The sequence below is a fragment of the Blautia sp. St.27G3 genome (genome assembly GCF_059728505.1).
Genome location: NZ_BAAGFO010000003.1, coordinates 1 through 115,343, shown reverse-complemented (window position 1 = coordinate 115,343; position 115,343 = coordinate 1). Strand labels below are relative to the sequence as shown.

Here is a 115,343-nt window from a genome sequence, read left to right as displayed (position 1 = left end):
CCGGCGCGCCGTGCGGTCAAGAAAATACCGGTCATGGGAGACTGTAATGACAATGCCTTCGAAATGATCGAGATATTCTTCGAGAATTTCAAGCGTCTGGATATCAAGATCGTTGGTTGGCTCATCAAGAATCAGTACGTTGGGCTCATTCATCAGTACGCGCAGGAGGTAAAGACGCCGTTTTTCTCCGCCGGAAAATTTTTCGATTTTGGACCACTGCATGGTCCCGTCAAAGAGAAAACGTTCCATCATCTGTGATGCAGTGATACGGCCGTCTGAGGTTTTTATGTATTCTCCGACTTCTTTGATGTATTCGATTGCGGTCAGCGAGGCATCCATTTCCTCACTTTCCTGAGAAAAATAGCCGATGCGGATTGTCTGGCCGACGGTTACGCTGCCTTCGTCCGGCGTAACGATGCCGTTTATGATTTTCAGGAGTGTACTTTTGCCGCATCCGTTTGGTCCCACAATACCAATGCGGTCATTTTTCAGGAAAATATAGGTGTAGTGATCTATCAGACGTTTTTCACCGTAGGATTTGCAGATATCCTCCAGTTCGATTGTGGTGCGCCCCATACGGCTCGTGACGGAACTGATCTGTACCTGAGCGTCTTCGATGGGGCCCTGGATTTCCTGCATGGCCCGGATTCGTTCAATATGCGCTTTCTGTTTGGTAGAACGTGCTCTGGCACCGCGGGAGAGCCATTGCAGCTCTGTGCGAAGAAGGCTTTGCCGTTTACGCTGCGATGCGATTTCCATATTCTGCCGCTGTGCCTTTTGCAGCAGATATTTTGCGTAATCTCCGGGGTAGCTGTATATTTTTCCATGATCAATTTCAATGATTCTGGTGGCGATGCTGTCCAGAAAATAGCGGTCGTGAGTAACCATGACAATCGCGCCCCCAAAATCGGTGAGATAATCTTCAAGCCACCCGGCCATTTCACTGTCCAGATGGTTGGTCGGCTCGTCAAGAACGAGAATGTCGACCGGAGCCAGAACAGCATTTGCAAGAGCGATACGTTTCCGCTGGCCGCCGGAGAGCAGGGCAACCTTTTCATCGGCTGCCGGGAGTGCGAGGCGGTTGATGGAAGCCATGGCTTCGCTCTCGATGCTCCATTCGTTCAGACTGGTTCTGTTATTTTTCAGAATCGCTTCAAGAACGGTGGCTCCTTCATCAAAGACGGGAGTCTGCGGAAGATAACGGACAGTAAGATTTCGTCCTTTTGTTACAGTTCCCCCATCGGGCTCCTCCAGACCGGCTATGATACGCAGAAGTGTTGATTTTCCGGTGCCATTGACACCAATGACACCGATTTTTTCTCCTTCGTTGATGGAGAAATCTGCGTCGTCCAGAAGCTTTCGCTGGGTAAATATTTTTGTCAGGTGTTCTGCTGTGAGTAGATTCATAGATAAAATCTCCTGTAAATAGTATGATGAAAATTAGAAAGAATATTTTAGCAAAGCGGGAGACGGACCGAAAATACATTGACATTCATCGAACTTTCGCACGAGATTTTTCCTTTATGCAAAAGGACAATATTTTCGGCAATGGATAATCCGAGTCCGTAGCTTTTTCCCTGGGTGCGGGCTTTATCTGCACGGTAAAACCGTTTGAAAATATTTTTCTGATCCTGAGGAGAAATCGTTTCTCCCGGATTGCTGACCGTAATTGTGCAATGTCTGTTCCCCGATTTGGTCAAGGAGACAGCTGTTTTTCCTTTGGGGAAAGAATACTTGGCAGCGTTGTCGAGCAGGATATCCAGCAGTTTTTCCAGATATGCGGCATTGCCGTTTACAAAAATATCCGGTTCAAGACTGCTTTCAAGCTCCAGATGTTTTTCAAAAAACACAGGCTCAAAAGGAAGCAGGGCATGCTGCATCGTATCACTGAGGTTGATTTTGGAGAAAGCGGCTGTATCTGTTCTTTGGTCTGTTCGTGCCAGCTCCAGCATTCCCTCTACGAGATTCTGCATCTGACAGGACATGGTAAGAATGTTATCCGATAACTGTATTTGATCGTCGGGATGAAATTCTCCGGACTGGAGCATTTCTGCATTGGCACGGATCACGGTCAGAGGAGTTTTGAGGTCGTGGGAGGCGTCAGCGACAAAACGGCGCTGTTCTTCCCAGGCATGGGCCACTGGTTTTACGGCCCATCTGGCCAGAAACATACTGATAAAGAAAAAGGCCATAAGGCTGAACAGTCCAACAAAAATGCAGGTACGAAACAGATGCCGCAGCGTGTTTTGCTCCCTGGAGATATCTGAAAACACAAGCCGTTCTCCTCCTGGACCGGGGGTCATGACGTGAAGATAGCGCAGTTGATATTTGTCAATTGTTCCGCTTTGCGACAGGGAAGAAAAAACAATGTCAGCAAGCTCCTTTAAAAAGGTTTTATCGGAAAGATCATAAATGCTGTTTCCGGATGCCATGATCTCCCCCATAGGACTGATCTGGACTGTAAAACAGGGAAGCTGTACTTGGGAAGCAGTATCCCCGGACCATTCAAGAGGGCTTGGAATGGCGCCGGCTTTCTGCATCATAAGCATGCTTTCCTTTTCAAGATTTATGCGGGTAAAGTGCAGCAGAAGCAGGAAAATCATACACAGCGTTACACTGATCAGAGCCATCATAAAGCAGATGAGCTTCAGACGTAATTTTTTCAGCATGTAGGATTCACCTCCAGATGATAGCCAAGTCCGCGGATTGCCTCAATGGAGATGTTTGATTCAATGCTCGCAAGCTTTTTGCGCAGAAAGCCGACATAAACTTCCACATGATTTTCCACTGCATTGGAATCATATCCCCACACTCTGGAAAGAATTGCTTCTTTGGAAAGATTGCGTTTGCCTGCCTGTAAAAGCAGGCGCATCACGTCAAACTCCTTGGCAGAAAGCCGGATGTTTTTTTCACCGTGAAAGAGTACCCCGCAGGAGAGATCAAGGGCAGTATTTCCAAACGTCAGTACATTGACTTCACTTCCCTGTCTGCGCAAAAGAGCATTGGCACAGGCCAGAAGCTCCCGCGTATCAAATGGCTTTGCCAGATAATAATCAGCTCCGGAATTGAGGCCCTGAATCCGGTCTGCAACCTCTGATTTTGCGGTCAGCATCAGAACCGGAACACCGCAGCGTTTACGCCGGATTTGTTGCACCATTTCAAAACCATTCATTTTTGGCATCATCACGTCAACAATCAAAAGATCGTAGATCCCAAGCAACGCCAGCTCAGCGCCGGATTCTCCGTCGTACACCACATCTGCTTCAAAGCCTTTTGCAGTAAAAAGTGTCTTTAAAGAGGCGGCAAGTAGTTTTTCATCTTCCACAATCAATAGTTTCATAAAGGTTCTCCGATGTTGTAATTTCCTATTATAAATGATTACGAAACAGGTTTCGCAATTGCTGTAAACAGGATAATACAAAATACAATAGAAGAAAAGAAAAAAATGCAGAACTGCCTGAATAAATTTATTCAGGCAGTCTCTGATTGCCTTACTTTCATTATAAATAGCCGAGGTAAATATTTTTATATTTTTTAGTTGACATTTTAAATGATTTGCGGTAAAATAAATCTGTTGTTAAAAAGAACAGATTTGCGGGTGTAGTTCAATGGTAGAACACCAGCCTTCCAAGCTGGATACGTGGGTTCGATTCCCATCACCCGCTTTTTTCATGTCCTAAAAGAGGTATTGCAAAACGTTTCGATCTATCTGCGCAATATGCAGACCGAAAGTTTTGCAATACCTCTTTTATATTATTATATTTTATTACATTCAGCCAATTGAGCGGTGTTTTCTTGAAATGCTCTATTTATTCTACATTTTTGTCAAGAATCTGTTTCAATTCATTAATCATTTCCTCATCCTTCAGGCTGAATTTGATTTCCACACGGCGTGAAGCGTCCATGTTGATCTGGCCGTCTTCTGTATATACAGGGTTGCTCATGGAGTGGCCGTTGGCTGTCAGCTTGGAACGAAGCGCTTCGTGTTCTTCCGTGGTCAGGAAGGAGTCTGCGCTTGTCATCAGATAGTTGGCGACTGCCAGGGCGCGTTCCTGAGAAAGCCGCAGGTTGTAGAGATAATCCCCGCTTGTATCAGTGTATCCGTCTATGCGGACTTCAGCCAGATAATCTTGATACTTTTCGTTCATCAGCACCTTGCAATAGATCGGAAGGATTTCGCTCAGCATCGCGTTTCCTTCGTCCGTCAGTTCGTTTTCGTTGTAGCCGAAAAGGACGTTGGAATCAAGTGCGATAGAGCCGTCGGCTTCGTCAATAATCACGTTCAGGCTTTGCTGGTCAAATTCCTGTTTGAGATCAGCGATCAGATCAGCTTTGATACCAATGATCTGTTCAATTTTCTGCTGCTGCTGGGCCATTAGCTGCTCCTGCTCATCCAGGGCGGCCTGCTGCTGAAGCATCAGGGAATTTTGCCTTTCGAGCTCCTGCTGCTGGGAAAGCACAAGTGCAGACTGTGCATCAAGATCTGCTTTTTGCTGCGCAGCGAGCGCTGTCTGCGAATCAAGATCTTTTTGCTGTCTGGCAAGAAGTGCAGACTGTTCGTCCAGTGCGCTTTGCTGGGACGCAACGAGACTTTCGCGTTCTTCGAGTTCGGAGAGAAGCTGGTCTTGTGTCAATTGGTGTGCGGCTTCTTCCGCAAGCTTTTCCTGATAATTTTTCTGAGCCTGCATAAAAGAAATACACATAACAAGTACAAAAAGAAGTAACAGACCCGCCATCATATCAGAATAGGAGCGCCAGATATTATGGCGTTCATAGGTTTTTTTGCGTTTCGAATACATGTGGTCACTCACTTTCTGGAATATTGGTACACGGCTGTATCAGAAATTATTTCTTTTTCCGGCTTCGGAACAGCTTCGGGGTATCGACAAGCTCCGTCAGCTCATCCAGTTTGCGGAGTGTCCGTGCAATCATTTCGGTTTGTGTCTCACTGTCGTTCATTTCGGCTGACAGGGAGGCGGCATGCTGGCTTCGCTGTACCTCGCGAATCTGGGCTGCGAGGTTGTTCAGGCTGTCAAGAATTTCCTGGTTGGAACGCACGGGTCCCATACGGCCGATTTCTTCTGTATACTGCTGCATTTTTTCGCCGTTCTTTTCCCATACTTCGGAAAACTTTTCAATGGACTGATACATAAAGCGGATATAATCTTGATAAGTCTCTTTTTGCTCCTGGTTGACACGCATGGCCTCACGCTGCGCGGCATTTAGTTTGTCGAAGGAGCTGGTGTTGTACTCATCCATCTGGGACATGTTTTCCTGCATAGACACGAAAGTCTGCTGCAGACGGACCATGGAACGGTCCATAAAATCAGTGTAGGAATGCTGCGCTTTTTCCAGATTTTGAATCGTGTCGCTGAGCTTAGCAAAGTCATCGTTTAATTCGCTGCGCATCTGCTGAACGACTGCCTCACAGACCTGAGTCATAACTTGTGCCTGACTCTGTGTGAAGGATGCAACCACCTGATTGATTCCGTTTGTCATGCGGTCGTAGGCTGGCGTGATGACTTCTTCAAAGCTTTTGGCCATCTGTTCAACAAAAACAGAAGTCAGATCCTTTGCCATTTCTTCTCTTGATTTCTGTCCTTCCAGAAGGCGGGACAGAGAATCTACTTCATAAGGAGGACGTACATTCAGATAATATACGTCAAGGAATTCTTCAATCAATGTCGAAAGGTTTGAAAATTCACTGCGCAGGTTAAAGGAGAACGAAAGCGACAGTGATATACCATAGATGGATGTGATGAACGCAACTTTGATACCATTGATCAGCGGTGTGATCGAACCGGCCATCTGCTCATATCCGGAAGGGTCAAAGCTGCGAAGTCCCATGACCAAGCCTACAAACGTACCAAGAATACCGAGGCTGGTGAGGATATCAGGAATCATCTCCAGAATGCCGCGATGTACATAAGTCTCAACGGATTCCTCACTGATAAAGCCGCGGATATCGCAGGAAGCATCCGGATTGCCGTCTGTCATATGGCAGTACTGCTGGTAACAGTCGTCCAGAAAATCATTCTCAAAGAGTGAAAGGGTGCCATTTGACGCATTTAAAGTCTGGGCTGTACCGTTTTTGACAGCAGCTATGCCATTTTTCAGACCTTTGCATATCTGCATAAGGCGGAACATACCCGCGGAACAGGCTGCAAAGACCATCAAAAGCATGACGGCGAGGAAAGAAAGATTGAAAATGATTGTGCCGAAATCCACGTCGCGGCTTATGTAAGTGATGAAAACACAGATGCCGACAGAGATTGCGGCAGCTAATACGGATATAAATCTGCGGATATACAAGGAAAATTCCTCCTTTTCGTAATATTTGTCGAATTAGCGCACATTTGCTCCATTATAAAATAATATTGATCGTTAGTAAAGTTCCCCAAGAAAAGTTTAAGAAAAAAAGTGCAGAAGACAGGTGGGCAGAAGACTTAAGAAACGGATCATTGAAAATGTTCCGAAAGAGATACAGAGATAGAAGGAAATGGTGGTTGACGAAGCGGAAAAAAGAAGTAAAATAGAAGAAGATAAAGTGAAAAAAGTGTAGTATCAGTATTGTAAACAGGAGGAGATCGGTGTGGATTACGCAAAAGAGTCATTGAAAAAGCATTATGAATGGAAAGGGAAAATAGAAGTAACGGCACGGGCTTCGGTTGACAGCAAAGAGGCGCTTTCGCTGGCCTATACGCCTGGCGTTGCACAGCCCTGTCTGGAGATTCAGAAGGATGTGAATAAGAGCTATGAGCTGACTCGCCGTTGGAATACGGTAGCTGTTGTGACAGACGGTACAGCAGTTCTTGGTCTGGGGGATATCGGTCCGGAGGCAGGTATGCCTGTTATGGAAGGGAAATGTGTGTTGTTTAAGGCATTCGGCGATGTGGATGCAGTGCCGCTTTGCGTGCGCAGCAAAAGTGTGGATGATATTGTAAATACCGTAGCGCTTCTGGCAGGCAGCTTTGGCGGAGTAAACCTGGAGGATATCAGTGCGCCGCGCTGTTTTGAGATTGAGAAAAGACTGAAAGAGTGCTGTGATATCCCGATTTTCCATGACGATCAGCATGGTACGGCTGTTATTACGCTGGCAGGACTGATCAATGCGCTGAAGCTGGTAAAGAAGGATATCAGTGAAGTGAAGATTGTGACGAGCGGTGCAGGAGCAGCCGGCATTGCGATTATCCGTCTTCTGATGAGTATGGGGCTGAAAAATGTCATCATGACAGACCGCCATGGGGCAATTTACAAAGGAAGAGAAGGACTGAACCCGATTAAAGAAGAGATGGCGGAGATTACGAACCAGAACTGTGAGAAAGGGCCCCTGAGCGAAGTGATCAAAGGCGCTGACGTATTTATCGGAGTTTCTGCGCCTGGTACCCTGACAAAGGAAATGGTCCAGACCATGGGTCGCGATCCGATCATCTTTGCATGTGCGAACCCGACCCCGGAGATTTTCCCGGAAGAGGCAAAGGCAGGCGGTGCTGCTGTTATTTCTACAGGACGCAGTGATTATCCGAACCAGGTGAACAATGTTCTTGCTTTCCCTGGCATTTTCCGCGGCGCCCTGGACGTGCGTGCAAGTGATATCAACGATGAGATGAAGGTAGCTGCTGCATATGCGCTTGCATCTCTTGTGAGTGATGAGGAGTTGAATGCCGAGTATATTCTTCCGGCAGCATTTGATCCGCGTGTGAAAGATGTTGTGGCAAAGGCAGTTGCCGAGGCGGCAAGAAAGAGCGGCGTGGCAAGGATTTAGACGCATGGCAAGGGAAGAGTTTGCTGTATCGAGAGTGAACCTTTATGAACAGGTAGCAGACCAGCTTGAAGAGTGGATGATTTCCGGCAGTTTTGCAGAAGAAACAAAGCTGCCGTCCGAGCAGGCGCTTGCGGACGAGTTTTCAGTCAGCCGGAATGTCATCCGGGAAGCTCTTAAGCTTTTGAAAGAACGAGGGCTTGTAGATCTGAGAAATGGGACAGGATCTTATATCACAAAGCCGAAAGCGGAGAAGTTATCAGATGTTATCGGCCGTATGATTGCAATGGATCAGATCGAGGATAAGGCAGTTTGTGAAGCATGGATGATTCTGGCGACAGCCGTATGCAGGGAAGCTGCGGGGCGTGTGACACAGGAGCAGCTTCTCGAAATGGAAAAGCTGCTTGAGAAGATGAACTGCGGGGACTATACAGAAAAAGAATACTGGGAGTTGGATTTTGCCTTTTTCGCAGAAATTGCAGAGGCTGTGGGGAATCCGCTGTTGGAGATTTTGGTTCGGGCAATGAAACATATATTTACCGGGAGAGCAGCCAAAGAAACGTTGATGTTAAATACTGCTGGAGAAGCGGTTCTGTACTATGAGAAAATTGTGTATGCGCTCAAAGCTCACGACCCGGTTATGGCTGAGGCGGCAGTGCGCGAGTATTCTGTTTTTTATGAAAAGTGTGAAAAATATATAGCACGGACAGACAGTAGATAGAAGAGTAAAAGAAAGAGTAAAAAAAGTAAAAAAGACAGCACCTGGTAAGTTGAGGCTGTCTTTTTTGCTGTTTTTGTATATTATGCATTGGTCTCTAAGGTAATTGGGAAAACAGGAAGCAGTATACCATTGTGGGCTGTGTAAAGTTCTTTGTTCACTATATGATATTACAAAAAGTAAAATATAATTGACAAAATGACATAGAAGGAATATGATAGTGCATAGAAATGGAAAAAGAGGAGGGGATAGGTTAAAAATAAATGAAGAATCTGAAATTGAAAGCAGCCAGGGCATTGCTTGACATGTCGCAAAAGGATCTGGCGGAAGCAGTACAGGTTTCGAGGCAGACGATTCATGCAATTGAGAAGGGGGATTATAATCCGACCATTAAATTGTGCCTGTCCATTTGTCATGTGCTGGGCAAGACGCTTGATGAACTGTTCTGGGAGGATGATGAGAATGAAGAGAAATAGAAAAATCTTGAAGAACAATCTGGATGAAATGCAGGAACAGAAACTGCTTCATATTGAAAAGACGGGTTTTTGGATGCTGTATATTCTGATTGCGTTCGATCTGATTATAAAGGTGATGACAGGAGTTTCAAAAAAGGACGTTCTGGTTGAGCTGCTATGTTTCATGGCTGTGGGCATCTATACGTTCGTCATGTGTGTGAAGAATGGAATTTGGGATCGTCACATTCAGGCCGGGGCCAGAACCAATATTGTAGTCAGTATCATAAGCGGACTTATCGTAGCAGTATTATATCTGATTGATTACGCGAAAAGATCAGGTGCTCATTACAACTGGAAAGCAGCTGCAGGAGCGGCGGGCTTTTCTGGGTTGCTGACTACGTTGATTACGTTGCTGCTTCTGTGCCTTGGCACGGCGTTTTATCAGAGGCGCGTACGTGTATTGGAGGAAGAAAGTGAGGATGAGGAATGATAGAAGTTACAGGGCTGTGTAAGAAGTTTGAACGAAGTGTGAAGCAGGGAAGAAAGACAAAAAAGGAGGAATTTTTGGCAGTTGACCGTGTATCATTGCATGCCGATGCAGGAGAGATTATAGGAATCCTTGGTCCGAACGGAGCCGGAAAGACAACGCTACTGCGTATGCTGGGGATGCTGATGACGCCGACGGAAGGGAATGTCCGAATTTTTAATCAATCTGAGAAAGAGCTTTTGGAGCTGACCGAAAAAAAGGCAGCAATCGGCTATCTCTCCGGAAATACAAAACTGTATCCACGTTTTTCGATTCGGGAATATCTGGGCTTTTTAGGCGAGCTTTATGGCTTTACAAAAGCAGAGATCGAAGGCAGAATTGCAGAAATATTTCAGGTACTGGATATGCAAGGCTTTGCAGATAACCGGATTGAAAAGCTTTCCACAGGGCAAATGCAGCGCGCATCGATTGCAAGATGTCTGATGGCAGACCCGGAAATATATATTTTAGATGAGCCAACTTTAGGGTTGGATATTTTGAGCGCAGATGCGATCATTCATTTCATGAAAAAGCAGAAAGAAAATGGAAAAACAGTGCTCTATTCCACGCACTATTTGGAAGAGGCACAATTTCTCTGTGATCGTATTTATATGATTCAAAACGGTCGTATCGTTGCAAAGGGAACTCCGCAGGCTTTGATGGAGCAGACAGGATGCAGCAGTCTGCGGGATGCGTTTCATGCAATTTATGAGAATTATGCAGATAATGTTCGGGTACAGGAGAAAGGGGGGAACCGGATATGAAAAAAATTGGGATTCTGATCAAAAAAGAGGTTCGGGATATCCTCAGGGACAAAAAAACATTGATTATGATGGTAGTAGTCCCAATGCTTCTGTATCCTTTGATCATCATCGGAATGTCGCTCGCGGTCAGTATGTTTATGCAGTCTCAGGTGATTGAAGCACATATTGTGGAATATAACGCGCAGTATGAGGAAGAAGTGAATGCACTTGAACGGCTTTACAAAGAACACGAGGATGAGATTGACTGGCAGCTGGAGTTCCAGCCAGGACAGAAGCGTATAGAGGAGGGCAGTCAGCCGACAGAGGAGCGTGTGGACACAGAAAATGCGTCTGCTAATCGTACGGGGGCAGTCCGGATGGAAATGTCACGGGAGGCGGATGGTACCCTTAACGTGTTGCTTGATTATGCGTCGACCGATGAAGGAGCGAACAGTACAAGACGCGCTGTGGAGCAGGTACTGGAGCTGTACCGTGAAGAGCTCCTGACAGAGAGCCTGAAGCAGGCAGGTCTGGACGAACGTGCGCTGTATCCGGTGGTATATGAATCGAGAGACAGTGCGACTATGTCAGAGAGTTTTGGCATGGATATTGGCGGAAGCATCGGACTGATGCTTATGGTTACGATTCTGCTTGGCGCTGTTTATCCGTCCATTGATGCGACGGCAGGGGAGAAAGAACGAGGAACGCTGGAGACACTACTGACGCTTCCTGTTACGAATTTCCAGATGATATTCAGCAAGTTTATCTCGGTCTCTCTTTTTGCATGTGTGACAGCAGTACTTTCAGTTTTGTCACTGGGCGGGTCTGTGTTGTTTTTGATGTTTGGCCTTTCCGATACGGTGGCGGAGCAGTTTCAGGGGATTTCCTTTACTGCCATACTTCCGTATATTCCGCTTTTGCTGATTACGCTGATTGCCACAGCACTTCTTGCCACGGCTCTGTGCATGTGCTTCTGCGTGTTTGCAAAGAGCTTTAAAGAGGCTAATAATTATATTACGCCGGTGCTCCTGGTGGTGATGTTTGCATCCATGACTGCTATGGTTCCAAGTATACAGCTGGACTACAAAACAGCGATGATTCCGATTGTTAATGTATCTCTGATGGTGAAACAGATGATTTCCGGACAACTTCAGATGTCGCTGGTTGGAATTACGATGGTGGTAAACTTTGGCTGTAGTATTCTGATTGCATGGATTCTGGCAAAGCTGTACGACAGTGAGGCAATTCTGTTTTCTGACGGGTTTCGAAGCTTTCGGATTTTCCAGAAACGGTCGGATATAAAAAAGGGAACCGTACCGGCACTCGGTGATGTGACGATTTCAATCGTTGTGGTTCTGTTGTTGACACTTTATGTGGGCACAATGGCAGCAGTACGACTCGGCAGCTTGAATGGAACGGCAGTGAATCAGCTTTTGATTGTAACGGTTCCGGTTCTTGTTGTTTGGTATATGAAGAGTGATGTAAGGACGTTGTTTTCACTGAAAAAGCCACAAAAGGGGACTCTGATTGGAAGTGTTATTCTCTACCTTGGCACATATTGTTTGCTTCTGGCACTTTCTGCGATTCTAATGAATTTGATGCCGCAAAGCACAGCAGATTTGGAAACGACATTCGCTCCAATTGTTGAGGCTCCGCTTCCTGCCTTGCTGGCAGTTACGGCTCTGATGCCGGCGATCTGTGAGGAAACACTGTTTCGTGGCCTGCTTTTTGGAAGCTTGCGGGAACGGTTAAAAAGTCCGTTCTGGGCAATTGTGATTTCCGGCTTTGTGTTTGGTGCTTTCCATATGAGTCTTGTTAAGTTGCTTCCGACTGCTCTGTTAGGAATGTTGTTTGCATTTCTGATATATCGGACCGGCAGTATTTATCCTGCAATGGCCCTTCATTGCCTAAATAATTTGGGTTCTATGATGAGCCTGAAATATCCGGAAGAAGCAGGGCGGATTCTACCGTTTCTTGTAAAACCTCAGTTAAGTGTGATGGAGATTACCGGACTGCTGGGAGTAGGGGCTGTATTGGCTGCACTTGGCTTCTTACTTCTGAGGAAGAAAAAAGAGTGACAGGAAAATAAAATATAATACTGAAAATGGGATTTAGTTGCAGAGCAAATTTGCTGAAAGGACCCAAAAAGCCACTTCACGATTTATGAATTGTGAAGTGGCTTTCTTACTTTTATAATCGTTATCCGAGTAATGCAGAGTCATTTGCAAACTGTTCTCCGCTGGCCTGTTCGAACTGATCCAGCAGATCGCGAACGGTCAGCTTCTTTTTTTCTTCTCCTTCAATGTCGAGAATAATCTTTCCGTCCATCATCATGATTAGGCGGTTTCCGTGGCGGATAGCATCCTTCATGTTGTGGGTGATCATCAGCGTTGTGAGATGGTCGCGGCTTATGATCGTTTCGGTGATTTCAAGAACCTTGGCAGCTGTCTTTGGGTCCAGAGCAGCTGTGTGTTCGTCAAGCAGGAGAAGCTTTGGTTTCTGGAGCGTTGCCATAAGCAGCGTCAGTGCCTGGCGCTGGCCGCCGGAGAGGAGACCTACTTTTGAAGTAAGACGGCTCTCAAGGCCGAGGCCGAGAATTTTAAGAAGTTCCTGGTATTCCTCTCGTTCTGCTTTTGTGATACCCTTGCGCAGAAGGCGCGGTTTGCCGCGACGTTTTGCGAGTGCAAGGTTTTCCTGGATTTCCATTGTTGCGGCAGTGCCGGTCATGGGATCCTGGAAGACACGTCCAAGATAAGCGGCGCGTCTGTATTCCGGCAGTTTCGTAACATCTGTTCCGTCAATCAGTATCTTTCCTTCATCGACGAACCAGGTGCCGGCCACTGCGTTGAGCATTGTGGATTTTCCTGCGCCATTACCGCCGATCACGGTGACGAAATCTCCGTCTTTCAATTTTAAAGAGAGCCCGTTTAAGGCTGTTTTCTGGTTGATTGTGCCGGGATTGAAGGTCTTATAGAGATTTTGTAATTCAAGCATTTGCATTTCCTCCCTTCTTTACCGGTTTTGAGAAATATTTACTTTTCCAGTACGGAACCGCAAGAAAGACTGCAACGACAACTGCGGTGAGCAGTTTCAGAAGGTCTGTATCGATACCGCGCCAGATGACCGTTTGTAGTACAAGGTAATACAGGATGGAGCCGAGCACAACACTTAACAAAGAAAGTGCAAAGTTGCGGAAAATCTTTCCGAAGATTGCTTCTCCGATGATAACGGCAGCAAGACCGATTACGATGGCGCCGCGGCCCATATTGACATCAGCAAATCCCTGATACTGTGCGAGCAGCGCGCTCGAGAGGGCTACCAGGCCATTTGAAAGCATGAGGCCGAGTACTTTGCCGAAGTTCGTATTGATGCCCTGTGCGCGGGACATGTTTGGGTTGCAGCCTGTTGCGCGCAGGGAGCAGCCAAGCTCTGTACCGAAAAACCAGTAGAGAAGAGCAATCAGCGCGATAATGGCGATTGCAACAATCAGAATTGTATTCTCCCATACCGGGACATTTTTTATGTAGCGAAGGGAAACGAGAAGGTCGTATTTGTCTACGTTAATCGCCTGATTGGCTTTTCCCATGATTTTCAGGTTTACGGAGTACAGGGAAAGCTGAGTGAGAATACCGGAGAGAATAGCCGGGATTCCCATAAAAGTGTGAAAAATGCCTGTGACCAGACCAGCCAGCATCCCAGCTCCAGTGGCAGCCAGCATAGCAACCCAGACATTACAGCCATTTAACATCATCATAATACATACGGCGCCGCCCGTGCACATCGTTCCGTCCACGGTAAGGTCCGCGACATCGAGTATGCGGTAAGTCAGATAGACGCCGATTGCCATGATGCCCCAGATCAGGCCCTGTGCGGCAGCACCAGGCAAAGCGTTAATCAGGTTCATAATTTCCATTCGTATAGTTCCTCCCAAATTTTCAGTGCAAATAATGTAAAATCAAAAGTACAAGCCTCGGAAAAAGAGGTGCCATCCTTTTGCACAAATGGACAGCGAGAGAAAAAGCTTCTTCCCGCTGTCCGAATTGTATGTCTGCAAAATGAATTGTCAAAACAGAGTGTCTGTTTTAAAAATAATTTCCAGGAAATAAAATAATTTATTCAGCAGCTTCGATGGCTACGTAATCTTCCGGAACTGTAACGCCAAGCGTTTCGCAGAGCTGTGCGTTGTATTTCTTTGTGAAGTTCGGAGCATATTCAACAGCCATGGTAGAAATATCCTCTCCATTCAGAACGCGTGCAGCCATTTTTCCGGTGCCTACGCCGAGATCATAATAGCTGATCGAAAGTGTGGCAACGCCACATCCGGCACAGATTCCTTCTTCACCGGCAATCACCGGTACGCCTGCCGGCTGGCAGATGTTGTTTACAATTTCCGTGTTGGACGCTACCGTATTGTCTGTCGGTACGTAAATTACGTCAGATTCAGAAGAAGCAGTGGTAGCTACGGCCGACAAATCGTTGGAATCTGAGAATGCATAATATTCACAGGTGTAGCCGAACTCTTCAAGCGCAGTCTTTACGGTATCTACCTGATACTGAGAATTTGCCTCAGCAGAGCAGTACAGAAGACCGATTTTTTCTGCATCCGGAAACAGTTCGTGCAGCATAGCTGCCTGTTCGTCAAGCGGAGCAAGGTCTGATGTACCGGAAATGTTTCCGCCTACGGTACCGTCAAAATCGTCAAGTGCAAGTGCCACACCGTACTCCGTCACAGAAGTACCGAGAACCGGAATCTCGCTTGTAGCGGCAGCAGCAGCCTGGAGTGCAGGCGTTGCGTTTGCAAGAATCAGATCAACACCGTTTGAGACAAAACTGTTGACGATGGTGGAACATGTATTGGAGTCACCCTGCGCGTTCTGCTCATCAAAGGTAACAGCATCGCCGAACTCTTCGGTCAGTGCATCTTTGAATCCCTGTGTAGCGGCATCCAGCGCGTCGTGCTGTACAAGCTGGCAAATACCAACAGTAAAGGATTTTTCTTCCGCAGATACAGACATTCCGAACATGCTGCCAGCCACAGAAGCAGAAAGAAGAACAGCTAAAACTTGTTTTTTCATAAATAGAATCCTCCTCAAATAGATTACAGAATACTTTTGTCTTTCGACATGTCAGATTATAGCGCTTTAAAGCAAAGAAGTCAAGCGCTATATCACTTTAATGTATAAACGTGTGTCATTTGTTCCTGTAAAGGAAAGGACAATCACGATTGTTATAGTAAATGGAGAGGATTCCTGGTTACACGGTTTGTGTAGCGGTTCCTGTAATGTGCCGCGCTACATAGACGCCGCTGGCTGAGGCATGAGACAGAGAATGTGTCACTCCGCTGCCGTCCCCGATGATATAAAGTCCTTTGTATCTGGTTTCAAGGTTTTCGTCAATATCGACTTCCATGTTGTAGAATTTTACTTCGACACCGTACAAAAGCGTATCGTCGTTTGCTGTTCCGGGCGCAATGTTGTCAAGCGCATAAATCATCTCAATAATTCCGTCCAGAATCCGCTTTGGCAGAACGAGGCTCAGATCTCCCGGTGTCGCGCCGAGTGTCGGTGTGACCAGTCCTTCCTCGATTCGTTTTGCGTTGCTGCGTCTTCCGCGGACCAGATCGCCAAATCTCTGTACGATTACACCGCCGCCTAGCATGTTGGATAAGCGTGCGATGCTTTCGCCGTAGCCGTTGCTGTCTTTGAACGGTTCAGAGAAATGCTTTGCGACGAGGAGTGCAAAGTTTGTGTTTTCTGTCTGCTTCTCAGAACCCTCATAGCTATGCCCGTTGACCGTCACAATGCCGTTTGTGTTTTCATTTACAACGATGCCGTTCGGGTTCATGCAGAAGGTACGTACATTGTCTTCGAATTTTTCGGTGCGGTATACGATTTTGCTTTCATAGAGCTCATCTGTCAGATGCGAGAAAATAACAGCCGGAATCTCTACGCGCACGCCGATATCCACGCGGTTGGATTTGGTCGGGATGTCCAGCTCATTACAGATTTTTTCCATCCATTTGCTGCCGCTGCGGCCTACTGAGACGATACATTTCGAGCAGTCTGCGGACTGGGCTGTCTGGAATTCTCCGCTTTTTTCCATATACCATACCCGATATCCATCCGGAAGGATTTCAATCTTATCGACCGGGCTCAGGAAATAAAAATCTACCTTTTCCTTCAGTTCCGCATACAGATTTTCCAATACAATGTAATTAATATCAGTGCCAAGATGGCGCACAGAGGCATCCAGAAGCTTCAGTTTGTTCTGAAGGCAGAGCTTTTTGAATTTAGTGCCAGCAGTAGAAAACATGCGGGTTTCTTCACCGCCATGAGTGATATTGATTTCGTCGACGTATTTCATCAGGTCTGTGGACATGGAACGGCCGATATGTTCGTACAGCGTGCCGCCGAAATCGTTGGTAATGTTGTACTTGCCATCAGAGAAAGCGCCTGCGCCACCGAAGCCGCTCATGATCGCGCAGGTTTTACATTTGATGCAGCTTTTTACTTTTTTGCCGTCGATCGGACAGTGTCTCTTTTCAAGCGGGTAGCCGGATTCAAAAACGGCAATTTTTATAGAAGGGTCTTTCTGGGTCAGCTCGTAGGCAGAAAAAATACCGCCCGGTCCGGCCCCGACAATGATAACGTCATAGTTCATATATTCGTGCTCCTTTTATGTATTTTACCATGGGACTGATTTGAAAAAGTCCTGCGATTTGCGTATCGTGCCAGGAATCAGTTTCATATTCAAAGGATACCATATCAGATCAAGTATATCGTTGCAGGCACAGGGCGTCAAGCACAAAATATAGTTGATATGCAGGCGCAGAGTCGGCGGAAAGCCAGGAAAAACAAAATGATTTCGACGGAGGGGAAGGGCGTGAGTTAGGTGGATTTGAGGCAGATTTCGTGTTATGATATATGCTGATAGAAGTAAGAAATTCAAACAGAAAGACCGGTGTGGAAGATGAAACGTACAATTCTGGAGTTAGGGGCGGTTGCCCTGGCACTTTTTGTTATGCTTTCAGCATTGAATTACAGGTCTGTTCCTTCGTATGACAGCGAAGAAACGACTTTGATCTGCGTGATCAATCCGGGATATTATTACTGGGATGATATGAAAGAATGGTCTGGAACAGACAGAGGAGATATACCGCAGGATTCAGCTGTTTGCAACTGACGGGAGTGTTTGAACCAGTAGAGCTTCAGCAGAAACGAATGGAGATCAATAAAGATATATCGATGTTAATCGATAAGCTTAATCAGATGAAAGTGCAGATTAAAAGTCAGATCCACCTTCTGAAAGAAAATATGCAGATTCAAAAGAAGAAGGAAACGCTGATAAATAAGGCAAGCCGACAGCATAATGCATTGCAGGAAGCCGGGAACTGTGTTATATTTTGCATATGGGAAACCAGAGAGCCAAGGCGGCTTGCCCTCCATATTCGGAGGGGCTACCCTCCGGACGGAAGAAAGGAGGGATTGCCAGTGATTACATACGAGGAATTTTTCTTGTTTTGTACATTCATTATGGCCCTTGTTGGTCTGTGTTATCAGATTTTCAAGGACAGAAAATAGCCGCCAACTACTGCAATAGTTGACGGCTAAGCTGTAAAGTTTAGTTGCAAACTTTTGAGGGGTAGGCCGCTTCTCTGGCTTTCCCTGTTTCTACGTTTAATATAACATTACAGAGAAAATTTTTCAAGAATAATTTAGGACTGGACAGATTTATCGCACGCGACACATAATTGATTTTTATATTTTTTATAAAAAATGTCTGCCAGGGCAGAGGAACAGGAGGAAGGATGTACCGGATTTTGATTGTGGAGGATGACATGGCAATTGCGCAGGCCATGCAAAAGCAGATCAGTCTGTGGGGGCTGGAGGCGAAGTGCGCAGAGAATTTTCAGGATATTGTTGCGGAATTTCAGGCATTTGATCCGCAGCTTGTGCTGCTGGACATCATGCTGCCGTTTTACGGCGGTTATCACTGGTGCAGTGAGATCAGAAAGATATCAAAGGTGCCGATCGTATTTATTTCATCCGCTTCAGACAGTATGAATATCGTAATGGCCATGAATATGGGCGGGGATGATTTTATTGCGAAACCGTTTGACTTGAATGTCCTGATGGCAAAGTTGCAGGCAATTCTGCGGCGGACCTATGATTTTGGAGTAGCCTCTGAGACCTTGCAGGCGCGCGGCGCAGTCCTGAATCTGTCGGATGCGAGCCTCAGTTATCAGGGTGAGCGCATTGAGCTGACGAAGAATGATTACCGGATTTTGCAGACACTGATGGAGCGAAAGGGAAAGGTGGTCAGCCGGGACACCCTCATGCAGCGTCTTTGGGAGACGGACAGTTTTGTGGATGAGAATACGCTCACCGTCAATATCACGCGGCTTCGGAAAAAGCTGGCAGACGCAGGCCTGACGGATTTTATTGTGACCAAAAAAGGAATGGGATATCTAGTGGAATAAAAAGCCGGGAAGAGCAAGTTTGCCAGAAAGTAGAAGGAAACGGAGGAAAAGATGTGTGAAGAAAAAGAGGAGTAGTCAGCTGTTTGGCAGCTATCTGCAAATGCATTGGAAAGGCTTTCTGCTTTTTGCAGGCTTTTGTTTGGTTGAGGCGGTTGTTTTTGGACTGTACCATCTGCCAGTGGCGGCAGTCGGATATGCGGCAGCGATTTGTGCCTTTTTTGGAGGCATACTTATTTTGATTGATTATGGAAAGTTCCGTTACAAGCACATAAGACTGCAGCAGGTTGCCAGGGAAGCTTTTGTTACACTGGACAATCTGCCGTGTGCGGCAAATCTGACTGAGGCGGATTATCAGGAAATTGCTCAGACACTGCTTGTATGGGGGCGGAAGCTGTCTGCGGAAAAAGAAGAGAATTACCGGGAGCTGGTAGAATATTATACGTTGTGGGTCCATCAGATTAAGACGCCGATTGCGGCCATGCGTCTGATTCTTCAGGGCAGCGAGGCGCCGGAGAGCCTAGAGCTTGCGGAAGAACTGCAGCGGGTGGAGCAGTATGTTGATATGGTACTGTGTTATCTGCGGCTGGACGGGGATTCTACTGATTACATGATCAAAGAGTACAGCCTGGATAAAATGCTCAAACAGGTCATCCGAAGACATGCGTCTGTTTTTATCCGCAAACGCATCCAGCTGAATTATGAAAATACAGGCGTATACGTTGTGACGGATGAAAAATGGCTGACGTTTGTTCTTGATCAGATTTTTTCCAATGCGCTCAAATATACGCCGTCCGGCAGTATTACGGTTACTGTGGAAAAACCGAAAACGCTGTGCATCCGGGATACCGGAATCGGAATTGCATCGGAGGATCTGCCGCGTATTTTTGAGCGGAGCTACACCGGAAATGGCGGAAGAACGGATCAAAGGGCCAGTGGGATTGGACTGTATCTGTGCCGCCGTATCTGTGACAATCTCGGCCACAGAATTTTGGTAACTTCCGTGCCGGGAGAAGGAACAGAGGTAAGGATTGATCTCAAAAATGCAGAGCTGGAGGTTGAGTAGGCGGCAAACGCGGAGGTAAATGCAGCCTTACAAAACTGTAAGGCAGATGTAAGCTATATCGATGGTAGCGGGAGACATTGACTGTTATACTGTGCCAGAACAAAGAAATAAACTGTTGAACGAGGAGGAATCGATATGGCAATTCTGGCCGTGAATAATTTAAAGAAAACTTATACGACGCGTTTTGGCGGGAATCAGGTAAAGGCTCTGACGAATGTCTCATTTCAGGTTGAGAGCGGAGAATACGTGGCGATCATGGGAGAGTCCGGCTCCGGAAAAACAACGCTGCTGAATATTCTGGCAGCGCTTGATAAGCCGACAGGCGGAACGGTGCTTCTGGAAGGGCAGGATCTCTCGCGAATCCGTGAGGCTGATAAAGCAGCTTTTCGCCGGGATAATCTTGGCTTCGTATTCCAGGATTTTAATCTGCTTGATACATTTACCCTGCGGGACAATATTTATTTGCCGCTTGTACTGGCAAATATGTCTTACCGGGAAATCGAAAAACGACTGGCGCCGATTGCAGAAAAGCTAGGAATTACAAGCCTGCTGGACAAATACCCATATGAGGTATCCGGAGGCCAGAAGCAGCGTGCAGCCGTAGCGCGGGCGCTGATTACACAGCCGAAGCTTGTGCTGGCAGACGAGCCGACGGGAGCGCTTGATTCCAAGGCAACAGATGAACTTCTGCGGATGTTCAGTACGATAAACCAGGACGGCCAGACAATTTTGATGGTAACGCATTCCGTAAAAGCGGCCAGCCATGCCGGAAGGGTGCTTTTTATCAAAGATGGAGAGGTGTTTCACCAGATTTACCGGGGAACCAGTACGAATGAACAGCTTTACCAGAAGGTTTCCGATACGCTCACGATGCTCGCGACAGGTGGTGACCGGTCATGAGAGAGAAAAAGGGTAAAATTTATTCAAGGCTGGCTGTTACCGGAATGATGAAAAATTACAGGATTTACGTACCGTATCTTCTCGCTTGTATTGGAATGATCATGATGTATTATATTCTGAATTTTCTGATGAAAAGCAAAGATATTGCGTCCATAAAAGGCGGGAATAGTCTGCAGCAGATGCTTTCCTTGGGAAGCGGCGTGTTTATTGTATTTTCAGTGATCTTTCTGTTTTATACCAATTCGTTTCTGATCAGAAGCAGGAAACGGGAATTTGGCCTTTATAACATTCTCGGAATGGGCAAGAAAAATCTTGCAAGGATTCTGGTCTGGGAAAACGGAACAGTGGCAGTGATTTCACTTGCAGGGGGGATTTTCTGCGGTATTCTGTTTTCAAAGCTGGCAGAACTTTGGCTTGGGTACGTTCTGGAAGGAACGGTTACGATGAGCTTTACTATAGATACCCGGGCTGTTTGGGAATCTGTGAAACTTTTTTTACTGATCTTCTTGCTGCTTCTGTGCAATGCACTGTTTCAGGTGGGAAAAGCAAAGCCAATTGATCTTCTGCACAGCGCTGAAGTGGGAGAAAAGCCACCGAAAGGGAACTGGTTTTTAGCGATTGTGGGATTTGGAATGCTGGGGGCAGCCTATTTCATAGCAGTCAGCATTGAAGACCCGATGTCTGCATTTATGATGTTTTTTATAGCGGTAGGAATGGTAATTGTTGCCACGTATCTTATTTTTGTCGCGGGTTCTGTCCTGTTGTGCAGGATACTTCAGAAGAATAAAACATATTATTACAAGGCAAATCATTTTATTTCGGTTTCGTCCATGGTATACCGGATGAAGCGAAATGGCGCGGGTCTTGCATCTATCTGTGTGCTGTCAACAATGGTCCTTGTAATGCTTTCTGCGACATCCTCTCTGTATTTTGGTAATGAGGCGCGCCTTATGGGCCGATATCCGCGCGAGATTGAGCTGTATGCGTATACTTCGGATGAGGCGCAGCAGCAGAAGATTTCAGATACAGTGGATGAGATTTTGAACCGCAATCAGATAGAGCAGGAAAATGTATTGCAATACCGTTATATGTCTGTTGGCGGGTATTTTGAAGGAAATCAGGTGTATCTGAATGAAGAGAAACTGAATCAAAACTTTGGAATGATAGATTTTTCAAAGATCCGGGATATTTATCTGATACCGCTGGAGGATTACAACCGTCTGATGGGACAGACGGAGAGCCTGAATGAAAATGAGGTCATTCTCTATACGGCAAATGCAGCTTACGATTACGCCACACTGACGCTAGAAGAGTGCGATACCTGGACCGTCAAAAAGACGGTGGATCGTTTTATTGATAATGGAGACGCCATGTCAACAATTCTGGATTCATTATTTGTTTTTGTGCCGGATAAATCGTATCTGGACCGGTTTGCGGAAATAGGGGAGGAGAAATTCAATGAGAGTGGTGTTGCCATGACCTGGTACTATGGCTTTGATCTGCCAGCCGATGAAGAAGTACAGCAGCAGATTGCGGCAGAGATTAGTGACGGAATAGATCAGGCATTTGGAGAAAATGATAAAATGCCGCGTATCAGAAGAGAGTGCCGTGCAGCGGAGAAGGCTGATTTTTACGCTCTGTTTTCCGGATTGTTTGTTCTGGGAATCCTGCTTGCGATTGTGTTTCTGGCAGCTACGGTTCTGATTATGTATTACAAACAGATTTCGGAAGGTTTGGAGGATCAGTCGAGATTTGATATCATGCAAAAGGTCGGCATGACAGACCGGGAGATCCGTAGCAGCATCCATTCCCAGATGCTCACCGTATTTTTGCTTCCGCTGCTTCTGGCAGGACTGCATACATGTTTTGCATTTCCAATTGTACAGAAACTGCTTCTGGTCTTCGGCATTATGGAATCAAGAGTGCTGCTGTACACAAATCTGATCTGTTTCGCGGTTTTTGGGCTGTTCTATGCAGTGGTTTACCTGATTACATCACGGAGCTATTATCGCATTGTGCGGGGCATTCGCAGATAGACATATCAGGCTTTCAGGAGTTTTACGGCAAAGAAATGTGAGGACGGAACTATAAAAGGAGCACAATCTTAATTCGCCGCATATAATAATACGAAGGAATATACGGCTGGAGGCTGTAAAGTGGCGAAAGTGATTTTGGATGCAGGGCACGGCGGCCCGGAACCGGGAGCTGTGTACGAGGGGAGGAACGAAAAGGACGATACGCTGCGCTTGGCGCTTGCGGTAGGAGAAATTCTGGAGAGAAACGGAGTGGATGTCGCATTTACGAGGACGGAGGATGTGTATGACACCCCGTTTGAGAAGGCTCAGATTGCAAACCGGGAGGGCGGAGATTTTCTGATTTCCATTCATCGAAATTCAAGTCCGGAGGCAAATCAGTATTCCGGTGTGGAGACGCTGGTATATGATAAATCCGGAAAAAAGGTGGAGCTGGCAGAAAATATCAATGAAGCGCTTTCACAGGTTGGATTTCGCAATCTTGGCGTGAAAGAGCGGCCGGGCCTTGTGGTTCTTCGCAGGTCACAGATGCCGGCAGTTTTGGTGGAAGCAGGATTTCTGAATACAGATGCGGATAATGAACTTTTTGATGAACAGTTTGATGCGGTCGCGCGCGCCATAGCAGACGGCGTGCTGAAGACCCTGGGAGCCGGAAGCATCGGGGCACAGGAACGGTATTACCGTGTGCAGACAGGTGCGTTCCGGCGCAGAGAGTACGCCGAGGATTTGCTGTACCAGCTTTTGGGACAGAATTTCCCGGCGTACATTTTGTATGAGGACAATTTTTACAAAGTGCAGGTAGGGGCATTCCGCCAGCTCGATAATGCGGTAAGAATGGAGGAAGCGCTTCGGAGGAAAGGGTATTCGACGTTTTTGACAACGTAAACTGTCATTTATCAACTTTCAAAAGAAAATATGAAAAATGATAAAGATGCTGACAAGAACACAATTTCAGTATATAATGGACGAATGGAAAATGAAAAAGAACGATTCGCAGACAGGTCAGAAATGACAGGAGTAAACAAGACGAAAAAAAGAACAGAATATACAGCAGAAGATGCAGCAGGGATAGGCGGGAGCAGGCTGGAGAATCTTCCGGAGCCTCTTCTTATATGGTTTGGGGAACATGCGCGGGTGCTTCCCTGGAGGGAGCGCCCGCTTCCGTATTATGTCTGGGTGTCAGAGATTATGCTGCAACAGACAAGAGTAGAGGCGGTAAAGCCTTTTTTTGCGCGCTTTACGCAGGCGCTTCCTGATGTGGCGTCTCTTGCTGTCTGCCAGGAGGAGCGGCTTTTGAAGCTGTGGGAAGGGCTTGGATATTACAACAGAGTCCGGAATATGCAAAAAGCAGCGCAGCTTGTGATGGAAAACTACGGAGGCGAGCTGCCGGCTTCCTACAGCGCGCTACTTGGTCTGCCCGGAATCGGAAGCTATACGGCGGGAGCAATCGCCTCCATTGCATACGGAAAAAAAGTTCCTGCTGTGGACGGCAACGTGCTGCGTGTGATCAGCCGCATAACGGGTGATGCGCAGGATGTTATGAAGCAGTCTGTAAAACGTCAGTATGAGGACAGGCTTCGGGAAATCATGCCGGAAGAAGCGCCGGGGGTATTTAACCAGGCGCTGATGGAGCTGGGGGCAACTGTCTGCCTGCCAAACGGAGCACCGGAGTGTGAGCGGTGTCCGGTAAAGGATCGCTGCTATGCAAAAGCGCATGACTGTCAGATGGAGTTGCCGGTCAAGGCGCCAAAGAAGGCGCGGAGAGTCGAAAAGCGAACGGTTCTGGTGATTCGCGACAGCGAGCGGGCGCTGATTCGAAAAAGACCGTCCAAGGGTCTTCTGGCGGGGCTGTATGAGCTTCCGAATCTGGAGGGATGGCTGAAACAGAGAGAGGCGCTGGATTATGCGAGAGACTGTGGGTTTCGTCCGATCCGTATTATGCCGCTGCCCGATGCAAAGCATATTTTCAGCCATGTAGAATGGCAGATGACAGGCTATATGGTTCAGGTGGAAGATGCAGAAGATTTTTCCGGCTCCATTTTTATTGAACCTGCAAGGACAGAACGGGAATACCCGATTCCTGCGGCATTTTCCGCATATGTAAAATATCTCAGCATCCGTCTTGGACAGGAGAAGTATGAAAAAGGCTCAGAAATGGAAATCATAGAGAGTGTATTATTTGAGAAGAAGATAGCAGAAGAGGAGTAAGAAATGAAAATATTATCCGTGGCAATTCCGTGCTACAATTCAGAGAGCTATATGGAAAAGTGTATTAAGTCCATGCTTCCGCTGGGGGAAGATGTGGAAATACTGATTGTAGACGATGGTTCTCAGAAAGACCGTACCCCGCAGATCGCAGACAGCTATGCAGCAAAATATCCTGGCATCATCAAGGCCGTACACCAGGAGAACGGCGGACATGGAGAGGCTGTAAATACAGGGCTTCGCAATGCAACCGGACTGTACTATAAAGTAGTCGACAGTGATGACTGGGTGAATACCAAGGCGCTGGAAAAGATCATAGAACGTCTGAAGGTCCTGGAGCTGGAAGGCGGTGTGGACATGTTGCTGGCGAACTTTGTGTATGATAAAGTCGGCGTTCACCATAAAAAGCTGATGCGTTTTGCAAATGTATTTCCGCGTGACGAGGTGTTTGAATGGGACGCCATGCGGCATATGCGTCAGACACAGTACATTCTGATGCACAATATTATTTACCGCACGCAGCTGCTTAAGGACTGTGGGCTCGTACTTCCGAAGCATACCTTTTATGTAGACAATATTTTTGCATTTCAGCCGCTTCCGTATGTGAAACGCCTGTATTATATGGATGTGAATCTGTATCACTATTTCATCGGGCGTGACGATCAGTCTGTGAATGAAAAGGTCATGATCGGCAGAATTGATCAGCAGATTCGAGTAAACAAAATGATGATTGATGTCATAACAGCAGAAGATTTTTCAGATAAAAGCAGTCAGCTGAAAAAGTATATGACGATTTACCTGACAAAGATCATGACAGTGACTTCGATTATGCTGATTCTTTCCGGGACGTCAGAGGCGCTTGAAAAAAAGAAAGAGGTCTGGGACTATTTGCGCAGCAAGGATGAAGCTCTGTATAAAGAGATACATGCAAGTCTGTTGGGTGTGGTGATGAACCTGCCGGGTTGGCTGGGCCGGAAATGTTCAATCGGGGCCTATAAGATTGCACAGAAATTTGTAGGATTCAATTAAAAAATAATACGGTCGTCTGACAGGGACATACACGGTCAAAAGAAAGCAACTTGTGATTCTGTGTATGTCCTTATTGGGTATCGGAAGAACAAGAACGGAAGGGGTACGGAAATGTTAAAGATAGAACGAGGGGATATGCTGGAGCTGACACGGAGAATGACAGTGTCCAGAAACTGCTTCAGCCGTATTGCAGGAGCGTACATGGATGAAGAGGGATTTGTGGATGGAACGTTTCATACGCATTTTCTGAAGCTGTCGGGAGCTGATAAGACAAAGAATCTGGCACTTGCAAAAGAGATTCTGATCGCTGAGACGAACAACAATCTCAGACATTACAGATTTGCGAAGGAGAGTCAGAAGCCCGGCAGCTTCTGGCAGCTGTTGATGGCGCTTCGCGAATGCGAGCTGAAAAATGATGCATTGCTTTATTCAGCTTATGAACACATAGGTGAGGTCTATCAGACAGAGCATCCGTATTCGATTTATTTTTATTTCGGAAATTATGACGTTCCAAGAAAGGGGGCAGATAAGGCAGAACAGTGGGAATCAGAAGAGGTTTTCCGCTTTCTGATCTGTACGATCTGTCCGGTGAGCGGAGATTATGAAGTGGGAAAGCCGGAATGTGGTTTTCTGTTTCCGGCTTTCAGTAATCGAAGTACAGACTGTGATGGAATCAATATCTATCAGGCAGATCTGCAAAAGCCTCACAGGGAACTGGAGCAGATCATCGGGATATCAAATCGATGATTATCGAAAGATTACCGATAGCTTTTCAGGCCTGAGACAGAAGCTGACTTCCTTATAGAATCCAGGCACTTCTCCGTCTGTATGTGTACAGATGGGTGTCTGCGCAGTCACAATGGCACTTTGGCATCGGACAATCTGTATTCCCTTGTGGCCGACATGCTTGCCCAAAAGAGCCAGGGGCAGCAGCATGAGTGCCCGAGGGCGGGAAATACCATTGGCAATGATGAGATCCAGACAGTCATCGTCCGGCTGTGCGTTGGGGCAGAATTGAAAACCGCCGCCCTCATAGGGCAGGTTCATGGCAGCCGCAAAATAGACTTTCCGGAAAGAGACTGCGGGACCGGCATCTGTACGGATCTGAAGACTCTGACGTTTCATGGTAAAGAGCTGCCACAGAGCAGTCAGGAGGTAGACCAGTTTTCCGCAATGAAAAAGATTTAAGGCTTTTTTCAGCTGGGAATCCTGAATTGCATAGCAGACAGCAGCATCAAAGCCGACTCCGCTGCTGACTGCAAAAGAGGTTCCTGCCACCTGCCCGATATTAATTCTTTTAATTTTCGTGGGGTGTAGAATGCGGTGCAGTGATTCAAGCGGTTTTACAGTAAGACCAAGCCCCCGCACAAAGTCATTTCCGGAACCGGTGGGGATGCAGGCAAAGGTGATATGCTCAAAAGATGTAAAACCGCTGATGATTTCATTGATGGTTCCATCACCGCCCACTGCGACAACAGTAATGCGTCGGTTCATTTCACTCAGGCTGCGCGCCAGTTTCCGGGCTTCTCCCTTTCCGGACAGAAGATAAAACCGGTAATCTGCGCCGAGTCTGTCAAGCTCTGCTTTTACGAGGTTCCACACAGTGCGTCCACGGCCTGAGCCGGACGCCGGATTTACAATAAAATAATACATAAAATTCCTCCGGATTTATCTATATTTTAGCCATGTTCATTCTATCAGCATTTCGGTTGGCAGGCAATATTTTTTGACAGTATTCGTCTGCCTTGCTTATTTTTCCAATCCACTTTATAATAAAACAGATAATGAAAAATTTAGGAAAGGAAATTGGCATCAAATATGAAATCAGTTACCCTTTTGCGTGTATTTATTGGAATCTGTTTTTTTATTCTGTGTCTTATTTTTCTTGGAAATTTGTTTGTGCCATCATCGACGCAGCCGTTTGAGCGCCGTTATACGTTTGTCTGTCCGCTGCAGTGGGCGTATACTGCGGCGGGAATCCAGGACGCAGACCGCGACTTTTCTGTTAATACAAAGCTTGTGGGCATGGAAGAGCTGAATGCCGGGAAGCAGGCACAGGCAATCCATGATGCAGTTCTGGCAAAGGTGGATGGCATCATTACTGCGGGGATGGAGGATTCCGAGGTATTGCAGGAAGCGATTGACCATGCACAGGAACAGGGGATTCCTGTAGTGCTTGTGGATAATGATATGCCGGATACGAAGCGAACGTGCTATATCGGCACAGACAATTACGAAGCAGGCGTGATGGCAGGTGAGGCGATGTACAAGGCGACAGAGGGAAACGCGAGAATCGGTATTCTGGTCTCATCTTTGAGTGCGCCGAATCAGCAGGAACGGCTGGCAGGCTTTGAGAAAGCAATCAGAGCATATCCGGATATGCAGGTTGCAGGGGTCCTGGAATGTCACTCAGAAAAGCTTGAGGTGAAAGAAAAGCTTCCGCAATTTCTGGAGGAAACAAAAATAGATGCATTGTATATTACGGAAGCAATTGCGACTTCTGTAGTCGGTGATGTTATGAAGGAGAGGCAGATAGAGCCGGACCGAATGCGTGTGATTGCATTTGACAACACAAATGAGGCAATTTCTTATATGGAAGAGGGGCTTTATCAGGCATTGATTGTACAGGCTCCATATTTGCAGGGCTATCTGGCGGTACAGACGCTAAATGATATTCTGGATGGAAACGGGATTGATGAGATTATCCACACAGAATGCAGGTATATGGACCGACAGAGCAGCAAGAATCAGGAATGGTCAGATGGAGGTGCAAAATGGCACATGTACTGACAAATACAAAGAAAAAGCGGAATACCATCCGCGAAGAGCTTCACGGCTATCTGCATCAGATTTTTTTCATTGTCATATTTATGATTGTTTTTACGGTTTGTTTTTTTGTGCTTTCTATGTTCCATATGCAGCAAGAGACGGACCGTATTTATTTGGTAAACGATTTTTATACAGAGCTTCAGGCGGAACAGGAGCTTTTGTATCAGTATACGCTGAAACAGGATGTACTGATGGAGGAGCGGTTAGATGATGGTATGGAGAAACTGCAGGAAGCGCTTAAGGGGTTGCTGGTTCTTGAGGTAAGCACGACATTTCGCCGGGATGTACTGGATTTGATCGGTGTGCAGGAAAATTATTGCGGCAAAGTAGAGGAGATTCGCGGACTCATTGCGTCGGGCAGTAAAATACAACAAATCAATGAGGCGTATTACACTGCGAGAAATATGCATGATATCATGTATGATACTTTCCAAAATCTGTATCAACAGGTATTGGAAAAAAGCAGGGAAACGGCAAAGCGCTCCTGGATGTATTTTTTCTGTTTTGTGGGAATGCTGGTGCTCACACTGTTTCTCTTGATTCGTTATCTGCTTTTTCAGATACAGAATACGGAAGAAAAAATTGCGAGCCCGATTCAGCATCTGGCAAAGGACGTACAGAAGATTGATCTTCTGCATCTGGATGCTGGGGATGATCTGGCGGAGCTTTCTGATGTGGGAGCAAACGAGGAAGTCACGCTTCTGATTGAAAAATATAATGCAATGCTTGATAAAATCAAGCGGCAGCTGGAGGAGCGGGAGGAATATCACCGCACGGAGCTGAAGCTGAGGGAACAGGAAGTATTGCAGCTTCAGACAAGCAATGAGCTGAAAAAAAGTCAGCTGATGAATCTGCAGATGCAGATCAATCCTCATTTTCTGTTTAATACCCTGACCATGATTTCCCATACGGCTTATCTTGCCAAGGACCGGGAGACGGTGGAGCTGCTTGACATTACTTCAGAACTGCTGAGATATGTGCTGGATTATTCCGACAAGGCGGTTACGCTCGGCAAAGAAATGGAAGAGCTGGGAAACTATATTTATCTGCTGGAAAAAAGGTTTGGCAGGCGGATCAGCTTTCTGTTTGATCTAGATGAGTCATTTCATGATGTCCTGATCCCGAATATGATCCTGCAGCCGCTTCTGGAAAATGCGATTGTTCACGGTGTGGGGATGTATACAGAAGGAGGACGTATCCTGATCCGGACGTTTTATGATGAAGAACAGGGGATCGGGAATATCTGCATTGTGGATAACGGTGAGGGTGTTTCCAAACAAGAGGCAAAGCGTATTGAGCAGGAGATGAAGTCAAATCAGATCGCAACAGGTAAAATAGGGCTGTGCAATGTTGCGTTCCGGCTAAATATTTTTTTCCAGGGCAACGCACGGATGTATTTTAGGAGCATGCCAGGTGAAGAGACAGAAGTACGGATTGAGATTCCATGCGAGAGGAGGACAGAGCGTGTATCGGATTGTGATTGCTGATGATGAAGCGATGGAACGGAAGGTTCTAGAAAAGATGATTCGCGAAAGCTGTCCCGAGGCGGAGCTTTTGCCGAGTGTGTCTAACGGGATTGAGCTGGTGAACAGCATTGAGACGTATGCACCGGATATAGCAGTGATTGACATCAATATGCCTGGCTTTAATGGACTGGATGCCATGGAAATTGTGCGGCTGAAAAATTTGCAGACACATTTTATTGTAGTGTCAGCGTATGGAAAATTTGAATATGCCCAAAAGGCGATTCACCTTGGCGCATGTGACTATCTTCTGAAACCGGTATCTGAAGCAAAACTGGCACAAAGTATTCAAAAAGTGGCCGGGCAGCTTCAGGAGGAACAGAGGCAGCAGGCCGATAAAAACGGTATAGCGAACATGGTTCAGACGTATCAGACAACGAGAGAGAATGAACTGATGTCCGCGTTGCTGCTCGGTGAGCTGTCAGGAGAACAGACGGAATCCTATTTGTCTGAGCGGAACCGGAAATTTTATGCAGGCTGTATTTTGTGTGTCCGTTCTCTGGAGGAATGCGGAAATACAGATACAGAAAGGGATATTTTTCTACATTTCCTGGAACAGATGAAAAGAATCAGCAGCTGTATGGGAAAGGTCTACAGACACGACCTGATTGTGTGTCTGTTTTTGGGAACGGAAATTTTAGACCACGAATGGAGAATCGGCGTGGAAGATACGCTGACATGCGTGCTTTCTGCACTGGGTGAAAAGAAACTGAAAATCGGAGTCAGCGGGTACAAATATGTACCGGAAGAGCTGTATGACGGGATTCGGGAAAGCCAGGCCGCTCTTATGGGCGGTTCTTCGGAGAGCGGGCAGTTTTTTTCAGAGGAGATTGTATTTTACTCTGCTTTGGCAGGCAGGGGCAGGAAAAACAGCATACCGTCGATGCTTGACCAGTGCATGGAGTTTCTCCGCCAGAAGAACCAGGCCGGATTTTCAGATGCGTTGAAACAGATTGAGGAACATGCCGGGGGCTCGAAGGCCCCAGGAAACATACTCAGTCTTTATATGGCAGTGTTCTTATACCGGGCAGTGCAGCAGATTGCCCCTCACAGGCGCATGGAGCTGTTTTGCAGCAAAGCATACAGCTCAATATTTGAACAGACCGATACAACCGCTTTGCTGACAGATGTATATGAGCTGGCAGCCCGCCTGATTTTTGGAGGAGAAGAGCCTGCGTATCACCGCTATGTCCAGAAAAGCCTGGCGTATATTGAGCAGCATTATATGGAAAATCTGACTCTGGACCAGGCGGCAGGGGAAATCGGAATCAGCAGTTTCTATCTGAGCCGCCTTTTTAAGCAGTGCCTGGACAACACATTTTTGAATATTCTGACGAATCTACGTCTGACAAAAGCTTTGGAGCTGCTTGCATCGGAAAAATACACAGTTCAGGAAATCAGTGAGATGGCGGGATATCTGAATGTGTCCTATTTTTACAAGCTGATTAAAAAGCAGACGGGACTGACGGTCAGTGAGATAAAACGATTGCTGTGAGTCGGGGATTTTATCTTTACGTAATTTTAAGCACGTGATAGAATTAATCAATAAAGCGTAAAAATAGTGATTACTTGTAGTGATAACATGTTTGTTGTCAGAAAGGGTGATATGTGAAGTAATAGTAAAATAAATAGTATTTAATTCCCATTAATCAGGAAAAGTATAAATTGGATTAATGGGAGTTTTTTTATTTGCCAAAATGTTTTTGTATTTGAATGATCTGAGGAAAAGAAGAAATAAGACTTCCTGTCTTTTTTTCTATTTTTGATTCAAATTTCCTTGTTATATTGTTAAAAATTAATAAATTTTTGATACTTTCATGCTGGAAACCAGCAAAAACGTTGAAAATTTTTGTTATTATGTTATACTCTTAAAAGATGTCTATATTTGCAGGAAAATGGCGATATCCAGAATCGTATGAATTGATTACAGGGCTGATTAGCTAAGCTGCTACCATAAGATTTACGCTTCAGGTAAACGATAAAAACGAATGGAGGAGTGGCATGAAAGTTAGTTCGGAGCAAAAGCGAGAAGCTATCGTGTTTTTTTGTTATTTACTGCTTATCGGAATTGATACGGTGGTTTTTGGTATACTGTGGAATTATTATTATAATGCCCGGCTGTTTTCGGTCAACAGTGCAATTATTACTGGTTTGTTTCTGATCACATATACAAGTCTTGCCAGGTTGTACAGTGGATTTGATATTAAAATGCAACGCATTCAGGAGCTTGTTTATTCCCATATCATTACATCATTTATGACAGGTACACTCATATATCTAGTAACCTGGATTATAGAAAAAGAAATGCCTAATATGCTGCCGATTTTCGGCTGCATATGTTTTTGGTCGGTTGTTTCAGTATTATGGGCATATTGGACAGTCCGTTTGATGAAATCGATTATTATTCCGGGAAGGGCACTTGCTGTTTATGATAATCTGATTGCGTATAAAAACGGCATAAAAATGTCATCGAAACTTAACTGGAGGTTTTCTCTGGAAAAGGAGATCAGTATAGGTGAAGGGCTTGATAGGATTTTTGATGAGCTTGCATCTGGATTGTACAATTTTGTTCTTTTGCTTGGTGTGGCTTCCAGCGAAAGAAATGATATTATCAAATACTGTATATCAAATGATATTGAGATATGTGTCCGGCCGAATATAGGTGACTTTCTGATACAGAGCGGTCATATGGCGCAAATTGATCACCTGCCGGTGATGTTCCTTGGCAGAGGAAAGTCAGGTGTATTTTATTTGGGGGTTAAACGGTTTTTGGATGTATTTTTTTCATTTCTGGCACTGCTTGTTTTAAGCCCGGTTCTGTTGCTTACTGCTCTGGCTATAAAACTGGAAGACGGCGGTTTGGTTTTTTACAAGCAGGACCGCTATACAATTAACGGTAAAGTGTTTTCTATTTATAAATTCAGAAGCATGAAAGAGAACGCTGACAATGGTGGCACAGAAGGGATTATCACAGTGCAGAATGATATCAGAATCACAAGAGTAGGCAAAGTAATCCGCAGGTGCCGGATTGATGAATTGCCTCAGCTTTTGAATATCCTGAAAGGCGATATGTCAATCGTTGGGCCGCGTCCAGAAAGGATTGAGGCGGCTGACATTTACCAGAAAGAAATCCCGGAGTTTAAACTACGGCTGCAGGTAAAGGCAGGATTGACAGGTTATGCGCAGGTTTACGGGAAAGCAAACAGTGCTCCGTATGATAAATTGCAAATGGACTTATACTATATTGGGCAGCAGAGTATTGTGACTGATATGAAGATTGTTCTTGCAACAATAAAAATTATTTTTATGCCCGAGAGTACAGAGGGTTTTTCAACCGGGATTGAGAAAGAAACAAAAGGAGACAGGAAATAAAGGAAGGGGCGTATGAGGATGACGGAGGCATATGAGAAAGGAATGACAATATGGCTGATACAGCAGCACAGTATGCCGCCTGAACTGGGACATTATAACCGGCAGAATAATTTCGGAAAATATCTGAAGCGGGACGGATACAGGCCGATTGCATTTGCAGGAAGCAAGCTCCACAATTCTGATGTCCAGATGATTACGGATGGAAGCAAATATAGGATGTATACGAAGTCTGATTGTCCATTTTGCTTTATCAGAACCTGTGATTACGGGGAGAGCAAAAAAAAGCGGATTATAGCGGATTTTCAATTTCATTGGCGTTTATATAGAATCAGAAAAAAATTTCCGAAACCGGATCTTGTGCTTGGTTCCTCCTCTTATATGCTGTCCGCCTGCCTGGCGATCATGTTTTCTAGAAAATTCAAGTGCAGGAGTATTGTTGAAGTCAGGGACTTATGGCCCCAGGCAATTGTTGAGTATCTTGGATTTTCTCCGAAAAATCCAATTATTAGGATGTTGTATCAGGTTGAGAAGTGGATGTATACAAACGCAGATGAGCTTGTATTTACGATGGAAGGAGCGAAGGACTATATTGTAGAACATCGGCTTGACAAGGCGCATGGAGGACCGGTTGATCTGAAAAAAGTGCATTATATTAATAATGGTGTGGATTTAGAAAAATTTATTGAAGTGAGAGAGCAGAATTACTTCTACGACGAGGATTTGGCTGATCCGGACAAGCTGTGTATTGTTTATACTGGCTCAGTGAGAAAAGTTAATCGTTTGGAGTATATGTTGGACATTGCGAAGTATTTTGCGGGGACGAACGTATATTTTCTGATCTGGGGACAGGGGAATGAGAGAGAGAGGCTTGAGAAAAAAGCAAGAGAAGAAGGGATTGTAAATATCAAATTTAAAGGACATGCGGAAAAAAATAAAATTCCTTCGATTCTTTCGCAGGCTGATTTTTTATTTCTTCATTTTGAGTACAAGCCGCTGGTAAAATACGGTTATAGCCCGAATAAGCTTTTCGATTATTTCGCTGCACAGAAGCCGATTATCTCTGATGTGGACTGCAAATATGAACTGGTCAGAAGCAATCAGGTAGGTATTGTTGTTCCAAATGATGATGCAGAGATGGCGAGCCGTTTCATTAAAGAAATGATTGAGAATAAGGAAAATCTGGAACTATACAAACGTAATATTGCGGAAGTTGTGAAACAGTACGATTTTGCGAATTTAACGAAAAAGTTAGAGAGTTTGATCGCAAGCGATTCATGAGATACAGAAATCCAAAAACAGAAAATGTGGGTACGGATGAAAAGAAAAAGAGCATGGTAAATGTGGTGGAGGAACATAGCGAATGAGATACGCATTGATTGGCTGCGGAAGAATTTCTCTGAATCATATTGCAGCAGCAAAAAATAACCTTCTGGAAATTGTCGCTATATGTGATATGGTACCTGAACGTATGAACGGGAAGTTTGGGCTTCCTGACAGTGTGAAAAAGTATACGGATTACAGGGAGCTTCTTGAAAAGGAAAAACCTGAGTTGGTGGCAATCGCAACAGAGAGTGGAAAACACGCTGCTGTTGCGATTGATTGTATTCATGCGGGCTGTCATGTGATTATCGAAAAGCCTATTGCTCTGTCCATGGAGGATGCTGACCGCGTGATTACATTGGCAAAGAAAAAAGGGGTGCTGGTTTGCGCGAATCATCAGAACCGTTTTAATAAATCAGTTCAATACATCCGAACAGCAATGGAGACAGGGCGGTTTGGCAGGCTTCTCCATGGAACAGCACATATCCGCTGGAACAGAGGAAAAGATTATTACATGCAGGCTCCGTGGCGAGGTACATGGGAGCAGGATGGCGGTGCATTGATGAATCAGTGTATCCACAATATTGATTTGCTTCGATGGATGATGGGCGATGAGATCGACGAGGTGTTTGCCTACACGGACAATTTGAAGCATCCGTTTATGGAAGCGGAGGATTTTGGAGCAGCGCTGGTAAAATTCAGGAACGGTGCGTATGGAGTGATAGAAGGAACCACGAATATCTATCCGAAAAATCTGGAAGAAACTCTTTATATATTCGGAGAATATGGGACAGTCAAAGCTGGAGGAAAATCTGTTAACAGGATTGAAGAGTGGAACTTTGCAGATGCGCTTGATGATCCGGCTTACGTGAAACATGCATACTGTGAAAATCCGCCGGATGTGTATGGGTATGGGCATACTCCTTTGTATGCAGATATGATAGAAGCAATACAGACAGGCAGAGAGCCGTACGTAACCGGAGAGGATGGAAAAAAAGCTCTGGAGCTTGTTCTTGCCATTTATAAATCAGCTTATGAGGGACGGCCGGTCAAACTGCCGCTTCAAAGCTGTGCTACTCTTGATTTTAAGGGGCGATTTGAGCCATGAATCAAAACTATTTCGTTCATGAAAGCAGCTATATTGATGAAAATACAATCATTGGTGAAGGGACAAAGATCTGGCATTTCTGCCATATTCAAAGTGGGGCGCACATTGGGAAAAACTGTTTGTTGGGACAGAATGTGAATATCTCGAATCATGTGAAAATTGGCGATGGCGTGAAGATACAGAACAATGTTTCTGTTTATGAGGGCGTTGAGCTTGAGGACTATGTTTTCTGTGGTCCTTCCTGCGTATTTACAAATGATCTGACACCGAGATCAAAATATCCGAAAGGCCCGCAAGGTTATAAAAGAACGCTTGTCAAAACAGGGGCAAGCATTGGTGCAAATGTTACGATTGTTTGCGGCCATACAATTGGAAGCTGGTCATTGATCGGCGCCGGGGCAGTTGTTGTATCAGATGTTCCGAACTATGCTCTGATGCTTGGTGTTCCTGCGAGGGTATCAGGTTGGGTATGTGCGTGCGGGAGAATACTTGATAAAGAGTTGCATTGTGCCTGCGGACGTAAATATCAAAAATGCAGGGACGGATTGGAGGAAATCGCGTGCAGTTTAGAGACCTGAAAGCACAGTATCAGGCATTGCGGCCTGAAATAGATTCGGCGATTCAGACAGTCCTGGATCATTCCGAATTCATTCTTGGCAAACCGGTAGCAGAGCTGGAAGAACGGCTTGCCGCATATGTGGGACGCAAGTATTGCGTTTCCTGTGCAAATGGCACAGATGCACTGCAGCTTTCTTTGATGGCCATGAATATCGGCAAAGGTGATGTGGTATTCACCTCTGATTTTACTTATTTTGCTTCAGCGGGGGCTGCTTCACTCCTTGGGGCAACTGTGATTCTGGTGGATATTGACAGGAGAACGTTCAACATTTGTCCTAAAGCACTGGAAAGGGCTGTGCAGCGTGTTCTTGCAGAAGGGCAGTTGATTCCAAAAGTGATTATTCCCGTCGACCTTTTTGGTTTGCCGGCAGATTATTCTAATATTATTCCAATAGCCGAAACGTATGGCTTGAAAGTTTTAGAAGATGGTGCGCAGGGCTTTGGCGGCAATGTGAACGGCAGGTCTGCCTGTTCCTTTGGGGATATTTCAACAACTTCCTTTTTTCCGGCAAAGCCTTTGGGATGCTACGGTGACGGAGGGGCAATCTTTGTGGATGATCATCAGCTTGCAGAGCGGTTGCGTTCTCTGAGAGCACAGGGAAAATCATCTGCGGATAAATATGATAACCGTGAAATCGGCATTAATTCCCGTCTGGATACGATACAGGCAGCAATCCTTTTACCGAAGTTGCGCGCGTTTATAGAATATGAGCTGAGCGCAGTCAACCAGGCAGCACAGTGGTATACAGAACGGCTGAAAAACACAGTTGCTACGCCGTATATCCCGGATGGATTTTATTCCAGCTGGGCGCAGTATACGATTATGCTGGAGGATGACCGGACAAGAGATCGCGTACGGGAGGCATTAAAGGAACATGGTATTCCTTCAATGATCTATTATCCGAGGGGGATTCATCAGCAGGAAGCATATCAAGCAATGTGCTTTTCGGATGAGTGGTATCCAAATACCATCCAGGCAACGAAAACGGTTCTCAGTCTTCCGATACACCCTTATCTGAAGGAGGAGGATGCAGACCGGATTTGCAAGGTGATTATTGACAATGTATAAGAGGAAAAAGATGGAGTTTCATACTATTTATCAGGGGCTCATTTCTGGAAAAGAAAAGCTTGCACTGGTCGGGCTTGGATATGTCGGACTGCCGGTTGCAGTAGAGTTTGCAAAGCATGTGCACGTGGTAGGTTTTGATATCAATGAGAAGCGTGTGACTGAGTACCGAAATGGAATTGATGCAACGAATGAGATCGGCGAGGCAATCAAAGATACGACGGTAGATTTTACCTCTGATCCGCGAAGGCTGAAAGAGGCAAGGTTTATTATTGTAGCTGTCCCGACGCCTGTGAAAGAAGATAACAGCCCGGATTTTTCATTTCTTGAAGAGGCTTCAAGAATTGTAGGACAGAATTTGCATGCAGGAACCATTGTTGTATTTGAGTCTACGGTATATCCAGGTGTGACGGAAGAACTATGTGTTCCGATTATGGAACGGGAATCCGGGTTAAAATGCGGTGTGGATTGGAAAATTGGCTATAGTCCGGAACGGATTAATCCGGGAGATCGTGTACACACGTTGTCTTCGATCCGGAAGATTGTTTCAGGAATGGATCAGGAAGCAGCGGACGAGATTCAAAAAGTATACAATATTATCATTACAGGAGGCAGTTTCCCGGTATCCAGTATCAGAACAGCAGAGGCCATAAAAGTGATTGAAAATAGCCAGAGGGATATTAACATTGCGTTTATGAATGAAGTTGCTATGCTATGCGACAAGCTGAACATAGATACAGCTGAGGTCCTTGCAGGTATGAACACAAAGTGGAATGCGCTTGGTTTTAAACCAGGACTGGTAGGCGGGCACTGCATTGGCGTCGACCCTTATTATCTGACAGAGGTTGCAGAGAAGCTAGGCTGTGACAGCCGTATGATTTACAGCAGCAGGGAGATCAATGACAGCATGGGTGCGTTTGTTGCAGATGTGGCTGTCAGGGAAATGACGGAAGTTCATAAAGATCCTGCCAAAGCCGTTGTTGTGATATTAGGATTTACCTTTAAAGAGAACTGTCCGGATATCAGGAACACCAAAGTTATGGATCTGGTAAAACGGCTCAGAGTGTATGGGGTGGAACCTGTTGTTGTGGATTTATGGGCGGATGCTGCGTCTGTAAAAAAAGGCTACGGAGTGACTTTGACACCATTTGATGAAATACCAAAAGCTGACTGTATCATTGTTGCTGTCGGACATAAAGAGTTCAGAGCAATGTCTGTGAGCCAACTTGGAAATATGTTCAAAAGCGAATTGCCTGACCATGAGAAAGTTCTGCTGGATGTAAAGAGCCTGTATCGTATAGATGAGCTTTCAGCATCTGGTATGAGGTTCTGGAGATTATAAGGATATGAAAATATGTTTTGTAGGCCCTGCGAGCAGTGTGCATCTTGTGAAGTGGTGTAACTGGTTCGCCGGACGCGGCCACACGGTTCATGTAATTTCATTTACAAAAGGAGAAATCCCGACAGCTGATGTCCATTTGATTGACACAGGCGTTGACCCACAGGGAAGAGCGCTTGCTAAATTAAAATATATGCTGACCGGAAAACAAATGAAACGGCTGATACAGGAAATCAGACCGGATATCATCAACGTTCATTTTGCGACAAGTTATGGAATTGCAATGGCTCTTTCCGGGATAGAGGGCTACATTCTGTCAGTATGGGGTTCGGATGTTTATGATTTTCCAAAGAAGAGCCCGTTGCACAAAGCATTGCTGAGATTCAGCCTGAGGAAAGCCGCATACTTATTTTCCACAAGCCGGGCAATGGCCGGTGAAGCCGGCAGATATACGGATAAAAAGTTTGAGATTACGCCGTTTGGGGTGGATATGGAATTATTTCACCCTGATAAAAGAACGGGGGGAGAAGCAGAACGGTTGTCTGTTTTGAAAAAAGAAGATTTTGTTGTCGGCACAGTAAAAGCGCTTTCGGATAAATATGGCATTTCGTATCTGTTAAAGGCTGTTGCAGAGGTCAGGAAGCATACGGTTATTCCGATAAAACTGCGTATTGCCGGAAAGGGCGTGCAGGAGGAGGAATACCGGCAGTTGGCGAAAACACTGGGAATTGACGATATTACAACGTGGCTTGGCTTTATTTCTCAGGATGAGGCGGCAGAGGAGTGGGCGAATATGGATGTCGCGATTATTCCGTCCACATTAGATTCGGAATCTTTTGGCGTGTCCGCCGTGGAAGCACAGGCCTGCGGAACAGCAGTGATTATTTCCGATGTTCCCGGACTTATGGAAGCAACAATTCCCGGAAAGACGGCTGTTGTTGTAAAGCGAAAGGATGTGCAGGGAATGGCCGGCGCGATCATTGCACTTTATAATAATGTTGAAAAACGAAGGGCCATGGGCAAAAGCGGCAGACAATTTGTGCGGGAGCGTTTTGAGCTAAATGATTGCTTTCTTTCAATAGAACAATTCTATAACAGATTTAAGGAAAAGGCGTAAATGAAACGTTGTATATTTTATCTGCCGTATAAATTGGAGGAACATGGAAAGGGCGCAAGAATGATGCGTCCGCGCAAAATGATACAGGCATTTCGGGAAATCGGCTATGATGTCTTTGTGATTGAAGGCTATTCCAGGGCAAGAAAACGGCAGATCAGACAATTGAAAAAATGTATCAGACATGGTTTTCAATATGAATTCATGTATGCGGAGAGCAGCACGATGCCGATATTGCTGACAGACCCACATCATTTGCCGCTGCATCCGTTTGTGGATTTCGGTTTTTTTCGCTGGATGAAAAAAAGGGGGATTCCAATCGGATTATTCTACTGCGACATCTACTGGAAATTTGACAGCTATGGTGAAACATTGCCTGGGTGGAAACGATTTTTCTCATTAAAATGTTATGTATATGATATACGGCAGTATGTAAAGCTGCTCGATCGTTTTTATATACCAAGCGGGAAGTTACTGGATTATCTTGCGTCAGAGGCACTTTCGGAACGCTCAGTTTTGCTGCCTCCGGGTGCAGAGGAGCTGCGTATAAGACGGGACGCAAGCAGAATCCGTGATTTTTCGGTAAATCCGCTGCATGTATTCTATGTCGGAGGAATCGGCGCACATTATCAGATAGAGGCATTGATCCGGGCAGTGAGCCGTACGGAGAACTGTGTTCTTACTTTATGTTGCCGTGAGCATGAATGGCAGAAGGAAAAAATACGGTTTGAAAAATTCCTGAATGAGCGTATACAGATTGTTCATAGAAACGGGGATGAATTAGAACCTTATTATGACAATGCAGATATAGGCGCTCTTATATTTGAAAATGGAGCGTATATGAATATGGCTATGCCATATAAAGCTTTTGAATATCTTGGCCATGAAATTCCCGTTATTGCAACAAAAGACACGGCAATTGGTCATTTTACAGAGCAAAATGGTACCGGATGGGTGATTCCTTATCATGAGGACGCGGTCTGTTCCTTACTGAACAAAATTCTGCACAGACCTGAAATGTTAGGTGAAAAACAGAAAACTTGTATAGAGACGAAAAAGCAGAATCTGTGGAAGTGCCGTGCGGGAATGGTTGAGAAAACGTTAAGTCAGATGAAAGCGTAGGAAGGACTGGGCGAGAGAATATGGTGGTCAGCCGAAAAAGAACTTATGAATTATTGCTTATTGTTTCCGTGGGTTTTGAACCAATTAAATTATTCATTGATAAATTATTTTTTTTCATGCCTGGAAATTTAATTGATGTATTTTTGTAACTATTCAGCACCCCGTTTAGTGCATATTGATTTTTGGTCAAAACAGAGAAAATAAAATTTCTGTTTTACCATTACTTTATCACGAAAAGTGGATAACTTTTCAATATAACTGCCAAGTGCTTTTGGCCTGTGGATTATGGCATCATCAATCCTTGATCACAGCCTAATAATGGACTATTTGTCAATTTTATCCGAGAGTTATCGGCAGTTAATCTCTGATTTTTTCTGGTTATCCACCGTCATTTTGACAGTACACCAAAACGATATGATTCGCTTTTTGGCTCATTTTCCGTTAAAATAGAAGTATCAAATTTTATCGGAAGAAGGTGGTCCGGTTGACAAACGATGAACTGATTAAACAGTTATTACAACAAAATGAAGCATTATCAACAACTATCGCTGCTCAGACTCAGTTGATTGCCCAACTCAATCAGACCATACAGGAACTGAAGGAACAGCTTAACAAGAATTCCAAAAACAGTTCCAAACCGCCATCCAGCGATGGCTTTAAAAAGCCTGCCCCAAAGAGTCTCCGGAAGCCATCCGGGAAAAAAGCTGGCGGGCAGAGCGGACACCAGGGAACACATCTGGCGGTGATAACAGCTCCGGACGAAATCGTCAGGCATATGCCATCCTCATGCGGAGGATGTCCGCACTATCAGATGTGTAAAGGCACCGCATGCATCGCAGAAAAACGCCATGTGATTGATGCGGTTGTTACAGTCAATGTAACAGAACATCAGGCACTGGAACTTCCAATCTGTATGCTGCATGGGGACACCCGCAGAGGAGAATTCCCTTCTGATGTAAAAGCAACCGTACAATATGGTGAAAACCTGCAGGCACTATCTGTCGCATTAAACACCGTGGGTGCAGTCAGCATCAAACGCACTCATGAGATTCTTTCCGGAGTATTTAACATTCCGATTGCAACAGGAACGATCAGCAGCATGGTAAAAAGATGCGCTGACAGCCTGAGTGAAACAGTCGGTAAGATAAAGGATAAGATGATCGGTTCCTCACTTGGACATTTCGATGAAACCGGAACCAGAGTGGATAAAAAGCTCTGGTGGGTTCATGATGCCTCAAACTGTGAATATACCTATCTTGATATCAGTCCCAAACGTGGGACCGAAGGCATGGAGCAATGCGGTGTTCTCCCAGAATTCAGAGGGATTGCCATGCATGACTGCTGGGCTTCCTACTGGAACTACTTGGATATACGGCATGCAGTCTGCTGTGCCCATCTACTCCGTGAGCTGACAGGGATAAATGAAAATCATCCTGACCAGAAATGGACATCTGCGTTTATAAACCTTTTACTGGAAATGAAAAAGGTCAAAGAGAAAGCGATAGAGAAAGGCAAGGACTCTCTGAGCTATTATCACTATCATAAGTTCGATAAGAAGTATGATGAACTCCTCGAACTGGCAAGGAAAGAAAATCCTCTTCTGGAAACCACAGAGAAAAAACGTGGACGGAAGAAAAAGGGAAAAATCCTTGCCTTGGTAGAACGCCTTGCGAATCACAAGGCCTCGGTCTGCCTTTTTATCCATAACTTCATGGTTCCGTTTGATAACAACCAGGCAGAGCGTGATCTTCGGATGATAAAGGTTAAGACCAAAGTATCCGGCTGCTTCCGAACTGAAGAAGGCGCCAGAGATTATCTGAAAATCATGTCCTACGTTGGTACGGCACATAAGCAGGGATACAATGCTTACGAAGCAATCAAAAATGCAATTTCAGGCCACCCTAATTTCATCTTTGAATAGTGTTGGCTCTGAATAGTTACGTATTTTTTTATACTATTTATCTTGGATTGCTTCTCTGTCATTTTAAAGATATATTTCCTTTGCTGAGTATAAGAAAATATATTCTGCTCGGTTTCTGGTTCGCATACTGCCTCTTTATGGTGCTTAGTTTTGGGGCGGACCGTATGGTGTACCTGGAAACATATATAAAGGCTATGCCAAGGTGTTTTTTCTTCTTTGTGACAGGATTTTCGTTCTGTTATCATTTTGATAAAGTGGAACAGATATTTGAGAAACTTCCAATTGTACTGCTTGCCTTTCAGGCGCTGAATTTTATTTTGTACGGTGTCAGGGGAGAGATGGTGGCGACATCCGGCTATGTGAAGGAAATCACGTATTCGATGGAGCTCGGTCATGCCTGTATTTTTCCTGTTTCTCTGGCTGTTGTTATGTTTTTCTTTCATGACAGGAGGAAAATCGTTTATCTGCTTACTTCTATTCTGGGAATGATTCTGATTATTGGGGCGGGGTCAAGAAGTCCGGTTGTGTGCGTAATGGCTGTTATATTGATCTGCATCACGATAAAGAAGGCGAAAAAGGTCCTGTATGTTCTGATATCAGTAGCGGTACTGGGATTCCTGGCGTTTGTTTTTCAAAAGGAAGCAGTTTTGTCATTGATGGAAGCTATTTTTGGACGGATCGGCCTGAGTACGAGGATTATTGACGCATTGTCTTCCATGGACATCTTTAGTTTTTCCAATCGGGATTCTATTTTAGGAATTGCATTAAGCGGGATAAAAGAGCATCCTTTTTTGGGGCTGGGCGTGTTTCGTGACAGGTTGTATTTATTTGAAAACTGGGAAACATATTTGAAAAATTATCACATTCATTCGATTAGCTATTATCCCCACAATATATTTGTCGAGTTATTCATGCAGTTCGGCGTGTTTATGGGCGGTATTTTGATCCTGTTTCTTGTAAAATGGATCAAAAACAGTTTTCAGTATGCACGTAAGTCAGGACAGCTGATTCTCTATTTGCCGTTACTGTCTACAGGATTTTTGATATTTTTGTTTTCAAAAAGTTATGTGATGACGCCTGCATTTTATTTGTTTTTGGGTTATGCAATCTCATTATCAGAAAAAGCGGGCAGTTTTCAGATGTGGAAAGGGCTGAAACTGCGATATGGGACAAAAGAGAAAACAAAATCAGTCTAAGATTTGGACCCAGCTCCAAAAGGGTATTTTGCAGGTGTTTAGCGCGAGCGTAATCAACAAGATTGTTGCAATGTTCAGCAACATGGTTCTTACCAGGATGCTGGCCCAGAACGAATATGGAATATGGAGCTATGTGCTCAATTTTTATTCTTATGCACATCTGATTATGGGGCTGGGCCTGGTTGCAGGAGCTTTGCAGTTTGGCGCGGAAAACAGAGATACACCTGAAGAAAACAGGTTTTACCGGTACTGTGCCATGACAGGACTGGTAGCTAATTTTGCCATTATCGTTCTTTTTATTAGTGCGTCGTTTACGGGAATACTGTCCATCAGACAAGCAGGAGTCTATATTCGAGTTTATTTGCCGATTATTCTGTTAGAATATCTGTTTGATTTGCTGATGACAATTCTCCGCTGTAAAAACAAATTCAGTATTTACTCGAAATTGCTGACTTTGAATACGGTTCTCGTTGCAATGTGTACCTGTTTTGGCGCAGTCTGGGGCGTAGGAGGCGTGGTTGCCGGAAAGTATCTGGCAGCGATGGTATCTCTGCTTATCACTATTTGTGCTACGTATCAAATAGTGTGTTGCGTCCTCCGCGCTGAAAAGTTAAATTTCGCACAGAAAAAGGAACTCTGGCATTATTCGATTTTTAATGGCATCAGCAGTGTTTTAAGTAGATTCCTGTATCTGATTGATGTTTCAATGATTGCAGTGCTGCTCGGTTCCACAACGGAGCTGGCGATTTATAAAGTAGCTACTCTGATTCCCAATGCGCTTACTTTTATTCCCGGCAGTGTTATCATATGTATTTTGCCTGATATAGTGGCAAATAACAGAAACTTACCGTGGCTGAAAAGAAATATCAGAAAAACGTTCCAGTGTTTATTGGCTGTGAACGTGATGCTCAGCTTGCTCATTATTTTATTTGCCCCTTTGATTATACGAATTGTTTCCGGTGAACAGTATCTTTCTTCCGTGGAACCATTTCGAATATTGGTAGCAGGCTATTGCATATCTGGTACGTTCCGTTCTTTAAGCGTTAATGTACTTGCAGCGCTCAGGGCAGTCAGATTTAACGTGATATGTGGTTTGCTTATGTGTGTCGCAGATATAGGATTAAACTTACTTTTTATTCCGCAGTTCGGAATGACAGGTGCAGCTTATGCTACCTTTGGAGGAGAATTCATCGGAAGTGTGCTGTCGTTTGGTTATTTAATCTGTGTTTTACGAAAAAGGTCTTTATGAGCAAGAATAAATGATGTGGAAACAGAAGAAGGGCAAAGCCGGAAAGTGGCTTTGCCCTTTAGTTGTGAAGTACTGTAACTTATTTCCAAAGAGTTGTCTCAATATAATTTTTCAGAATCTGCGGCCAGGTGAACCAATCGTGTCCGCCCTGAACGGTGTAAACTCCCTTGGTACCATTGTTGTAGGCAATACCGAGCTCGTCAAATTTTTCGGCAAGGCCAATGGAAGTTCTGTCTTTGTCTGTCTGGTAGCTGTCGTTTTTGAGCGCCATGTCAGCCCAGCCTGCTGCCAGATACAGATTCGGTATGTTGTAGCTGGAGTAGTCGTCCTGCTGCGGCAGATCGAATGCTGCAGAGCCGCTCATGATGCCGTAGTAGCCAAAGAGCTCCTGATCGCGGAACAACAGCTCGCTTGTTGTCATACCGCCCATGGAAAGGCCTGCGAAAGCGCGTCCGGAGGCATCCGTTACCACGTTGTAATTTTCTTCCATATACGGAATCAGATAATTCTTTGTATTGTCATAAATCGCGTCATAATCCCAGCCAAACTGAGAATTGTTCATCATAACGATGATAAACGGTTCGCATACGCCCTCAGCAGTCAGACGGTCTGCAATGTCGCCCGCGTGTCCCTGATAATCCCAGTCAGCTTCATCTCCGCCGCCGCCGTGTGACAGATAGAGAACTTTGTAAGCCTCAGCACGGTTAGCGTCATAACCAGCCGGAAGGTGGATTCTTACCGGGCGAACAACGCCGTCAGCGCTCAGATAACTCATATGATACAGGGTACCTCTGTCCGCTTCGTTTTCTGCCGGAGTTGTATACGTCCAGTCATCCTGCGGAGCCTGTTTTTCAGCATTGTACGGCACATAAAAACGGCTTCTCACCTGCTGCCCGCCAAGGCTGTTGCAGCCCGGAAGATTTCCAGGATCACTGATGCTTGTATAGAAAGCGCCGTCATTATAAGAAACATTGTACTGATACAGATACCAGCCGCCTGTCAGGTCAACCGTATAGGTCCATGCTCCGTTTTCATCCTTTTCCATATCAAGAATACATGCCTGGTCATTTACATGATAAAGATTTGCATCCTTTGACCATGTATCCGGCGTGAACAGATGCGCATCCGTAGAATCTCCCTCAGCCAGATCAACCCCGTAACCATACGCATAATCCGCATTCTCCTCATAAAAATGGAATCCTCCAGCTACCTGTACATTCGTTGCATTTTCATCATAATAACGGAAGGTAATCGTGTACCCGGTTGCAGAATCCTCACTCTCCTCAACAAAAACACCTGCCGGTAATTTCTCGGCCTGCTCTGCTGCAAGTGATACAGAACCCAGAGCTAAAATACTGATCCCAAGCATCGCCGCACTCAAAAACACTTTCTTTTTCATCCTGAAACTCTCCTTTACTGTTAATTGATTGATTCCGCTGTTACGAAAACGGATTCAAGATCAGCCCCCGGTAAGCATCCTCTTTCATCACACTTCCGCAACTACCATTCACTATAAACATTTTAAATGCGCGAAACAAGCAAACTTCTTGCCCCCTTTTGGTAAAATTCTGACATGCGTGTTTGGCACTTTTTTGACATGACAGGTATATTCTTGACCGGAAAGAGGCAGAGTATCTAAAAAAGCAGGTAGTTAATCTTACGGGTGTGATGAAGCACAGGTTTGCTTTCGTGAATATAGGTAACTGTTATGAATATAGAGTCAGATTTTGCGGTACATATTGTCATTTTGCGGCGGTTGTGCTATGATGAGGAAAGCTGATTTAGGAGGGAAATTATGGAACAGGAAAGAGAAGTTGTATCAAAAAATTTTATTGAGCAGATCATTGAGAAAGATCTTTCAGAAGGACACTGCACTGCGGTGCACACGCGTTTTCCACCGGAACCGAACGGCTATCTGCATATCGGACATGCCAAGTCCATCCTGTTGAACTACGGGCTGGCAAAAAAATACAACGGAAAATTTAATTTCCGTTTTGATGATACAAATCCGACAAAGGAAAAAACGGAGTTTGTTGAGTCGATTATCGCAGATGTGAAGTGGCTGGGCGCCGACTGGGAGGACAGGCTGTTTTTTGCCTCCGATTATTTTGATCAGATGTATGAGGCGGCGGTTAAACTGATAAAAAAAGGGAAAGCCTATGTATGTGACCTTTCCGCGGAAGAGATTCGCGAGTACCGCGGTACTCTTACGGAGCCGGGTAAGGAAAGCCCGTGCCGGGAGCGCAGCATAGAAGAGAATCTGACGCTTTTTGAAAATATGAAAAACGGCATGTATGAAGACGGTTCAAAGGTTCTGCGTGCAAAAATTGATATGACCTCCCCGAATATTAATATGCGCGACCCGGTTATCTACCGTGTAGCCAGGATGACGCATCATAATACGGGCGACAAATGGTGTATTTACCCGATGTACGATTTTGCACACCCGATTGAGGATGCGATCGAAGGGATTACACATTCGATCTGTACGCTGGAGTTTGAAGATCACCGCCCGCTCTACGACTGGGTGGTAAGAGAGCTGGAATATGAGATGCCGCCCAAGCAGATTGAGTTTGCAAAGCTGTATCTGACGAATGTTGTAACGGGAAAGCGTTACATCAAACGGCTTGTGGAGGAAGGCATTGTGGACGGCTGGGATGACCCGCGTCTTGTCTCCATTGCAGCGCTGCGCCGTCGTGGATTTACACCGGAATCCATTCAGAAGTTTGTTGATCTGTGTGGAGTCAGCAAAGGCAACAGTTCCGTTGATTACGCGATGCTTGAGTACTGCATCCGTGAGGATCTGAAGCTGAAACGGCCGCGTATGATGGCTGTGCTTGATCCGGTGAAACTGATTATTGATAACTATCCGGAAGATCAGATTGAGTATCTTGATGTGGAAATGAATCTGGAAAATCCGGAGCTCGGTATGCGCAAGGTGCCGTTTGGCCGTGAGCTTTATATTGACCGTGAGGACTTTATGGAGAATCCTCCGAAAAAATATTTCCGTCTGTTCCCGGGCAATGAAGTGCGCCTGATGGGCGCTTACTTCGTAAAATGCGTAAGCTTCGAGAAGGATGAGAACGGCAATGTAACAGAAATTCACTGTACGTATGATCCTGAAACGAAATGTGGCAGCGGATTTACGGGACGTAAAGTGAAAGGAACGATTCACTGGGTAGCGGCAAAGACTGCCATAAAAGCAGAAGTACGTCTGTATGAGAATATCATTGACGAAGCGAAGGGTGTATACAATGAGGATGGTTCTCTGAATCTTAATCCGAATTCCCTGACGGTTCTGAAGGATTGCCTGCTGGAGCCAGAACTGGCCAAGGCACAGCCGTACGACAGTTTCCAGTTTGTAAGACAGGGCTTCTTCTGTGTGGATGCAAAGGATTCCAAGCCGGATGCGCTGGTATTCAACCGGATTGTATCTCTGAAGAGTTCGTTCAAGCTGCCGAAAGCAGAATAAAGCCGGACATGCCAGAAGGACCTGTGGAATGAAAAGCCGCAGATGGCTCAAAGTACACAGGAGTGTGAGGATGAAACTGTATGAATGATTTAACGATAAATCTGGAGATACATTCATCAATACCGCTCTATGAGCAGATTTATAAATATATAAAAAAGGAAATTCAAAATGGAGGGCTGCCTTTTGGTGAGAGGCTGCCCTCTACGCGAAAACTGGCAAAATATTTGCAGGTGAGCCGTACCACCGTGGATATGGCATACGAGCAGCTTGTATCAGAGGGATATATCGAAGCTCTTCCATATAAGGGGTATTTTGTCTGTGAGCTGGATGGTCTGTATCGTCTGATGCCGGTACAAAATCAGGTAAAAAGATTTCGTGAGGAACCAAAAGAAATCTTTACGTATGACTTTTCTCCGAATGGCATTGATCTGGACAGCTTTCCACAAAATGCCTGGCGCAGGCTGTCCAAGACGATCTTACAGGAAGAAAACCGTAAGCTCTTTCAGCTCGGAGACCCGCAGGGGGAGCATGAGCTGCGTCTGACGCTGGCGCAGTATCTGCGTCAGGCGAGAGGTGTTGAGACTTCGCCGGAACAGCTTGTGATTGGAGCAGGCAATGATTTTCTTCTGCTTTTGCTGTGCAGTATGTTTGGCACAGGGCAGAAGATTGCAATGGAGAGTCCGACGTACAAAAAAGCGTATGAACTCTTTGGCAACCTGTCAAATGAGCTTCGCGTCATTGAGATGGATGAGTCAGGCATGCGAATTGACCGGCTTTCGGATACGGACGCGCAGATTGCATACGTGATGCCGTCTCACCAGTTTCCGCTTGGAACCGTGATGCCGGTAAAACGCCGGATGCAGCTGCTGGAATGGGCGGCGGGAGCAGCAGACCGTTACATTATAGAGGACGATTACGACAGTGAGTTTCGGTACAAAGGAAGGCCGATTCCTGCTCTGCAAGGCTACGATCGAAACGATCGTGTCATCTATATAGGTACTTTTTCGAGATCAATCGCACCCGCGATCCGTGTGAGCTACATGGTGCTGCCCAGACGGATGCTGTCGTTATACCAAAGCCGCGGTCGGTCTATATCCTGCACGGTATCACGTGTAGATCAGATGCTGATTGCAGCATTTTTAAATGAGGGTTATTATGAGCGCCATCTGAATAAAATGCGGGCCGTATACAAAGGCCGCCATGATGTTTTGCTGGAAGCGCTTCGGCCTCTGCGCAGTATTTGTGAAATCAGAGGGGAACACGCAGGCGTGCATATCCTTCTGACTTTTACAAACGGAATGCATGAGGAGGAAGCAGTGCGTCTGGCAGCAAAACAAGAAGTAAAAGTATACGGTCTGTCCGGCTACTTTGTAGGAGCAGCCGGATTACGCAGAGAGGATACCGTAATTCTTGGCTATGCCAATCTGTCAGAAGCTGAAATACGCAGTGCAGTGGCGCGTCTCAAAACAGCTTGGATGCCGCTGAACGAGTAAGCATATTTTGAAAACCTTTAAAGTCAGTCACAGACTGATTCAAAGTTCAAAATCAGCCCCTTGGCAGCCAAGGGGCGTCCGATTTTATACCAGGAGCAAACATGGAATTTTACGAGTGTATCACTGACTTTATTTTTGTTGCAGATGAGCCAAAGCCGTCCGACATCATATTTGTGCCGGGTGGAAATTATCCGGAAACGGCCGTGCTTGCAGCGGAGCTGTACCAGAAGGGATATGCTCCGTATATTTTGCCATCTGGCAAGTACAGCATTCTGAACGGAAAATTTGAAGCTTCGCAAAGCGTATATTCAGACATTAGTTGTGAGACGGAATGCGATTACCTTTGTGAAATTTTACGGCGAAGAGGTGTGCCGGAGCATGCGTTGATTCGTGAAAACCAGGCTACGTTCACCTATGAGAATGCGTGTTATTCCAGAAAATGTGTGAAAGATCTGGGCGTGAAGGCAGAGCGTGCGATTCTGTGTTGTCAGGCATTCCATGCGAGACGCTGTCTGATGTATTATCAGGAGCAGTTTCCGGAAACAGAATTTTGCGTGTGTCCTGTTGTGACAAAGGGAATCAGCAGGGAATCCTGGCATCAGAGTGAACTGGGGATTGATACTGTATTAGGTGAGCTGGAGCGCTGTGGCCGCCAGTTCCATGAGATTATGCGCGCGCATATACAGTAGTTGTAAAAAATGAGATTGTGTTTGCGTATATACAGCAATTTTTATAAAAATAAAATTTAATTTTGCGGACAGGAGGAAGCGAATGATTAAATTAGTAGCGTCAGATATTGACGGAACACTGGTTCCGGAAGGAACCGATCAGATCGATCCGGAATTGTTTGAGATGATCCGTGAGCTGAAGAAACGGGGAATTATGTTTGCGGTGGCAAGCGGACGCCAGTATGTCAGTATGCGTTCTGTATTTGAACCAGTCGCAGACGATGTAATTTTTATCGCAGAAAATGGTTCCAATGTCATGTGCCGCGGCAAAAATATGTCGAGCAGCTTTATTGACCAGAAGGTGGCGGAAGAACTTTTGCTGTACCTGCGGGAACAAAAAGAGGGTGATATCATTCTTTCCACGCCGGAAATGCTGTATCTTGATACTCCCAATGAAGCGTTCAAAGAGCTGCTGGAAAACGGCTATCACAATAAAGTCGTGCGGGTGCCGGACCTCCTTCCGTATTGCAGCAGAACAAATAAAATCGCAGTCTATTATGCGGATGGAGTGGATGAAAAAGCGGAGCAGATGAAGGAGAAATTCGGTACACGCCTCAATGTCGTAGTGGCAGGCGCCCGCTGGGTCGATTTTATCAATGATTCGGTGGACAAGGGAAATGCGCTGGAGACGATTCAGAATTTTATGAAAATCCGTGTGGAGGAGACCATGGCGTTTGGAGATAACTGCAACGATATCGGCATGCTGCGCCAGGCCGGCGAAAGCTATGCAGTGGCAAATGCGCATCCACAGCTGAAGGCGGCTGCCAAACATATCGCTCCGCCGCAGCAGGAAAATGGTGTACTTCAAATCATCCGCAGAGAGCTTTTGAGCTGATGATTTTAGATCGCAATCAATTTGAAGTTGTATAAATGAATCATACCGCATACGGAGAAGAGGAAAGGAAAACGATATGACGTATAAGAAAGAATATGTGGAAGCATTTTTGGAAAAACAGGGCCAGCTTTTTGATGAGCCGGTAGCGCAGACGCTGGAAGAGGCAGACGAGTTTCTCGATGAATGCATGGCGTATGTGGCTTCCAATTACAAAGAAGTAAAAGAATATTTCGAAGAAAACGGTGCAGATACGTCTGAGATGGATGAGAACGAGCTGCTTTCCCAGGCAGAGGTTTTTGCGATGCCGGATGGAAAATATCTGATTGTGGAAGGATAAAAGCAGGTATATTTTTCAAAAAGATGGGGATTCTTTTATTAAATGCGAAATGTAGTAGATCATTTGCAGAATTTGGCAGCCTCGTATTTGGGGTTGCGGCGAGAGAGAGGAAATCCCATGGCAGATATTTTACAGCAAAGAAAACAGCAGGAATATCAGAAATATGTCAAACAGGTGACACCGACGCATAATCTGTTTCTGAATATGTGTAAAGCTTTTGTAACAGGCGGTGCGATCTGTACGATCGGCCAGTTTATTTTAGATCAGTGTGACAGAATGGGAATGAAGGAGGAAACGGCAGGAGGCTGGTGTGCGCTCTGGCTCGTACTTCTGAGCGTTGTTCTGACCGGACTGAATCTCTACCAGAAGCTTGCAAAATTCGGCGGAGCCGGTACACTGGTCCCGATTACAGGTTTTGCCAATTCCGTGGCATCGCCTGCCATTGAATACCAGAAAGAGGGACAGGTGTTTGGGATTGGGTGTAAGATCTTTACGATTGCGGGGCCGGTAATTTTATACGGAGTATTTACGAGCTGGGTACTCGGGGTAATTTACTGGATCTTGAAACTGACGGGAGTATTTTAGAAAGAGGAATTGCGTATGGATGTATATGCGAATTTAAACGATGAGGAAAAACGTCAGGTGGTAGAGGCAGCAAGGAATGTTACTACGAAATCAGAGATGCACCAGATTGTAGAAGGTCTGGAGCAGAAGTTCTATTGATGTTGCACGTGTACTTGGCCTGAGGACATTTGCTTTGCATGTTAATTCCACAATCAATTGGGCTATGAAAAGAAATCGGCGTACTGTGATAAAGACACAGTACGCCGATGTAGTTTTTACCACCAAAATATAACTGAATTGCAAAGACCATTTTTTATTCTTCTATCGCCTCCGGATGTACAGCGGTACGTACCGGAATGCCATTGACCTCAACGGATTCATCGGCAGGGATGACGAAACAGGTACGTCCCTCGAGCACACGCGTCTCGATCAGGTCTGCACATTCCGGTTTTACCTGAATCGTGATTGCAGGAGTTTTAATTTCGAATTTTCTGGTATTGATGACGTTGGAGACATAGAGCGAGGTCTGATTGTTGCCCCCGGCCTGTTCAAATTCTTCGTCGAAATGTTCCAGCGTTTCCGCAGCGGCGCCGTTTTCAGCCAGAAGACGTTTGACATCGTCCTTGGCAAGCGCAACGGGATTCGGATCATCCTTGCGTTCCTCCAGAAGATTGTTCAGCGTTTCGTGGATGGTTTTTACGGTTTCATATGTACAGTCATTTTGCAGCGTATCCGCGATCAGGGACTGAAACGTCTCTTTCTGGGAAGATGCTGAGAGAGGCAGTTCACAGCCGAGAAGCAGGCGGGCAAATTCTTCGTTCAGTTCCTCCGGGTTTTTGGAATAGTAGAGGATACTGTGAATGTCGGTATTGCGGTCTGTGAAGGCAGGGAAGAGAAAGCCAGTCACGGGAACTTCCACAAACCAGTCGCGGATGCGCTGCTCGATTGTATTCGTTTCTTCATTATAACAAAGACCAGGCTTTGTCAGCTTTACCGGACAGATGGAGCACAGAACAAAGTTATAAACGTCGTCAGAGGCGTCAAACATTTCGAGATTGTCGGAAGCCTTCTTGGGAATGTCATAGGCTCCATGAATGAGCACAATATAATAATTCTCCGGGTACAGAAAGGTTTCAATGATCTTGTCATAAAATTCTTCGAGCAATTCTTCATCCTTTAACTGGCTGTCGCGCAGCTTCAGCAGATATTCCTGAGCGCCGCCGCCTGCTTCCTGTGAAAGGGGAAATTCCATATCGAGAAGATTGCGCCCGATTGTACCGGACAGTGTTTTTTTCAAAATCTCAAAATATTTGAACATTTCTTCTTCGGGCAGTGAGAGAAAGGCTTCCCGGAATCTTGTTTTTTTATTCTTTTCGCCATCTACATAGCAGCCGCAGATCCGGGTAATGGGACAGCGGTCAGGATGAAAAAGGCGTTTGATTTCAGCAATTTCTTTTTTATTCATAATGACAATCTCCTTTGTAACTGAGGTATAATCAGATCATTGAATGAAAATAAAAACAGTATCTACAGAGGCAAAAGTGGAATGAGGTATTTTGCCGCTGCATAGAGAAGCAGCAGGTGCACGGGATAGAAGAAGTAGAAAAAGTATTTCATGCGCAGCCCCCTTTTTCCGTTATATAGATATACGGGAAGGAATGCAAGAGGAGCCGGAAGCTCCCAGGTGACAGAAACAGCTCCTCCAATGCACTGGTATAGACGGCTGCTGCGCATCAGATAAAGCACAGCGATCAGAAAGACTCCTTTGTAGTTGTAATCTGTGTCAATCCAGGAAGCGGCATACATGCCTGCTGCAATGGGAAGCAGGGCCAGAATGAGATTCTGTGTGCCGCCTCTGGTGATCCATACAATGCCGGCCATAACCATAAGCCCGATCAGCAGAGTAAAGTACACGTTCTGTTTTCCGGGATAAAACCAGTTTCCCTTTAATGCAAGATCGAAAGGAATTTCAGACAGAAGAGCAAATAAAAAGAGCCTTCCGGCGTATTTTTTTACGTTTCGTGTATGCAGAAACCCTTCCACGATTAAAAAACAGAAGATTGGGAAAGCAAGCCGCCCAATATCGCGGGATATGCGGTAGACGTGGCTCCAGAAGATACGTTTTTCCGCAATGGATGTAATACCGGGATGCCGCACGATGGCCTGTAAGACTGTGGCTCCGGCGTGGTCGATAAACATGGTGATAATGGCGATCAGCTTCAGAGTGCTCCCTGAAATGCCGCCAAATGGTCTGAACTCGTTTGACATAAAAGAACTCCTGTATCTGTTTGATGGGAATTAAAACATAATCTTTGAAAAGAATAACTTTTTTTTATGGGTTTGTCAAGGCAGGCTGCGGTAGCGGGGAAGGGGCGGAAAAGTGTGAAACAGGTGTAAGTATGGAGGGGGAGATACTGGTAATCCAGAATTTTATATTTGAAACTCTTTTATCTATGTGATAAACTAATTTTTTTAAAGAATAGATAGAGAAACAGGCTGTATAACAGGAAAACAAAAGAAGGGGTGTATGAGGTACATGAAAGAACGGTACAGGTTGTTTGCTATGGCAGGAATTTTAACTGCGGGAATGGCTTTGGCACCTTGCTATGGTCAGGCGGGGGAGATCGTCTGGACAGAGAGTGAGGAATATGGAGAGGGCATCGGTGTGTCGGACGAGGAGTTCTCGGAAAATGACGAGATGCTATTTGAAGAGGGAGAGGCATCTGGAAGTATAGGTGCAAACGAAGAGCAGGGCGGCGCAGGGGCGTCCGGAGAGCTTGTGATAGAATCCATGGAAGTCGTTTCTGCCAGAGAGCCTTCACCGGAAGAAAAGAAGGCTGTGGAAGAAGTGAAAAGAGAGGCAAGAAAACGGGATGAGGAAAAGCTTCGCCAGCTTCAGGAAGAACGTCGGCAGATGGAAGGTTTTCATGTAAACCCGCTTGATTATCCGCCTGCAAATATTTCGGAAAATACGAGAAAGATATATGCGTATCTGACGGAAAAACTGGAATTAAATCATGCGGCTGCGTGCGGTGTGCTTGCAAATATTCATCTGGAATCTTCCTTCTTTCCGCTTGCTTTGGGTGACGGCGGCACGAGCTATGGAATCTGCCAATGGCATCTGGGGCGTTTCCAAAGGCTGATTTTGTATTGCAATGTGAACGGCTTTGATTATAATACGCTCGAGGGGCAGCTTGAATATCTGAATTATGAATTGCATACCGGTTACAAAGGAATACTGGATGATCTGAAGGAAATTCCGGATACGGCAGATGGAGCGTATGCAGCAGCATATCGCTGGTGTATCGGTTTTGAAATGCCGGATGATATGTATTACCGGGGAGCGCGCAGGGGAAACCTGGCGGCAAAAGAGTATTATCCCCGAAATTTCAGGGATGAATCGAAAGAGACAGACGCAGAGAAAGCGGCGAAAACAGGAACAGAGACAGAAAAAGAGTTAGAATCCGGCAAAAATCTTCCGGATATGCACACCGTTGCAAAAGAAATGTTCCCGGGGCTGTTGTCAGGAGACACCGATCTGTTTTGATCTTTAGAAGATACGGCGTGCGTTCCATATACGCATGGCAGAACAAAATGCCCTCAGTGAACAACAGGACACTGAGGGCATAAGTAATTGCGGCAGAGATTCTTCTGCCATTTTTTATTTTGTAGGTGTGTGACACACACTTTTTTATATCTGCATTTACTGCGCAAGCAAAAGCAGAATTTCGTTGCTTCTTGCAATGAATCTTGTCATGGCTTCCGGAGCGAGCGGTTTGTGTGCAATCATGGCGAGATCGTAAAGCTGCTCGCAGATCATCGAAACCTTTTCTGAATCCTGATGGTCGGCCACATACTGTACCAGCTGATTGCCGGCATTTAAGATCAGTGTTTCGCTGCCGCCGAACATGGACGGGTCCATGCCGTACATATTGTACATTTTCATCATTTCCTGCATACGACGGCTTTCCTCAGAGAGCGTAATCATGGAAGAAATGGATTCGTTTTTAAGTTTTTCTACTTTGACTTCCAGATTTTCCTTTCCGAGAGCTTTGCGGAACAGGTCAGTCAAAGTGGCGGTGATTTCTTTCAGGGCCTCCGCATCCGTTTCTTCTTTTGCAGATGATGTGACATCAGCGTCAATTCGCTGGAATTTAAGCTTGTCGTTGAGCTGCTCCATATGGGAAATGAAAGCGGTATCAATGTTGTGACGGAGAATAACCGCATCCATGCCGGATTCACGGAACAGGTTGATATATTGGCTCTGCTGTACCTCGTCTGTTACATAGTAAATCGTCTGTTTTTCCGGTTCAGCGTCTGCAGCTTCACTGTCTTTTGTAGAACCATCTTCAGTCGAGGAAGCTTCTGGCTGCGTGTCAGTCTCGGTTTCGCCAGATTTTTTGTCCTCGTCTTCTTTTACCAGGTCTTTGATAGTCAAATATTTGCCGTCGAGATTTTTATAGAGTACATAGTCCATTATTTTTTCACCAAATTTGGCGTCCTTGATACAACCGAATTTGATGAATGGACTGATATCATCCCAGTATTTTTCATAATTCTCTCGGTCTGTCTTGCACATACCGGTCAACTTGTCAGCAACCTTTTTGGTGATATAATCGGAAATTTTCTTTACAAATCCATCGTTCTGTAAAGCGGAACGGGATACGTTCAGCGGCAGATCCGGACAGTCGATCACACCTTTTAAGAGCATCAGAAATTCCGGAATGACCTCTTTGATATTATCGGCAATAAATACCTGGTTGTTGTAAAGCTTGATTTTTCCTTCGATGGAATCGTACTCGGTGTTGATTTTCGGGAAATACAGGATTCCTTTTAAATTAAACGGGTAGTCCATGTTCAGATGAATCCAGAACAACGGCTCTTTATAATCAAGGAAAACCTTACGGTAAAACTCTTTGTATTCCTCGTCTTTGCAATCATTCGGATGCTTCGTCCACAGAGGATGTGTGTCGCTTAATGAGACAGGACGCTGGTTGATTTTTACGCGGTCACGGGCCGGAGATATTTCAACGACTTCCTTCTCACCGTTTTCGTTCTCTTTTTCCTCTGTCTTTGCGTCTTCATGAATGCGCTCAACGATTACGTCATCTTCGCGGAGCTCATCTTCATCAATTGTCTCATACTGCTGCGGAGCGTTTTCCTTTGAGAGGAAAATCTGCACCGGCATAAAGGAACAATATTTCTCAATAATCTCACGTGCACGGTATTCATTGGCGAATTCAAGACAGTCCTCGCTGAGGAACAGTGTAATCTCAGTACCGACCTGTGTACGGCTGCCTTCTTCGATTGAATAATCCGTACCCCCGTCGCATTCCCAGTGTACAGCCTGTGCGCCGTCTTTATAAGAAAGCGTATCAATGTGTACCTCGTCAGCAACCATAAATGCAGAATAAAAACCGAGACCAAAATGTCCGATGATTTCGTCATCCGTGGTCTTGTCCTTATATTTTTCAAGGAAATCGGTGGCGCCGGAAAATGCGATCTGCGTGATATATTCCTCTACCTCATCGGCAGTCATACCAAGACCGGTATCAATAAATTTCAGCGTTTTTTCTTCCGGATTGACAATGACTTCGATTTTTTTCTTATAATTGTCCGGAAAAGTATATTCGCCCATCATTTCCAGCTTTTCCAACTTTGTAATTGCGTCACAGCCGTTGGAAATCAGCTCGCGGAAAAAAATGTCGTGATCAGAATACAGCCACTTTTTTATGATTGGAAAAATATTTTCGCTGTTAATGGAAAGGCTTCCTGTTTTCTTGCTCATTGATCAACCACTCCTTTATCAAATGTTTTATAAATTTCTTTTATAGTAATACCGGAAAAAAGAAATGTCAAGAACAAATTAGCACTCAATTAGAAAGAGTGCTAACAAAAAGGAATTTCTTTCTGACGGAAAAACTTTTGCAGCATGGAATCCCAGGCATGCTCGAGTGATTTGTCAAGGGAGAACGTGCGAAGAGAGGTGCCGCTGACACAATTCACGGAAGAACCTTCGTAGTGAATATTCAAAAACAGTCCATCAATCTCTTCCGGTTTCATCCGGATTCCTTCTTTCAACAGCAATGCCTGAATATTGTGAGGAGCCAGCCGAAAAACAATCCGGAAGTTTAGCGGCGTATTTTTTCCTTTGGTGAGTTCCAGAAAAAACGGCCTTACCCGCTTCCAGAGCGTAAACCCGGATTTTTCAGGCGGCGCTGTTTCCAGCTCACTGTCATGCAGATATTCCGGATGAAACGTTCCGTTTATATGGAAGGTAGCAAACGTAGTGATCGAAGCTTCCGAGAGTAAGAAAGTATCAAATGTCTCTGAAAGCAATAGTTTTTTCATAAAATCCCGGGTATCCTGTATCTGATATGCCTGCATGGAGATGCCTCCTTATAATGTTGTGGATTGGGGGCGGAAAGTTTTGGAAACGGACGCCCCCGTTTTTGTATTCCTTATCCTGATTTGTCCGGTTTCCTGTTTGCTCCGGAGATCCCCATTTATATACATTATACAATCCCCCTCCATTTTTGGCAATTCGAAAAAGAAATGATGAATGCCCCCTTTTCAAACAGGAGAACATATGATATAGTCATGTAGTAATGAAAACTACATTGCGAAATATTTAAAAACATTTTTTAGAGTATAATAAAGCGCAGGAGGTTGCTATGGAATACGTAGTTGTGATGGACAGTTGTGGAGAGCTCACAGAGCAGATGAAAGCAGATGAGAGGATTATTCGCGCCCCTTTGACGATGCAGGTTGACGAGTTTCACTTTGTGGATGACGATACCTTTGATCAGGCAGATTTCCTGAAAAAAGTGGCACAAAGTCCGAATTGTCCGAAATCGGCATGTCCGTCGCCGGATTATTATAAAGAGGCGTTTGCAAAAAGTTCAGATCATGCTTATGCGGTGACACTTACAGCAGAGCTTTCCGGTTCTTATAACAGCGCCATGCTTGCGAAAGATCTTCTGCAGGAGGAGCGCCCGGAGATGAAGATTCACGTATTTAATTCCCGGTCTGCTTCGATTGGCGAGACATTGATTACAAGAAAAATTCAGGAGCTTGAGGCGGCCGGGATGTCGTTTGAAGCGATTGTAGAAACGGTCGAAGCGTATATTGACACGCAGAAGACGTATTTTGTGCTTGAAAATCTGGAGACTTTACGGAAAAATGGACGGCTCAGCAATATAAAAGCATTTCTGGCGTCTGCGCTCAAAATCAAACCGGTGATGGGAGCGACGCCGGAGGGAACGATATTCCAGCTTGACCAGGCGCGAGGGATTAATAAAGCGTTGGTGAAGATGGTCGAATATGTAGCGGAGCAGGTGGAAAATCCAGGAGAGAGGGTGCTTGCAGTTTCCCATTGCAACTGTCCGGAACGCGGAGCCATGGTGCGTGACGCTATTTTAGAGAAGGTTAAGGTAAAAGATGCCATTTTACTCGACACAGCAGGGATTTCCTCGATGTATGCGAATGACGGCGGCGTAATTGTTGTTCTGTAGTACAAAAAAACATTGAAATATCGGTCAAATCGTGTATACTGTTTAAGTAAAGGGAGCGTGGGCATTTATGGCAGAAAAGCAGGATGTGCGCTGCTCCGAGTACGTGAGAAGGAGAGATGACATATGAGTCAGGCAAAAGTTGACCGCTATAAAGAAGAAAAGAAAAACCGCGCCAAACTTATCAAAAAGGAGAAGCGTCAGTGGATGGCCACGAAAGCGGGCCTTTCTCTGGTAGGCTTAGTATTGGTAGGCTGGGTTGGGGTTTCTGTATATAATGGAGTGACCGCTCCGGATGGTAGTGTTACAGAAAAACAGACGTATACAATGGATACTTCGTCACTGGATGATTACCTGAAAGAACTGAACGCTGAAGTAGAGTAAAATGGACATCCGGAGGAGCGAGATGACAGACGTATATAGTATTGGTGAGATGCTGATTGATTTTATTCCAGGCAGTGAACCGGCCAGCTACATCAGAAAGGCAGGAGGCGCTCCGGCCAATGTAGCGATTGCAGCAGCAAAGAACGGGCTTTCTGTCAGTATGTGCTGCAAGGTTGGGGACGACGATTTCGGCCGTTTTCTGATGGATACGTTAAAAGAACACGATGTGAAGGCGGCTTGTCCGGAGTTTTGCAGGGAAGCTGTGACGACAATGGCATTTGTAACGCTTGAGGCAGATGGCGAGCGTAAGTTTACGTTTGCAAGAAAGCCGGGCGCTGATATGTTGCTCTGTGAAGAGGATGTCAAAGCGGAGGATATCGAAGCGTCCGTGATGATTCATGCGGGTTCCTGTTCTTTATCAGCACATCCGGTCGCAGAGGCGACGGTAAAGGCAATGCGGCTTGCACATGAAAAGGGAAAGCTGGTCAGTTTTGACCTGAATTACCGCAATGTCATGTGGGATGACGACCAGAGCGCATGCGCGAAGTGTGTGATGGACGTTCTGAAATATGTTGATTTTCTGAAAATATCGGAAGAAGAAGTAGATATGGTAGGCGGAGAGGAGAATCTCTTCGGTCTGATGAAAGAATACGGGATTGCCGTTGTAGTCCTGACTCTTGGAAGTGCAGGTGCGCGTGCTTATTTCCAGGGACAGACGATTGAGATCGCAGGAAGAAAGGCGAAAGCAGTAGATGCTACCGGAGCCGGCGATGCATTCTGGGGTGGATTTCTTTCATGCCTGCGGATACAGGAAGTCAGCCGTGTGCAGGATCTGACAGCGGAGAAGATTCAGAAAGCGATTGAGTATGGTAACGTCTCTGGTTTTATCTGTGTGCAGACTAAGGGGGCGATCGCGTCTTTACCGACACGGGCGCAGATAGAGGCGTATCTGTAAGAAATGCCTTAATAATTAGACAGATCTTAAGCTGTTGTTCTTTTTAGACAATTATGTGAAAGGAACAGCAGTTTTCTTTTTTGTCTTGCGGTCGGAAGCTAAATGAGGTACAATGAGCAAGTGGATTTTAGGTAAATGAAGCACCTGTTTTTCAGAACATACCGCAGGAGGAACATATGACATGGAAGCATTGCTGGCATTGGATGGGAATATATTGCTCGCGATTCAGGAGCATCTGAGAGTGTCGTGTGTGACACCACTGATGGTTCTTATTTCAAGGCTTGGAGATTATGGCATGATCTGGATTGTGCTCAGTGTCGTGTTGCTGTTTTGGAAACGTACGCGGTTGGCAGGGGCAGCGGGGATTATGGGACTTCTGTTCTCTTTGCTGGTCAATAATATGTTTCTGAAAAATCTGGTAGCCCGGGTGCGTCCGTATGAGGCGCTGGAAGGGCTTACGCTTCTTGTGCCGAAGGAGCGGGATTGGTCTTTCCCGTCCGGGCATTCCGGCGCGGCTTTTGCGGCAGCGGTTGCGATTGTCTGTGTCTGCCATGCATGTCGGTTGAAATGGCTGGCTTTAGTGTTGGCATTTTTAACTGCGTTTTCACGGTTATATGTGGGGGTGCACTATCCGACGGATGTGCTCGGAGGCATTTTGACCGGGACGCTGTGTGGCCTTGCGGGGGCGTGGGTAATCCGACAGTTTAGTCGGATGGGCAAGGATGTTCCCGATGCGTGATGGAATACGTAGGTCGGGAATGACCAGGCAAGGATAAGCATGGCCGGCAGAGAATGATATGTGCCAGTTGAATCTGCGCACAGCTAGAAAATAGCATAGCAAAGAAAGGTGGTGGTTTTTATGAAGAACAGTCATAGTACGACGAATAGTGCAACAGATGTTCCTGGGCCTGACCCTATCATAAAAACTGCATATAAGGAGGTTTTTTGCTATGTTGGATATCGAAATGATGAGAGAATACATCGAGCATAAACAGTACGCAAAAATCCGCAGCGAAATCGTAGAGATGAATGAGGCGGATATTGCGGACATGATGGAAGAGCTGGAGCTGCCCGGAAGTGAACTGATCAAAGTGTTCCGGATGTTGCCAAAGGCGATTGCGGCGGATGTATTCTCTTTTTTACCTATTGAAGTAGAGCAGGAAATTATTACTTCGCTGACCGACCGTGAGGCGGCGACGATCATTGAAAATCTGTATGCGGATGATGCCGCAGACCTGATTGACGAGATGCCGGCCAACGTGGTGAAACGGCTGCTCGCACAGACGACGCCGGAAACGCGTCAGGCGATCAATCATCTGCTGCAATATCCGGAGGATTCTGCTGGAAGTATCATGACCGTGGAGTTTGTTGATCTGAAGGAAAGCTACACGGTGGAACAGGCGATTGAACGTATACGAAGAGTCGGGATTGATAAAGAGACGATCAATACGTGTTATGTGACAAACCAGTATCGCAAAATCCGCGGGACCATTTCCCTGCGTATGTTGTTGCTCAGCCGGTCAGGCGCGAGGATCGGTGATCTGATGGAGGAGAATGTCATCACGATCAATACGCTGATGGACCAGGAGGAGGTTGCCAGACAGTTCCAGAAATACGACTTTGATGCAATGCCGGTTGTAGACAGTGAAAATCGTCTGGTGGGCATTATTACAGTTGACGACGTCATGGATATTATCGAGCAGGAGGCCACGGAGGATATCGAAATGATGGCGGCCATTACGCCGACGGACAAGCCGTACACAAAGACTTCTGTGATTGAGACGTTCAAGAAACGTATTCCGTGGCTGTTGTTTTTGATGATTTCAGCAACGTTTACCGGGGCGATTATTCAGGGCTATCAGAATGCGCTGGCATCGTATGCAGTGCTGACGATGTATATTCCGATGTTCATGGATACGGGAGGAAATGCAGGCGGACAGGCGTCTGTGACCATTATCCGTAGCATTTCACTTGGAGAGGTGGAATTTTCTGATATTCTGAAGGTTGTGTGGAAGGAGATGCGGGTGGCGGTCCTGTGCGGTATCACGCTCGCTGTTGTGAATTTTGCAAAGCTGATGCTGTTTGATCACGTAGGCATGCAGGTGGCGTTTATCGTGTGTCTGACCATGGTGATTACGGTTATGGTGGCGAAGGTGGTAGGCTGTATGCTCCCGATGCTTGCAAAGCAGATTGGATTTGATCCGGCTGTGATGGCGAGTCCGTTTATCACGACGATCGTGGATGCAGTCTCCCTGGTCATTTATTTCCAGATCGCAACGCGGATGCTGGGAATATAGCAAATGAGCAAATGGTTTCGGGGCAGTGGGAAAGGATTTGAGAAATGAAAAAAGAAACGGTAGTCAGACAGAACCGATGTGACCAGGAAATGAATTTCCTGTTGTTTGCGTGCTTTTTTTTCTTTGTTGCAACGCAGCTTTTGATCGGGAAAACCGGGCAGGAGCAGTTGGTAAATAAAGTCAATATGCTTCTCTATGCTGTGTTTGTTCCCGGATTTATCTTCCGGATTGGATATCAGTATGGACGGATGCGCAGGCAAAATTCCGCACAGCACCGGAGAAGATGGCTTTTACGCACAGCGGGCCGTTATCTGTTTTATTTCTTTTTACTGACGTTTGCATTGGAAATAAAGCGGCAGATTATCGGCGCCGCGGTTGCACAGAAAAAATACGCGGTGATTCAGGTGCTTGCAGATGTGATTTCACTGCTGCGGATTCCGGCTGTGTCGGCTGTTTTCTTTGCAATGGCCCTGACTCTTCTGGCTGTCTGGTTTGCGGACGACAAACTTACAGAGCTGGTAAAGCATAAAAAGAAAATGGCAGTGTTGGGCGGTGTTTTGCTTCTGTGCGCTGCGTTTCGGGTAGAGACAGATGCATATGTGGTGGTGGCGTCGCTGATAGGTTCTGCTGTGCAGCCTGGAGTTCCTGCGGTACCGTATTTTGTATTTTTCCTCTTTGGCATCTGGATTGAGGAGAAAAAGCCGGCGTTTGACTGGCATCTGGCGCTTGTCTGTACGGGTTTTACCGCTGTGTCCCTGCTTTTGTATGGAACGTTTGCGCGGGATGTCTGCCGCGTTGCCATGTCTTTTTTGCCTGTTTATCTGGTGTATGTTTTTGCAGAAGGTCTTGCGGAGCTGACGCTTCGGTTTAAGGGAATCCGCTTTGCCTGTGAAAAGATAGAAGCTGTTTTCGGCATTTATTTTATTTTGATGTTTGTGATATCCGCAGCCGGATTATTCGCCGGAGCCGATATCTGGAAAGTGCTTCTTGTGGCAGCGCTTGTGATGGGACTGATTGCGGCTGGATTTGCAGGCTTCTGGCTTTTGACCTGGTGCTGCAAAGCGGTGAGCGTTTATGTGGAGCAGAAGGTGCGCCATAAAACGGCAGCGTATTTTGTGCTGTTTACGGCAGGTTTTGCGTTTGTTCTGTTTCTGGCGTTTTTTGACTTTGTTTTGCGGGGAAAGACGCTTATTTATACCGGAGACGGAATTTCCCAGTACTTTCCGAAGGTGGTTTATTTTTCCCAGTATATGAGAGATTTAGTGGCCGGAGTATTCAGCGGTCATTTTGAATTGCCGATGTATGATTTTGCATCCGGGCTTGGAGGAGAGATCACTTACAGTCTCGAACCGTTGTATTTTCTGTATGCTCTGTTCGGGGAAGAGCACCTGGAGTTTGCATACAGTCTGGTGACGCTGCTGCGTTTTTATTTGAGCGGCGTGACTTTTTCGATTCTGTGCCTTTACTTTAAGAAAAATTATTTTGCGACGTTTTTGGGAAGCGTTGTTTATGTGGTCTGTGGCTTTGCCCTGAATGGAGGGGCCATGCATCCGATGTTCATGGTTCCGATGATTATGCTGCCGCTTCTGATTCTTTCGATCGAAGAGATCCTGCGGCATAAGCGCTGGTATCTGTGTACGGTTTTTGTGGCTGTTTCTCTTTTTTCCAATTATTACTACCTGTACATGAATACGATTGCCATGGGCGTTTACTTTCTGGTGCGTTTTTTCTGTCAGAAGGACAGGACGAAAAAGACCTTTCAGAATTTTATGGGCAGGGGGCTTGTCATAAGCGGAAGTTATCTGCTCGGTGTTGCAATGTCCTGTATTGTGCTTGCCACGACATTTGGCCGTTACCTCGGCTCCGGGCGTGGCGATGCGGCTTATATTAAGACTGCCAGCCTGATATTTTATCGGGCGGAGTGGCTGGTGAGCTGTTTTCTGACGTTTTTGACAACGGCAAATTCACCGGGAGAATGGATGCGTCTGGGACATCTGCCGATTGCCATGCTGGCGATTGCGTTTCTGTTTTTCCGGAAAGGCAGAAAAGAATTAAAGGCATTTTCTGTGATTGCCCTTGTTTTTGCGGCGTTCCCGGTGTTTGGGTTTATCTTCAGCGGCTTCAGTGCGGTGATCAATCGCTGGAGTTACATGATTACGCTGGTTGCGGCTTTTACGGTGACAGAATGTTATCCGGATATGTTGGAACTGAAAAAATCAGAAAAACGCGTGCTGGCGGGTCTTATGGCAGTGTATGGATTCCTTGCGTTTTTCGGAAAATACAAAAGTACGCTTTATGTACAGGCAGCTTTTGTGCTTCTTGTCGTTACGTTTCTTGTTCTTTTGTTTAACCAGGAAGAGAACCGACGCGTATCAAAGGCAGCAAAGCAGTGCCTGATGCTTTGCCTGACAGCGGGGATTGTCTTGTATCAGGGCTTTTCCCTGTATGAGATGGATGGTGTGATTCATGATTTTACAGCCCCTGGGGAAGCTGTCATGGAGGAGATGAACACGCCGCTGCGGGCAGTATCAGAGGTTGGGGATGAGAGTTTTTACAGAAACGCTATGCCAAAGCTTGCCTACTATACAAGCAATATGCCGAGTGTACTCGGATATAACAGTAATACGACGGTCAGCAGCACGTACAATGGCCGTATCAAGGATTATCTGAGGCAGATGGGCTGTACGAGCTACAGCATGACACAGCTCAAAGGCATGAATAACCGGACCTTCCTGGATGCGCTTGCAGCGGTTAAATATTATGCTTATTTTGATGAACCGGGGCTTCCGCTGCCGTACGGATATAAGGATGTGCTGAGCACGAAGATTGACGGAAAGCAGACAACGGTCTGCGAAAATCAGTACGCGCTTCCCATCGGGTACACGTATGACATGGCGATTACGGAGGAGGAGCTGGAAGCTTATCCGGTTCTGGAGCGCCAGGAAGTTATGTTGCAGCAGGCCGTGCTTTCGGAGGAGCTGGCTTTGGCAAAGGCAGACAGCGGTTACGGACAGACGCCTGTTATTACAGGCAGAACGGTTGAAATCCTGGATATTACGGAGGAAGGGGCAGTCCTTGAGGAACATGCGCTTGTGGCAGGCACTGGGGAGCCCCTGGAAAAAGAGATTAACGGAACGGAAAAGAATACGTATAAAATAACGTTGGAATTTCAGTCACTGCCGGATGCAGAGACGTATCTTGTTTTACACGATGCGCGTCTGAAAGGAGATCAGTCTGAGACGCCGATTCGGCTTACCTTCCGGGCGGCGGGCAGCAGGTTCAGCTATACGTTTGAAGCAGAGGATTATCGTTATGGAACCGGTCAGGAGGATTACGTTTTTAATCTGGGTTACCATGAGGAACCCGTGACATCGTGCGAGATTACGATGGACCGTTCCGGAAAAATTGATTTTGAAGATCTTACCGTTTACAGTCAGCCGATGGAGAATATGGGACTGTATACGGAAAAGCTTACGGAGCATGTCCTGGAAGACGTGACGATCGGAACGAACGAGGTATCAGGAGAAATTTCTCTTGACCGGGAAAAACTGCTGGTGCTCAGCATTCCGTATCAGAAGGGCTGGAAAGCGTACGTGGACGGAGAAGAGGTGGAAATCCATTGCGCAAATTATACGTATATGGCGCTGCGCCTTGCGCCAGGAAAGCATTCGGTGAAGCTTACGTTTGAGATTCCGGCTGTGAAATACGCCCTTGTCATTATGCCGGGGGCGGTGGTATTATTTATTATATTACTTGCCGCAGGGTGGCTGATAAAACGAAGGAAAATCAGTCGTAGCTGCGGCTGAAGGAGAACAAGGTGAAGTACTCGATTATCATTCCATGCTATCGGTCGTCGCAGACCATACGCAAGGTTGTTGAGATGACGATGCAGGAACTGGAACGTCTGGATAAAAAGGATTATGAATTTGTTCTGGTTGACGATTGTTCGCCGGATGGCGGAGATACGATGGCGGCGCTGCTTTCACTTGTCCGGGATTATTCCTGTGTGAGAGTGGTAGAGCTTGCCAAAAATGCAGGGCAGCACAATGCTGTAATGGCAGGGCTCAACCATGCGCAGGGGGATGCGTTTCTTGCAATGGATGACGACATGCAAACGCATCCGTCCCAGCTTCAGTATCTGCTGGAGGAGTTTGACAAGGGTTACGACATTGTATATGGATATTATCCGCAGAAGAAGCACAGCAGGTTCCGGAATTTTGGCAGCTATGTCAACTATCTGTCCGTGAGAATTCTGCTCAAAAAGCCTAAAGATCTGAAGACCTCGAGCTTTTGGATTATCCGGCGTTTTGTCCGGGACTATGCGGTAGAGTATAAAAGCGCTTACACGCATCTGCAGGGACTGTTTTTGCGGACAACGCGAAACATCAGCTCTGTACCGATTCAGCACTTTGAACGGGAAGTCGGAAGCTCCAATTACACGTTTAAAAAGCTTTTGGCACTCTGGTCGAATATTCTTGGATTTTCGATTGTACCGCTGCAACTTGCAATGTATGCAGGTTTCTTTTTCTCAGTTATGGGACTGCTCGGCGCTGTAGCGGTAGTTGTGCAGAAGCTGGTACGTCCGGCCACCTATATCGGCTGGTCGTCCATGATGGTTGCTATTTGTTTTTTTTCTGGACTCAACCTACTGTTTATGGGAATGATCGGTGAATATATAGGAAGAATTTTCCTCGGAATGAGCAAGAATCCGCAGTTTGTGGTACGGGAAGTGCATCAAAGGAAAGGGGAGGACGTATGAAAAAGCTGATGATCATGGGAGCCGGGATTTATCAGGTTCCACTGCTCAAAAAGGCAAAAGAAATGGGGATTTATACGATTGCAGTCAGTATTCCGGGCAATTATCCGGGGTTTGAAGTTGCAGACCAGGTCTGCTACGAGAATACTGTGGATTATGAAAAGGTGCTGGAAATTGCAAAGCGTGAAAAGATTGATGGCATTGTGACGGCAGGAACGGATGTAGCGGTGATTACGATCGGCAGAGTCTGCGATGAGATGGGACTGTCCGGCCTCAGCTTTGAGGCGGCAAAGATTGCTTCCAATAAAATTCTGATGAAGAAAAAATATGAAGAATACGGAGTACGGACTGCGAGATTCCGGGAACTTTCTTTTGAAGATGACATGTATGAAAAAGTGAAAGAACTGAACTTTCCTCTGATCTTTAAAGCAATTGATTCTTCCGGAAGCCGTGGAATTATCCGCGTGAATGCGCTGGAGGAGTTTGAAGCGGCCCGCAGTGTGGTAAAGTCGATTACGCGCAATCAGTCTTTTATCATCGAAGAGTTTGTTGAGGGGGAAGAATTTGGCGCGCAGGCGTTTGTGTATCACGGAGAGGTGAAGTTCATTCTTCCACATGGCGACTACGTGTTCCAGGGTGATACGGGCGTACCGGTCGGGCATTTTGCTCCGTACAATCTGGACGAGACAGTGATTGATGATATGAAGGTACAGCTTACGAATGCGGTTCGAGCTATGGGGCTTGACAATTGCGCAATCAATGCGGACTTTATTCTGAAGGACAATCAGACGTATGTGCTGGAACTTGGAGGCCGCTCCGGAGCAACCTGTCTTGCCGAACTGGTGTCCATTTATTATGGGTATGACTATTATGAAAAGCTGATTCTGGCAGCTCTCGGAGAGGAAGTGGAGTTCCCGCAGACACAGGCTGTTCCGAATGCGAGTATGCTTCTGCGAAGCGACCGTGATGGCGTTATCACGTCGATCGAAAACAGAAATCAGCCGGATGATGATATTTATGAAATCCAGTTTGACTATAAGGTGGGAGATCCAGTGAAGAAGTTTCATGTGGGACCGCACCGGATTGGCCATGTGGTGACGAAGGGCGACACGTTGGAAGGTGCGGTAGATAAGCTGCATGAGGTGCTGGAACATATTAAAATTACAGTGCAATAATATAGTTGTAAGAGGGCGCGCGGCCCTCTATTTTTTTGGCTTATTTTTTAGCATGTGGAGCATGGTTTTCAGATGCGGAGTGAAGTATCTGTAACCGAGTGGAACGAGGCACAGGGCGATGGCCCAGCGCAGGAGAAAATGGCAGGAATAGAGCGGCATGGTGATGATACACAGTGCAAAGTACCCGCAGGAGATCAGCAGAGTCTGGCGCAGGGGGATCAGCTGTTTTTTGGTCAGCTTTTTTTCCATGGCAGCCTGGATGCACAGGAGTACGAGATAACTGAAGGCGGTTGTATAAGCCGCAGCCTGATAACCGAACTGGCGGATGCATACATAATTTAAAATAACATTTAAAATCATGACAGAAACGGTGGAGGCTGCGACTGCTCCTGTTTTTTTGTAATAATTCTGGACAGCGGTATAGCTGTAACTGTAGAACCGAAACAGGGTACCAGTTACCATGGGGGCGATCAGATAAATAGCGTCTCCGTATTTTTTGCCGCCAAGAATCAGTACGATCTCGGGCGCAAACAGCACGAGGAGCCAGGAGATAACGCCGAAGGAATGCATCAGGATGTTCCAGCCATGTGCGATGTCCGATTCTTCTTTGCGCGAGATTTTTTCGTACATCCAGGGAAGCCAGGCGTTCCAGACAGAATCCTCGAGAATCCAGATAATATAGGAAACATTTGTAGCAAGATTGAAAATAGAACCGCTGATTTTTCCGACCATATGGGAAACCATGAGTTTGTCAGCCTGGTTCATGATCTGGATGGAAAGAACCTCAGGAATCAGAGGCAGGCTGAAGTGCAGCGCATAGCGCCAGTAGGTCAGATGAATCAGCTTTTTTCCCTGGCAGATCATCCGTACAGCGACAAAAAATCCCCCAAGAATCATGGGGATATAATATCCGCCAATGCGCAGTGCAACAAGCGCGTCCTCGTGTCCGCTGGTTTTTCCGAGGTAGAGGAGAAGCACGCAAAGGAGTGTTGCCGGAATGACTGTGGCAGCCGTAAAGACAGTGCTGGCCTTGTAGCGCATCATCTGCTTTTCGCGCCGCTGGTAATAAAAAATGCTGGTATGCGCATACGTGTACAGAAAAGCGATGTACATCATAAAGTCGGTCATGGAGCAGATGCGTTGCAATGGCTCTTTAAAAACAAGAAACAGAAGGAAAAATCCCGTGATCGACAGGTAAGAAAGTGTCTGTACACTGGAAACAAATTCATGGAAATGTTCTTTGACATCGTATTTTGCGCGTTCGACACTTCGCCAGAGACACAAGGACATTGCCGGTGCAAAGATCAGGAGCCAGGATTCAAAAATTTTGATTTCATTGTACTGAACCTGGGTCAGAAGGCGCGTGTATACGGGCGTCATTAAAAACGTAATGCCGCGCACAAAAAGCTGGGAAAAAACATAGAAAATCCCAGCCTTGAAAGCAGTTTTATTTAACGTTTGTTTTCCTGTGTTCTCAGACATCTGGCGTCCTCCTTAGGAAGGTATGCAAAAGACGAATCCGTACAGATGTAATACCTCTTTTAGATTTCACATACAAAGCAGCGCAATTTGCCGTTTGGATCAGGCGGAATTGCGTCGAGCCAGTTGATTGTTATGCGGAATTCGTCGCCGTACAGATCGCTTAGCTTTTGCAGGAAATAAGCGGAGATTTCTTGCTGGCTGTATGTAAGATCCTGCGGGTCCCGCACAAGTTCAATGCGCAGGTCATGATAGGATTCCTGAATGTAGCGAAACTGGGCAATTCCGGTAATTCCGTTCGGTATTTTTCGAAGCTCAAGTACAGAAGTATCCTCTCCGTTTTCGTGGCGTATCATATCATTGAGACGGCCGTGAATGCTGGTGATGTACCGGAGGCCGTTTCTGGTATAGGAGGATGCCGTATCGCCGATATCGTAGTTGATAATCGGAAACTCTGTTTTGTAAAGCGGGGTGATGATGATGCGCCCTTCGTCGGCGGGCTTTCCATCCTGGTCGTAAATGTTTACCACGTGCGTATCATTGCAGATGTCATAGTAGTCCTTGCCTGGCCGCTTGATGATACAGCTTCCGGTTTCGTCGCTGCCGTAAGCGTCAACCAGGCCGGGCCCGAATGTTTTTTCGAGAATGTTGCGCGTGAGCTCATCGACCATTTCGCTGACTGGAATGTACCATTTGGGCTGATGGATGGTCAGGTTATGCTGCTGTGCATACAGAGCAATGCGAACAATGCAGTTTTTGCGAAGGCAGATCAGATCGGGCTTGTATTCGTTGAGCTCCTGAATGACTTCGCGCATGCCGTCTCCGGCGCAGCGTTTTTCGGAGAGTTTACGCCGCTGTAAAATCCCGAAACGCTGGATAAAAGAATCGTGTTGTTTCTTTTCCGTACGGTAGCTGGATTCGAAAGAAATCATTTTGCCGGTGAACGGGCGATACCCGAAGGACTGAAGAATGCGAATCCAACTGGCGTTCGCGCAGGCACGTTCTCTTTGGGACTGGTAGAGACGCAGCGGGATACCCGTAGATCCGCTGGTGCTGGTAGCGTCCCACTGATCGCGGGTTTCGGGGTGTGCATCATACAGCTTCTTCATCCAGACGCGCAGCTCATCCTTGGTGATGACCGGGAATTTGACGAGATCTTCACTGCTGTGAAAATCATCCGGCGTCAGATGGTTTTCTTCAAATCGTTTCCGATAAAACGGAATTTCGTATGCTTTTTTCATTAATTTATGTATCTTATGATTCTGAACGCTTTTGGCCTTTTGCGGGTCTGCGCTGCAGCTTTTATCGAGGCGCAGCAGATACCAAAAAGTAGTAGCGTTCATCAGTTTCTTCGGTATATGAAAAGGCATGATTTTTCTCCTTTGTTTATGGATATTCCGCATAAAAGTATAGCAGAATTCAGGTTATGTGACAAGAAAGAATGTGACGGGGAAATTTGTGGGAATTTGTTTAAAAAAATTTCAGAATTTGCAGGGTTAAAAAATAACATAAAGTATGGTAAGATTTAAAAAATGAAATGGAAAGACAGGAAGAGGTTTTGAACGTGGAAAAGTTGGAAGAATTAGAAAACAAAGAAGAGCTTCAGGAATTTGAACTGACGGTTCAGCCGCAAAAAGAAGAAAAGGATCTCTGGCGGAGCCTCAAAGCGATGAAGCAGAAGCTGAATAAGACGAAAGTGATTCCGGAAGAGTACCGTATTCCGGATAATATTATCCCACTGAAGCGGTATTCGCCTGAGCTGGAGCGCGGCCTTACGCAGGAGCAGGTACAGGAGCGGATTTCGCAAGGAGAAGTGAACCATGCGGTGGAGTCTGCGTCAAAATCTCAGAAAGAAATAATTTACAGTAATATTTTTACTTATTTCAATCTGGTTTTTTTCGTGATTGCCATATTGCTTATTGTGGTTGGGTCTTTTCGGGATCTCACGTTTCTTCCGGTCATTATTGCCAATACGCTGATCGGTATCATTCAGGAGATGAGATCCAAGAAAGTGCTGGATAATTTAAGTATCCTGAATGCACCGAAAAGCACGGTTGTGCGTGATGGGGAGAAAAAAGTCATACAGGCGGAAGAGCTGGTGCTTGATGACATCGTGATATTTACGGCAGGCAATCAGATTCCGGCGGACGCTGTGGTTGAGGACGGAGAGATTCTGGTCAATGAGTCGCTGATTACGGGAGAATCTGATCAGATTTCCAAAAAGAAAGGGGATTCTCTGCTGTCCGGAAGCTTCGTCGTTTCTGGTGAGTGCCGGGCCCGTGTTGAGAAGGTGGGAGCGGATTCGTACGTTTCGAAGCTGACGCTGGAAGCCAAAGCCATGAATGATGAAGAAGTTTCAGAGATGATCCGATCTCTCGACCGTCTTGTTAAAATCGTCGGTTTCGTCATTATTCCGATTGGTATTATATTGTTCAGTCAGCAGTACTTTATCAATAATTCTTCTCTAAAAAGCAGTGTGACGGCGACCGTTGCGGCGATTATAGGTATGATACCGGAGGGCTTGTATCTGCTTACGAGTGCGGCGCTAGTAGTCAGTGTTATGCGTCTTGCGATGCAGAAGGTTCTGGTTCACAATATGAAATGTATTGAGACGCTCGCCCGTGTTGACGTGCTGTGCGTGGATAAGACCGGAACGATTACGGACAATACAATGTCTGTTAAAAAGATGCTGCCTTTACGTAAAATTAGTGATATGGTGCAGACAGCTCCTGGGGCTGTGGCTGGATCAGATGCTGGAGTTGCGTCAGATGGTGCGCAGCTGGAGGCTGCTGAGAAAGAGGTGGAAGCATTTGCTTTGGAAGCTGCTTTTAGTGTCGAGGAAGCAGCGGAAATGGAATTGGCAGTAGGCGATTTTGCAGCTGCTATGGCTACGGATAATATTACGATGAAAGCGATCAAGGATTATTTCCGGAAGCGCAGTGGCAAGCGCCCGGAAAAGGTTTATTCCTTTTCATCAGCGACAAAATACAGCGGCGCCGTTTTTGAGGATGCAAATTACGTACTTGGTGCGCCGGAGTTTATTTTGCAGGAAAACTATGACCAGTACGCTGCGCAGATTGAATGCTGGAGCAGGCAGGGCTATCGTGTGCTTGTTTTTGCAAAGTATCAGGGGATTTTAAATGGTGAGAAGCTCACGCAGCCGGCGGACCCGATGGGAATGATTCTTCTGGCCAATCCGATTCGTGAAAATGCACCGGAAACCTTCCGTTATTTTGCAAGGCAGGGCGTTAAGATCAAGGTCATTTCCGGCGATAATGCTGTCACGGTATCGGAGGTGGCAAAAGAGGCTGGTATTTCGGATGCCGATTCTTACGTGGATGCCACGACGCTGACGGATGATGAGCAGCTGAAAGCTGCGGCAGAAAAGTATACAGTATTTGGCCGTGTGACACCGACCCAGAAACGACAGCTTGTAAGTGCAATGAAAAAGGCAGGGCATACGGTTGCGATGACAGGTGACGGTGTCAACGATGTCCTGGCGCTTAAGGACGCAGACTGTAGTATTGCAATGGCGTCCGGCAGCGACGCGGCAGCCCAGGTGGCCCAGATCGTTCTTCTGGAATCCGATTTTGGCAGAATGCCTTCCGTAGTGGCTGAGGGCCGTCGTGTGGTTAACAATATCGAGAGAACAGCCAGCCTGTTCCTTGTAAAGAATATTTTCTCGCTGTGTCTCTCTATCCTGACGATTCTGCTGATGGTCAATTATCCTCTGGAGCCGTCACAGATTTCTCTGATCAGTATGTTTACGATTGGTATTCCTGCGTTCGTTATGTCACAGGAACAAAATACGGACCGTATACAGGGCCATTTTCTGAGCAATGTGCTGTTTAAAGCACTGCCCGGCGGTCTGACAGATTTTATCGTCATCAGTTCGCTTTATCTGTTCTGCATGGAGTTTAATGTGAGCGAAGGAGATGTATCGACTGCATCGACGATTATTCTGGCTATTGTCGGATTGATGATTCTGTACCAGATCGCATCACCGATGACAAAGATCCACTGGATTCTGTGGTTTGGAATGGCAGGCGGTCTGATCTATTGTATGACGTTTGTCAGCAAGGTATTTGCGATTACGGGAATTTCCAAGAAAACGATCATGCTTCTGGTTATTTTTGCAATCATCACCGAGCCGGTGTTCCGTTATCTGAGTATCGGAATCAGAAAGCTTTCTGAGATGTATATGCAGAGGCGGCAAAGGCAGAGACACACATCATAAAATTTAGTAGATTTTGCAGGAAAATGCTGGTATACTTTAATCATTAAATTTAGGAATGGAAGGAGAAGAACCCATGAAAAGAGTTCTTTTAAAGCTGAGCGGTGAAGCGCTGGCCGGAGATAAGAAGACTGGATTTGATGAGCCGACAGTCCTTGGCGTGGCAGAGCAGGTGAAAAAGCTTGTGGATGCAGGGATGGAGATTGGCATTGTGATCGGAGGCGGAAACTTCTGGCGCGGCCGTTCCAGTGAGCGGATTGACCGTACGAAGGCAGATCAGATTGGGATGCTGGCGACTGTGATGAACTGCATTTATGTTTCTGAGATATTCCGTTGTGTCGGGATTGGGACAGCGATTATGACACCGTTTGCGTGCGGTGCGTTTACAGAGTTATTTTCAAAAGACAAGGTGAACGAGTATTTTGCCCAGGGACGGGTGGTATTCTTCGCAGGCGGTACGGGGCATCCGTACTTCTCAACAGATACAGCGACGGTACTTCGCGCCATTGAGATCGAGGCTGAGGTGATTCTCCTGGCAAAATCAATCGACGGCGTTTATGACAGTGACCCGAAAGATCATCCGGATGCGAAAAAATACAGTGAAATTTCCATCCAGGAGGTCATTGACAAAAAGCTCGGGGTTGTGGATATGGCAGCATCGATTCTGTGCATGGAGAATCATATGCCGATGCTTGTGTTCGGGCTGAATCAGGAAAATAGTATTGTAAATACGGTAAACGGGACATTGGATGGCACAAAGGTTACTGTATAAGGAAAAATAAGATACCATAACAGGAGGAAAGAGAAATGGATGAAAGAATTAAAGTTTATGATGAAAAGATGACAAAAACGTATAACAACCTTTTGGCGGAATTTGGGACGATTCGTGCAGGCCGTGCAAATCCGAACGTACTGAACAAGATAAAAGTCGATTATTACGGAACACCGACCCCGCTTCAGCAGGTAGGAAATATCACAGTACCGGAACCGCGTGTACTTCAGATTCAGCCGTGGGAAGCTTCTCTGGTTAAAGCGATCGAGAAAGCAATTCTGACTTCAGATCTTGGCATCAATCCATCCAATGACGGACGTATCATTCGCCTGATCTTCCCGGAGCTTACGGAGGAGCGCAGAAAAGATCTTGTGAAGGATGTGAAGAAAAAAGGCGAGGCGGCAAAGGTTGCTGTTCGCAATATCCGCCGTGATGCAAATGACTATCTGAAAAAACTTGGCAAGACGGACGTTTCTGAAGATGAAATTAAAGAGTTGGAGGATAAAATTCAGAAACTGACAGATAAATATATTAAAGATATTGAGAACGCAGTAGACGAAAAGGGAAAAGAGATTCTGACAGTATAAGATATTTTGGGGGCAGCGCCATGCCCCCCTTTTTTTGGGAGGAAAGAGTTATGGTAATTCCGCAGCATGTAGCAATCATTCTTGACGGGAACGGGAGATGGGCAAAAAGTAAAGGAATGCCACGCAACTACGGACATATGCGGGGAGCGAAGAATCTGGAAATCATCTGTGAGGATGCCTATCATATGGGAATCAAATATCTTACCGTGTATCTTTTTTCGACAGAAAACTGGAAACGTTCCAGAGATGAAGTGGATGCGTTGATGAAACTGTTCCGGAGTTACACGAAAACCTGTATCAAGACAGCAAGAGATAACAATATGAAGGTACGGGTTCTTGGCGATCCGTCTGCCCTTGCTCCGGATTTGCAGGAAAGTCTGAGAAAGCTGGTCGAAACATCAAAGGACAACACGGGATTGAATTTTCAGATTGCGATTAACTATGGGAGCCGGGATGAGATTGTAAGGGCGATCCGGCGCGTGGCGTCAGACTGCTGCGACGGGAAGCTGTTGCCGCAGGAGATTACGGAGGAATGTTTTTCGGATTATCTTGATACGGCAGGGATTCCAGACCCGGATTTGCTGATTCGCACGAGCGGAGAGCAGAGACTTTCCAATTATCTGATGTGGCAGCTTGCCTATACAGAGTTTTATTTTACGGATGTGCCGTGGCCGGCTTTTAAAAAAGAACACCTGCAAAGTGCCATTGAAAAATTTAACAACCGGGACCGGCGTTACGGTGGTGTGAAGGAGGAATAGATAATGTTTCGTACGAGATTGATCAGCGGAATTGTTCTGGTTGTGGTTGCGCTTGCAGTGATGATTACCGGTGGGCCGGTGCTTGCAGCGACGTTGCTTGCAATCTCAATTATTGGGTTGTTGGAACTGTATAAAGCGCTTGGCATTGAGGATAAAAGATTTTCTCCGCTTGCCGCAGTCGGATATTTGGGATGTTTTGGATATTATACAATAGTAATTTCAGGTTTTACAGCATATACTATGACAGCGCTGATTGCTTTGTTGATTCTGTTTATGGGAGTCTACGTTTTTACTTATCCGCGCTACACAACAGATCAGGTGACGGGGGCATTTTTTGGCGTGGTGTATGTGGCGGTTATGCTCTCCTATATTTATGAGCTCCGCTGTATGAAGAACGGCGCGTTTCTGGTGTGGCTGATTTTCCTGGCATCCTGGGGATGTGATACGTGTGCATACTGCGTTGGGATGCTGATCGGGAAACACAAAATGGCTCCCAAATTAAGTCCCAAGAAATCCGTGGAGGGTGCCGTGGGAGGCGTAGTTGGTGCAGCGCTTCTGGGCGTAGCCTATGCGGCGGCAATTTCCGGACATATAAGTGAAAATGAAAATTACATGGTAAGTTTTGCAATGATTTGTGCGGCAGGAGCGCTCATTTCTATGGTGGGAGATCTGGCGGCATCGGCAATCAAACGGAATCATGGGATTAAGGATTATGGAAAGCTGATTCCCGGGCATGGAGGCATTCTGGATCGGTTTGACAGCGTGATTTTTATCGCTCCGGTTATTTATTATCTGGCGCAGGCGCTGATGGGATAAAGCGTCTGTTCTGGAGCATGTGTGGGAGAACACAGGCGAGCGGGAAAGGATACAAATGAAAACAATATCACTTTTAGGTTCTACAGGGTCGATCGGTACGCAGACACTGGAAATAGTCCGTGCAAATGGGGATATTCGTGTGGCAGCATTGGCCGCAGGCAGAAATATAAAACTTCTGGAGCAGCAAATCCGAGAATTTAAGCCAAGGCTTGCTGCGGTATGGGAGGAAAAGGATGCGGCACAGCTTCGTCTTTCCGTTGCTGATATGCAGGTTACAGTTCTCTCCGGGATGGACGGACTGAAGGCGGTCGCCGTGTGTGAGGAAGCGGAAGTTCTGGTGACAGCGATTGTCGGGATGATCGGAATTTTGCCGACAATAGAAGGAATACGCGCAGGGAAGGACATTGCTCTTGCGAATAAAGAAACTCTGGTGACAGCAGGGCATATTATTATGCCACTGGCAAAAGAATGCGGTATTCGGATTCTGCCGGTGGACAGTGAACACAGCGCCATTTTTCAGTGCTTAAACGGCGAAAATGGCAGACAGATTGATAAAATTCTGCTTACGGCATCCGGCGGGCCATTTCGGACAAAGAGCTGGGAAGAGTTGCAGAATGTAGGGCTTACAGATGCGCTGAAGCATCCGAACTGGGCAATGGGACAGAAGATTACGATTGATTCTGCCAGTATGGTGAATAAAGGACTGGAGGTAATGGAAGCCAGATGGCTGTTCGGCACGGAGCTAGATCAGATTCAGGTAGTCATTCAGCCGCAGAGTGTAATTCACTCGATGGTTCAGTTTCAGGACGGAGCAGTAATGGCTCAGCTTGGGACTCCGGATATGAAACTGCCAATTCAGTATGCACTTTATTATCCGGAGCGTCGTTATCTGGCCGGAGAACGGCTGGATTTTGCAAAACTCGGGAGCATTACGTTCGAGAATCCGGATACTGAGACCTTTAAGGGACTGGCATATGCGTTTGAGGCGGCCAGAATAGGAGGCTCGATGCCAACTGTATTCAATGCGGCAAACGAACGTGCAGTGAGCAAATTTTTAAAGCAGAAGATTGGTTTTGTGCAGATCTATGAAATCATACGTTGTTGCATGGACTGTCACCGGGTAATAGAACACCCGGATGTGAATCAGATTCTTGATACGGAACAGAGCGTATACGAATTTATTGAAAGCAGGTGGTAGATTGAAGATTCTTATAGCACTTCTCGTGTTCAGCGTCATTATTATCATACATGAGCTGGGACATTTTCTGTTTGCAAAACTCAATGGAATTACGGTTGTGGAATTTTCCCTGGGTATGGGAACACGACTTCTGAGTCATGAGTGGGGCGGTACGAGGTATTCTCTGAAACTTCTTCCGTTCGGAGGCTCCTGTATGATGTTGGGAGAGGATGAAGACGAGGACGGTGAGGGAACCTTTGGCAGTAAATCCGTGTGGGCGAGAATTTCAGTGATTGTGGCAGGGCCGGTTTTTAATTTCCTTCTTGCATTTGTGCTCTCTTTGTTTATTATTGGCAATATAGGTTACGATGTTCCGATTCTGTTGGGAGTAAGCGAGGGAATGCCGGCGCAGGAGGCCGGATTGCAGGCCGGTGATCGGATCACGAAGATGAATGGCCGGAGCATCCGTCTGTATCGTGAAGTGCAGAATTATTCCATGTTTCATGAAGGAGAACCGGTGGTATTTGAGTATGAACGGGATGGTCAGACTTACACCACAACGGTGGAGCCGGTCATGACGCAGCAGGGCTACAAGTATGGAATTTCAGGAAGTGTCAATTACAGGCATAAAACGAATGTGATGGAAACCGTCAAATACAGCGCATATGAGGTGTATTACTGGATTGATCTGACGATACAGAGTCTGAAAATGCTTTTGCACGGCGGGGTGAATCTCAACGATGTTTCCGGTCCGGTAGGTGTTGTAGATGTGATCGGAGATACGTATGAGGAGAGTAAATCAGATGGTCTGTTGTATATCTGGCTGAATCTGATGAATGTCGCGATTTTGCTGACAGCGAACCTTGGAGTTATGAATCTTCTGCCGATTCCTGCTCTGGATGGAGGCCGGCTTGTATTTTTGCTGCTTGAAGCGATACGAAGAAAACGTGTGAATCCGGAGACAGAAGCAAAGATACATTTTGCAGGTCTGATGTTGCTCCTGGTTTCCATGGTGGTTGTCATGTTCAACGATGTGAGAAAAATATTCTTCTGAGAAGAAGCGTGGTATATACCGGTATGAAAAAGATTACCGTTGTCTGATGCGACTGAATAGTTTGGGTCTCAGGCAGCGGTATTTTGTTGCATGAGGAAAGATAGATGGAACGTTGCTGCGAATAGGACACGCCCTGGTAACAGGCACAAAAACGGGGTTCCAAGCAAAGAAGTCACCCCTTATTTTGTATCTGTTACCAGGGCGCTGACATTGGAAAAGAGTTTTTAATCAGGTAAAAGTAAAAAAACGGCTTTATGAAAAGGGCAGATTAATTTTGTTCGAGCAGTTTTTGAAGGAGTCGATTTTAAAGGTGTAGAATGGAAACAGAACTTTGTTTCATTTGTTCAAGTAATGGTTTTTGCTGTATTGACAAATAGAAAGTTTTTATATACAATATGAGATATATAGAGTAAAAAAAGAAAGTGCGTTGAGGATGATTCAGGAAAAGTGGGTTATGATGTCAGGAAAATTTTATTAAGTAACGCTTGACATTTTGCTGTTTTTATACTACGATGGAACAAGAAAATACGAACGTTAGTTCGATGGAGGGAAAGATATGGCACAGGATGAGAAGCTGAAAGCATTAGACGCTGCGCTTGCGCAGATAGAGAAACAGTTTGGTAAAGGTTCCGTGATGAAGCTTGGAGATAAAGGAGCAGCTTTGAATATAGAGACAGTGTCGACCGGCGCACTCAGTCTTGATATTGCACTTGGGCTTGGAGGTGTTCCGAAGGGCAGGATTGTGGAGATATACGGTCCGGAGTCCAGCGGTAAGACGACAGTGGCATTGCATATGGTTGCCGAGGTACAGAAGCGGGGCGGTATTGCGGGATTTATTGATGCAGAGCACGCATTGGACCCGGTATATGCGAAAAATATAGGGGTGGATATTGACAATCTTTATATTTCCCAGCCGGATAATGGAGAGCAGGCTTTGGAAATTACGGAGACAATGGTTCGCTCGGGAGCTGTGGACATTATTATTGTGGACTCTGTGGCAGCGCTGGTTCCGAAGGCGGAAATTGACGGCGATATGGGAGATTCGCATGTGGGCCTTCAGGCACGTCTGATGTCCCAGGCACTGCGAAAGCTTACAGGTATTATCAGTAAGTCAAATTGCAGCGTTATTTTTATCAATCAGCTGCGCGAAAAAGTAGGAGTCATGTTTGGTAATCCAGAGACGACGACCGGTGGCCGTGCGTTAAAGTTTTATTCTTCCATTCGCTTGGATGTACGCCGGATTGAAGCCCTGAAGCAGAGCGGAGAAGTCATTGGAAACAGAACCCGTGTAAAAGTAGTGAAAAATAAGATTGCACCGCCTTTTAAAGAAGCAGAATTTGATATTATGTTCGGAAAAGGTATTTCAAGAGAGGGAGATGTTCTAGATCTTGCAGCGAATAATAATATTATCAACAAAAGCGGAGCCTGGTATGCTTACAATGGCGAGAAGATCGGGCAGGGGCGTGAGAACGCTAAGACTTATCTAAAAGAGCATCCGGAGATGATGGCAGAAGTTGACCGAAAGGTGCGCGAGCATTGTGGCCTGATCGAAGCAGAGGACGCAGCCGAAGATGAAAACGGTGCGGGAAATACGGCAGCAGAGCCAAACAGAGACACAAAGACAGCAGGTGGCATGGTATAAATACGGATGACGTGACAAAAGCAGCAGTTGATAAAATAGTAAAAGTATAAAAAATAAAAGCATAAAATGATAGAAGCATGAGACAGATTTGTGAGATCAGAAAGCTGACAGGCGGAAGATATCTGGTGGTTTTGGAGGATGATTTTCAGTTTCCGCTTTATGGAAAAGAGTTGGATCACTATGACATTCGGGAAGCAGGAGTACTGCGGGAAGCGGCGGAAACGGAGATTTTGCAGGAGCTTCTTCCGAAGCGCGCAAAGCTTTGCGCTATGCATTTTTTGCAGAATTCGGATCGGACAGAGGAACAGGTTCGTAGAAAGCTCAGGACGCTTTTTTATCCGGAAGATATCATCACTCTGGCTGTTTTTTATGTAAAGCAGTATCATTATATTGACGATGTGCGTTACGCAGCCAATTATATAGAATATCGAAGTGACAGTAAGAGTATGCGCCAGCTGGAGCAGGAGTTGTATCAGAAAGGTATCTCAAAAGAGGATATTGAAGCGGCAAAAGAACAGATTGACTGTCCGGATGAAGGGATTCAGATACGAAACTGGCTGGAAAAAAAGGGATATTCTTATGAACAGGCGGACCGCAAGGAAACAGAGAGAATATATCGCTTTTTAGCACGAAGAGGTTACAGTATTTCGGCAATACAGAAAGAAATACGGAATTTTGATTGAATTGTTGACGAAAATTTTAAAACAGGAGCACAATTACTTGACATAAGTAACAAAACAGTATAGAATTGAACTGTTGTTTACGGACAATGAAAATTGAATAAGGAGGTGCTCCTGTGCCTGGAACAGTAATGATGGCCTGTATTGCTGTCGTAATTACACTGGTTCTTGCGGTACCGATATCCGTTCTTGTTGCTATAAATTACAGAAAAAATGTAGTGGAAGCGAAACTTGGCAGTGCTGAGGAAAAGGCAAGACAGATTATTGATGATGCATTGAAGGTTGCAGAGACAAAAAAGCGTGAGGCACTTCTCGAAGCGAAGGAAGAATCTTTGAAGACAAAGAATGAGTTGGAAAAAGAGACGAGAGAACGCCGGACAGAATTGCAGCGCTATGAGAAGCGGGTATTGTCAAAGGAAGAAAGTGTTGACAAGAAAGCCGAAGCTCTGGAACGCAGGGAATCAGGTCTTACAGCAAAAGAAGAAGAGCTGAAGAAAAAGAACGCAGAGGCAGAAAAGCTTCGTGGACAAAGACTCCAGGAACTCGAAAGAATCTCAGGACTTACCTCTGAACAAGCAAAAGAATATCTTTTAAAAACTGTTGAGGATGAAGTAAAAATTGACACTGCCAAGCTCTATAAAGAGCTTGAGAGCAGGGCAAAAGAAGAAGCAAACAAAAAAGCAAAAGAGTATGTGGTTACAGCGATTCAGAAATGTGCTGCTGATCACGTAGCAGAAACTACGATTTCTGTAGTGCAGTTGCCAAATGACGAAATGAAGGGTAGGATTATCGGTCGGGAAGGCCGGAATATCCGTACACTTGAAACACTGACCGGCGTGGATTTGATCATTGACGACACTCCGGAAGCTGTTATTTTGTCAGGCTTTGATCCAATCAGAAGAGAAGTCGCAAGGATTGCGCTTGAAAAACTGATTGTTGATGGTCGAATCCATCCGGCCAGAATTGAAGAAATGGTGGAAAAAGCACAGAAAGAAGTTGAAACAATAATCCGTGAGGAAGGAGAATCCGCGACACTTGAGGTAGGTGTACACGGTATCCATCCTGAACTGGTGCGTTTGCTTGGTCGTATGAAATACAGGACAAGTTATGGTCAGAATGCTCTGAAGCATTCCATTGAGGTGGCGCAGCTTTCCGGGCTTCTTGCCGGAGAGATTGGTGTTGATATAAGAATGGCCAAACGTGCTGGATTATTGCATGACATCGGCAAATCCATTGACCATGAGATAGAAGGTTCCCATATTCAGATCGGTGCTGATCTTTGTAAGAAGTATAAAGAGTCGGCGACCGTGATCAATGCGGTTGAGTCCCATCATGGTGATGTTGAAGCGGAGTCACTGATTGCCTGCATCGTTCAGGCTGCGGATACGATTTCAGCAGCTCGTCCGGGCGCAAGACGTGAAACACTTGAAACATATACAAACAGATTAAAACAGTTAGAAGATATTACAAATACCTTTAAGGGTGTTGAGAAATCCTTTGCTATTCAGGCAGGTAGAGAAATTCGGGTAATGGTAGTTCCGGATCAGGTAAATGATTCTGATATGGTACTACTGGGAAGAGATATTGCGAAGCAGATTGAGGCCGAGCTGGAATATCCTGGTCAGATTAAGATCAGCGTAATCCGTGAAAGTCGTGTTGTTGATTATGCAAAATAGTTTGGACAAGGGTCTGTTGGGAAATCAATGTCAATAAGTTAAGCTAAATACACAAGTTCTTTAAAGAGTAGATTATACATCAAATGTATAATCTACTCTTTTTTTGTAATAAATTTTCAGAAATGGCAATATCACCTTTTCTAACATCATTTATTTTTTCTTATTTATTCCATTCTTTTAATGATTCCTTTATTTGGGCAATCATAGATCAAGACACAAAGTGGGGGGGCAGATACGTAAATAATAATACACAAAATTTGAAACGAAAAATTGTACAAAAAATAGAAAACAAACAAAAGTAAACGAAAGAGATTGACACATTTATGTACACAATATATAATCGAAAACAAACAAAATAAAAACAAAAATAATCGAAAGGAAAAGAAAGAATGAAAGGAATTACCTGGAAGGAGAGAAATGCTCTTTGCTGGCGTTATGATACAGAGCTCATGCGAATTGAGACGTATGGTCAGAACAGCTTTAGAGTACGGATTACAAAAGAACCGGATTTTTCCCCAAGAGACTGGGCGCTGATTGAGGTAGCGGAGCTCGAACCAGAGATTGAGGTCAATGAGAAGGGATTTACAGTTACCAATGGAAATCTGACAGCAAAGATGGATGAGTTTGGCGCATTGTCCTTTTATAAGGCTTCTGGTGAATTGCTGTTTGCGGAGCAGTGGCAGACAAGGGATGATCCGGCTAACCATATTCCGCTCATGTATTACGGGCATGAGATTAGAAGGCATTTAGGTGAACGTTTGTCGAAATGTACCCTTCGGTTGGAGGCATATGAGGGAGAAAAATTTTTCGGACTTGGGCAGCATCAGATTTCTCAACTAGATCTGAAAGGATGTCGGTTTGAACTGGCGCAGAGAAATTCTCAGGCAACGATTCCGTTTGTTGTATCCAATCGTGGCTATGGGTTTTTCTGGAACAATCCAGGCTATGGCAGCGTTACCTTTGCCAATAATATGACGGAGTGGATTGCAGAAGCATCCACAGATATTGATTACTGGGTAACTACAGAGGAAACTCCGGCACAGATCGTTTCCAGATACACAGAAGTTACCGGAAGAGCCCCAAAATTCCCGGAATGGGCAGCCGGTTTCTGGCAATGCAAGCTTCGTTATAAGACACAGGATGAGCTGCTTAGTGTTGCACGCGAATATGTAAAGCGAGGGATTCCGTTGTCGGTTATTGTGATTGATTTTTTTCATTGGCCGCAGCAGGGTGACTGGAAGTTTGACAAGAAAAACTGGCCGGACCCGAAAGCTATGGTGGAAGAATTGCACAGTATGGGAATTGAGCTGATGGTTTCCGTATGGCCGACTGTTGAACCCCGTTCTGAGAACTATGCAGAAATGAAAGCAAATGGTTATCTGATTCAAAGTGACCGTGGGGTTCGGACGAATTATATCTGCCTTGGCTCACCGGTTCATTACGATGCCATGAATCCAGGAGCACGTGCCTTTGTCTGGGACCGAATCAAAGAGAATTATCTGGATCCGTATGGCATCCGAATGTTCTGGCTGGATGAGACTGAACCAGAATATACTTTCTACGATTTCGATAATTACAGACACTATCTTGGAAGCAGTATGGAGGTCGGCAATTATTATCCAGTGGCCGCAGCACAGGGCTTCTATGAGGGAATGATTCAGTCGGGAATAAAAGATGTAATCAATCTTACGAGATGTGCCTGGGCGGGATGCCAGAAATACGGGGTTGTCTTGTGGTCCGGCGATATTCAGAGCAACTTCAAGATGCTGAAACTGCAGATCAAAGCCGGGCTCAACGCGGCTGTTTCAGGTATGGCTTGGTGGACCACGGATATTGGCGGTTTCTACGGCGGTGATACGCAGTCGGCTTCTTTCAGAGAACTGTTGGTCCGCTGGTTTGAGTACGGTGTGTTCTGTCCGGTTCTTCGGCTTCATGGACACAGAAAACCGCTTGACGCGCCATCTGGTGAAGTGGAAGAGGTAGCGGATTCTGGTTTATTTGATGTAGAGTCCTGCGGTCCGAACGAGCTTTGGAGCTTTGGCGAGGAAAACTACGGGATTCTTAAAAACATGGTTCTGCTCAGAGAAAGACTTCGTCCGTATGTGATGACTGCCATGGATCAGGCACATAAGACGGGAATTCCGCCGATGAGGCCGCTGTTTATGGATTTTTCTGAAGATATTTTTTGCTGGAGCGTCGAGGATGAATACATGTTTGGCGACGATCTTCTGGTCGCACCGATCATGGATGAAGGCGCCCGAAGCAGAACGGTTTACCTGCCGTCAGGCCGCAGCTGGGTCAATGTTTATACGAAGGAACGTTTTGACGGCGGCCAGACGATCGAGTGCGCGGCGCCACTGGAATACATTCCGGTATTTGCCAGTGATGCGAAGCTGACAGAGCTTTTCCAAAGCTAATAAAACAAACTGGAGAAAGGAGGAATTCAGGTATGATTGATATGACAACAAAAAAACCATTGGTCAATGGTGTTCAGATTCCGTGCCTGGCTTTTGGTACTTGTACAGTTGAGCGTAAGCCATATGCGGGATATACCGTTGGTGCGGTTGAAAAAGCGCTTAGAAATGGATTTCGTCTGATCGATACAGCGACCTGCTATGAAAATGAGGGGGAGGTCGGGCAGGCGATGCGTGAAAGCGGAATCGCCCGTGAGGATATTTTTGTTCTTACAAAAATGTGGAACGACAATATGCGTCAGGGAACACAGCGCGAAGCGATTGAGTACAGCCTGAAAGAGTTGGATACAGATTATGTTGATGCATATCTGCTCCACTGGCCGGTTCCGGGGAAATATATTGAAGCCTGGAAGTACATGGAAGAATTTTACGAGAAGGGCATGGCACGTTCGATCGGGGTCAGCAATTTTGAAATTGATCAGTTGGAGTCACTGTTTGCTTCTTGCAGAATCAAGCCAATGATCAATCAGATTGAGGTACATCCGTATAATACACGCAAAGAACTGATTCACTTCTGCAAAGAAAATGATATTGCAGTTATGGCCTGGAGCCCATTACATCGGGGCCTGATTCTGAACGATCCAGTACTTGAAACAATTGCTGAAAAATACGGAAAAACAACGGCCCAAATCACACTCCGCTGGGATATCCAGAATGGAGTGATTCCGATTCCTGGGGCAACAGATGAGGATTTGATCCGTCAGAATACGCAACTGTTTGATTTTGAACTTGTACAAGAGGAGATGGCGGCAATTGACGCTTTAAATCAGAACCTGTACGAAGGAGATCCACATAATTTTGATTGGTAAAAGGAAGAAAATGGAGGAAAAAAATGGAGAAGAAATTAAGAATTGGTTTAATCTTGGATATGCATCCGTTTGATGAGATTTCATTCAAGAAAATGTTTGATGAGATGGAGGGAATAGAAGTGGTTCCCATGCTGCTGAACAATTATCAGTATGATTATTCTGGAATTAACGACCAGTATGATGGATTTGTATTCTACAATATGTCCATGGAAACTCCTGATCCGGAGGAAACCTTTGCTGGCGGCCATAAGAAGGTCGGTGAGACGCTCTTTAAAATCGGTGAGAGCGGCCAGGGTATCGTTGTATTGCATCATGCGATTCTCTCCCATCCGGAATGGTCGGGCTGGAATGATCTGCTGAGTATTCCAGATCGCCGTTTTGATTACTTTGGCGGTGTAAATGTTGACATTCATGTAGCTGAACCGAATCATCCGATTGCAGAAGGCCTGAAAGATTGGAATATGATTGATGAAACCTTCCTGCTGCAGGATGCTGGTGAGGATTGCGACATTATTCTCAGCACAACCTGTGAAAAGAGTATCAAGACTTTGGCATGGGCCAAGAGTTATAAGCAGTCCCGCGTATTTGCGATGTCTCTCGGACATGATGGAGTTGCATTCGGCAACGAATCCTTCAGAAAGGTTTTGAAAAATGCAATTGAATGGACCTGTAATAAGAGATAACTGAGGTGAGAACAATTGGGAAATAATTTATTATTGGAGCAGATTAAAATCAGAAACACGGTCATGCGCAACCGCATCGTTATGGCTCCCATGGAAGCCAGGCTGAATATGCCGGATGGCGGCGTGAGCAAAGAAATGATCGAATATTATAAGGCGAGAGCACACGGCGGGGCGGGTGCAGTCATTATTGAGAATACATATATTGATGAATTTTCCAGCCGTTCAGGAATTATTTCTTCTGGTTTTTACAGTGATCATATGATTGCAGGCAAGAGTTTGCTGGCTGATGCGATACGGGAGGAGGGGGCTTTGGCTATCATGCAGCTGTCACACGGCGGTCCGCAGGCAAATCCGGCGGCAAATAACAGCCCAGTCTTGTATCCGTCGCTGTATACGGCACCTTCTGCTGGAAAAGAATATCAGGTTCTTACAGAGGCACAGATTGGAGAGATTGAAGACAGCTTTGCGCAGGCATCCCGAAGAGCCTGTTGGGCGGGTTTCAATGGTGTTGAATTCCATGCGGCACATGGCTACCTTCTGAGCTCTTTCCTGTCACCTCTAAGAAATCAAAGAGAGGACCAGTATGGCGGCAGCGTGGAAAACCGCGCGCGTATTCTGATCGAAGTGTTGAAAAAAGCAAGGAAGAATGTTGACTGCGATTTTATTCTTGGAGTCAGAATGAATATTTCGGATGGCCTCGAGGGCGGAATGACGGAGGAGCTGGCGGCAGAGACAGCAAAGCTGATTGCGCCGTATGTGGACTATATTAATCTTTCGGCAGGATTCAGCGAAACCTGCGGCAAGGTGATGATCACTCCGTGTTATGTGGATGCGCCTACGTTAGCTTCACAAATCCGAAATGTATATCAGGAGATCAAAGATTTGGTGCCCGTGTTTGGCGTTGGAGCGCTGGATTACAAATCCGGTGAGGAATGTTTGGAGCAGGATTGCTTTGATGCAGCTGTTTTTGGGCGTGCGTTTATTGCAGATCCGGATTGGCCCAATAAGTTAAGCAGTGGAGAGGCAGCGGACATCAGACCGTGCTGCCGCGGCAATGAAGGATGTTTTTCACGTATGCTGAAAGGACTTCCGGTTCGCTGTGAGTTAAATCCTGCGGCAGGACAGGAAGAAAAATATCAGCTGAAGAAGGCCAAAAAGAAAAAAAGGATCATTGTAGTCGGCGGAGGTACGGCTGGTATGGAATGTGCCCGGATCGGTGCATTGCAGGGACATGAGATGGTTCTGTTTGAAAGCAGCGGCCGGCTCGGCGGACATCTGAATGAAGCCGGTGTTCCGGCATTCAAGGCCGGGCTCAGGAGATTTATGGAATGGCAGATTCGTCAGATGAAAAAGCTGAATGTCGACGTTCGCCTGAACAGAAGGGTAAGCGCAGAAGAAATACAGAATATGCAGTTTGATCACGTCATTGTTGCAGTCGGTTCGAACTATATTGTTCCGCCAATCAAGGGGGTGGAGCGTGCTATCAAGCCGGATTGTTACGATACAGAGCAGATGAAGGATAAATATGTTGCGGTGATCGGTGGAGGTATGGTTGGCGCAGAGACCGCACTGCACCTTTCTGGAGAGAAGGTAAAGGGTGTGGCTGTTCTGGAAATGCGCGATGCAATCGCACCAGAGCATGACCCTGTTGCCAGACAGATCCTGGCAGACAAGCTGGAGCAGAATGGTGTTAAAGTGCTGCTTGGCTGCAGAGCCTCTGCAATTGAAGAAGAGCGGATTCTTTATTTGGATGAGAATGGGGAGACAAAAGAAGTCCGGGCCGAGGCAGTTATTTTAGCTACCGGTTTGAGAGCAGACAGTGAGCAGGTAAGTGCGTTCAGGAAACTTCCGAACGCAGTATGTGTCGGCGACTGCATTAAGGCTGGCAAGGTATACCATGCGACACATGAAGCTTGGAAGGCAATGCTTAATTTATAGGAGGAAACGGGAAATGAAAAAGAAAATTACAGTACAGGATGTAGCCGATGTATTGGATCATTCTCTGCTGCGCCCGGATATTACAGTCAGCGAACTGGTAGAGGGCTGTACCCTGGCTAAGGAATACAAAACAGTATCTGTCTGTGTCAGACCGTCTGATTTGCCGATTGTCTGCAAGGAACTTGAGGGAACCAAGGTACTTCCGACAACAGTTATCGGCTTCCCGCACGGGACCTGTACAACGGAAACAAAGGTATTTGAAACCGTTGATGCTGTAAACAAAGGGGCAGTTGAAGTAGACATGGTCATGAATATCGGTCGTTTTTTGAGCGGTGAATATGATTATGTCGCCAGAGATATTGCAGAAGTGGCTGCAGCTGCACATGAGGGAAATGCGAAGCTGAAGGTGATTTTTGAGAATCATTATCTGACCGATGAGCAGATTGTAAAAGCCTGCGAGATTGCAAAGGCAGCCGGCGCTGATTTTATTAAGACCTCAACAGGCTACGCAGGCTCCGGTGCAAAGCTTCCTGATCTGAAGATTATGGTCGATCATGCAGACGGCATGCTGGTTAAGGCAGCCGGCGGTGTAAAGACCCTGGATGACTGTCTGGCCATTATGGCTCTGGGAGTTGTCCGCTGCGGCACCCGTTCTTCTAAGGCTATTCTGGAGGAGGCCTGCGTGCGTGCAAAAGACGGGCAGTTATTTTTGAATACAGAAGAATAATGAACGAAAGGATGGAGGGTAATGGGGCGAAAAATCATTGGCTGGGATTTAGGGACTGGCGGAAATAAGGCTTCTTTGTATGACGAATCCGGAATGTGTCTGGCATCGGAATTTGTTTCATACGATGTAACTATTCAGCACCCCGTTTAGTGCATATTGATTTTTGGTCAAAACAGAGAAAATAAAATTTCTGTTTTACCATTACTTTATCACGAAAAGTGGATAACTTTTCAATATAACTGCCAAGTGCTTTTGGCCTGTGGATTATGGCATCATCAATCCTTGATCACAGCCTAATAATGGACTATTTGTCAATTTTATCCGAGAGTTATCGGCAGTTAATCTCTGATTTTTTCTGGTTATCCACCGTCATTTTGACAGTACACCAAAACGATATGATTCGCTTTTTGGCTCATTTTCCGTTAAAATAGAAGTATCAAATTTTATCGGAAGAAGGTGGTCCGGTTGACAAACGATGAACTGATTAAACAGTTATTACAACAAAATGAAGCATTATCAACAACTATCGCTGCTCAGACTCAGTTGATTGCCCAACTCAATCAGACCATACAGGAACTGAAGGAACAGCTTAACAAGAATTCCAAAAACAGTTCCAAACCGCCATCCAGCGATGGCTTTAAAAAGCCTGCCCCAAAGAGTCTCCGGAAGCCATCCGGGAAAAAAGCTGGCGGGCAGAGCGGACACCAGGGAACACATCTGGCGGTGATAACAGCTCCGGACGAAATCGTCAGGCATATGCCATCCTCATGCGGAGGATGTCCGCACTATCAGATGTGTAAAGGCACCGCATGCATCGCAGAAAAACGCCATGTGATTGATGCGGTTGTTACAGTCAATGTAACAGAACATCAGGCACTGGAACTTCCAATCTGTATGCTGCATGGGGACACCCGCAGAGGAGAATTCCCTTCTGATGTAAAAGCAACCGTACAATATGGTGAAAACCTGCAGGCACTATCTGTCGCATTAAACACCGTGGGTGCAGTCAGCATCAAACGCACTCATGAGATTCTTTCCGGAGTATTTAACATTCCGATTGCAACAGGAACGATCAGCAGCATGGTAAAAAGATGCGCTGACAGCCTGAGTGAAACAGTCGGTAAGATAAAGGATAAGATGATCGGTTCCTCACTTGGACATTTCGATGAAACCGGAACCAGAGTGGATAAAAAGCTCTGGTGGGTTCATGATGCCTCAAACTGTGAATATACCTATCTTGATATCAGTCCCAAACGTGGGACCGAAGGCATGGAGCAATGCGGTGTTCTCCCAGAATTCAGAGGGATTGCCATGCATGACTGCTGGGCTTCCTACTGGAACTACTTGGATATACGGCATGCAGTCTGCTGTGCCCATCTACTCCGTGAGCTGACAGGGATAAATGAAAATCATCCTGACCAGAAATGGACATCTGCGTTTATAAACCTTTTACTGGAAATGAAAAAGGTCAAAGAGAAAGCGATAGAGAAAGGCAAGGACTCTCTGAGCTATTATCACTATCATAAGTTCGATAAGAAGTATGATGAACTCCTCGAACTGGCAAGGAAAGAAAATCCTCTTCTGGAAACCACAGAGAAAAAACGTGGACGGAAGAAAAAGGGAAAAATCCTTGCCTTGGTAGAACGCCTTGCGAATCACAAGGCCTCGGTCTGCCTTTTTATCCATAACTTCATGGTTCCGTTTGATAACAACCAGGCAGAGCGTGATCTTCGGATGATAAAGGTTAAGACCAAAGTATCCGGCTGCTTCCGAACTGAAGAAGGCGCCAGAGATTATCTGAAAATCATGTCCTACGTTGGTACGGCACATAAGCAGGGATACAATGCTTACGAAGCAATCAAAAATGCAATTTCAGGCCACCCTAATTTCATCTTTGAATAGTGTTGGCTCTGAATAGTTACCATACGATACATATTATCCACAGCCGGGCTGGCATGAACAGCGTCCGGATGACTGGTGGGAGGCTGTAAAGGAAAGCACGAAGAGACTACTCAGGAGTACGTCCATTAATCCGGAAGAGGTTGTATGCTGCGGTATTTCCGGACATAGCCTCGGCGCTGTTCCGATTGGCAAAGACGGCGGGCTGCTTCGTGAAAGAACTCCGATCTGGTCAGATACCAGAGCAGTGAAACAGGCAAATGAGGTGTTTTCCCGGTATGCGGAAGAAGACTGGTATATGCTGACTGGCAACGGATTTACTCCGGCAATGTATGCAGCTTTTAAAATCCTTTGGTACAGGGATGAAGAACCGGCTATGTTTGAGCAGATTGATAAAGTGATCGGAACAAAGGACTATGTCAATTACAAATTGACGGGGCGCCTGGCAACGGACCCTTCGTATGCATCCGGCTATGGCGTATGGGATCTGAAAGCGTGGAACTATTCTGATGAACTGATCAAGGCCATGGGACTTCCGGCAGAGATTTTCCCGGAAGTAGTACCATCCACACAGGTGATTGGCAAGATCAGAGGAGAAGTGGCCGCAGAGCTGGGGCTTTCTGCCAATACCTCAATTGTAGCCGGAGGCGTAGATAATTCCTGCATGGCGCTTGGGGCAAAAGCTTTTCGCGAGGGAAGAGTTTACAATAGCCTTGGTTCATGCTGCTGGATTGCAGTGTCAAGTAAAGCGCCTCTTTTGGAACAGACATCACGCCCATATGTTTTTGCACATGTGGTCCCTGAGTATTATGCATCCGCTCTTTGTATTACTTCCGGCGGAACAAGCTTTCGCTGGGTTCGCGACCAGCTCTGTAAAGATCTGATGAAGCAGGCTGATGAGAGTGGTGAGGATGTTTACGATCTGATGGGAAAAGAGGCGGAAGGCGCAACTGGTGCAGACAGTATGATTTTCAATCCAAGTCTGGGCGGCGGCATGCCGATGGATAAGAGCGTCAATGTCCGCGGAGGATATGCAGGACTGGATCTTTCACATACCCGTGCGGACATGATCCGCGCCGCTATGGAGGGTATCGCATTCGGACAGCGTGCATGTCTGGATAAGATTCGCGAACTGACTGACATTGAGGAAGATATTCTTCTGGTCGGCGGAGGCAGTAAGAGCGCGCTCTGGCGTGAGATTTATGCAAATATCTATCGTGCTACGGTTCTGAAATCAAATATTGATCAGCAGGCAGCTGCTCTTGGCGCAGCAGCCTGTGCGGCCGTTGGCTATGGTTTGTGGGAAAACTTTGACCGAATTGACGAGCTGCATGAGATTGAAGCGGTCATTGCTCCGAATCCGGAGGCTGTGGAAAAATATAATCGTCAGTACGGGTTCTACCAGTCATTGAATGATTCGCTGTGTGATCTGAGTGATCAGATGAATGTGTAGTTTTTATGAGGTGAGAAAGAATGAAATGTGTATTTGTAGAAAAAGTAAATGAAGTTGTAGTGAAAGAGGTTCCAATCCCAAAGATCAACGATGATCAGGTTCTGATCAAGATGGGGATCGCCTGCATCTGTTCCAAGACAGATACCCACATTATCCAGGGAATCTATCCGGCTACGAATCCGTTCCCTGCGTATCTGGGCCATGAGGCAGCCGGAACCGTTGTTGAGGTAGGCAAGAATGTTACGGGATTTAAGCCGGGCGACCGGGTAGCATACAAGGGCGAAACCGGCGTTATGGCAGAGTATACGGCGCATACTCCGGATCTGATGTTTAAGATTCCGGATAACTGCTCTTTTGAAGCAGCGGCAATGATGGAGGTTTCCTCCTGTGCATACTCTCTGGTCAGACAGTGTGTAAAACCTGGCGACCATGTTCTGATCTCTGGCCAGGGCTGTGCAGGCACCTTTGGTCTGATCTTTGCAAAGCTGGCGGGTGCAACACAGATCATTGTTACAGATCCGTCAGAATTTAAGCGGGAGCGTTCCATGCGTTACGGCGCAGACTTGGCGCTTGATCCCAATGCTATTGATGTTGTCAAAGAGTCAAAAAGACTAACCGATGGCAAGGGCTTTGATGTAGTGCTGGAGTTTTCCGGTGAATGTGAGCCCATGCAGCAGACGGTTTATTGTGTACGCTGCCAGGGAACGATTGGTATGTTCGGTGTATGCTGCAAACCGGTTCCGTTTGATTTCCTGGAGTTCCATTGTAAGTTTGCACGTTTGATTTCTACCGGTCACGAATATGCATACAACAAGGTTCCATACATAAAGATGCTTGATTTTCAGCAGAAGGGTCTGATCAACTTTGACGAATTTGTTACTCACAAATTCCCGTTCACGGATGTCCAGAAGGGACTTGACCTGATTGCAGCAGGTGATAAGAGTATTCTTCGTATTGGCCTAACACCAATTGACTGATAAAGATGAACAGATGGGTTAAAAAACAGAACTGGTAAACAGTCAGACCGGTTCAATCGCGCAGATTCGATCAAACCGGTCTGAGAAGTCAAATGGTTGAAGTTTCGCTGAATTTCAATTTTTCTTGATAAACGGACATGGCAATCGCATATTCTGAAAGTTGTGGCTTACACAGTTCTGCGCTAATTTTGCCGTCTTGCAGGATCAGTACCCGGTCACACATACCTGCCAGCTCTGAGAAATCAGAGGAACACAGCAGGAGCGCGTTTCTTTTGGACACGTAGGAATTGAATAGATTATAAATGTCGACCTTTGAGTAGGAATCGAGGATTTTGGTTGGTTCATCAGCAACGATGATTCTTGTGTTGCTGAACAGGAGCCTTGCCAGAATAATCTTCTGTTGTTCGCCGAAGCTGAATTTATGAAGTGGTTTATCGGCTTCAGAGATGTTCAAAAGAGCTAAATAGTGATTACCGATTTTCAGCTCCTTTTGACCATTGACAAAGGATAAATCTGAAACAGCATTCAGATCGGAAATTGTAATATTGGAAGTCGGAACCATTGCCGGGAAAATGTTTTTCTGAGGCTCGTCGGAAATGTAACCGATGTGTTCATTCGCTGCCTGTGCAGGATTAAAGATCAGACTGCCACTGGAATGAGAGTAGATCGTTCCTCTTTTCAGCGGATTGACACCAATAAGAGCCTGCGTGAGTTGGGTTCTGCCTGAACCGGCTGCTCCTGCGATACCTAGGATTTCACCGGCATGCAGCGTGAAGCTGATCCCAGATAAAGTGTGATTTCTGGTGGTAAGATCAGTGACTGTCAAAAGGTCCTCGCACGGAACGGAATGTCCGGGAAACCTGGGATAGGCGAGTTTTCGAATATTGGTTCCGTACATGTAGCTGGCAATATCTTTCGTATTTAAGTCGGATTGATCAAGCGTCAGATAACGGTCTTTTCCACAGATAATGGTAATACGATCTGCCAGTGAAACGATTTCTGAAATTTGATGTGAAAAATAGAGTAAAGTGATTTTTTCCTGTTTCAGCTTGTTCAGGAACAGATTGAACTGGTGCATATGTATTCCATGAATGTCAAATCCGCCGTCATCCCAGATCAGAATATCTGGCATGATGATGTAAGCAATCATCATTTCGACTAGTTGTTTTTCGGCAAGAGAGAGAGCACTGACAAAAGTATCAAGCTCGAAACTTACCTGAAATTCATCCAGAAATTTCATGGCAAGGGAACGGATAGACTTCTGGGAACGGGCGTCCATGCAATATACATAGATATTGTCGAATACTGTCATATTATCAAACAAGCCGACATTTTGACGAATCGTATGAATTCTGTGTTTTTTTGCGGGAATGAGAGCACCCGGATGATAGACAGTATCCCCAATGGTAATTGTCCCGTTCTGAAAAGGAAGCAGACCGGACAAAATTCGGACCAGGGTACTTTTGCCGGCAGCGTTCTGTCCGAGCAGATAGTGTACTTCACCGGGAAGTATCTCCAGATTGAAATCAGTGAAAATCGTTTGGTCAGTAAAAGAAAAGGACATATTCCGGAAAAAAATGCTGCTGTGGGTTTTTAAATCCATATGTTATTCCTCCTGAATGATCGGCTGATCAAGGTCATTTTCGAAAGCGGTAAACAATTTAATCCCGGAATCAAAGCAATGCTTTTTAAAGCCATTGGGAATGTTTGACGTAGTTATGATGGTCTGTGCTTCACAAAGATCTGCCAGATGATACAAGGAACGCTTGTTGAATCTGGAAGATTCAAATAAAAAGATTACTTCATCACTTTGCTTTTTAAGATGCGTATACAGATTTGTGATTTCGTTGATGGAGATCATCAGGCCCTGTTCGAACGATACCGCATCAACGCCCACAAATGCCTTATTAATGTACAGCGTATCCAGGAAATGATCGGAAGCTGTTCCATAGTAGGCGTGGATTCCGTTGACATTGTAGAGCTGTCCGCCGAGCGAGAACAGCGTAACGAATGGTACGGAAGACAGGCACACGGTGATATAAAGGCAGTTCGTAATCACAATTACATGGGAAAGTTGCCGGCTCTTTTTCAACTCGTCAGCAATAAAACAGCCAAAGTCATCTCCGCCGAGGAAGATGATGTCTTCATTTTGGATATATTGTGTACAAAGTGCAGAGATTTTCAGCTTTTCTTGAGAACGCGGGACCGGACAGCTAAGCTGCAGTGCTGTTTGTTTGGGTAAAGCAGCGGGGGATTCCTTCAGAACTGCACCGCCGAACTGCCGTACCAGAAAGCCTTCCTGTTCAAGCTGTTCAAGATCCTTGCGAATTGTAACTTCTGTTACATGAAGCAGTTTGGAGAGCGAAGAAACTGTGATCCTTTTATGTTCCAATAGCTGTTTGCGAATTTCATTTTGCCGTTCAGTTACAAACATATCTTCTCCTAAATGGAAATTTTATTATTAATTACAGTAAGTATAGTATAGCAAAAGAGGAAAAAAAACACAAGTATTCGAAATGAAAACAAAACAAAGTACAGGTATTATGTGATATAAAACAATAAAAATAAGAAAAGGAGAAACAAAACAATGAAAAAAACAATGAAAAAAACAATGAAAAAAACAATGAAAAGAGCAATGACAACCATCGTGACATTGGGACTGGCAATGGGGACGGCTTTTTGCGTACAGGCTGCAGAAGGGGAGAAACTAGTTGGCGTATCCGTATCAGATTACTCGAACATTGGACTGCGTCTGCTTTGTGATACGATCGCAGAGAGACTGACAGAAGCAGGATATTCGGTAGTAGAATTGGATGGGAAAGAGGATCAGGCAGTTCAGATCGGTGATATTGAAGACATTATCAATCAGGGGGCTGAAATGATTATTTGTGCAGCTGTTGACTCTATTGGTATTCGGCCGGCTGTTGAGGCGTGCAATGCGGCTGGGATTCCGTATCTGAATATAAGCCAGTTCCTGGATGATTCACTGCTTGATCAGATTGCGGGTGATATCACCGCAGATAATTATTCAGCGGGATATACTCTTGGCGAAATTATGGCTGAAGATCTGGGTGGAGCAGGCGATGTTGCTATGTATACGTTTAATTCATCCTTCGTTTGTGCAAACCGTTCGGACGGTTTTCGAGATGCGTTGAGCCAGTATCCGGAAATTCATATAGTAGAAGAGTTTGATGGTCTTGATGTTGCTGTTGAGTCTGGCCTTAAATTTGCTGAGGACTGCCTCCAGAAATATCCGGAACTGAAGGGCGTCTTTTGTGTGAACACAAACATTGGTGTAGGTGTGGCAGCCGCTATGGAATCAGCAGGAAAGAGCGGGGATACCTTTGTTGTTAGTATTGACGGGTACGAGGGTGAGCTAAAAGCTATGGCAAATGGTTCTCTGGATGCCACTGCAATCTATCCAATGCGTGAGATGGCTGATATCGCCTCTGAGTATGCGCTTACTATTCTTGAAACCGGTACAACTCCGGATAAGCCGGAACTGAATTTCACCGTTGTTACAGAAGAAAACTACGAAGAACTGAAAAATTACTGGAACTAATTTTGGCTGTGCTTTGAGGGTATGCTCATACTGGGGCGGCAAAGAGTTGCTTTGCCGCCCCAGTGCTTCAAACGAGGAGAACACGACATGAACGAACACAAGATTTTGGAAATGAAGCAGATCAGTAAAAGTTTCTCTGGTGTCCAGGTTCTGAATAATGTTGACTTATCTCTTTATCCAGGAGAGGTTCGGGCTCTGGCTGGAGAAAATGGTGCCGGCAAATCGACACTGATGAAGATTCTCGGCGGAATTTACACAAAGGATACAGGGGAGATATACGTTGACGGAAAGCTTCAGGATATTTCATCTGTAGAGGTTGCAAAGGAGTTGGGTATTGCTATTATCCATCAGGAGATCGTTTTGGTTCAGGATATGTCTATTGCAGAGAATATTTTCCTGGGCAGAGAACATTCCGCTGGATATGGACTGGTCAATTTCAGAAAAACATATGAAGAAACACAAAAGCTGATTGACAGACTGGAAATCAGGGGGGTTACTCCGCAGACAATGGTAAAGGAGCTGAGTATTTCTCAGCAGCAGATGGTCGAGATTGCACGTGCACTTTCTACAAATGCAAGAATCATCGTAATGGACGAGCCAACCTCTTCATTGACTGACAGTGAGGTCACTAAGTTGTTTGAACAGATTAGACAGCTTAAAAAAGATGGTATTGCGATGATTTATATCTCTCATAAAATGGACGAAATTTTTGAAATTGCGGATCGTATCACAGTCATGCGTGACGGATGCCATATTATGACGGAGTCCATTGCAGACACGAATTACGATCAAATCATCCGCAGTATGGTAGGACATGAGATCACCGACTATTATCCTGAATTCAGGGCACAGCCGGGGGATGTCATTCTGGAGGTAAAGAATTTAACAACAGACCGGGTCAAGGATATTTCATTCTCGATTCGAAAGGGAGAGATTCTGGGACTGTCCGGACTGGTAGGAAGCGGCAGAACTGAGCTGGCAGAGGCATTGTTCGGTATTGATCCGATTCATTCCGGCGAGATTTTGCTGAATGGGGAAAAGATTTCTGCCTTATCTCCAGAGGAGGCAATCAAAGCTGGCATTGCAATGGTACCGGAGGATCGCAAAGACAAAGGTCTGTTTTTAACGAATACAATCAATTTTAATATGACAATCACTGTGATCGATCGATTGATCTCAAAGCTGATCTGTAATAAAGAAAAAGAAAAGAAGATGCTTGATTCATATATCAATCAGCTGCATATAAAAATGGCCAATTTGGAGCAGAATGTAATTGAGCTGAGCGGAGGAAATCAGCAAAAAGTGGTTATCTCCAAATGGCTGGCAACAGAACCGAGTGTACTTATTTTAGATGAGCCGACCCGAGGAATAGATGTAGGCGCGAAATCAGAGATCTATCATCTGATGGTTAAGATTGCCGAAATGGGTGTGCCGATCATTATGATTTCATCGGAACTGCCAGAAATTATGAATCTGAGTTCAAAAATTGCAGTTATGTGTGAACGAAAGCTGGTAAAGATATTTGACCTAGCAGAGGAAACACCAACACAGGAAACTATTATGCATTATGCCACAGGAGGTTATCGAAATGAAAAAAAGTGACACGGGAAATTTTGCACGGAACAATCCAGTCGGACGTTTCATCAGCCGGAATGCAATGATTCTATCCGCGCTGATCGTGATGGGTATTGTGCTGTCTCTGATCAGCAGTTCGTTCTTTTCCAGTGCAAATGTGTTATCTGTTTTACGACAGGCGAGCACCAATGCGATTTTGTCGATGTCAATGGCAATGGTATTAATCATAGGATGTATTGATCTTTCTATCAGCAGTTCACTGGCTTTAAGCGGCGCGTTATGTGTCATTATGATCAACAACGGGGTTCCGATTTATTTAGCGCTTGCAGTGACTCTGGTATTTGGAGCTTTTTGCGGGCTTCTCAATGGTGTTATGGCAGCTTTTACCGATATCCCGCCGTTTATCATTACGCTGGCTACGCAGCAGTGTTTCCGAGGAGCAGCTTACCTGCTGACCGATGGCCGAACTATTATGTGCTACGACGACACTTTTACAAAGATCGGTGCTGGCAGCTTTCTTGGGATTCCAGTGCCGGTTGTTATTGTTCTAATCGTTCTTGTTATTGCTGCTATTATTCTCAGCAAATCCAAATTCGGAAGAAGAATGTACGCGATCGGCGGCAATAAATCAGCGGCTGTTTATTCCGGTATCAAGGTTAAAAAAGTAACTGTGATCGTATACGTGCTTACGGGAACCTTGGCTTCTCTGGCAGGTATTGTGCTTTGCTCGAGAACCTATTCTTGTCAGCCGACAGCCGGTACCGGATATGAGTGTGACGCGATCGCAGCAGCTGTTCTGGGCGGCGTCAGCTTTAATGGAGGCGTTGGTACGGCCGGCGGAGTTATGCTGGGGTCACTGGTTATTGCTTTTTTGAATAACGGCCTGAATATGCTGCATGTGCATGCATATTGGCAAACTATTGCAAAAGGTATTGTTATTCTGATCGCTGTTTTCTTTGATACCATGAAGGTTGAAAAGATGAGAGGAAGAAAGGTATAAGGTAGAAACTATGAGAGCAGTTTTTGTTGAGAAATATAATCAGTTAGCTGTAAAAGATGTTCCGGTTCCGCAGATAAAAGCGAATGAAGCGCTGGTCCGAATGGAGATTGCTAATATCTGCAGCCAGACAGATACACATATGCTGCAGGGAATCTATGACTGTGGCAAGAAACCGCCGTTTATTCTGGGACACGAGGCTGCCGGACAGATTGTAGAGGTTGGTGAACTGTTGAAGGGACGTTTTCAAGTCGGTGATCGGGTGGCCTACAAAGGAATGTATGGCGTGATGGCTGAATATGCAGCCATTCCGGAAAATGAAATGGTTAAGATACCGGACACGGTCAGCTATGAGGCAGCTTCTATGTTTGAAGTCTCTGCCTGTGCTTATGCACTGATCAGACAGACTGTGCAGATGGGAGATAAGGTGCTCCTGATCGGCCAGGGCTGTGCAGGGCTTCTGGGGACTATTTTTGCAAAGATTGCAGGAGCTGCTCAGGTCATTGCAGTGGATATCAATGAATATAAGCGGATACTTGCAAAAAAATACGGCGCTGACGTGGTGCTTGATCCTGCGCAGGCAGACTATGAGGAACAGTTGAGCAGGCTGTCCGGGGGAAAAGGGTTTGATGCAGTGGTGGATTTTGCAGGTATCCCGTCTACCATGAATTCCTGTGTTCAGTGGATGCGAAAGCAGGGAAGAATCGGGATGTTCGGAGTCAACTGTAAACCGTTTGCTTTTGATTTCTTTCAGCTGCATGACAAAGAAGGAGTGATCTATACTGCCGGACATGAGTACGATTATAATGAGATTCCGTACAGAAAAATGTTGGATTTTACGCTTTCCGGACAGATTGACCTGCATGATTTTGTCACGCACAAAATCAAGCTGGAGAATGTACAGAAGGGATTTGACATGATACGGGACAAGGATGAGACCGTGCTGCGTATTGGCCTGATTCCGTGATAAGAGAAACTAAAAATGAGAGAATACTATGAAAACATGAGTGCTGTGCAGCTGCGTGAATATGTGGGAGATATTTCTCAGCTTGCCAACGCGCGCGAAGGAAGGCTGACCGACGGACGTTCGGACGGTATGCGGAGGCAGAAAAAGGGCTTGCACATTATACACCTATGAAAAAACGACAAATGGATACCAGGAGCAGGTATTTTGTCTGGCTTTCAATGATTGTGGGGAAGATCGTTCCAAACAGGGACAGGAATGACTCATGCGAGTCACACCTGTCCCTGAAACTTTTATTGATAAAATAAAATATATAATATGGAATTTTTGCGGCAAAATTAAGAAATCCTTTCGTGACAAAATGCAAGTTTGCTATTATACTTAGGAAAGAGAAGGAAATAATTTGAAGGATTGTGATCGTTTGATTCGGAAGATTATTTCAGAAAAATCATTTATGATATTACTTCAGAAAATGGTTCAGAAAAGGGATTCAGGAGATCGTGTTTATGAAAGTGTTGGAAAAGAACAGACAGAAGTTACGGTTAATTGGCGTGATTATGCTGGCAGGATTTGTGTTCCGTGTGGGGGGATTTTCAGGAGTACATGTATCGGCAGCAGAGAGCTTCGGCTATTTTGACGAAGCGGGAAACTGGATAGAGGGTGTTCCAGGGGAATTAGAAGATTTGGAAATGATGGATGGTGAATCTTATGAAGAGCCATCGTTGGAAGTGGATACACCAGAGACAGAGGCTGTGAAAAAAACAGGAAGCTATAAGTCTGCTGAGGGATGGTCTGTGGATGATTTTGCCAGCACAGAGGAGAAAACCGTATATAAGCTGGATGGATATGTAGGGACGGAAGGGACTTCGACGATAGCCTGCAGTTATCTTGATACAAACTATTCTGTACTTGAGTATGAACAGCTTCGCGATATGCTGACGAATAATCTGTTGTACAGCAATGTCAATGCACAAATCAGTGCGAGCGCTGTTTATACGAATGCAAAGGACTATCTCTATATTCTTCTGGTTGATGATACTGCACAGGATTACCGGAATATATACTGTTATGCAGTTGGTGATTATCGCTGCTTCTGTGTAGAAGTGAAAGAGTACCGGACTGAGGCAGAGCAGCTGAGGGCACAGGGAGAGAAAACACCGCAGGAAGCCGGTCAGGGAATTGCGGAAAGCTTTGTCTGGAATGCGTAAGAGGAATGCCGTATGATTCAGGATTTAGGGACGCATAGATTTCATAATGAATATTGTGAGACGGCAGCGGATGGAGAAAGTCGGGTGATCTGCTGCAGAGGGCGGGAGATTTTCGTGAATTGTAAGGAGGATCGGATTTCCTTTCTGACTTATGCCCAGGTTATCAGCTGTTTTCCCGAGCTTGCAGGAAAAGAAACGTACTTGTTTTCGATTGATGAGGTGACTTACTTTCTGTTCCGCGGACAGCCGGGTGAATTCCTTTCGGAAAGAGCGGATGATGTGTTTCAGGGATTTTCTTGGGAAAAGCCGGAGCGCATGCGTACCGCGTTGCCGCGGGAAATGGCATTTGCAGGCGTGACAGGAATGCAGCTTTCCAGCTGGTACAAAAGCAGGAGATATTGTCCTTGCTGTGGGAGTGCACTAGAGCATAGTACGAAAGAGCGTATGCTGTACTGTCCGAATTGTGGACAGGTAGAATATCCTAAGATATGTCCGGCTGTCATTGTTGGCGTGATACATAAAGATAAGATTCTTCTAACCAAATATGCAGGCAGGGCATACACGAAATATGCTCTGATTGCCGGATTTACTGAAATTGGTGAGTCTATCGAAGACACCGTGCGCCGTGAGGTGATGGAAGAGGTTGGACTTCGCGTAAAAAATATCCGCTACTATAAAAGCCAGCCATGGTCATTTTCAGATACACTGCTGATGGGATTTTTCTGTGAGGTGGACGGAGACGATACCATTCGTCTTGATGAGACAGAGCTTTCTGTAGCAGAATGGCATGTAGCGCAGGAGGTGCCGGAGGATGACGGCGTTAGTCTTACAAGGGAAATGATGCGTGTATTTAGAGAGAAAATGATATTTCGTTAAGAATCAAGAAAAATCTTAAAGGAAATGGAACAGGAATAAAAAATTATAAACGAATCGCCGCAGATATTGATTTTGTCTGTGGCGATTCGTTTCGTTTCTTTATATAAATAATATAAATATAAAAACATTTATAAAATTTGGTTTGGCGGTTTCGTCTTATTTATAAAAGTTCAAGCACAACAGCCTGATATCCCTGAAGCTGAGCCACATTGCCATTTAGATTCAGCTGTGGGTAATTGTTCGCAAGGATGCGAAATTGATCAGCAGGTAAGCATACATCCTGCGGTTCTTTCTGATAGTTTGCCAGTATGAGCAGCGTCTGCTGTTCACTTTTTCGGAAAAATGCCATCAGATTTTTCTGTTCCCTCAGATACGGAAGCATTCTTCCGTATACGATAGTCTCTTTGTAGTCAGGATTTTTACGCAGAGCAATCAGCTGTTTGTACCAGAAAAAAACAGAGTCTCTGTCATGGAGCTGGGAAGCAGCATTGATGGAAACATAATTGGGGTTTACCTGTAGCCATGGCGTGCCTGTGGTAAAGCCTGCACAGGGGGCATCACTCCACTGCATGGGAGTACGGGCGTTGTCACGGCTGTACATAGATACTGCTTTTAGTGCTTCTGCTTCAGAAAGTCCGGCATTGAGTGCATTTTGATATTCGTCGAGTGAGCTGATGTCGTCTACCTCGTCAATAGAGCTGAAACGTGTATTTTCCATGCCGAGTTCCTGTCCCTGATAGATGAAAGGAATACCGCGCATCATAAGGGTGATGGCGCCAAGCATTTTTTTGCTTGTATCATTGATCTCTTCATTGGCCAGATAATAACTGACACCGCGCGGTTCATCATGGTTTTCAATGATGTTTGCATAAAAACCAATATCCTGAATTGCTTCCTGCGCATCAAAGCAGCAGTTTTTATAGTCTTCCGGTGTGATAGGTTTCCGGTCATACCAGCCTTTATCGCTTCCGCCAAAGCAGGTAGTGGAAAAATCAAACATGGTGGAGAAATGACCGTTTTCTCCTATGAATTCTTCCAGTTCTTCCGGTTTCGCGTTGAATACCTCGCCTACGGTGAATGCATCGTACTGTGCGAAGGTCCGGTTTTTCATTTCGTGCAGGAAGGTTCCGACGCCCTGCGCTTCTTTTAGCATATTGTGAATGGCGGACAGGCCGTCGGGCCGGTCAATTGGATAATCATGGAAGGGCAGTGTTTTTTTAATATTGATGATTGCGTCAATCCGAAAGCCGCCCAGACCTTTATCGAGCCACCAGTTAATATTTTTATAGACTTCTTCGCGTACCTCCGGATTTTCCCAGTTCAGATCCGGCTGTTTTTTATGGAAAACATGCAGGTACAACTTGTCCGTCCCGGGAAGGGGTTCCCAGCAGGGGCCTCCGAAATAAGACCGCCAGTTGCAGGGAAGTCCTTTGGAGGCGTCTTCCAGATAAAAATATTTTCCATATTTTCCGTTCGGGTCCGCCATTGCTTTCCGGAACCATTCATGTTCGTCAGAGCAATGGTTCACAACCAGATCCATTAAAATTTTAATGCCGCGTTTTTGCGCTTGCTCAATCAGCTCATCCATATCTTCCATTGTCCCGAATTTCGGATCGATCTGATAATAGTCTGCGATATCGTAACCCTGGTCAGCCAGTGGGGAAAGATAGATCGGGGAGAGCCATAAAATATCAATACCGAGTTCAGCGAGATAGTCCAGTTTCTGTATAATTCCACGGATATCTCCGATTCCGTCTCCATTCGTATCATAAAAACTTTTCGGGTAAATCTGATACGCAACTTTATCATGCCACCATTTTTTTTGCATCGTAGGTCCCTCTTTTCTGATAAATTTATGCAGGTAATTGCATAAGACTGTTCCACAGTGATAGCTTTGTTTTATACTTTATGATAAATAAAGTATAGTGTCATTCGGAACGAATGTCTTACAATTATGTGATTAAAAACTACGATATTTTGACTTTTTTAGGCGGTATTGCAGTGGTGTGGTTCCGGTTTGGCGGCGAAATTCCCGAAGAAAATTTCCCAAATTAAAGAAACCGCATTCCAGGCAGATTTCAGTGACCTGCATGGAGGTATCTGCAAGCAGGTCCAGCGCGCGGCGAATCCGGTATTCGTTTATGTATGCAATCGGAGAGGAACCGGTCATTTTTTTGAAAAAGCGGCAAAAATACTGTTCGTTCAGGTTTAAGATGGCAGCCAGATCATGAATACATATTTTTTCCGTATAGTGTGCATGAATATAAGAAAGCACGGTCTTGATGTTTTCGACGTTTTCATTTTTCGGATTCTTGGTCTGACAGAGCAGATTGTTTTCTGCGAGATATCCGAGAATATTCAAAAGAGACGCTTTGGCAAAAATTTGCGGTACCGAAGGATCTGGAAGCGTCTTGGAGGCGTCAAGGCGGGCAATCAGTTTTTCGTATTCAGAAGATATCGCAGGATAGCAGGCCATGGAAGGCGAAATCGTACGCGGGAACAGAAGGTTTCCATGTGCGAGCGGCAAAAGCAGACGGCTTTGTGCATCATCGTTCGAGAGGAAGTTGAGCATATAGGGGGAGAATACAACGGCAGATTCCAGACAGCATTCGGTTCCGTGAATCTGATGGAGCTCCCCGGAATGGACAAAAAAGAAACATTCTGAGTGAATTTCATAATGCTCTGTATTGATTTCAAGTGTGAAATGGCCTTCTTTAAAATGAATGATTTCGAGTTCCTCATGCCAGTGCAGGGAAGTAAAAAAACTGCGTGTAAACGAATCAGCATGATAACAGGCACAGCGAAACGTCTGGCTCCCATGCGTGTGTTTCTCTTTTAAGGAGAGAGGATTTTGTGAATACAAAGCGATTTCCTCCTTTGGGGATTGTACAAATCCAAAAAATTCGTAAGTTTATGATAACATATCTAACTTGAGTTCACTATCTATTTGTATTATAATTATAACGAAGTACATTTCAAGATATGGTCTTGATCAGACAGGAAGGATTCCATATGTACAAAGAAAAAATTGATGCTTACATTGACAGCAAGAAAGATGAGCTTCTGAACGATTTGATGACTCTGGTGCGGATTGACAGTCAGAAGGGAGAGTCGTCGGAAGGAAAACCATTTGGAGAAGGGCCGGCGAGGGTGCTTCAGGAGGCAGAAAAGCTGCTGCAAACATACGGTTTATATGTGAAAAATTATAATAATTACGTGGTGACAGGAGACCTTTTTGAGGGAGAAAAGGGCCTGGATGTGCTGGCGCACCTGGATGTTGTTCCGGCGTCAAAAGACTGGACTGTGACACAGCCATTTGAACCGAAGATTGTCGACGGCAGGATCTATGGCCGTGGAACTGCGGATGACAAAGGACCTGCGGTTGCTCTGCTTTATGCGATTCGGGCAATCAAGGAACTTGGGATTCCGATGAAAAAAAGTGTACGCATTGTGCTTGGCTCTGACGAGGAGTGTGGCTCCGGTGATCTGGCATATTATTACAGCATTGAAAAAGAGGCGCCCTATACGTTTACCCCAGATGCTGATTTCCCGGTGATTAATATTGAAAAGGGACGTCTGGAGGCAAGCTTCCATGCATCGTTTGCGGATGGACTGAAGCTGCCCGGGATTGTCAGTCTTGCAAGCGGCGACAAGGCAAATGTTGTGCCGCAGCGTGCGGGCATGGTGATTGGCGGCCTTGAGAAAACAGCGCTTGCTGCATGTGCAGATAAGGTGACGGCTGAAACAGGAGTAGCCTTTACACTTCGGGAAGTTACAGAGGAAATACTGACATCTCAAATAGAAGAGAATATGAATGCAGAGTATGTCCGGGACACCATGGACGAAGCGAAAAAAGACTGTGATTCCGCAGTTTTCTTTTTCGTGGAGGCACGGGGGCAGGCAGCACATGCGTCTACTCCGCAGGAGGGGAAAAATGCGCTGACAGCGATGCTTCGCCTGGCAGCAACGCTCCCGCTTGCAGAGTCTGAGGGCTTGCAGGCTGTGAGGGCGCTTGCAGAACTGTTTCCATATGAGGATACCTGTGGAAAAACACTTGGGATTTACCGTGAGGATGAAGAGTCGGGTGCTGTGACACTGTGCTTCAGCATACTGCGCTGTACGGCCCATGGGCTGTCAGGTGTTTTTGACGCCAGGCTGCCGGTTGGGTGTACAGAAGAAAATACGAAGGTTCCAGTGAGAGAGAAACTGGCAGCGCGCGGCATTTGTATGGATGACAACCAAATGGTAAAGCCTCACTGTGTGCCAGGCGATTCGGATTTTGTAAAAACACTGCTTGGAAGCTATGAGCGGTATACCGGAATCAAAGGCGAACCCCTTTCCACTGGCGGAGGTACCTATGTACATGCGCTGGAGCGGGGCGTGGCATTTGGATGTATGGTACCGGAGGTCGATAATCATATGCATGGGGATGATGAATTTATGGTGATTGAGCAGCTGGTTCTGAGTGCCAAAATATTTGCAGATGCGATTATTAAAATATGCAATGAGCTTGCATAGCTGAGTGGAATGCGCAGTATATACCGTAAATAGAATAACAGGTTCCGGAAATCGGTTCCAGCAATTATAAATGAAACTCCGGCGAATCTTATACTGTGGATGAATCCGGAGGAAAAGGAGAGGGTCATGATGAAAACACCAAGTACAGCAGCACTGGAAAAAATCTACGGAGAAAGCGAGGTAAGCCGGAAACGTTATGAGTCACTGGCGGAGAATTTTGAGAAAATGTTCCATTCAGATAAAATGGAATTCTTTACAGCTCCGGGAAGAACGGAAATTGTCGGCAATCACACAGATCACAATGGGGGAAAGATTCTGGCGGCTAGTATCAGCATGGATACGATCGGAGCTGCATATCCAAGCGGCGACGATACTGTGACGATTGTCAGCGAGGGCTATGCCGGAAAGGTTGTCATTGATCTGAAGAAACTGGCGGATGTGCCGAAGAACAGAGGGACACTTTCTCTGGTGGCCGGTATGCTGACAGCAGCAAAAAAAGCTGGCTTCCAGGTGGCAGGTTTTAATGTCTATGTTTCGACAGAGGTGATCAGTGCGGCAGGCGTGAGTTCCTCCGCTTCTTTTGAGATGCTGATCTGCTCGATTGTCAATTACTTTTTCAATGAAGGAAAGATGCGCTGCATTGATTATGCAAGACTTGGTCAGTATGCAGAGAATCATTACTGGGATAAGGCGTCAGGTCTGATGGATCAGATGGCATGCGCAGCGGGAGGAACAATTCTTCTTGACTTTTCAAAAAATGATGAGGAACTCTGTGAGCAGGTAGATTTTTCTTTTTCACAGATCGGATATGATCTGGTTATTGTAAATACGGGAAAAGGCCACGCAGATCTGAGTGAGGAGTATTCCAGTATCCCGCAGGAGATGCGGCAGGCGGCTGTGGCAATGGGAGCAGGTTTGCTTTATGAACGGGATCTGGATACGCTGCTTCAGAATCTGTCAGAAATTGACAACGATCGCGCAATCCTGCGCGCGCTGCATTTCTATGAGGAAAACAGACGCGTGGACGAGGCATATGCGGCAGCGAAAGCTAAGGATGCAGCAGCATTGCTGAACGCCATCGAAGCGTCAGGGCATTCGTCCTGGGAGTGGCTGCAGAACTGCTATACCCTTCAGGATTATAAGGAACAGAAGATCACACTGACGCTGGCACTGACAAAGCTGTTCCTTGACAGGACGAAAAGAGGAGTATGCAGGGTGCATGGCGGCGGTTTTGCGGGCGTCATCGCATGTGTGTTGCCGAAAGAGGAGACACAGGATTATATGAATTATATCTCCGGTTTTGTGGGTAAGGAAAATGTATATCCAATGAATATCCGTCTGTTTGGAGCAGGACACGTGGAATAATTTGCGATGCTGACAGAGGAAAGTAATCTGCTGGAAAGGATTTCTGGATAAAAAGATAAGGTCAGATCATTATAAGTCCCGGCTGAAGTCATATTTGATGTTCAGCCGGGACTTTTTGTGCACAGGCGTGGCAGAAGAAATGCCGCTTAGTCGGACAACAGGCGGATTCCTGAGATATCTGAAGCAATCATCATGGAATAATTCGTGTAATATACGACAAAACCGGGCTTTGCTCCATTTGGTTTTTTGACGTGCTTTTTTTCGATATAGTCAATCTCTACTTTTTCCGCGCCGCGGTTTTTGGAATAATGGGCGGCAAGCCGTGCAGCTTCTTCAAAGGTCCGATTCCGGCAGCTCTTCACCGCGGGATTTTACGATCACATGAGAACCGGGCGCTCCTTTGGCGTGGAACCACCAGTCGTTTCCGGAGGCCAGCTTGAAGGTCAGTTCATCGTTCTGATAATTGTTTTTTCCAACATACATATCATAGCCGTCTGAGGAAATATAGTGAAACGGCGTGGATGTGATTTTTACTTTTTTTCCAGTATATTTGCGGCGAATGTAGCCGGCATCGGTCAGCTCTTCTTTGACCTGTACGAGATCTGCCTCAGACAGGGCCATGTCCATGAAGGTACAGATGGATTCGAGCTGTGTGATCTCAGCCTGTGTTTCCTGAATATGTTCGGAGAGCGCTTCCCAGGTACGTTTTAGTTTGTTGTATTTTTCAAAATATTTTTTTGCATTTTCCTGGGCGGTCATGGTGTCGTCAAGCGGAATTGTGATCATTTCGTTTGTGTAATAGTTCAGCGCTTCCAGCTTTTTGTCCCCTGGTTGTGCTTCATAGCCATAAGTGTTCAGCAGTTCACCGTAAATCCGATACTTATCGCGCTTTTCCGTATCTTTGAGCTGGCGGCTTTGGAGCTCATATTTTTTGCGGCAGCGATCCAGTGCTGTGGTTGCAATGCGGCGCAGGTCTGAAGATTTCTGGCGGATGCGTGTCACCGTATTTTTCATGGCGTAATACTGCTCCAGCATGGAAGAGGCGGAAGCGAACGGAACACATTCCAGATCCCGGTAAAGAGTCAGCGGTATGGAAGAAAATTCAACCGGAATATGGTTTTGATCGTATATAATGGATGGCGCAAAATTGGCGGCCTGGACTTCTTCCATCATCAAGGAAAACTGGCGATACAGGTGGAGCTGGGCCAGTTCTCCGATGGAATTTGCGCTCTGTGCGGATTCCAGGCAGGCACGGTGGCAGACTTCCTCTGCGATGACCGGGCTGATGCCAGTATAGGTCGTATAGATCGCTTTTGCCAGCGGCATTGGTTTGGAAAACACAGTACTGCGAAATTCCTGTTCAGAGGAAGCAAGCGGGTCGCATTTTTCCTGCGTCATTGCGATAAAATATGGACGTCCAGGAAGTACCTCGCGCACGGAGCTGGTCTGTGCAGAAACGTGCTTGATGCTGTCCAGAATCATGCCCTTATCGTCGCAGAAAATGATGTTGCTGTGCTTGCCCATCAATTCCACAACCAGATCTTTGTGGCAGAGGTCTCCAAGCTCGTTAAAATGCTCGATTTCGAAATGAATGATCCGTTCAAGGCCTGGCTGCCAGATGCGCATCAGCTTTCCGTTGCCGATGTGCTTGCGCAGAAGCATACAAAAATTCGGTGCAGTCATCGGGGACGGTTTATTTCCTTCTGTCAGGTAGATGAGCGGGAGGCTGGCGCTTGCCGAGAGAAGCAGTCTGCGCTGGCCGGCCGGTCCTTTGAAGGTCAGCAGAAGTTCATCCGGTTCCGGCTGTGCAATTTTGCTGATTCGTGACCCTTTTAACTGTTCGCTTAATTCTGAAACAATATTTGAAATGACAATTCCGTCTAATGCCATAGAAAAGCCCCCTGTTCTGTTGTGAAATAATTCTCTTAACCTGCCCATCATATCAGATTAAAAAAGAAAAGACAATTGTCATTGACGGTTTTTCACCGATCGTTTATAATAAATTCAATATGGACACTTATGCCCGGAGACTATTTCGGGCTTTCGTATGTGCAGGGGCACATGCGAAAATGAGTTGCTGCGGCAGCTCGTACGCGCGAGACAGTCGGGAGAAAATTTTCACTGCCCGATTTCAGGAAGATTTTTTATAGACAGACAGATTCCGGTCAGGAGAGGAAAGGAAAATGATTAAGAGCATGACAGGCTTTGGTAGATGCGAACATCACCAGGGCAGCAGGAAGTTTACAGTTGAGATGAAAGCGGTGAATCACCGCTATTTTGACGTAAATATCAAAATTCCAAAGAAATTCAGTTTTTTTGAGTCAGCGATTCGCATGGAGCTGAAAAAATACGTCCAGCGTGGAAAGGTTGACGTATTTGTTACATATGAAGATTATACAGAAGAAAATGCCTCGCTGAAATACAATGAAAGTATCGCGGCGCAATACCTGAAATATTACGCTCAGATGGCGGAAGCCTTTCATCTTGAGAACGATATCCGGGTTTCGACGCTGGGGCGTTGTCCGGAAGTCTTTACGATGGAAGAGCAGGACATTGACGAAGCGGAAATCTGGGGAGTGCTCGGCGAAGCCCTGAAGGGGGCGTGCAGTCAGTTTGTGGAAGCGCGGGAACGTGAAGGGGAAGCTTTGAAGCTGGATATCCTTGACAAATTGGAGAGAATGGAAGAAAATGTAACTCTCGTTGAAAAACGCTATCCAGATATCATTGCAGAATACCGCAAAAAGCTGGAAGATAAGGTAAGAGAACTTCTCACAGATGCACAGATTGATGAAAGCCGCCTGGCGTCAGAGGTCGTACTTTTTGCAGATAAGATCTGTACGGATGAAGAGACGGTGCGTCTGCGCAGCCATATTCATACCATGCAGCAGGAGCTGCGCGCAGGAGGTAGCATTGGACGCAAGCTGGATTTTATCGCGCAGGAAATGAACCGCGAGGCAAATACGATTCTCTCAAAAGCAAATGATCTGGAAACGTCCAATATTGCAATTGATCTGAAAACGGAGATCGAAAAGGTCCGTGAACAGATTCAGAACCTGGAATAATTTGGAGGACCACATGGCAGATTTGGTCAACATTGGTTTTGGCAATTATGTAAATACACAGAAGGTGGTTGCTGTAGTCAATCCGGATGCTGCGCCGATCAAGCGGATGGTGCAGAATGCACGCGAAGCACAGAAAGTGATTGATGCGACGCAGGGTAGGCGCACGAAGTCAGTGCTTGTGCTGGAGACGGAACAGATCGTTCTCTCTGCGATGCAGCCGGATACGATAGCCAGAAGATTTGCCGCTAATATAATGGCGGAACAGGATATGAAGGGAGAAGAGCAATGAACAGAAGGGGAATCCTTGTAGTGGTTTCCGGTTTTTCCGGGGTCGGAAAAGGTACGCTTATGAAACAGCTCACAGAGCGTTACGGCTATTATGCACTGTCTATATCCGCGACGACACGCGCACCGCGGGAAGGCGAGGAGGATGGACGGGAGTACTTTTTCAAGACAAAGGAAGAGTTTGAAGAACTGATTAGGGAAGACCGGCTGGTTGAGTATGCATGTTACTGCGGCAATTATTACGGGACGCCGCGGGATTATGTGGAGGACCAGATGGATCAGGGCCGGGATGTGATTCTGGAGATTGAGCTTCAGGGCGCTTTGAAAATCAAAGAAAAATATCCGGAGGCGCTTCTGCTGTTTGTCATGCCGCCGGATGCCGCGACATTGGTGGAGCGTCTGAACGGGCGCGGTACGGAAGCGCGGGATGTTGTCCGGGAGCGGCTTGCAAGGGCGGTCGAGGAGGCGGCCGGAGCGGTGCAGTACGATTATATGATTATTAATGATGAATCTGGAGCAGAGTGTGGAAGAGGTACACTATCTGATTGACAGCCAGCATAATAAAATAAGCCGGAACCTGGATTTTGTAGAGCAGGTCCGCAAAGAACTTATCACATTTTCGAAAGGAGAATTATAATATGTTGCATCCATCTTATTCTGATTTGATGAAAGTAGTAAACAGTGAGGTAGAGGAAGGAAATGAGCCGGTCGTAAACAGCCGTTATTCGATTGTTCTGGCAACAGCAAAGCGTGCGCGCCAGATCATTGCACGCCAGTCCAAGGACGATCTCGATGTGCTGGTGGTATCTAAGCCGCTCTCAAAAGCAGTTTCAGAATTAAATGAAGGAAAGATCAAGATTGTTCCGGAGGAAGAAAAAGAAGAAATACAGGCCGAAGAA

General features: G+C 45.8%; 98 protein-coding genes, 1 tRNA gene and 3 pseudogenes (1 of these 102 running past the window's edge). 80 read left to right on the top strand and 22 right to left on the bottom strand.

The window, feature by feature from the left end; genetic code table 11:
• The 3 genes in view from AC6I2O_RS14455 to AC6I2O_RS14445 are tightly spaced (at most 47 nt apart) and all read right to left on the bottom strand, a layout consistent with a single transcriptional unit that may run on beyond the window.
• Window positions 1–1,407 carry the 5' portion of an ABC-F family ATP-binding cassette domain-containing protein gene (locus AC6I2O_RS14455; RefSeq protein WP_497743040.1) on the bottom strand. The gene continues 423 nt to the left of window position 1, outside the view, so only the first 1,407 of its 1,830 coding nucleotides appear in the window; its start codon is at window positions 1,405–1,407; its stop codon lies off the left edge, out of view.
• 47 nt (window positions 1,408–1,454) lie between these two features.
• Window positions 1,455–2,669 (bottom strand): sensor histidine kinase, encoded by a 1,215-nt coding sequence (locus AC6I2O_RS14450; RefSeq protein WP_497743038.1) that lies wholly within the window; start codon window positions 2,667–2,669, stop codon window positions 1,455–1,457.
• Entirely contained in the window at window positions 2,663–3,340 is a 678-nt protein-coding gene (locus tag AC6I2O_RS14445) for a response regulator transcription factor (protein ID WP_120392993.1), read from the bottom strand. Before AC6I2O_RS14445 ends, AC6I2O_RS14450 begins: the two co-directional genes overlap by 7 nt.
• A gap of 254 nt (window positions 3,341–3,594) precedes the next feature.
• On the opposite strand from AC6I2O_RS14445, the gene AC6I2O_RS14440 reads away from it, so the two are divergent.
• Window positions 3,595–3,665 (top strand) — tRNA-Gly (locus tag AC6I2O_RS14440).
• 144 nt (window positions 3,666–3,809) lie between these two features.
• Here AC6I2O_RS14440 and AC6I2O_RS14435 read toward each other — a convergent pair.
• A complete protein-coding gene (locus AC6I2O_RS14435; protein WP_120392994.1) occupies window positions 3,810–4,799 on the bottom strand; it encodes an OmpA family protein in 990 nt (329 codons plus the stop codon).
• A 46-nt stretch (window positions 4,800–4,845) separates the two neighbouring features.
• Window positions 4,846–6,312 carry an anti-phage protein ZorA-like protein gene (locus AC6I2O_RS14430; RefSeq protein WP_120392995.1) on the bottom strand — a complete coding sequence of 489 codons (1,467 nt, stop codon included), beginning with the start codon at window positions 6,310–6,312 and terminating at the stop codon, window positions 4,846–4,848.
• A gap of 280 nt (window positions 6,313–6,592) precedes the next feature.
• Here AC6I2O_RS14430 and AC6I2O_RS14425 point away from each other — a divergent pair, with 280 nt between their 5' ends.
• The 6 genes from AC6I2O_RS14425 (at window position 6,593) to AC6I2O_RS14400 (ending at window position 12,282) form a co-directional block, all read left to right on the top strand.
• The gene (locus AC6I2O_RS14425; protein WP_120392996.1) at window positions 6,593–7,765 is read left to right on the top strand and encodes an NAD(P)-dependent malic enzyme; all 1,173 of its coding nucleotides are present in this window, start codon (window positions 6,593–6,595) and stop codon (window positions 7,763–7,765) included.
• 4 nt (window positions 7,766–7,769) lie between these two features.
• The gene (locus AC6I2O_RS14420; protein ID WP_497743035.1) at window positions 7,770–8,483 is read left to right on the top strand and encodes a FadR/GntR family transcriptional regulator; all 714 of its coding nucleotides are present in this window, start codon (window positions 7,770–7,772) and stop codon (window positions 8,481–8,483) included.
• A 260-nt stretch (window positions 8,484–8,743) separates the two neighbouring features.
• Window positions 8,744–8,956, top strand: coding sequence for a helix-turn-helix transcriptional regulator (locus AC6I2O_RS14415; protein ID WP_120392998.1), 213 nt, complete (start codon window positions 8,744–8,746; stop codon window positions 8,954–8,956).
• On the top strand, window positions 8,943–9,425 hold the full coding sequence (locus tag AC6I2O_RS14410) for a DUF6773 family protein (protein ID WP_120392999.1): 483 nt from the start codon (window positions 8,943–8,945) through the stop codon (window positions 9,423–9,425). Before AC6I2O_RS14415 ends, AC6I2O_RS14410 begins: the two co-directional genes overlap by 14 nt.
• Window positions 9,422–10,225 (top strand): ABC transporter ATP-binding protein, encoded by an 804-nt coding sequence (locus AC6I2O_RS14405; RefSeq protein ID WP_120393000.1) that lies wholly within the window; start codon window positions 9,422–9,424, stop codon window positions 10,223–10,225. Before AC6I2O_RS14410 ends, AC6I2O_RS14405 begins: the two co-directional genes overlap by 4 nt.
• Complete coding sequence (locus tag AC6I2O_RS14400) at window positions 10,222–12,282, top strand: ABC transporter permease subunit/CPBP intramembrane protease (protein WP_497743033.1); 2,061 nt, start codon at window positions 10,222–10,224, stop codon at window positions 12,280–12,282. Before AC6I2O_RS14405 ends, AC6I2O_RS14400 begins: the two co-directional genes overlap by 4 nt.
• 121 nt (window positions 12,283–12,403) lie before the next feature.
• On the opposite strand, the gene AC6I2O_RS14395 is transcribed toward AC6I2O_RS14400, so the two are convergent.
• The 4 genes from AC6I2O_RS14395 to AC6I2O_RS14380 all read right to left on the bottom strand — a co-directional run bounded on the left by AC6I2O_RS14395 (window position 12,404) and on the right by AC6I2O_RS14380 (window position 16,864).
• Window positions 12,404–13,198: an ABC transporter ATP-binding protein gene (locus tag AC6I2O_RS14395; protein ID WP_120393002.1), complete on the bottom strand. Its 795-nt coding sequence runs from the start codon at window positions 13,196–13,198 to the stop codon at window positions 12,404–12,406.
• Entirely contained in the window at window positions 13,191–14,117 is a 927-nt protein-coding gene (locus AC6I2O_RS14390) for an ABC transporter permease (protein WP_120393003.1), read from the bottom strand. Before AC6I2O_RS14390 ends, AC6I2O_RS14395 begins: the two co-directional genes overlap by 8 nt.
• 199 nt (window positions 14,118–14,316) lie before the next feature.
• The gene (locus AC6I2O_RS14385) at window positions 14,317–15,279 is read right to left on the bottom strand and encodes an ABC transporter substrate-binding protein (protein WP_120393004.1); all 963 of its coding nucleotides are present in this window, start codon (window positions 15,277–15,279) and stop codon (window positions 14,317–14,319) included.
• Window positions 15,280–15,457: 178 nt separating this feature from the next.
• Window positions 15,458–16,864, bottom strand: coding sequence for an NAD(P)/FAD-dependent oxidoreductase (locus AC6I2O_RS14380; protein ID WP_120393005.1), 1,407 nt, complete (start codon window positions 16,862–16,864; stop codon window positions 15,458–15,460).
• Window positions 16,865–17,173: 309 nt separating this feature from the next.
• Between AC6I2O_RS14380 and AC6I2O_RS14375 the strand changes: the two genes are divergently transcribed.
• The 10 genes from AC6I2O_RS14375 (at window position 17,174) to AC6I2O_RS14330 (ending at window position 26,660) form a co-directional block, all read left to right on the top strand.
• The gene (locus AC6I2O_RS14375) at window positions 17,174–17,386 is read left to right on the top strand and encodes a hypothetical protein (RefSeq protein ID WP_120393006.1); all 213 of its coding nucleotides are present in this window, start codon (window positions 17,174–17,176) and stop codon (window positions 17,384–17,386) included.
• Window positions 17,377–17,784: a hypothetical protein gene (locus tag AC6I2O_RS14370; protein ID WP_120393007.1), complete on the top strand. Its 408-nt coding sequence runs from the start codon at window positions 17,377–17,379 to the stop codon at window positions 17,782–17,784. The genes AC6I2O_RS14375 and AC6I2O_RS14370 overlap by 10 nt, the downstream gene beginning before the upstream one ends.
• A 227-nt stretch (window positions 17,785–18,011) precedes the next feature.
• The gene (locus AC6I2O_RS14365; protein ID WP_120393008.1) at window positions 18,012–18,683 is read left to right on the top strand and encodes a response regulator transcription factor; all 672 of its coding nucleotides are present in this window, start codon (window positions 18,012–18,014) and stop codon (window positions 18,681–18,683) included.
• Window positions 18,684–18,738: 55 nt separating this feature from the next.
• Window positions 18,739–19,746 (top strand): sensor histidine kinase, encoded by a 1,008-nt coding sequence (locus AC6I2O_RS14360; RefSeq protein ID WP_497743030.1) that lies wholly within the window; start codon window positions 18,739–18,741, stop codon window positions 19,744–19,746.
• Between the two features lie 135 nt (window positions 19,747–19,881).
• On the top strand, window positions 19,882–20,646 hold the full coding sequence (locus AC6I2O_RS14355; protein WP_120393009.1) for an ABC transporter ATP-binding protein: 765 nt from the start codon (window positions 19,882–19,884) through the stop codon (window positions 20,644–20,646).
• Window positions 20,643–22,682 (top strand): FtsX-like permease family protein, encoded by a 2,040-nt coding sequence (locus AC6I2O_RS14350; protein ID WP_120393010.1) that lies wholly within the window; start codon window positions 20,643–20,645, stop codon window positions 22,680–22,682. Before AC6I2O_RS14355 ends, AC6I2O_RS14350 begins: the two co-directional genes overlap by 4 nt.
• 120 nt (window positions 22,683–22,802) lie before the next feature.
• Window positions 22,803–23,564, top strand: a complete 762-nt coding sequence (locus AC6I2O_RS14345; RefSeq protein ID WP_120393011.1) for an N-acetylmuramoyl-L-alanine amidase — start codon at window positions 22,803–22,805, stop codon at window positions 23,562–23,564.
• Window positions 23,565–23,594: 30 nt separating this feature from the next.
• Window positions 23,595–24,887, top strand: coding sequence for an A/G-specific adenine glycosylase (gene mutY, locus AC6I2O_RS14340; RefSeq protein ID WP_497743028.1), 1,293 nt, complete (start codon window positions 23,595–23,597; stop codon window positions 24,885–24,887).
• A 3-nt stretch (window positions 24,888–24,890) separates the two neighbouring features.
• On the top strand, window positions 24,891–25,913 hold the full coding sequence (locus AC6I2O_RS14335) for a glycosyltransferase family 2 protein (protein WP_120393012.1): 1,023 nt from the start codon (window positions 24,891–24,893) through the stop codon (window positions 25,911–25,913).
• A 111-nt stretch (window positions 25,914–26,024) separates the two neighbouring features.
• Window positions 26,025–26,660, top strand: a complete 636-nt coding sequence (locus tag AC6I2O_RS14330) for a DUF4317 family protein (RefSeq protein WP_120393013.1) — start codon at window positions 26,025–26,027, stop codon at window positions 26,658–26,660.
• Here AC6I2O_RS14330 and AC6I2O_RS14325 read toward each other — a convergent pair whose 3' ends face one another.
• Window positions 26,661–27,566, bottom strand: coding sequence for a diacylglycerol/lipid kinase family protein (locus tag AC6I2O_RS14325; RefSeq protein ID WP_497743027.1), 906 nt, complete (start codon window positions 27,564–27,566; stop codon window positions 26,661–26,663).
• 165 nt (window positions 27,567–27,731) lie between these two features.
• Between AC6I2O_RS14325 and AC6I2O_RS14320 the strand changes: the two genes are divergently transcribed.
• The 14 genes from AC6I2O_RS14320 to AC6I2O_RS14255 all read left to right on the top strand — a co-directional run bounded on the left by AC6I2O_RS14320 (window position 27,732) and on the right by AC6I2O_RS14255 (window position 45,690).
• The gene (locus AC6I2O_RS14320) at window positions 27,732–28,703 is read left to right on the top strand and encodes a substrate-binding domain-containing protein (protein WP_120393015.1); all 972 of its coding nucleotides are present in this window, start codon (window positions 27,732–27,734) and stop codon (window positions 28,701–28,703) included.
• Window positions 28,688–30,229 carry a sensor histidine kinase gene (locus tag AC6I2O_RS14315; RefSeq protein ID WP_497743026.1) on the top strand — a complete coding sequence of 514 codons (1,542 nt, stop codon included), beginning with the start codon at window positions 28,688–28,690 and terminating at the stop codon, window positions 30,227–30,229. The genes AC6I2O_RS14320 and AC6I2O_RS14315 overlap by 16 nt, the downstream gene beginning before the upstream one ends.
• Window positions 30,156–31,760, top strand: a complete 1,605-nt coding sequence (locus AC6I2O_RS14310; protein ID WP_147412307.1) for a response regulator — start codon at window positions 30,156–30,158, stop codon at window positions 31,758–31,760. The genes AC6I2O_RS14315 and AC6I2O_RS14310 overlap by 74 nt, the downstream gene beginning before the upstream one ends.
• 506 nt (window positions 31,761–32,266) lie before the next feature.
• Window positions 32,267–33,637: a sugar transferase gene (locus AC6I2O_RS14305; protein ID WP_497743025.1), complete on the top strand. Its 1,371-nt coding sequence runs from the start codon at window positions 32,267–32,269 to the stop codon at window positions 33,635–33,637.
• A 12-nt stretch (window positions 33,638–33,649) separates the two neighbouring features.
• Complete coding sequence (locus AC6I2O_RS14300) at window positions 33,650–34,915, top strand: glycosyltransferase family 4 protein (RefSeq protein ID WP_497743024.1); 1,266 nt, start codon at window positions 33,650–33,652, stop codon at window positions 34,913–34,915.
• An 82-nt stretch (window positions 34,916–34,997) separates the two neighbouring features.
• A complete protein-coding gene (locus tag AC6I2O_RS14295; RefSeq protein ID WP_120393021.1) occupies window positions 34,998–36,065 on the top strand; it encodes a Gfo/Idh/MocA family protein in 1,068 nt (355 codons plus the stop codon).
• Window positions 36,062–36,643 carry an N-acetyltransferase gene (locus tag AC6I2O_RS14290; RefSeq protein ID WP_120393115.1) on the top strand — a complete coding sequence of 194 codons (582 nt, stop codon included), beginning with the start codon at window positions 36,062–36,064 and terminating at the stop codon, window positions 36,641–36,643. Before AC6I2O_RS14295 ends, AC6I2O_RS14290 begins: the two co-directional genes overlap by 4 nt.
• Window positions 36,625–37,752, top strand: a complete 1,128-nt coding sequence (locus tag AC6I2O_RS14285; protein ID WP_497743022.1) for a DegT/DnrJ/EryC1/StrS family aminotransferase — start codon at window positions 36,625–36,627, stop codon at window positions 37,750–37,752. Before AC6I2O_RS14290 ends, AC6I2O_RS14285 begins: the two co-directional genes overlap by 19 nt.
• A gap of 10 nt (window positions 37,753–37,762) precedes the next feature.
• A complete protein-coding gene (locus AC6I2O_RS14280) occupies window positions 37,763–39,091 on the top strand; it encodes a nucleotide sugar dehydrogenase (protein WP_497743021.1) in 1,329 nt (442 codons plus the stop codon).
• 4 nt (window positions 39,092–39,095) lie between these two features.
• Window positions 39,096–40,205, top strand: coding sequence for a glycosyltransferase (locus AC6I2O_RS14275; RefSeq protein WP_497743020.1), 1,110 nt, complete (start codon window positions 39,096–39,098; stop codon window positions 40,203–40,205).
• On the top strand, window positions 40,206–41,324 hold the full coding sequence (locus AC6I2O_RS14270; RefSeq protein ID WP_497743019.1) for a glycosyltransferase: 1,119 nt from the start codon (window positions 40,206–40,208) through the stop codon (window positions 41,322–41,324).
• Window positions 41,325–41,808: 484 nt separating this feature from the next.
• Window positions 41,809–43,245 (top strand): IS66 family transposase, encoded by a 1,437-nt coding sequence (gene tnpC / locus AC6I2O_RS14265; protein ID WP_497741574.1) that lies wholly within the window; start codon window positions 41,809–41,811, stop codon window positions 43,243–43,245.
• 164 nt (window positions 43,246–43,409) lie between these two features.
• A complete protein-coding gene (locus AC6I2O_RS14260) occupies window positions 43,410–44,441 on the top strand; it encodes an O-antigen ligase family protein (protein WP_497743018.1) in 1,032 nt (343 codons plus the stop codon).
• Window positions 44,410–45,690, top strand: a complete 1,281-nt coding sequence (locus AC6I2O_RS14255; protein ID WP_120393026.1) for a lipopolysaccharide biosynthesis protein — start codon at window positions 44,410–44,412, stop codon at window positions 45,688–45,690. Before AC6I2O_RS14260 ends, AC6I2O_RS14255 begins: the two co-directional genes overlap by 32 nt.
• 79 nt (window positions 45,691–45,769) lie before the next feature.
• Here the strand turns inward: AC6I2O_RS14255 and AC6I2O_RS14250 are convergent, their stop codons facing one another.
• A complete protein-coding gene (locus AC6I2O_RS14250; protein WP_497743017.1) occupies window positions 45,770–47,089 on the bottom strand; it encodes an alpha/beta hydrolase-fold protein in 1,320 nt (439 codons plus the stop codon).
• Window positions 47,090–47,485: 396 nt separating this feature from the next.
• Between AC6I2O_RS14250 and AC6I2O_RS14245 the strand changes: the two genes are divergently transcribed.
• The 7 genes from AC6I2O_RS14245 (at window position 47,486) to AC6I2O_RS14215 (ending at window position 53,278) form a co-directional block, all read left to right on the top strand.
• Window positions 47,486–49,162, top strand: a complete 1,677-nt coding sequence (locus AC6I2O_RS14245; RefSeq protein ID WP_120393028.1) for a glutamine--tRNA ligase/YqeY domain fusion protein — start codon at window positions 47,486–47,488, stop codon at window positions 49,160–49,162.
• A gap of 80 nt (window positions 49,163–49,242) precedes the next feature.
• A complete protein-coding gene (gene pdxR, locus AC6I2O_RS14240) occupies window positions 49,243–50,655 on the top strand; it encodes a MocR-like pyridoxine biosynthesis transcription factor PdxR (RefSeq protein ID WP_497743016.1) in 1,413 nt (470 codons plus the stop codon).
• A 101-nt stretch (window positions 50,656–50,756) separates the two neighbouring features.
• A complete protein-coding gene (locus AC6I2O_RS14235) occupies window positions 50,757–51,344 on the top strand; it encodes a YdcF family protein (protein ID WP_497743014.1) in 588 nt (195 codons plus the stop codon).
• An 82-nt stretch (window positions 51,345–51,426) separates the two neighbouring features.
• A complete protein-coding gene (locus AC6I2O_RS14230) occupies window positions 51,427–52,218 on the top strand; it encodes an HAD family hydrolase (protein WP_120393031.1) in 792 nt (263 codons plus the stop codon).
• Window positions 52,219–52,294: 76 nt separating this feature from the next.
• Window positions 52,295–52,555, top strand: coding sequence for a glyoxalase (locus AC6I2O_RS14225; protein WP_120393032.1), 261 nt, complete (start codon window positions 52,295–52,297; stop codon window positions 52,553–52,555).
• A gap of 117 nt (window positions 52,556–52,672) precedes the next feature.
• Complete coding sequence (locus AC6I2O_RS14220) at window positions 52,673–53,140, top strand: SpoVA/SpoVAEb family sporulation membrane protein (protein WP_120393033.1); 468 nt, start codon at window positions 52,673–52,675, stop codon at window positions 53,138–53,140.
• 15 nt (window positions 53,141–53,155) lie between these two features.
• Window positions 53,156–53,278, top strand: a complete 123-nt coding sequence (locus AC6I2O_RS14215) for a hypothetical protein (RefSeq protein ID WP_497743012.1) — start codon at window positions 53,156–53,158, stop codon at window positions 53,276–53,278.
• Window positions 53,279–53,432: 154 nt separating this feature from the next.
• Here the strand turns inward: AC6I2O_RS14215 and AC6I2O_RS14210 are convergent, their stop codons facing one another.
• A complete protein-coding gene (locus AC6I2O_RS14210; protein WP_120393034.1) occupies window positions 53,433–54,584 on the bottom strand; it encodes a DUF4317 domain-containing protein in 1,152 nt (383 codons plus the stop codon).
• Window positions 54,585–54,646: 62 nt separating this feature from the next.
• A complete protein-coding gene (locus tag AC6I2O_RS14205) occupies window positions 54,647–55,387 on the bottom strand; it encodes a TraX family protein (RefSeq protein WP_120393035.1) in 741 nt (246 codons plus the stop codon).
• 259 nt (window positions 55,388–55,646) lie between these two features.
• On the opposite strand from AC6I2O_RS14205, the gene AC6I2O_RS14200 reads away from it, so the two are divergent.
• On the top strand, window positions 55,647–56,666 hold the full coding sequence (locus tag AC6I2O_RS14200; RefSeq protein ID WP_120393036.1) for a phage tail tip lysozyme: 1,020 nt from the start codon (window positions 55,647–55,649) through the stop codon (window positions 56,664–56,666).
• Between the two features lie 156 nt (window positions 56,667–56,822).
• Here the strand turns inward: AC6I2O_RS14200 and htpG are convergent, their stop codons facing one another.
• Window positions 56,823–58,907 (bottom strand): molecular chaperone HtpG, encoded by a 2,085-nt coding sequence (gene htpG / locus AC6I2O_RS14195; RefSeq protein WP_497743011.1) that lies wholly within the window; start codon window positions 58,905–58,907, stop codon window positions 56,823–56,825.
• 101 nt (window positions 58,908–59,008) lie between these two features.
• Complete coding sequence (locus AC6I2O_RS14190) at window positions 59,009–59,506, bottom strand: DUF5721 family protein (protein ID WP_120393038.1); 498 nt, start codon at window positions 59,504–59,506, stop codon at window positions 59,009–59,011.
• Window positions 59,507–59,793: 287 nt separating this feature from the next.
• Here AC6I2O_RS14190 and AC6I2O_RS14185 point away from each other — a divergent pair, with 287 nt between their 5' ends.
• The 8 genes from AC6I2O_RS14185 (at window position 59,794) to AC6I2O_RS14150 (ending at window position 70,197) form a co-directional block, all read left to right on the top strand.
• On the top strand, window positions 59,794–60,633 hold the full coding sequence (locus tag AC6I2O_RS14185) for a DegV family protein (RefSeq protein ID WP_120393039.1): 840 nt from the start codon (window positions 59,794–59,796) through the stop codon (window positions 60,631–60,633).
• Between the two features lie 123 nt (window positions 60,634–60,756).
• On the top strand, window positions 60,757–61,014 hold the full coding sequence (locus AC6I2O_RS14180) for a hypothetical protein (protein ID WP_120393040.1): 258 nt from the start codon (window positions 60,757–60,759) through the stop codon (window positions 61,012–61,014).
• Between the two features lie 22 nt (window positions 61,015–61,036).
• The gene (locus tag AC6I2O_RS14175; protein ID WP_497743009.1) at window positions 61,037–61,969 is read left to right on the top strand and encodes a carbohydrate kinase family protein; all 933 of its coding nucleotides are present in this window, start codon (window positions 61,037–61,039) and stop codon (window positions 61,967–61,969) included.
• A gap of 181 nt (window positions 61,970–62,150) precedes the next feature.
• On the top strand, window positions 62,151–62,708 hold the full coding sequence (locus AC6I2O_RS14170; RefSeq protein ID WP_120393042.1) for a phosphatase PAP2 family protein: 558 nt from the start codon (window positions 62,151–62,153) through the stop codon (window positions 62,706–62,708).
• 211 nt (window positions 62,709–62,919) lie between these two features.
• On the top strand, window positions 62,920–64,266 hold the full coding sequence (gene mgtE / locus AC6I2O_RS14165) for a magnesium transporter (protein ID WP_120393043.1): 1,347 nt from the start codon (window positions 62,920–62,922) through the stop codon (window positions 64,264–64,266).
• 44 nt (window positions 64,267–64,310) lie between these two features.
• The gene (locus AC6I2O_RS14160) at window positions 64,311–68,072 is read left to right on the top strand and encodes a YfhO family protein (RefSeq protein WP_497743008.1); all 3,762 of its coding nucleotides are present in this window, start codon (window positions 64,311–64,313) and stop codon (window positions 68,070–68,072) included.
• A gap of 11 nt (window positions 68,073–68,083) precedes the next feature.
• Window positions 68,084–69,025 (top strand): glycosyltransferase, encoded by a 942-nt coding sequence (locus AC6I2O_RS14155; RefSeq protein ID WP_120393045.1) that lies wholly within the window; start codon window positions 68,084–68,086, stop codon window positions 69,023–69,025.
• Window positions 69,022–70,197, top strand: a complete 1,176-nt coding sequence (locus AC6I2O_RS14150; RefSeq protein WP_120393046.1) for an ATP-grasp domain-containing protein — start codon at window positions 69,022–69,024, stop codon at window positions 70,195–70,197. Before AC6I2O_RS14155 ends, AC6I2O_RS14150 begins: the two co-directional genes overlap by 4 nt.
• A 27-nt stretch (window positions 70,198–70,224) precedes the next feature.
• On the opposite strand, the gene AC6I2O_RS14145 is transcribed toward AC6I2O_RS14150, so the two are convergent.
• Window positions 70,225–71,679, bottom strand: a complete 1,455-nt coding sequence (locus AC6I2O_RS14145; RefSeq protein WP_497743007.1) for a lipopolysaccharide biosynthesis protein — start codon at window positions 71,677–71,679, stop codon at window positions 70,225–70,227.
• Between the two features lie 59 nt (window positions 71,680–71,738).
• The gene (locus AC6I2O_RS14140) at window positions 71,739–73,046 is read right to left on the bottom strand and encodes a phenylacetate--CoA ligase family protein (RefSeq protein ID WP_497743006.1); all 1,308 of its coding nucleotides are present in this window, start codon (window positions 73,044–73,046) and stop codon (window positions 71,739–71,741) included.
• A 299-nt stretch (window positions 73,047–73,345) separates the two neighbouring features.
• Between AC6I2O_RS14140 and AC6I2O_RS14135 the strand changes: the two genes are divergently transcribed.
• The 20 genes and pseudogenes from AC6I2O_RS14135 (at window position 73,346) to AC6I2O_RS14040 (ending at window position 96,032) form a co-directional block, all read left to right on the top strand.
• Window positions 73,346–75,913 carry a cation-translocating P-type ATPase gene (locus tag AC6I2O_RS14135; RefSeq protein ID WP_120393117.1) on the top strand — a complete coding sequence of 856 codons (2,568 nt, stop codon included), beginning with the start codon at window positions 73,346–73,348 and terminating at the stop codon, window positions 75,911–75,913.
• Window positions 75,914–75,986: 73 nt separating this feature from the next.
• Window positions 75,987–76,682: a UMP kinase gene (gene pyrH, locus AC6I2O_RS14130; RefSeq protein ID WP_120393049.1), complete on the top strand. Its 696-nt coding sequence runs from the start codon at window positions 75,987–75,989 to the stop codon at window positions 76,680–76,682.
• Window positions 76,683–76,717: 35 nt separating this feature from the next.
• A complete protein-coding gene (gene frr, locus AC6I2O_RS14125; protein ID WP_497743005.1) occupies window positions 76,718–77,269 on the top strand; it encodes a ribosome recycling factor in 552 nt (183 codons plus the stop codon).
• 50 nt (window positions 77,270–77,319) lie between these two features.
• Window positions 77,320–78,027 carry an undecaprenyl pyrophosphate synthase gene (uppS, locus tag AC6I2O_RS14120; RefSeq protein ID WP_120393051.1) on the top strand — a complete coding sequence of 236 codons (708 nt, stop codon included), beginning with the start codon at window positions 77,320–77,322 and terminating at the stop codon, window positions 78,025–78,027.
• 3 nt (window positions 78,028–78,030) lie between these two features.
• Window positions 78,031–78,843 carry a phosphatidate cytidylyltransferase gene (locus tag AC6I2O_RS14115; RefSeq protein ID WP_120393052.1) on the top strand — a complete coding sequence of 271 codons (813 nt, stop codon included), beginning with the start codon at window positions 78,031–78,033 and terminating at the stop codon, window positions 78,841–78,843.
• Between the two features lie 55 nt (window positions 78,844–78,898).
• Window positions 78,899–80,041, top strand: a complete 1,143-nt coding sequence (locus AC6I2O_RS14110) for a 1-deoxy-D-xylulose-5-phosphate reductoisomerase (RefSeq protein ID WP_120393053.1) — start codon at window positions 78,899–78,901, stop codon at window positions 80,039–80,041.
• Between the two features lies 1 nt (window position 80,042).
• Window positions 80,043–81,074 (top strand): RIP metalloprotease RseP, encoded by a 1,032-nt coding sequence (rseP, locus tag AC6I2O_RS14105; protein ID WP_120393054.1) that lies wholly within the window; start codon window positions 80,043–80,045, stop codon window positions 81,072–81,074.
• A 556-nt stretch (window positions 81,075–81,630) separates the two neighbouring features.
• Window positions 81,631–82,716, top strand: coding sequence for a recombinase RecA (gene recA / locus AC6I2O_RS14100; protein ID WP_120393055.1), 1,086 nt, complete (start codon window positions 81,631–81,633; stop codon window positions 82,714–82,716).
• 77 nt (window positions 82,717–82,793) lie between these two features.
• Window positions 82,794–83,399 carry a regulatory protein RecX gene (locus AC6I2O_RS14095; protein WP_497743003.1) on the top strand — a complete coding sequence of 202 codons (606 nt, stop codon included), beginning with the start codon at window positions 82,794–82,796 and terminating at the stop codon, window positions 83,397–83,399.
• 128 nt (window positions 83,400–83,527) lie between these two features.
• Entirely contained in the window at window positions 83,528–85,072 is a 1,545-nt protein-coding gene (gene rny / locus AC6I2O_RS14090; RefSeq protein ID WP_497743341.1) for a ribonuclease Y, read from the top strand.
• Between the two features lie 389 nt (window positions 85,073–85,461).
• Entirely contained in the window at window positions 85,462–87,489 is a 2,028-nt protein-coding gene (locus AC6I2O_RS14085) for a glycoside hydrolase family 31 protein (protein WP_497743002.1), read from the top strand.
• A 32-nt stretch (window positions 87,490–87,521) separates the two neighbouring features.
• Window positions 87,522–88,355, top strand: coding sequence for an aldo/keto reductase (locus tag AC6I2O_RS14080; protein ID WP_497743001.1), 834 nt, complete (start codon window positions 87,522–87,524; stop codon window positions 88,353–88,355).
• Between the two features lie 23 nt (window positions 88,356–88,378).
• Window positions 88,379–89,038: a ThuA domain-containing protein gene (locus AC6I2O_RS14075; protein ID WP_147412309.1), complete on the top strand. Its 660-nt coding sequence runs from the start codon at window positions 88,379–88,381 to the stop codon at window positions 89,036–89,038.
• 15 nt (window positions 89,039–89,053) lie between these two features.
• Complete coding sequence (locus tag AC6I2O_RS14070) at window positions 89,054–90,976, top strand: oxidoreductase (RefSeq protein WP_497743000.1); 1,923 nt, start codon at window positions 89,054–89,056, stop codon at window positions 90,974–90,976.
• Window positions 90,977–90,989: 13 nt separating this feature from the next.
• Window positions 90,990–91,703 (top strand): deoxyribose-phosphate aldolase, encoded by a 714-nt coding sequence (gene deoC, locus AC6I2O_RS14065; RefSeq protein ID WP_120393062.1) that lies wholly within the window; start codon window positions 90,990–90,992, stop codon window positions 91,701–91,703.
• 21 nt (window positions 91,704–91,724) lie between these two features.
• The gene (locus tag AC6I2O_RS14060; RefSeq protein WP_497742999.1) at window positions 91,725–91,853 is read left to right on the top strand and encodes a hypothetical protein; all 129 of its coding nucleotides are present in this window, start codon (window positions 91,725–91,727) and stop codon (window positions 91,851–91,853) included.
• A 315-nt stretch (window positions 91,854–92,168) separates the two neighbouring features.
• Window positions 92,169–93,605, top strand: a complete 1,437-nt coding sequence (gene tnpC / locus AC6I2O_RS14055) for an IS66 family transposase (RefSeq protein ID WP_497741574.1) — start codon at window positions 92,169–92,171, stop codon at window positions 93,603–93,605.
• A 34-nt stretch (window positions 93,606–93,639) separates the two neighbouring features.
• Window positions 93,640–94,266, top strand: a pseudogene (locus AC6I2O_RS14050) (FGGY family carbohydrate kinase); the annotation flags it as partial.
• Window positions 94,267–95,055 carry an FGGY-family carbohydrate kinase gene (locus tag AC6I2O_RS14045; RefSeq protein WP_497743340.1) on the top strand — a complete coding sequence of 263 codons (789 nt, stop codon included), beginning with the start codon at window positions 94,267–94,269 and terminating at the stop codon, window positions 95,053–95,055.
• 20 nt (window positions 95,056–95,075) lie between these two features.
• Window positions 95,076–96,032, top strand: a complete 957-nt coding sequence (locus AC6I2O_RS14040; RefSeq protein ID WP_497742998.1) for a zinc-dependent alcohol dehydrogenase — start codon at window positions 95,076–95,078, stop codon at window positions 96,030–96,032.
• 88 nt (window positions 96,033–96,120) lie between these two features.
• Here the strand turns inward: AC6I2O_RS14040 and AC6I2O_RS14035 are convergent, their stop codons facing one another.
• Window positions 96,121–97,635: an ATP-binding cassette domain-containing protein gene (locus AC6I2O_RS14035; protein WP_120393065.1), complete on the bottom strand. Its 1,515-nt coding sequence runs from the start codon at window positions 97,633–97,635 to the stop codon at window positions 96,121–96,123.
• 3 nt (window positions 97,636–97,638) lie between these two features.
• On the bottom strand, window positions 97,639–98,466 hold the full coding sequence (locus tag AC6I2O_RS14030) for a DeoR/GlpR family DNA-binding transcription regulator (protein ID WP_120393066.1): 828 nt from the start codon (window positions 98,464–98,466) through the stop codon (window positions 97,639–97,641).
• 153 nt (window positions 98,467–98,619) lie between these two features.
• Here AC6I2O_RS14030 and AC6I2O_RS14025 point away from each other — a divergent pair, with 153 nt between their 5' ends.
• The 7 genes from AC6I2O_RS14025 (at window position 98,620) to nudC (ending at window position 105,214) form a co-directional block, all read left to right on the top strand.
• Complete coding sequence (locus tag AC6I2O_RS14025; protein ID WP_120393067.1) at window positions 98,620–99,594, top strand: sugar ABC transporter substrate-binding protein; 975 nt, start codon at window positions 98,620–98,622, stop codon at window positions 99,592–99,594.
• A gap of 87 nt (window positions 99,595–99,681) precedes the next feature.
• A complete protein-coding gene (locus AC6I2O_RS14020; RefSeq protein ID WP_497742997.1) occupies window positions 99,682–101,196 on the top strand; it encodes a sugar ABC transporter ATP-binding protein in 1,515 nt (504 codons plus the stop codon).
• Window positions 101,183–102,169, top strand: a complete 987-nt coding sequence (locus AC6I2O_RS14015; protein WP_497742996.1) for an ABC transporter permease — start codon at window positions 101,183–101,185, stop codon at window positions 102,167–102,169. Before AC6I2O_RS14020 ends, AC6I2O_RS14015 begins: the two co-directional genes overlap by 14 nt.
• A 10-nt stretch (window positions 102,170–102,179) precedes the next feature.
• On the top strand, window positions 102,180–103,133 hold the full coding sequence (locus AC6I2O_RS14010; protein ID WP_120393070.1) for a zinc-dependent alcohol dehydrogenase: 954 nt from the start codon (window positions 102,180–102,182) through the stop codon (window positions 103,131–103,133).
• A 15-nt stretch (window positions 103,134–103,148) separates the two neighbouring features.
• Entirely contained in the window at window positions 103,149–103,304 is a 156-nt protein-coding gene (locus AC6I2O_RS14005) for a hypothetical protein (RefSeq protein WP_497742994.1), read from the top strand.
• Window positions 103,305–103,636: 332 nt separating this feature from the next.
• Entirely contained in the window at window positions 103,637–104,338 is a 702-nt protein-coding gene (locus tag AC6I2O_RS14000) for a hypothetical protein (protein ID WP_120393071.1), read from the top strand.
• A gap of 12 nt (window positions 104,339–104,350) precedes the next feature.
• Window positions 104,351–105,214: an NAD(+) diphosphatase gene (gene nudC, locus AC6I2O_RS13995; RefSeq protein WP_120393072.1), complete on the top strand. Its 864-nt coding sequence runs from the start codon at window positions 104,351–104,353 to the stop codon at window positions 105,212–105,214.
• A 160-nt stretch (window positions 105,215–105,374) separates the two neighbouring features.
• Here the strand turns inward: nudC and AC6I2O_RS13990 are convergent, their stop codons facing one another.
• Window positions 105,375–107,042: a glycoside hydrolase family 13 protein gene (locus AC6I2O_RS13990; RefSeq protein ID WP_120393073.1), complete on the bottom strand. Its 1,668-nt coding sequence runs from the start codon at window positions 107,040–107,042 to the stop codon at window positions 105,375–105,377.
• A 132-nt stretch (window positions 107,043–107,174) separates the two neighbouring features.
• Window positions 107,175–108,077, bottom strand: a complete 903-nt coding sequence (locus AC6I2O_RS13985) for a helix-turn-helix transcriptional regulator (protein ID WP_120393074.1) — start codon at window positions 108,075–108,077, stop codon at window positions 107,175–107,177.
• 149 nt (window positions 108,078–108,226) lie between these two features.
• Here AC6I2O_RS13985 and AC6I2O_RS13980 point away from each other — a divergent pair, with 149 nt between their 5' ends.
• Together AC6I2O_RS13980 and AC6I2O_RS13975 are read left to right on the top strand one after the other, a co-directional pair.
• On the top strand, window positions 108,227–109,732 hold the full coding sequence (locus AC6I2O_RS13980) for a Sapep family Mn(2+)-dependent dipeptidase (protein ID WP_497742993.1): 1,506 nt from the start codon (window positions 108,227–108,229) through the stop codon (window positions 109,730–109,732).
• A 129-nt stretch (window positions 109,733–109,861) separates the two neighbouring features.
• On the top strand, window positions 109,862–111,097 hold the full coding sequence (locus tag AC6I2O_RS13975; protein WP_120393118.1) for a galactokinase: 1,236 nt from the start codon (window positions 109,862–109,864) through the stop codon (window positions 111,095–111,097).
• 146 nt (window positions 111,098–111,243) lie between these two features.
• Here AC6I2O_RS13975 and AC6I2O_RS13970 read toward each other — a convergent pair.
• A pseudogene (locus AC6I2O_RS13970) lies at window positions 111,244–112,987 on the bottom strand (Rqc2 family fibronectin-binding protein).
• 293 nt (window positions 112,988–113,280) lie between these two features.
• Between AC6I2O_RS13970 and AC6I2O_RS13965 the strand changes: the two are divergent.
• The 4 genes and pseudogenes from AC6I2O_RS13965 to rpoZ form a co-directional block, all read left to right on the top strand.
• Window positions 113,281–114,159, top strand: coding sequence for a YicC/YloC family endoribonuclease (locus AC6I2O_RS13965; protein WP_120393119.1), 879 nt, complete (start codon window positions 113,281–113,283; stop codon window positions 114,157–114,159).
• A 13-nt stretch (window positions 114,160–114,172) separates the two neighbouring features.
• Entirely contained in the window at window positions 114,173–114,448 is a 276-nt protein-coding gene (locus AC6I2O_RS13960; protein ID WP_120393077.1) for a DUF370 domain-containing protein, read from the top strand.
• Window positions 114,445–115,081 (top strand): annotated as a pseudogene (gene gmk / locus AC6I2O_RS13955) (guanylate kinase). Before AC6I2O_RS13960 ends, gmk begins: the two are co-directional and overlap by 4 nt.
• Window position 115,082: 1 nt before the next feature.
• A partial coding sequence (gene rpoZ, locus AC6I2O_RS13950; RefSeq protein WP_120393079.1) for a DNA-directed RNA polymerase subunit omega occupies window positions 115,083–115,343 on the top strand: 261 nt, incomplete at its 3' end.

Excerpts from the sequence above, each read along its gene's own strand:
- AC6I2O_RS14450 (WP_497743038.1), bottom strand. The coding sequence starts at position 2,669 with ATGCTGAAAAAATTACGTCTGAAGCTCATCTGCTTTATGATGGCTCTG.
- AC6I2O_RS14445 (WP_120392993.1), bottom strand. The coding sequence starts at position 3,340 with ATGAAACTATTGATTGTGGAAGATGAAAAACTACTTGCCGCCTCTTTA.
- AC6I2O_RS14435 (WP_120392994.1), bottom strand. The coding sequence starts at position 4,799 with ATGTATTCGAAACGCAAAAAAACCTATGAACGCCATAATATCTGGCGC.
- AC6I2O_RS14420 (WP_497743035.1), top strand. The coding sequence starts at position 7,770 with ATGGCAAGGGAAGAGTTTGCTGTATCGAGAGTGAACCTTTATGAACAG.
- AC6I2O_RS14415 (WP_120392998.1), top strand. The coding sequence starts at position 8,744 with ATGAAGAATCTGAAATTGAAAGCAGCCAGGGCATTGCTTGACATGTCG.
- AC6I2O_RS14410 (WP_120392999.1), top strand. The coding sequence starts at position 8,943 with ATGAAGAGAAATAGAAAAATCTTGAAGAACAATCTGGATGAAATGCAG.
- AC6I2O_RS14405 (WP_120393000.1), top strand. The coding sequence starts at position 9,422 with ATGATAGAAGTTACAGGGCTGTGTAAGAAGTTTGAACGAAGTGTGAAG.
- AC6I2O_RS14400 (WP_497743033.1), top strand. The coding sequence starts at position 10,222 with ATGAAAAAAATTGGGATTCTGATCAAAAAAGAGGTTCGGGATATCCTC.
- AC6I2O_RS14395 (WP_120393002.1), bottom strand. The coding sequence starts at position 13,198 with ATGCTTGAATTACAAAATCTCTATAAGACCTTCAATCCCGGCACAATC.
- AC6I2O_RS14390 (WP_120393003.1), bottom strand. The coding sequence starts at position 14,117 with ATGGAAATTATGAACCTGATTAACGCTTTGCCTGGTGCTGCCGCACAG.
- AC6I2O_RS14385 (WP_120393004.1), bottom strand. The coding sequence starts at position 15,279 with ATGAAAAAACAAGTTTTAGCTGTTCTTCTTTCTGCTTCTGTGGCTGGC.
- AC6I2O_RS14380 (WP_120393005.1), bottom strand. The coding sequence starts at position 16,864 with ATGAACTATGACGTTATCATTGTCGGGGCCGGACCGGGCGGTATTTTT.
- AC6I2O_RS14375 (WP_120393006.1), top strand. The coding sequence starts at position 17,174 with ATGAAACGTACAATTCTGGAGTTAGGGGCGGTTGCCCTGGCACTTTTT.
- AC6I2O_RS14365 (WP_120393008.1), top strand. The coding sequence starts at position 18,012 with ATGTACCGGATTTTGATTGTGGAGGATGACATGGCAATTGCGCAGGCC.
- AC6I2O_RS14355 (WP_120393009.1), top strand. The coding sequence starts at position 19,882 with ATGGCAATTCTGGCCGTGAATAATTTAAAGAAAACTTATACGACGCGT.
- AC6I2O_RS14350 (WP_120393010.1), top strand. The coding sequence starts at position 20,643 with ATGAGAGAGAAAAAGGGTAAAATTTATTCAAGGCTGGCTGTTACCGGA.
- mutY (WP_497743028.1), top strand. The coding sequence starts at position 23,595 with ATGAAAAATGATAAAGATGCTGACAAGAACACAATTTCAGTATATAAT.
- AC6I2O_RS14335 (WP_120393012.1), top strand. The coding sequence starts at position 24,891 with ATGAAAATATTATCCGTGGCAATTCCGTGCTACAATTCAGAGAGCTAT.
- AC6I2O_RS14330 (WP_120393013.1), top strand. The coding sequence starts at position 26,025 with ATGTTAAAGATAGAACGAGGGGATATGCTGGAGCTGACACGGAGAATG.
- AC6I2O_RS14325 (WP_497743027.1), bottom strand. The coding sequence starts at position 27,566 with ATGTATTATTTTATTGTAAATCCGGCGTCCGGCTCAGGCCGTGGACGC.
- AC6I2O_RS14320 (WP_120393015.1), top strand. The coding sequence starts at position 27,732 with ATGAAATCAGTTACCCTTTTGCGTGTATTTATTGGAATCTGTTTTTTT.
- AC6I2O_RS14315 (WP_497743026.1), top strand. The coding sequence starts at position 28,688 with ATGGCACATGTACTGACAAATACAAAGAAAAAGCGGAATACCATCCGC.
- AC6I2O_RS14305 (WP_497743025.1), top strand. The coding sequence starts at position 32,267 with ATGAAAGTTAGTTCGGAGCAAAAGCGAGAAGCTATCGTGTTTTTTTGT.
- AC6I2O_RS14300 (WP_497743024.1), top strand. The coding sequence starts at position 33,650 with ATGAGGATGACGGAGGCATATGAGAAAGGAATGACAATATGGCTGATA.
- AC6I2O_RS14295 (WP_120393021.1), top strand. The coding sequence starts at position 34,998 with ATGAGATACGCATTGATTGGCTGCGGAAGAATTTCTCTGAATCATATT.
- AC6I2O_RS14290 (WP_120393115.1), top strand. The coding sequence starts at position 36,062 with ATGAATCAAAACTATTTCGTTCATGAAAGCAGCTATATTGATGAAAAT.
- AC6I2O_RS14280 (WP_497743021.1), top strand. The coding sequence starts at position 37,763 with ATGGAGTTTCATACTATTTATCAGGGGCTCATTTCTGGAAAAGAAAAG.
- AC6I2O_RS14275 (WP_497743020.1), top strand. The coding sequence starts at position 39,096 with ATGAAAATATGTTTTGTAGGCCCTGCGAGCAGTGTGCATCTTGTGAAG.
- AC6I2O_RS14270 (WP_497743019.1), top strand. The coding sequence starts at position 40,206 with ATGAAACGTTGTATATTTTATCTGCCGTATAAATTGGAGGAACATGGA.
- AC6I2O_RS14260 (WP_497743018.1), top strand. The coding sequence starts at position 43,410 with ATGGTGTACCTGGAAACATATATAAAGGCTATGCCAAGGTGTTTTTTC.
- AC6I2O_RS14255 (WP_120393026.1), top strand. The coding sequence starts at position 44,410 with ATGGGACAAAAGAGAAAACAAAATCAGTCTAAGATTTGGACCCAGCTC.
- AC6I2O_RS14250 (WP_497743017.1), bottom strand. The coding sequence starts at position 47,089 with ATGAAAAAGAAAGTGTTTTTGAGTGCGGCGATGCTTGGGATCAGTATT.
- AC6I2O_RS14245 (WP_120393028.1), top strand. The coding sequence starts at position 47,486 with ATGGAACAGGAAAGAGAAGTTGTATCAAAAAATTTTATTGAGCAGATC.
- pdxR (WP_497743016.1), top strand. The coding sequence starts at position 49,243 with ATGAATGATTTAACGATAAATCTGGAGATACATTCATCAATACCGCTC.
- AC6I2O_RS14235 (WP_497743014.1), top strand. The coding sequence starts at position 50,757 with ATGGAATTTTACGAGTGTATCACTGACTTTATTTTTGTTGCAGATGAG.
- AC6I2O_RS14230 (WP_120393031.1), top strand. The coding sequence starts at position 51,427 with ATGATTAAATTAGTAGCGTCAGATATTGACGGAACACTGGTTCCGGAA.
- AC6I2O_RS14225 (WP_120393032.1), top strand. The coding sequence starts at position 52,295 with ATGACGTATAAGAAAGAATATGTGGAAGCATTTTTGGAAAAACAGGGC.
- AC6I2O_RS14220 (WP_120393033.1), top strand. The coding sequence starts at position 52,673 with ATGGCAGATATTTTACAGCAAAGAAAACAGCAGGAATATCAGAAATAT.
- AC6I2O_RS14215 (WP_497743012.1), top strand. The coding sequence starts at position 53,156 with ATGGATGTATATGCGAATTTAAACGATGAGGAAAAACGTCAGGTGGTA.
- AC6I2O_RS14210 (WP_120393034.1), bottom strand. The coding sequence starts at position 54,584 with ATGAATAAAAAAGAAATTGCTGAAATCAAACGCCTTTTTCATCCTGAC.
- AC6I2O_RS14205 (WP_120393035.1), bottom strand. The coding sequence starts at position 55,387 with ATGTCAAACGAGTTCAGACCATTTGGCGGCATTTCAGGGAGCACTCTG.
- AC6I2O_RS14200 (WP_120393036.1), top strand. The coding sequence starts at position 55,647 with ATGAGGTACATGAAAGAACGGTACAGGTTGTTTGCTATGGCAGGAATT.
- htpG (WP_497743011.1), bottom strand. The coding sequence starts at position 58,907 with ATGAGCAAGAAAACAGGAAGCCTTTCCATTAACAGCGAAAATATTTTT.
- AC6I2O_RS14190 (WP_120393038.1), bottom strand. The coding sequence starts at position 59,506 with ATGCAGGCATATCAGATACAGGATACCCGGGATTTTATGAAAAAACTA.
- AC6I2O_RS14185 (WP_120393039.1), top strand. The coding sequence starts at position 59,794 with ATGGAATACGTAGTTGTGATGGACAGTTGTGGAGAGCTCACAGAGCAG.
- AC6I2O_RS14180 (WP_120393040.1), top strand. The coding sequence starts at position 60,757 with ATGAGTCAGGCAAAAGTTGACCGCTATAAAGAAGAAAAGAAAAACCGC.
- AC6I2O_RS14175 (WP_497743009.1), top strand. The coding sequence starts at position 61,037 with ATGACAGACGTATATAGTATTGGTGAGATGCTGATTGATTTTATTCCA.
- AC6I2O_RS14170 (WP_120393042.1), top strand. The coding sequence starts at position 62,151 with ATGGAAGCATTGCTGGCATTGGATGGGAATATATTGCTCGCGATTCAG.
- mgtE (WP_120393043.1), top strand. The coding sequence starts at position 62,920 with ATGTTGGATATCGAAATGATGAGAGAATACATCGAGCATAAACAGTAC.
- AC6I2O_RS14160 (WP_497743008.1), top strand. The coding sequence starts at position 64,311 with ATGAAAAAAGAAACGGTAGTCAGACAGAACCGATGTGACCAGGAAATG.
- AC6I2O_RS14150 (WP_120393046.1), top strand. The coding sequence starts at position 69,022 with ATGAAAAAGCTGATGATCATGGGAGCCGGGATTTATCAGGTTCCACTG.
- AC6I2O_RS14145 (WP_497743007.1), bottom strand. The coding sequence starts at position 71,679 with ATGTCTGAGAACACAGGAAAACAAACGTTAAATAAAACTGCTTTCAAG.
- AC6I2O_RS14140 (WP_497743006.1), bottom strand. The coding sequence starts at position 73,046 with ATGCCTTTTCATATACCGAAGAAACTGATGAACGCTACTACTTTTTGG.
- AC6I2O_RS14135 (WP_120393117.1), top strand. The coding sequence starts at position 73,346 with ATGAAGCAGAAGCTGAATAAGACGAAAGTGATTCCGGAAGAGTACCGT.
- pyrH (WP_120393049.1), top strand. The coding sequence starts at position 75,987 with ATGAAAAGAGTTCTTTTAAAGCTGAGCGGTGAAGCGCTGGCCGGAGAT.
- frr (WP_497743005.1), top strand. The coding sequence starts at position 76,718 with ATGGATGAAAGAATTAAAGTTTATGATGAAAAGATGACAAAAACGTAT.
- uppS (WP_120393051.1), top strand. The coding sequence starts at position 77,320 with ATGGTAATTCCGCAGCATGTAGCAATCATTCTTGACGGGAACGGGAGA.
- AC6I2O_RS14115 (WP_120393052.1), top strand. The coding sequence starts at position 78,031 with ATGTTTCGTACGAGATTGATCAGCGGAATTGTTCTGGTTGTGGTTGCG.
- AC6I2O_RS14110 (WP_120393053.1), top strand. The coding sequence starts at position 78,899 with ATGAAAACAATATCACTTTTAGGTTCTACAGGGTCGATCGGTACGCAG.
- recA (WP_120393055.1), top strand. The coding sequence starts at position 81,631 with ATGGCACAGGATGAGAAGCTGAAAGCATTAGACGCTGCGCTTGCGCAG.
- AC6I2O_RS14095 (WP_497743003.1), top strand. The coding sequence starts at position 82,794 with ATGAGACAGATTTGTGAGATCAGAAAGCTGACAGGCGGAAGATATCTG.
- rny (WP_497743341.1), top strand. The coding sequence starts at position 83,528 with ATGATGGCCTGTATTGCTGTCGTAATTACACTGGTTCTTGCGGTACCG.
- AC6I2O_RS14085 (WP_497743002.1), top strand. The coding sequence starts at position 85,462 with ATGAAAGGAATTACCTGGAAGGAGAGAAATGCTCTTTGCTGGCGTTAT.
- AC6I2O_RS14080 (WP_497743001.1), top strand. The coding sequence starts at position 87,522 with ATGATTGATATGACAACAAAAAAACCATTGGTCAATGGTGTTCAGATT.
- AC6I2O_RS14075 (WP_147412309.1), top strand. The coding sequence starts at position 88,379 with ATGGAGAAGAAATTAAGAATTGGTTTAATCTTGGATATGCATCCGTTT.
- deoC (WP_120393062.1), top strand. The coding sequence starts at position 90,990 with ATGAAAAAGAAAATTACAGTACAGGATGTAGCCGATGTATTGGATCAT.
- AC6I2O_RS14060 (WP_497742999.1), top strand. The coding sequence starts at position 91,725 with ATGGGGCGAAAAATCATTGGCTGGGATTTAGGGACTGGCGGAAATAAG.
- AC6I2O_RS14045 (WP_497743340.1), top strand. The coding sequence starts at position 94,267 with ATGGCGCTTGGGGCAAAAGCTTTTCGCGAGGGAAGAGTTTACAATAGC.
- AC6I2O_RS14040 (WP_497742998.1), top strand. The coding sequence starts at position 95,076 with ATGAAATGTGTATTTGTAGAAAAAGTAAATGAAGTTGTAGTGAAAGAG.
- AC6I2O_RS14035 (WP_120393065.1), bottom strand. The coding sequence starts at position 97,635 with ATGGATTTAAAAACCCACAGCAGCATTTTTTTCCGGAATATGTCCTTT.
- AC6I2O_RS14030 (WP_120393066.1), bottom strand. The coding sequence starts at position 98,466 with ATGTTTGTAACTGAACGGCAAAATGAAATTCGCAAACAGCTATTGGAA.
- AC6I2O_RS14025 (WP_120393067.1), top strand. The coding sequence starts at position 98,620 with ATGAAAAAAACAATGAAAAAAACAATGAAAAAAACAATGAAAAGAGCA.
- AC6I2O_RS14020 (WP_497742997.1), top strand. The coding sequence starts at position 99,682 with ATGAACGAACACAAGATTTTGGAAATGAAGCAGATCAGTAAAAGTTTC.
- AC6I2O_RS14015 (WP_497742996.1), top strand. The coding sequence starts at position 101,183 with ATGAAAAAAAGTGACACGGGAAATTTTGCACGGAACAATCCAGTCGGA.
- AC6I2O_RS14010 (WP_120393070.1), top strand. The coding sequence starts at position 102,180 with ATGAGAGCAGTTTTTGTTGAGAAATATAATCAGTTAGCTGTAAAAGAT.
- AC6I2O_RS14005 (WP_497742994.1), top strand. The coding sequence starts at position 103,149 with ATGAGAGAATACTATGAAAACATGAGTGCTGTGCAGCTGCGTGAATAT.
- AC6I2O_RS14000 (WP_120393071.1), top strand. The coding sequence starts at position 103,637 with ATGAAAGTGTTGGAAAAGAACAGACAGAAGTTACGGTTAATTGGCGTG.
- nudC (WP_120393072.1), top strand. The coding sequence starts at position 104,351 with ATGATTCAGGATTTAGGGACGCATAGATTTCATAATGAATATTGTGAG.
- AC6I2O_RS13990 (WP_120393073.1), bottom strand. The coding sequence starts at position 107,042 with ATGCAAAAAAAATGGTGGCATGATAAAGTTGCGTATCAGATTTACCCG.
- AC6I2O_RS13980 (WP_497742993.1), top strand. The coding sequence starts at position 108,227 with ATGTACAAAGAAAAAATTGATGCTTACATTGACAGCAAGAAAGATGAG.
- AC6I2O_RS13975 (WP_120393118.1), top strand. The coding sequence starts at position 109,862 with ATGAAAACACCAAGTACAGCAGCACTGGAAAAAATCTACGGAGAAAGC.
- AC6I2O_RS13965 (WP_120393119.1), top strand. The coding sequence starts at position 113,281 with ATGATTAAGAGCATGACAGGCTTTGGTAGATGCGAACATCACCAGGGC.
- AC6I2O_RS13960 (WP_120393077.1), top strand. The coding sequence starts at position 114,173 with ATGGCAGATTTGGTCAACATTGGTTTTGGCAATTATGTAAATACACAG.